Origin of the sequence: Clostridium pacaense, assembly GCF_020709765.2 — a bacterium.
GTDB classification, from domain to species: Bacteria; Bacillota; Clostridia; order Lachnospirales; family Lachnospiraceae; genus Enterocloster; species Enterocloster hominis.
Genome location: NZ_JAJFEB020000010.1, coordinates 1 through 115,343 on the forward strand (window position 1 = coordinate 1; position 115,343 = coordinate 115,343).

97 protein-coding genes, 3 tRNA genes, 4 pseudogenes and 1 riboswitch (1 of these 105 running past the window's edge) are annotated in these 115,343 nt (G+C 51.3%); of the genes and pseudogenes, 33 read left to right on the forward strand and 71 right to left on the reverse strand.

From position 1 onward, the window contains the following. Window positions 1-484 precede the first annotated feature (484 nt). From LK536_RS46195 to LK536_RS46215, 5 genes are all read right to left on the reverse strand, one after another. Window positions 485-1,507 carry a PDDEXK nuclease domain-containing protein gene (locus LK536_RS46195; protein WP_120054918.1) on the reverse strand — a complete coding sequence of 341 codons (1,023 nt, stop codon included), beginning with the start codon at window positions 1,505-1,507 and terminating at the stop codon, window positions 485-487. Window positions 1,508-1,839: 332 nt separating this feature from the next. Next, window positions 1,840-2,169, reverse strand: coding sequence for a DUF262 domain-containing protein (locus LK536_RS46200; protein ID WP_227795737.1), 330 nt, complete (start codon window positions 2,167-2,169; stop codon window positions 1,840-1,842). An 83-nt stretch (window positions 2,170-2,252) separates the two neighbouring features. Continuing rightward, window positions 2,253-3,698, reverse strand: coding sequence for a 23S rRNA (uracil(1939)-C(5))-methyltransferase RlmD (gene rlmD / locus LK536_RS46205; RefSeq protein ID WP_227795723.1), 1,446 nt, complete (start codon window positions 3,696-3,698; stop codon window positions 2,253-2,255). Between the two features lie 338 nt (window positions 3,699-4,036). Then, window positions 4,037-4,996 (reverse strand): 3'-5' exoribonuclease YhaM family protein, encoded by a 960-nt coding sequence (locus tag LK536_RS46210; protein ID WP_008720249.1) that lies wholly within the window; start codon window positions 4,994-4,996, stop codon window positions 4,037-4,039. 91 nt (window positions 4,997-5,087) lie between these two features. After that, window positions 5,088-6,431, reverse strand: a complete 1,344-nt coding sequence (locus tag LK536_RS46215; protein ID WP_008720250.1) for a S1C family serine protease — start codon at window positions 6,429-6,431, stop codon at window positions 5,088-5,090. A 190-nt stretch (window positions 6,432-6,621) separates the two neighbouring features. Between LK536_RS46215 and LK536_RS46220 the strand changes: the two genes are divergently transcribed. The 4 genes from LK536_RS46220 to LK536_RS46235 all read left to right on the forward strand — a co-directional run bounded on the left by LK536_RS46220 (window position 6,622) and on the right by LK536_RS46235 (window position 12,458). Then, a complete protein-coding gene (locus LK536_RS46220; RefSeq protein WP_227795722.1) occupies window positions 6,622-9,153 on the forward strand; it encodes an endonuclease MutS2 in 2,532 nt (843 codons plus the stop codon). Window positions 9,154-9,198: 45 nt separating this feature from the next. Next, window positions 9,199-9,906 (forward strand): response regulator, encoded by a 708-nt coding sequence (locus tag LK536_RS46225; protein WP_008720252.1) that lies wholly within the window; start codon window positions 9,199-9,201, stop codon window positions 9,904-9,906. Window positions 9,907-9,910: 4 nt separating this feature from the next. Next, the gene (locus tag LK536_RS46230; protein ID WP_008720253.1) at window positions 9,911-11,317 is read left to right on the forward strand and encodes a sensor histidine kinase; all 1,407 of its coding nucleotides are present in this window, start codon (window positions 9,911-9,913) and stop codon (window positions 11,315-11,317) included. Window positions 11,318-11,417: 100 nt separating this feature from the next. Then, complete coding sequence (locus LK536_RS46235; RefSeq protein WP_227795721.1) at window positions 11,418-12,458, forward strand: hypothetical protein; 1,041 nt, start codon at window positions 11,418-11,420, stop codon at window positions 12,456-12,458. Window positions 12,459-12,604: 146 nt separating this feature from the next. Here the strand turns inward: LK536_RS46235 and LK536_RS46240 are convergent, their stop codons facing one another. From LK536_RS46240 to LK536_RS46260, 5 genes are all read right to left on the reverse strand, one after another. Further along, window positions 12,605-13,549: an ROK family glucokinase gene (locus LK536_RS46240; RefSeq protein WP_008720255.1), complete on the reverse strand. Its 945-nt coding sequence runs from the start codon at window positions 13,547-13,549 to the stop codon at window positions 12,605-12,607. Window positions 13,550-13,583: 34 nt separating this feature from the next. Continuing rightward, a complete protein-coding gene (locus LK536_RS46245) occupies window positions 13,584-14,873 on the reverse strand; it encodes a DUF5711 family protein (protein WP_025485259.1) in 1,290 nt (429 codons plus the stop codon). 97 nt (window positions 14,874-14,970) lie between these two features. Beyond that, window positions 14,971-16,485: a LysM peptidoglycan-binding domain-containing protein gene (locus tag LK536_RS46250; RefSeq protein WP_227795720.1), complete on the reverse strand. Its 1,515-nt coding sequence runs from the start codon at window positions 16,483-16,485 to the stop codon at window positions 14,971-14,973. Between the two features lie 59 nt (window positions 16,486-16,544). Continuing rightward, the gene (yyaC, locus tag LK536_RS46255; RefSeq protein ID WP_008720258.1) at window positions 16,545-17,144 is read right to left on the reverse strand and encodes a spore protease YyaC; all 600 of its coding nucleotides are present in this window, start codon (window positions 17,142-17,144) and stop codon (window positions 16,545-16,547) included. Window positions 17,145-17,478: 334 nt separating this feature from the next. Beyond that, window positions 17,479-17,883 carry a MerR family transcriptional regulator gene (locus tag LK536_RS46260; protein ID WP_008720261.1) on the reverse strand — a complete coding sequence of 135 codons (405 nt, stop codon included), beginning with the start codon at window positions 17,881-17,883 and terminating at the stop codon, window positions 17,479-17,481. Between the two features lie 248 nt (window positions 17,884-18,131). Between LK536_RS46260 and LK536_RS46265 the strand changes: the two genes are divergently transcribed. After that, window positions 18,132-18,983, forward strand: coding sequence for an aldo/keto reductase (locus LK536_RS46265; RefSeq protein WP_227795719.1), 852 nt, complete (start codon window positions 18,132-18,134; stop codon window positions 18,981-18,983). A gap of 202 nt (window positions 18,984-19,185) precedes the next feature. On the opposite strand, the gene LK536_RS46270 is transcribed toward LK536_RS46265, so the two are convergent. From LK536_RS46270 to LK536_RS46285, 4 genes and pseudogenes are all read right to left on the reverse strand, one after another. Continuing rightward, a complete protein-coding gene (locus LK536_RS46270; protein WP_008720264.1) occupies window positions 19,186-20,109 on the reverse strand; it encodes a sugar phosphate nucleotidyltransferase in 924 nt (307 codons plus the stop codon). Window positions 20,110-20,175: 66 nt separating this feature from the next. Further along, complete coding sequence (locus tag LK536_RS46275) at window positions 20,176-21,699, reverse strand: FAD-binding protein (RefSeq protein ID WP_025485253.1); 1,524 nt, start codon at window positions 21,697-21,699, stop codon at window positions 20,176-20,178. Between the two features lie 131 nt (window positions 21,700-21,830). Beyond that, window positions 21,831-22,277 (reverse strand): NanQ anomerase/TabA/YiaL family protein, encoded by a 447-nt coding sequence (locus LK536_RS46280; protein ID WP_008720268.1) that lies wholly within the window; start codon window positions 22,275-22,277, stop codon window positions 21,831-21,833. Next, window positions 22,267-22,383, reverse strand: a pseudogene (locus LK536_RS46285) (DUF6783 domain-containing protein); the annotation flags it as partial. The gene LK536_RS46280 and the pseudogene LK536_RS46285, both read right to left, overlap by 11 nt. Between LK536_RS46285 and LK536_RS46290 the strand changes: the two are divergent. After that, window positions 22,360-22,482: pseudogene (locus LK536_RS46290) on the forward strand (DUF6783 domain-containing protein); the annotation flags it as partial. The pseudogenes LK536_RS46285 and LK536_RS46290 sit on opposite strands and share 24 nt — an antisense overlap. Here LK536_RS46290 and LK536_RS46295 read toward each other — a convergent pair. The 7 genes from LK536_RS46295 to LK536_RS46325 all read right to left on the reverse strand — a co-directional run bounded on the left by LK536_RS46295 (window position 22,451) and on the right by LK536_RS46325 (window position 30,901). Beyond that, window positions 22,451-23,194, reverse strand: a complete 744-nt coding sequence (locus tag LK536_RS46295; protein WP_008720270.1) for an SDR family NAD(P)-dependent oxidoreductase — start codon at window positions 23,192-23,194, stop codon at window positions 22,451-22,453. The pseudogene LK536_RS46290 and the gene LK536_RS46295 sit on opposite strands and share 32 nt — an antisense overlap. Before the next feature lie 14 nt (window positions 23,195-23,208). Further along, window positions 23,209-25,122, reverse strand: a complete 1,914-nt coding sequence (locus LK536_RS46300; protein WP_008720272.1) for a TRAP transporter permease — start codon at window positions 25,120-25,122, stop codon at window positions 23,209-23,211. Between the two features lie 31 nt (window positions 25,123-25,153). Then, on the reverse strand, window positions 25,154-26,266 hold the full coding sequence (locus LK536_RS46305; protein WP_227795718.1) for a TAXI family TRAP transporter solute-binding subunit: 1,113 nt from the start codon (window positions 26,264-26,266) through the stop codon (window positions 25,154-25,156). Next, window positions 26,263-27,339, reverse strand: coding sequence for a 4-hydroxythreonine-4-phosphate dehydrogenase PdxA (pdxA, locus tag LK536_RS46310; RefSeq protein WP_474912571.1), 1,077 nt, complete (start codon window positions 27,337-27,339; stop codon window positions 26,263-26,265). Before pdxA ends, LK536_RS46305 begins: the two co-directional genes overlap by 4 nt. A 5-nt stretch (window positions 27,340-27,344) precedes the next feature. Next, on the reverse strand, window positions 27,345-28,247 hold the full coding sequence (dapA, locus tag LK536_RS46315) for a 4-hydroxy-tetrahydrodipicolinate synthase (protein WP_008720275.1): 903 nt from the start codon (window positions 28,245-28,247) through the stop codon (window positions 27,345-27,347). 192 nt (window positions 28,248-28,439) lie between these two features. Next, on the reverse strand, window positions 28,440-29,600 hold the full coding sequence (locus LK536_RS46320; protein WP_227795717.1) for an iron-containing alcohol dehydrogenase: 1,161 nt from the start codon (window positions 29,598-29,600) through the stop codon (window positions 28,440-28,442). Then, window positions 29,594-30,901 (reverse strand): four-carbon acid sugar kinase family protein, encoded by a 1,308-nt coding sequence (locus LK536_RS46325; RefSeq protein ID WP_227795716.1) that lies wholly within the window; start codon window positions 30,899-30,901, stop codon window positions 29,594-29,596. Before LK536_RS46325 ends, LK536_RS46320 begins: the two co-directional genes overlap by 7 nt. 221 nt (window positions 30,902-31,122) lie before the next feature. Between LK536_RS46325 and LK536_RS46330 the strand changes: the two genes are divergently transcribed. Further along, on the forward strand, window positions 31,123-32,919 hold the full coding sequence (locus LK536_RS46330; RefSeq protein WP_025485244.1) for a sigma-54-dependent transcriptional regulator: 1,797 nt from the start codon (window positions 31,123-31,125) through the stop codon (window positions 32,917-32,919). A 54-nt stretch (window positions 32,920-32,973) separates the two neighbouring features. Here the strand turns inward: LK536_RS46330 and LK536_RS46335 are convergent. The 4 genes and pseudogenes from LK536_RS46335 to LK536_RS46350 form a co-directional block, all read right to left on the reverse strand. Beyond that, a pseudogene (locus LK536_RS46335) lies at window positions 32,974-33,201 on the reverse strand (DUF6783 domain-containing protein); the annotation flags it as partial. Next, window positions 33,089-34,360 (reverse strand): M20 family metallopeptidase, encoded by a 1,272-nt coding sequence (locus LK536_RS46340; protein WP_331472137.1) that lies wholly within the window; start codon window positions 34,358-34,360, stop codon window positions 33,089-33,091. The gene LK536_RS46340 and the pseudogene LK536_RS46335, both read right to left, overlap by 113 nt. Window positions 34,361-34,452: 92 nt before the next feature. Beyond that, the gene (locus tag LK536_RS46345) at window positions 34,453-35,496 is read right to left on the reverse strand and encodes a ribonucleotide-diphosphate reductase subunit beta (RefSeq protein WP_120054890.1); all 1,044 of its coding nucleotides are present in this window, start codon (window positions 35,494-35,496) and stop codon (window positions 34,453-34,455) included. A 60-nt stretch (window positions 35,497-35,556) separates the two neighbouring features. Next, window positions 35,557-37,812, reverse strand: a complete 2,256-nt coding sequence (locus tag LK536_RS46350) for a ribonucleoside-diphosphate reductase subunit alpha (protein ID WP_227795715.1) — start codon at window positions 37,810-37,812, stop codon at window positions 35,557-35,559. A gap of 387 nt (window positions 37,813-38,199) precedes the next feature. Here LK536_RS46350 and LK536_RS46355 point away from each other — a divergent pair, with 387 nt between their 5' ends. Continuing rightward, window positions 38,200-39,063, forward strand: coding sequence for a YitT family protein (locus LK536_RS46355; RefSeq protein WP_025485238.1), 864 nt, complete (start codon window positions 38,200-38,202; stop codon window positions 39,061-39,063). Between the two features lie 314 nt (window positions 39,064-39,377). Here the strand turns inward: LK536_RS46355 and LK536_RS46360 are convergent, their stop codons facing one another. From LK536_RS46360 to LK536_RS46395, 8 genes are all read right to left on the reverse strand, one after another. Next, entirely contained in the window at window positions 39,378-40,037 is a 660-nt protein-coding gene (locus LK536_RS46360; RefSeq protein WP_227795714.1) for a GntR family transcriptional regulator, read from the reverse strand. A 105-nt stretch (window positions 40,038-40,142) separates the two neighbouring features. Further along, window positions 40,143-41,165, reverse strand: a complete 1,023-nt coding sequence (locus tag LK536_RS46365) for a zinc-binding alcohol dehydrogenase family protein (protein ID WP_227795713.1) — start codon at window positions 41,163-41,165, stop codon at window positions 40,143-40,145. A gap of 21 nt (window positions 41,166-41,186) precedes the next feature. After that, window positions 41,187-42,086 (reverse strand): acetamidase/formamidase family protein, encoded by a 900-nt coding sequence (locus LK536_RS46370; protein WP_227795712.1) that lies wholly within the window; start codon window positions 42,084-42,086, stop codon window positions 41,187-41,189. Window positions 42,087-42,093: 7 nt separating this feature from the next. Beyond that, window positions 42,094-43,269 (reverse strand): multiple monosaccharide ABC transporter permease, encoded by a 1,176-nt coding sequence (gene mmsB / locus LK536_RS46375; protein WP_227795711.1) that lies wholly within the window; start codon window positions 43,267-43,269, stop codon window positions 42,094-42,096. A gap of 15 nt (window positions 43,270-43,284) precedes the next feature. Next, window positions 43,285-44,814 (reverse strand): ATP-binding cassette domain-containing protein, encoded by a 1,530-nt coding sequence (locus tag LK536_RS46380; protein ID WP_227795710.1) that lies wholly within the window; start codon window positions 44,812-44,814, stop codon window positions 43,285-43,287. A 96-nt stretch (window positions 44,815-44,910) separates the two neighbouring features. Then, entirely contained in the window at window positions 44,911-46,119 is a 1,209-nt protein-coding gene (locus tag LK536_RS46385) for a substrate-binding domain-containing protein (protein WP_227795709.1), read from the reverse strand. Between the two features lie 400 nt (window positions 46,120-46,519). Beyond that, window positions 46,520-47,662: an aldo/keto reductase gene (locus LK536_RS46390; protein WP_227795708.1), complete on the reverse strand. Its 1,143-nt coding sequence runs from the start codon at window positions 47,660-47,662 to the stop codon at window positions 46,520-46,522. Window positions 47,663-47,687: 25 nt separating this feature from the next. Next, a complete protein-coding gene (locus LK536_RS46395) occupies window positions 47,688-48,830 on the reverse strand; it encodes an alginate O-acetyltransferase AlgX-related protein (RefSeq protein ID WP_227795707.1) in 1,143 nt (380 codons plus the stop codon). Between the two features lie 108 nt (window positions 48,831-48,938). On the opposite strand from LK536_RS46395, the pseudogene LK536_RS46400 reads away from it, so the two are divergent. Beyond that, window positions 48,939-49,040 (forward strand): annotated as a pseudogene (locus LK536_RS46400) (DUF6783 domain-containing protein); the annotation flags it as partial. Here the strand turns inward: LK536_RS46400 and LK536_RS46405 are convergent. Continuing rightward, window positions 49,030-50,448, reverse strand: coding sequence for an MBOAT family O-acyltransferase (locus LK536_RS46405; RefSeq protein ID WP_008720290.1), 1,419 nt, complete (start codon window positions 50,446-50,448; stop codon window positions 49,030-49,032). The pseudogene LK536_RS46400 and the gene LK536_RS46405 sit on opposite strands and share 11 nt — an antisense overlap. Before the next feature lie 283 nt (window positions 50,449-50,731). Here LK536_RS46405 and rpoN point away from each other — a divergent pair, with 283 nt between their 5' ends. From rpoN to LK536_RS46425, 4 genes are all read left to right on the forward strand, one after another. After that, a complete protein-coding gene (gene rpoN / locus LK536_RS46410; RefSeq protein WP_008720292.1) occupies window positions 50,732-52,117 on the forward strand; it encodes an RNA polymerase factor sigma-54 in 1,386 nt (461 codons plus the stop codon). Window positions 52,118-52,340: 223 nt separating this feature from the next. Beyond that, a tRNA-Phe gene (locus LK536_RS46415) sits at window positions 52,341-52,413 on the forward strand. Window positions 52,414-52,437: 24 nt separating this feature from the next. Continuing rightward, window positions 52,438-52,508 (forward strand) — tRNA-Gly (locus tag LK536_RS46420). Between the two features lie 22 nt (window positions 52,509-52,530). Further along, a tRNA-Gly gene (locus LK536_RS46425) sits at window positions 52,531-52,602 on the forward strand. 157 nt (window positions 52,603-52,759) lie between these two features. Here LK536_RS46425 and glgX read toward each other — a convergent pair. From glgX to LK536_RS46460, 7 genes are all read right to left on the reverse strand, one after another. After that, window positions 52,760-54,904, reverse strand: coding sequence for a glycogen debranching protein GlgX (gene glgX / locus LK536_RS46430; RefSeq protein WP_331472135.1), 2,145 nt, complete (start codon window positions 54,902-54,904; stop codon window positions 52,760-52,762). 192 nt (window positions 54,905-55,096) lie between these two features. Next, the gene (locus tag LK536_RS46435) at window positions 55,097-55,822 is read right to left on the reverse strand and encodes an N-acetylmuramoyl-L-alanine amidase (protein WP_008720297.1); all 726 of its coding nucleotides are present in this window, start codon (window positions 55,820-55,822) and stop codon (window positions 55,097-55,099) included. Window positions 55,823-55,888: 66 nt separating this feature from the next. Beyond that, window positions 55,889-57,346, reverse strand: a complete 1,458-nt coding sequence (locus LK536_RS46440; RefSeq protein ID WP_227795706.1) for a metallophosphoesterase — start codon at window positions 57,344-57,346, stop codon at window positions 55,889-55,891. 24 nt (window positions 57,347-57,370) lie between these two features. Then, complete coding sequence (locus LK536_RS46445; RefSeq protein ID WP_227795705.1) at window positions 57,371-59,053, reverse strand: glycosyl hydrolase family 18 protein; 1,683 nt, start codon at window positions 59,051-59,053, stop codon at window positions 57,371-57,373. A 211-nt stretch (window positions 59,054-59,264) separates the two neighbouring features. After that, entirely contained in the window at window positions 59,265-59,531 is a 267-nt protein-coding gene (locus tag LK536_RS46450; protein WP_025485227.1) for a hypothetical protein, read from the reverse strand. Between the two features lie 94 nt (window positions 59,532-59,625). Further along, complete coding sequence (locus tag LK536_RS46455) at window positions 59,626-60,252, reverse strand: hypothetical protein (protein ID WP_227795704.1); 627 nt, start codon at window positions 60,250-60,252, stop codon at window positions 59,626-59,628. Then, a complete protein-coding gene (locus LK536_RS46460; RefSeq protein ID WP_227795703.1) occupies window positions 60,153-61,724 on the reverse strand; it encodes a serine/threonine protein kinase in 1,572 nt (523 codons plus the stop codon). Before LK536_RS46460 ends, LK536_RS46455 begins: the two co-directional genes overlap by 100 nt. A gap of 225 nt (window positions 61,725-61,949) precedes the next feature. Here LK536_RS46460 and LK536_RS46465 point away from each other — a divergent pair, with 225 nt between their 5' ends. Continuing rightward, complete coding sequence (locus LK536_RS46465; RefSeq protein ID WP_025485205.1) at window positions 61,950-62,699, forward strand: adaptor protein MecA; 750 nt, start codon at window positions 61,950-61,952, stop codon at window positions 62,697-62,699. A 230-nt stretch (window positions 62,700-62,929) separates the two neighbouring features. On the opposite strand, the gene LK536_RS46470 is transcribed toward LK536_RS46465, so the two are convergent. The 3 genes from LK536_RS46470 to LK536_RS46480 form a co-directional block, all read right to left on the reverse strand. Then, window positions 62,930-63,607, reverse strand: coding sequence for a GntR family transcriptional regulator (locus LK536_RS46470; RefSeq protein WP_008720324.1), 678 nt, complete (start codon window positions 63,605-63,607; stop codon window positions 62,930-62,932). A 34-nt stretch (window positions 63,608-63,641) separates the two neighbouring features. Further along, complete coding sequence (uxuA, locus tag LK536_RS46475; RefSeq protein ID WP_008720326.1) at window positions 63,642-64,709, reverse strand: mannonate dehydratase; 1,068 nt, start codon at window positions 64,707-64,709, stop codon at window positions 63,642-63,644. Between the two features lie 346 nt (window positions 64,710-65,055). Next, window positions 65,056-65,256: a DUF1858 domain-containing protein gene (locus LK536_RS46480; protein WP_008720329.1), complete on the reverse strand. Its 201-nt coding sequence runs from the start codon at window positions 65,254-65,256 to the stop codon at window positions 65,056-65,058. Window positions 65,257-65,621: 365 nt separating this feature from the next. Between LK536_RS46480 and pflB the strand changes: the two genes are divergently transcribed. The 5 genes from pflB (at window position 65,622) to LK536_RS46505 (ending at window position 69,986) form a co-directional block, all read left to right on the forward strand. Next, complete coding sequence (gene pflB, locus LK536_RS46485; protein WP_227795702.1) at window positions 65,622-67,730, forward strand: formate C-acetyltransferase; 2,109 nt, start codon at window positions 65,622-65,624, stop codon at window positions 67,728-67,730. A 52-nt stretch (window positions 67,731-67,782) separates the two neighbouring features. Next, on the forward strand, window positions 67,783-68,028 hold the full coding sequence (grcA3, locus tag LK536_RS46490; RefSeq protein ID WP_008720332.1) for an autonomous glycyl radical cofactor GrcA3: 246 nt from the start codon (window positions 67,783-67,785) through the stop codon (window positions 68,026-68,028). Window positions 68,029-68,090: 62 nt separating this feature from the next. Further along, on the forward strand, window positions 68,091-68,852 hold the full coding sequence (gene pflA, locus LK536_RS46495; RefSeq protein WP_025485201.1) for a pyruvate formate-lyase-activating protein: 762 nt from the start codon (window positions 68,091-68,093) through the stop codon (window positions 68,850-68,852). A 122-nt stretch (window positions 68,853-68,974) separates the two neighbouring features. Then, complete coding sequence (gene fdxA, locus LK536_RS46500; protein ID WP_008720336.1) at window positions 68,975-69,142, forward strand: 4Fe-4S ferredoxin; 168 nt, start codon at window positions 68,975-68,977, stop codon at window positions 69,140-69,142. Between the two features lie 127 nt (window positions 69,143-69,269). After that, window positions 69,270-69,986: a gamma-glutamyl-gamma-aminobutyrate hydrolase family protein gene (locus tag LK536_RS46505; RefSeq protein WP_506092175.1), complete on the forward strand. Its 717-nt coding sequence runs from the start codon at window positions 69,270-69,272 to the stop codon at window positions 69,984-69,986. A 108-nt stretch (window positions 69,987-70,094) separates the two neighbouring features. Here the strand turns inward: LK536_RS46505 and LK536_RS46510 are convergent, their stop codons facing one another. The 12 genes from LK536_RS46510 to thiW form a co-directional block, all read right to left on the reverse strand. Then, window positions 70,095-70,739, reverse strand: a complete 645-nt coding sequence (locus LK536_RS46510; protein ID WP_227795701.1) for a hypothetical protein — start codon at window positions 70,737-70,739, stop codon at window positions 70,095-70,097. Window positions 70,740-70,888: 149 nt separating this feature from the next. Continuing rightward, window positions 70,889-71,512 carry an RNA polymerase sigma factor gene (locus LK536_RS46515; protein WP_331472132.1) on the reverse strand — a complete coding sequence of 208 codons (624 nt, stop codon included), beginning with the start codon at window positions 71,510-71,512 and terminating at the stop codon, window positions 70,889-70,891. Between the two features lie 302 nt (window positions 71,513-71,814). Beyond that, entirely contained in the window at window positions 71,815-72,585 is a 771-nt protein-coding gene (gene trpA, locus LK536_RS46520) for a tryptophan synthase subunit alpha (protein WP_227795700.1), read from the reverse strand. Beyond that, on the reverse strand, window positions 72,578-73,762 hold the full coding sequence (gene trpB / locus LK536_RS46525) for a tryptophan synthase subunit beta (protein ID WP_227795699.1): 1,185 nt from the start codon (window positions 73,760-73,762) through the stop codon (window positions 72,578-72,580). The genes trpA and trpB overlap by 8 nt, the downstream gene beginning before the upstream one ends. Window positions 73,763-73,766: 4 nt before the next feature. Next, window positions 73,767-74,423: a phosphoribosylanthranilate isomerase gene (locus LK536_RS46530; protein WP_227795698.1), complete on the reverse strand. Its 657-nt coding sequence runs from the start codon at window positions 74,421-74,423 to the stop codon at window positions 73,767-73,769. A 68-nt stretch (window positions 74,424-74,491) separates the two neighbouring features. Then, window positions 74,492-75,313 (reverse strand): indole-3-glycerol phosphate synthase TrpC, encoded by an 822-nt coding sequence (gene trpC / locus LK536_RS46535; RefSeq protein ID WP_227795697.1) that lies wholly within the window; start codon window positions 75,311-75,313, stop codon window positions 74,492-74,494. Further along, window positions 75,310-76,368, reverse strand: a complete 1,059-nt coding sequence (trpD, locus tag LK536_RS46540) for an anthranilate phosphoribosyltransferase (RefSeq protein ID WP_227795696.1) — start codon at window positions 76,366-76,368, stop codon at window positions 75,310-75,312. Before trpD ends, trpC begins: the two co-directional genes overlap by 4 nt. A 105-nt stretch (window positions 76,369-76,473) precedes the next feature. Continuing rightward, a complete protein-coding gene (locus tag LK536_RS46545) occupies window positions 76,474-77,055 on the reverse strand; it encodes an anthranilate synthase component II (protein ID WP_227795695.1) in 582 nt (193 codons plus the stop codon). Continuing rightward, window positions 77,052-78,617 carry an anthranilate synthase component I family protein gene (locus LK536_RS46550; RefSeq protein WP_025485190.1) on the reverse strand — a complete coding sequence of 522 codons (1,566 nt, stop codon included), beginning with the start codon at window positions 78,615-78,617 and terminating at the stop codon, window positions 77,052-77,054. Before LK536_RS46550 ends, LK536_RS46545 begins: the two co-directional genes overlap by 4 nt. Window positions 78,618-79,135: 518 nt before the next feature. Then, complete coding sequence (gene thiE / locus LK536_RS46555) at window positions 79,136-79,819, reverse strand: thiamine phosphate synthase (protein ID WP_227795694.1); 684 nt, start codon at window positions 79,817-79,819, stop codon at window positions 79,136-79,138. Beyond that, complete coding sequence (gene thiM, locus LK536_RS46560) at window positions 79,806-80,648, reverse strand: hydroxyethylthiazole kinase (protein WP_227795693.1); 843 nt, start codon at window positions 80,646-80,648, stop codon at window positions 79,806-79,808. The genes thiE and thiM overlap by 14 nt, the downstream gene beginning before the upstream one ends. Window positions 80,649-80,680: 32 nt before the next feature. Beyond that, window positions 80,681-81,226, reverse strand: coding sequence for an energy coupling factor transporter S component ThiW (gene thiW / locus LK536_RS46565; RefSeq protein WP_120058391.1), 546 nt, complete (start codon window positions 81,224-81,226; stop codon window positions 80,681-80,683). A 67-nt stretch (window positions 81,227-81,293) separates the two neighbouring features. Next, a riboswitch (TPP riboswitch) is annotated at window positions 81,294-81,403 on the reverse strand. Window positions 81,404-81,668: 265 nt separating this feature from the next. On the opposite strand from thiW, the gene LK536_RS46570 reads away from it, so the two are divergent. After that, a complete protein-coding gene (locus tag LK536_RS46570; protein WP_008720372.1) occupies window positions 81,669-82,820 on the forward strand; it encodes a M29 family metallopeptidase in 1,152 nt (383 codons plus the stop codon). Window positions 82,821-82,873: 53 nt separating this feature from the next. Then, window positions 82,874-84,145, forward strand: a complete 1,272-nt coding sequence (locus LK536_RS46575; protein WP_025485186.1) for an SLC13 family permease — start codon at window positions 82,874-82,876, stop codon at window positions 84,143-84,145. A gap of 74 nt (window positions 84,146-84,219) precedes the next feature. Here the strand turns inward: LK536_RS46575 and LK536_RS46580 are convergent, their stop codons facing one another. Beyond that, a complete protein-coding gene (locus LK536_RS46580) occupies window positions 84,220-85,122 on the reverse strand; it encodes a LysR family transcriptional regulator (RefSeq protein ID WP_227795692.1) in 903 nt (300 codons plus the stop codon). A gap of 216 nt (window positions 85,123-85,338) precedes the next feature. Here LK536_RS46580 and LK536_RS46585 point away from each other — a divergent pair, with 216 nt between their 5' ends. From LK536_RS46585 to LK536_RS46640, 12 genes are read left to right on the forward strand one after another with little or no spacing between them, the layout of a single operon-like run. Then, window positions 85,339-86,232 carry a DUF6282 family protein gene (locus tag LK536_RS46585; protein ID WP_008720381.1) on the forward strand — a complete coding sequence of 298 codons (894 nt, stop codon included), beginning with the start codon at window positions 85,339-85,341 and terminating at the stop codon, window positions 86,230-86,232. 39 nt (window positions 86,233-86,271) lie between these two features. After that, window positions 86,272-87,021, forward strand: a complete 750-nt coding sequence (locus LK536_RS46590; RefSeq protein WP_008720382.1) for a PIG-L deacetylase family protein — start codon at window positions 86,272-86,274, stop codon at window positions 87,019-87,021. 21 nt (window positions 87,022-87,042) lie between these two features. Then, window positions 87,043-87,711 (forward strand): RraA family protein, encoded by a 669-nt coding sequence (locus LK536_RS46595; protein WP_040380417.1) that lies wholly within the window; start codon window positions 87,043-87,045, stop codon window positions 87,709-87,711. A gap of 22 nt (window positions 87,712-87,733) precedes the next feature. Then, window positions 87,734-88,417 carry an RraA family protein gene (locus LK536_RS46600; RefSeq protein ID WP_050927280.1) on the forward strand — a complete coding sequence of 228 codons (684 nt, stop codon included), beginning with the start codon at window positions 87,734-87,736 and terminating at the stop codon, window positions 88,415-88,417. Between the two features lie 11 nt (window positions 88,418-88,428). Then, window positions 88,429-89,103 (forward strand): RraA family protein, encoded by a 675-nt coding sequence (locus LK536_RS46605; protein ID WP_008720387.1) that lies wholly within the window; start codon window positions 88,429-88,431, stop codon window positions 89,101-89,103. 33 nt (window positions 89,104-89,136) lie between these two features. Continuing rightward, window positions 89,137-90,009: a substrate-binding domain-containing protein gene (locus LK536_RS46610; protein WP_227795691.1), complete on the forward strand. Its 873-nt coding sequence runs from the start codon at window positions 89,137-89,139 to the stop codon at window positions 90,007-90,009. Window positions 90,010-90,053: 44 nt separating this feature from the next. Further along, entirely contained in the window at window positions 90,054-91,832 is a 1,779-nt protein-coding gene (locus LK536_RS46615; RefSeq protein WP_008720390.1) for a thiamine pyrophosphate-dependent enzyme, read from the forward strand. 16 nt (window positions 91,833-91,848) lie between these two features. Beyond that, a complete protein-coding gene (locus LK536_RS46620) occupies window positions 91,849-92,427 on the forward strand; it encodes an indolepyruvate oxidoreductase subunit beta (protein WP_008720392.1) in 579 nt (192 codons plus the stop codon). A 31-nt stretch (window positions 92,428-92,458) separates the two neighbouring features. After that, window positions 92,459-93,517 carry a butyrate kinase gene (gene buk / locus LK536_RS46625; RefSeq protein WP_227795690.1) on the forward strand — a complete coding sequence of 353 codons (1,059 nt, stop codon included), beginning with the start codon at window positions 92,459-92,461 and terminating at the stop codon, window positions 93,515-93,517. A 30-nt stretch (window positions 93,518-93,547) separates the two neighbouring features. Further along, complete coding sequence (locus LK536_RS46630; RefSeq protein ID WP_120058397.1) at window positions 93,548-94,465, forward strand: phosphate acyltransferase; 918 nt, start codon at window positions 93,548-93,550, stop codon at window positions 94,463-94,465. A gap of 3 nt (window positions 94,466-94,468) precedes the next feature. After that, a complete protein-coding gene (locus LK536_RS46635) occupies window positions 94,469-95,671 on the forward strand; it encodes an MFS transporter (RefSeq protein ID WP_227795689.1) in 1,203 nt (400 codons plus the stop codon). Between the two features lie 15 nt (window positions 95,672-95,686). Continuing rightward, complete coding sequence (locus LK536_RS46640; RefSeq protein WP_227795688.1) at window positions 95,687-97,057, forward strand: MATE family efflux transporter; 1,371 nt, start codon at window positions 95,687-95,689, stop codon at window positions 97,055-97,057. Here the strand turns inward: LK536_RS46640 and LK536_RS46645 are convergent. The 14 genes from LK536_RS46645 to LK536_RS46710 all read right to left on the reverse strand — a co-directional run. Continuing rightward, window positions 97,054-97,902, reverse strand: coding sequence for a Cof-type HAD-IIB family hydrolase (locus LK536_RS46645; RefSeq protein WP_227795687.1), 849 nt, complete (start codon window positions 97,900-97,902; stop codon window positions 97,054-97,056). The genes LK536_RS46640 and LK536_RS46645 overlap by 4 nt on opposite strands. Before the next feature lie 27 nt (window positions 97,903-97,929). Next, a complete protein-coding gene (locus LK536_RS46650; protein ID WP_227795686.1) occupies window positions 97,930-98,673 on the reverse strand; it encodes a glycerophosphodiester phosphodiesterase in 744 nt (247 codons plus the stop codon). Between the two features lie 23 nt (window positions 98,674-98,696). Next, window positions 98,697-100,100, reverse strand: coding sequence for an ABC transporter substrate-binding protein (locus LK536_RS46655; RefSeq protein ID WP_474912569.1), 1,404 nt, complete (start codon window positions 100,098-100,100; stop codon window positions 98,697-98,699). A 119-nt stretch (window positions 100,101-100,219) separates the two neighbouring features. Next, window positions 100,220-101,131, reverse strand: a complete 912-nt coding sequence (locus LK536_RS46660; RefSeq protein WP_227795684.1) for a carbohydrate ABC transporter permease — start codon at window positions 101,129-101,131, stop codon at window positions 100,220-100,222. Continuing rightward, window positions 101,131-101,997 carry a carbohydrate ABC transporter permease gene (locus LK536_RS46665; RefSeq protein WP_025485172.1) on the reverse strand — a complete coding sequence of 289 codons (867 nt, stop codon included), beginning with the start codon at window positions 101,995-101,997 and terminating at the stop codon, window positions 101,131-101,133. The genes LK536_RS46660 and LK536_RS46665 overlap by 1 nt, the downstream gene beginning before the upstream one ends. A 10-nt stretch (window positions 101,998-102,007) precedes the next feature. Beyond that, a complete protein-coding gene (locus tag LK536_RS46670) occupies window positions 102,008-103,270 on the reverse strand; it encodes an ABC transporter ATP-binding protein (RefSeq protein WP_227795683.1) in 1,263 nt (420 codons plus the stop codon). A 172-nt stretch (window positions 103,271-103,442) separates the two neighbouring features. Continuing rightward, window positions 103,443-106,169: a putative bifunctional diguanylate cyclase/phosphodiesterase gene (locus LK536_RS46675; protein WP_227795682.1), complete on the reverse strand. Its 2,727-nt coding sequence runs from the start codon at window positions 106,167-106,169 to the stop codon at window positions 103,443-103,445. A gap of 7 nt (window positions 106,170-106,176) precedes the next feature. Further along, the gene (locus tag LK536_RS46680; protein ID WP_227795681.1) at window positions 106,177-107,730 is read right to left on the reverse strand and encodes a diguanylate cyclase domain-containing protein; all 1,554 of its coding nucleotides are present in this window, start codon (window positions 107,728-107,730) and stop codon (window positions 106,177-106,179) included. Between the two features lie 50 nt (window positions 107,731-107,780). Beyond that, window positions 107,781-109,256 (reverse strand): GntR family transcriptional regulator, encoded by a 1,476-nt coding sequence (locus LK536_RS46685; RefSeq protein ID WP_227795680.1) that lies wholly within the window; start codon window positions 109,254-109,256, stop codon window positions 107,781-107,783. A gap of 259 nt (window positions 109,257-109,515) precedes the next feature. Beyond that, window positions 109,516-110,556: an ABC transporter permease gene (locus tag LK536_RS46690; RefSeq protein WP_227795679.1), complete on the reverse strand. Its 1,041-nt coding sequence runs from the start codon at window positions 110,554-110,556 to the stop codon at window positions 109,516-109,518. A gap of 22 nt (window positions 110,557-110,578) precedes the next feature. Beyond that, window positions 110,579-112,120, reverse strand: a complete 1,542-nt coding sequence (locus LK536_RS46695) for a sugar ABC transporter ATP-binding protein (RefSeq protein WP_008720421.1) — start codon at window positions 112,118-112,120, stop codon at window positions 110,579-110,581. Window positions 112,121-112,131: 11 nt separating this feature from the next. Then, window positions 112,132-112,779 (reverse strand): DUF2291 domain-containing protein, encoded by a 648-nt coding sequence (locus LK536_RS46700; protein ID WP_130790035.1) that lies wholly within the window; start codon window positions 112,777-112,779, stop codon window positions 112,132-112,134. A 154-nt stretch (window positions 112,780-112,933) separates the two neighbouring features. Then, window positions 112,934-114,016: a D-ribose ABC transporter substrate-binding protein gene (locus LK536_RS46705; RefSeq protein ID WP_025485166.1), complete on the reverse strand. Its 1,083-nt coding sequence runs from the start codon at window positions 114,014-114,016 to the stop codon at window positions 112,934-112,936. Between the two features lie 68 nt (window positions 114,017-114,084). Continuing rightward, window positions 114,085-115,343, reverse strand: the 3' portion of a protein-coding gene (locus LK536_RS46710) for an FGGY-family carbohydrate kinase (RefSeq protein WP_331472131.1). Its footprint extends 286 nt past the window's final position; only the last 1,259 of its 1,545 coding nucleotides appear in the window; its start codon lies beyond the right edge, outside the window; its stop codon occupies window positions 114,085-114,087.

Genomic DNA, 115,343 nt, shown 5'->3' on the forward strand with positions numbered 1-115,343 from the left:
CGCTTTTCTGTTTTCTGGTACAGAAAAGGAGCTGCTGCTCCAGTAGATTATTCATCTACTTTTGCAACACCCCCTTTGCCCTTTGGTAACCAATGACATATCTATTGATTAATATCGTACATGAACATTGTTTATCCAGATGAAGTTTTATCTTAAATACTCTTAATTACTACTTTTATGCGCTATTCCATCTACTTGTAATAATGGCTAATCCGCTTTATTACACATTCCTGAACACGGCCGGTTTCATTGCTTTTTTTCAGATAAACCAAATCAACCCACTGTGTCGGGTGGTCATAGTTATCTATAAAAAATCTTTATTCTGTGGTATTCTTTAAAACCGCAGTTATTATAAAATGAAAGAGCCAAGGCACAATTCCTCCTGAGCGTGATTTATACTATCTTCCCTATCAACATCCTATGTGCCTCAAATAAGCTCAAATCCACTCGAAAGCGAATCAACAAGCGTGTTTCACGCTTTAAGTTATTCGGATTGTTCTCTTAAGATACTATTTACCAATCTTTCCAACTCTTTTCTGTTAGGCAGGTATAATTCATATTTAGACACAAACAAATTGCTGTCCATCCCATATGTGGCATATTCTACAAGCAGCTCATCTTTATTTTTACTAAGGATAATTCCAATTGGCGGGTTGTCATCCGGCATATTTTCCTCTATTGCAAAATAGCCCATATACATATTCATTTGTCCAATGTCTTCATGTTGTACGGAATTTTTCTTTAAGTCAATCAATACAAAACACTTCAAGATTCTATGATAAAATACTAAGTCACAATGATATGTTATATTATTAATTGTGAGCGGATACTGCCGTCCAACAAAAGTAAATCCCTTCCCCAACTCCAACAAAAATTTCTGAAGATTATTAATAATACGTGTTTCCAAATCACCTTCCGAATATTGAGCCAACTCTGGCAAATTTAAAAATTCAAGAGTATAAGTACTTTTAATAACATCTTCCGGTCTTTGAATCTCAACGCCATTCTGAGCCAATGCTAAAATACCTTCTTTATCCCGACTAACTGCCAAACGCAGAAAAAGTGCAGATTCCATTTGTCGTCGTAAAGTTCTTACATCCCATTTTTCTTTCACTGTCTCTTTTTCATAAAAACTACGTTCTAACTCGTCATCAATCTTAATTAATTCACATATATGTGACCAGCTCAATTTGTCAGACACTGTCTGACAAATCGGGTAGCACAAATAAAACTTTCTCATATTATTCAGATTCGGCCGACTATAGCCTTTGCCCAGACGCAATGTCAATTCGTGTGACAACATGGTCAGCATCTTGCTGCCATATGCTGCTCTGATTTTACCATCCTGTTCCGACTCTACAATGTATTTTCCAATTGTCCAGTAAGTTTCTGTAATTGTGTGATTGACAGAATAGGAAAGATTCTCCTTTGCATTTATTACAGTCTTTTCAATATCCAAAATCAGTTTTTCAAGCATTGAACTTGTTGTCAGTTTTATATCATTCATAAACTTCCCTCCAATTTGTCTGACAACGTCTGACAAATATATTATTATTGGAATACCATTTTACTTTAAAATAACTTTTGGTATTAGAATATTATTTGTTTTATGCATATATGACAACCGGAATTACACTTACAGCAGGGCCCGAAATCTTTGTTTTTAATTCTGGCCAATCAAACTGTTTAGTATCATTAGCATTAAAGCCCGAATAATGATGGCCCGCACGCATAATATCCCCTTAGTGGAAGTATAACAGCGGCTTCTTTTTACCCATAAATCATTTCACATCCTACTTGCTAAAGTGTACTGTAGATTTAAAGTATTTGAATGCAGCATCACTCTAAAAATAATTTACTGATATAGAACAATTGGATTCTAATTGTGCCACAAACCGTGGCACAATTACTCCAGTCCTTTTTCGATTTCTTCAATGGTCGAAAGACTGCTAACCGTTGTTGTCCATCAACCACATAATACGGTCGATAACTTTTCGAGTCAATCAGCCGAATATCATCAATCCATTTTTTGTACTCAGCCCCGGCAACTGGTTCCAAAGTCAAAACACCTACATAATGATTTTTATTATTAGTCAATCCATTTAAATCATTCCAAAATTCTTTTACTTCTTTAATTTCCCATGCATAGCCACGCTGGTAATCTGGAATCCGGAATAGCCTATCTGTAAATTAACTTAGATACGCTTTTTAACACTAAGTGGATGACTATTATAAAAAGTTATACACCAAATTTAATTTTTATCTTGTAAACCACAATTCCGCATCATTATTACGGTTTCCACATGCACCGTCCCAGGAAACATATCGCACGCCCTAACTTTCCCAACCACATATCCCCCATCCGCCAGATACCTTAAGTCCCGGGCCAGCGTAGCGGAATCACAGCTTACATACACAACCTTCTCCGGCCGCATCTTAAGGATTGTATCCAGACAGACCGTGTCACAGCCTTTCCTGGGCGGGTCTACCACAATCACATCCGCGTGTATCTGGTTCTTTTCATACTGTTCAGGCAGCACTTCCTCTGCCTTCCCAACAAAGAATTCCACATTATCCATTCCATTAAGCGCCGCATTCCTGCGGGCGTCCTCAATGGCCTGGGGTATAATTTCCACTCCATACACTTTTTTAGCCTTCTGCGCTAAGAACAGGGAAATCGTCCCTATCCCGCAATATAAATCCCAAACCGTCTCATTGCCGCTTAAGTCCGCATATTCAAGGGCCGTCCCATATAACTTCTCAGTCTGCACCGGATTAACCTGATAGAAAGACAGTGGGGAAATCTGATACTGCACATCCCCGATATAATCCGTTATATATCCCGGACCATACAGATTAACAACCTCTTTTCCCATAATCACATTTGTCTTTTCCATATTTACACTATAAGAAATGCTGGTCATCCCCTTAACCTGGCACAGTTTTTCCACTAAACATCCCGCCAGTCTGTCTGCCGAGTTATCCGCTAAGCTGTCTGCCCGGCTGTCCCTTAAACCGTCCTCCAGCCTTCCCCCCAGCGTCCTCCCATTTACCACAAGGCACACCATCAGTTCCCCGGTCTTAAACCCTTTCCGGATCAGCACATGCCTCACAATCCCTTTATGTGCATTCTCGTCATAAGGCTCCAGTCCATTTTCCTTCATAAATCCTTTTATGATTCCCAGTATCTCCTGGTTTTCTTCCACACCCAGAAGGCAGTCGTCATTCCCGATAATATCATGGGTCCTTCCGGCATAAAATCCTGCAATAATCTCCCCATCCTTATTCCTTCCAAATGGGAACTGGGCCTTATTGCGGTACCTCCAGGGATTCTCCATTCCCATAATCGGAAGCATTTTAATCTCATCCCGTTTGAACTTCCCTATCCGCATCAGGTTATTCAGCACCTTATTCTCCTTAAACCGCAGCTGCTCTTCGTAGCTCATGGCCTGAAGCTGGCAGCCCCCGCACTGGCGGGACACCGGACAGGGTGGCTCCACACGGCCGGCGGAAGGCTCCAGCACTTCCATAAGCCGTGCAAACCCATAGGATTTCTTCATTTTCATGGCTTTTGCCCGCACCACATCGCCAATGACCGTATCCTTAATAAACCAGATGTAACCATCAAGCTTGCCCACGCCGGCTCCATCCTCATTCATGTCTTCTATTGTCACAGTAAATTCCTGATTTTTTTCCATTTTCAAATTCTCCATTCCCAACTATTATTCGAAATTCCTATACCACTCATAACCTCTACATCATCTACACTCCCTATACTCCTCGCAGTCCCTACACTACCCACCACCCACACCAACCACACCACCCACAATTCCCCATCGCCCCCGCACCCCAACATCAAAAAAAGCTGAAAACCCTCCGCGCACCGATATATCCTTCCGTCCATACCATCTGCCCCATAAGTTTTCAGCCTTTATAAATCATTCCACATTTCATTCCGCGATCCATCCCGCAATCATCACCCAGCCAGCCCCACCAAACCGCGCTTTTTAACCCTCTCCTAATCCCTCAGAATCCATCACACGGATTCCGAAGTCTTCCTGATATTGGTCTCCAGCAGCCGGTTATACCCCAGCCACCCCTTATTATCAGAACCCGGATTACCGGCGTTCAGCGCTTCAATCATGGTTTCCATCTTTGCATCCGTATTGTCGGCAAAGTTCAGTGCCAGGGCTTCCAACAGCGCCGGTTTCTTGGGCGAACCGTACTCCAGCTCCCCGTGATGGGCCAGGATACAGTGTTTCAGTTCCACGGCCAGCACCTCCGGGAATCCCGGAATGGCGCGTATGCCTTTGCTCACCATCTCCGTGCCGATTATGATATGCCCTAGAAGCTGGCCGTCATCCGTATAGTCATTCTCCGGGAAACGTGACAGTTCCTTGGTCTTGCCTATATCATGGAAAATGGCCGCTGTCAGCAGCAGATCCCTGTTAAGCTGCGGATAACAGGATGAATAGTAATCACACATCTTCGTGACACTCAGCGTATGCTCCAGAAGCCCGCCCACAAAACCGTGATGGACGCTCTTGGCAGCGGAGTGGAACTGGAATGCCTTTGCAAATGCCGGACTGTCCACAAAGTAAATGCTTAACAGCTTCTGAAGATATGGATTCTTCACGGTCTCTATGCAGTGAAGCAGCTCCCCGTACATTTCCTTAATATCCTTCTTGGATACCGGCAGATAGTCCGCCTCCACGTATTCACCTTCCTGCGCCCTGCGTATGCGGCGGATATTCATCTGGTTGGAATTCTGGAACAACGTGATGTCCGCTTCCACATGCACATAATCCATGGTCTCAAAATCACCTACGCCAGGTGAACCCAAATCCCATATCTTGGCGTCAATGGTTCCTGTCTTGTCCTGAAGCACCAGATTGCCATATTCCTTTCCATTCTTGGTCATCGCAATCTGCTTGTTTTTGCACAGGTACACATCCGCAATGTGCATGCCTTCCCTGAAGGTGTCGATGTATTTCATCCTTTACTTCCTCATCTTTCTAATATGTTGGCCCATAAACCCTTATTCTGTTTATGGTGCTCATTACAATAACGCAGCCAGGCGTTAAAAACTACCTGGCTCCGATTGTTACCGAAAACTCAATTTCTTTGTACTCATCTTTCCCGCTGCGCAGGACCGCCACCTTGATTTTATCCCCGGAATGGAGTTTTTCTACCAGGTTCTGGAAATCCTTCATGTTCCCCACCTGTTCCCCGTTCATCCAGGTAATGATGTCCCCTGCCTGTATGCCCGCGTTGTAAGCTGGCCCGTCCGTGACGGTAGCAGTAACATATATGCCGTGAGGCATGCCGCTTTCTTCCATGGCCTGGCTCACTTCCTGCCCCTTAATCCCAAAATACGGGGCCGGGATTCCGTTGCTCAGCCGCTCAAGGATTCCCTTGTAGTCTGATATGGCCACCACCGTGGTCATCTTGCAGACCCCGTCCTCGTCATATTTGTCCGTGACCCAGCCAACCAGTTCTCCTGAGATATTCAGTAAAAATGTTCCCGCGCCAGCGTCCCCGTTGGCATCCGTATAGAAAATCCTGGAATTGCCGTCCACGGTCTGCACATTGCGCACGACATAGGAAATGTTGCCGTAATCGCTGGAGTGTACGATTCCCGCCGGAGCGCCCACCGCAATCACGATGTCCCCCTGCTTCACCCCATAGGAATTCCCCAGTTCAATTGCTTCCACCTTCTTGAACTGTTCGCTGTCCATCTTGGCCGCATCCACGCTTACCACGGCCAGCCCTGTAATGGTATCGCTCTGTTTCACGGTTCCGGACATCATGGTGCTGTCCGGGAACGCTACCTCAATGGAGTCCGCGGCTTCAACCGCTTTCTCCGGCGTCAGTATCAGGATTTCAGAGCGTGTCCTGGCAATGATGATGCCGGAAAACTGTCCGGATGTCTCAATGGGGTTGTCAAACCAGTCCTTTTCATGCTGTATGGAATGGACTACCACAAGGCTGTCATCTGCATCCACCGCAATGGTACGCAGGTTACTATATAATTTATTCAGATCGTCTACGGAATAGTTGTACTTCTCGATTGCACTGCGGACCAGTACATCCACCGGTTCCGTCTGGGCGGGAACCTCTGTGGACGGTACCTGTGACACGGTAGCCTGGGTAGTCTCAGGGTTGTCCTTGGGAATGGTAATCTGGCTGCTCTCCTCAGGCGTCTCCTGTCCCAGGAAACGCTCCGCCACCGGGCGGCTGACCACAAAGCAGACGGCTGACAGCACCCCAAACAGCATGGCACAAAAAACAGTCAGAAGGATCTTCCTGGCAATCTGGCGCCGGGACATGGGCTGACGGACGATTTTCTCGTTGATGAACCGGTGGGACTTGTCCGGCTCACGGTCCTGCTGGTTCTTATTCGGATGCTGATCTGCACGTTTATCCGCCATGGTACTCCTCCCTTGCGAAGAATCTTATTCTCTATTATACGTTTCTTCCAGTTATTATGCAAGATTTTATATATGAAAAGATAGTAAAAAAGATAGTAAATATCATTTTTTATGGTATAATTTAAATGTCGCCTTTTGGAAAAAGGCCCTTATTAATCCAGCATTTATACGTAAATCATAGGTGAAATCAATGAATCAGAAAGCATTAAAAACGTTAGAATACGATAAGATAATCAACCAGTTAACTGAATATGCGGCGTCCCCGCTGGGCAAGGAGCTGTGCCGCAGCCTTACCCCTTCCTCTGACCTTGAGGAAATCCGCACATGGCAGGCCCAGACCACGGATGCGGTGACAAGAATCCGTTTCAAGGGTTCCACGTCATTTTCCGGCGTAAGGGATATCGGGGATTCTTTAAAACGTCTGGAGATTGGAAGCTCCCTTGGCATCCATGAACTGCTTGCCATCAGTTCCAACCTTACAGCCGCTGCCAGGGCTAAGGCATATGGCAGACATGAAGCCGAACAGGATACAAGGAGTGGTGCCGCCAACAGAAACACAACAGGCGGCAAGGATGGCGCCGGCAGCAGGAACACAGCCGGCAGGAACACCGGCGCCGGTGCCCCGGACAGCAATGCCCCGGAGGATGATTACGACTCCCTGGAGCCACTATTTGCCGGTCTTGAGCCTTTAACCCCGTTAAACAACGAGATTAAGCGCTGTATCCTCTCCGAAGATGAGATTGCCGATGACGCCAGCCCGGGATTATCCCATGTGCGGCGTTCCATGAAGGTGGCTGCGGACCGTATCCATACGCAGCTGAATTCCATTCTCAATTCTAACCGTTCCTATCTCCAGGACGCGGTCATCACCATGAGGGACGGGCGTTACTGCCTTCCTGTCAAGTCAGAATACAAAAACCAGGTGTCCGGCATGGTCCATGACCAGTCCTCTACCGGCTCCACCCTGTTCATAGAACCCATGGCTATTGTAAAGCTGAACAACGAGATACGCGAACTGGAAATCCAGGAGCAAAAGGAAATCGAGGCTGTCCTTGCGTCCCTGAGCAACCAGGCGGCCCCTTACTGCGGGGAACTCCGGATGAACCAGGAACTGCTGGCGCAGCTGGATTTTATCTTTGCAAAAGCCGGGCTGGCACGCCATTACAAGTGCAGCGCGCCTGTGTTCAATGACAGGGGATATATCCACATCAAGGACGGACGCCATCCCCTCCTAAACCCGCAGACAGCGGTGCCCATCAACATATGGCTGGGCAGGGACTTCGACCTGCTGATTGTGACAGGCCCCAATACGGGCGGCAAGACCGTATCCCTGAAAACAGTGGGACTCTTCACCCTCATGGGCCAGGCAGGTCTTCATATCCCGGCCTGGGAAGGCTCGGAGCTGGCGGTATTTGACGAGGTATTTGCAGATATCGGCGATGAGCAGAGCATTGAGCAGAGCCTCAGCACCTTCTCCGCCCATATGACCAACACGGTCCATATTTTAAATGAAGCGGATCCCCGTTCCCTCTGTCTGTTTGATGAGCTGGGAGCCGGGACAGACCCCACGGAAGGCGCGGCCCTGGCCATCGCCATCCTTACCTTCCTGCACAACATGAAGTGCCGCACCATGGCCACCACCCACTACAGCGAGCTGAAGGTATTTGCACTGACCACGCCCGGTGTGGAGAATGCATGCTGTGAATTCAGCGTGGAGACGCTGCAGCCCACCTACCGGCTGTTAATCGGTGTTCCCGGCAAGAGCAACGCCTTTGCCATTTCCAGCAAGCTGGGGCTTCCCGACTATATCATCGATGAAGCCAGGAACCATCTGGAAGCCAAGGACGTGTCCTTTGAGGACCTGCTGACCAGCCTGGAATCAAGCCGCCTTACCATTGAAAAGGAACAGGCTGAAATCAATGCCTATAAAGATGAGATTGCCAAGCTTAAATCCAGGCTTACCCAGAAAGAAGAACGGCTGGATGAGCGCAAGGACAAGGTCATCCGCAACGCCACCGAGGAAGCCCAGAGGATTCTCAGGGAAGCCAAGGAGACAGCGGACCAGACCATCAAGCAGATTAATAAACTGACGGCAGGCGCAGGCATCAACAAGGAACTGGAAGAACAGCGCTCCAGGCTGCGGGACCAGCTCAAGAAGACGGACGATAAACTGGCGGTAAAGGCCAAGGGGCCAAGCCAGCCCATCTCCCCGAAGAAGTTAAAGATTGGCGACGGCGTGAAGGTATTGTCCATGAACTTAAAGGGCACGGTCAGCACCCTGCCCAATGCAAAAGGCGACCTCTACGTCCAGATGGGTATCCTCCGGTCCCTGGTAAACATACGGGACCTGGAACTTCTGAATGAGAAAGACATAAACGCCACCTTAGGCGACGGCTCCTCCATCAGCTACGGAGGCAAGTCCCCTGCCAAAGGCAAGGGCAGCGGCAGCAGCCAGATCAAGGTCTCCAAATCCGCCACCATCTCAACCGAGGTGAACCTGATTGGGATGACCGTGGACGAGGCCCTTCCCGTGATGGAAAAGTACCTGGATGACGCCTATCTGGCCCATCTGCCAAGTGTGCGGGTGGTTCACGGACGGGGTACCGGCGCCCTTAAGAACGCGGTGCACAAACGTCTGCGCCAGTTAAAATACGTAAAGGAATTCCGCCTGGGCCAGTTTGGCGAAGGCGATTCAGGTGTGACCGTTGTCACGTTCAAATAATTACCGGCCCACACAGACTAACAACAGCTATAGGAGGAATGGAACATGGCAGAGAAGCAGAGAATCCTGATAGTGGATGATGATGCAAATATTGCAGAATTAATCTCCCTCTACCTGATGAAAGAGTGTTATGAAACAATGATTGTAGGCGACGGCGAGGAAGCGCTCAGGGTATTCCCTGAGTTCAAGCCCAACCTGGTACTCTTAGACCTGATGCTGCCCGGCATGGATGGATATCAGGTCTGCCGGGAACTGCGCTCCGGCTCCCAGGTACCCGTCATCATGCTTTCAGCCAAGGGCGAGATATTCGATAAGGTCCTTGGCCTGGAACTGGGCGCTGACGACTATATGATCAAGCCCTTTGACTCCAAGGAGCTGGTTGCCCGCGTAAAGGCAGTGCTGCGCCGCTACCAGGCAGCGCCCGCACCCGCGCCATCCAGCACACAGCAGGGTGAGTACGTGGAATATCCTGATTTAATCGTAAACCTGACCAATTATTCGGTCATCTACAACGGACACTCCGTGGAAATGCCGCCAAAGGAACTGGAACTCCTTTATTTCCTGGCATCTTCCCCCAACCAGGTATTCACCAGGGAACAGCTTTTAGACCATATCTGGGGCTATGAGTACATCGGCGATACCCGCACCGTGGACGTACATATCAAACGTCTCCGTGAAAAGATTAAAGACCACACCAACTGGGCCATCACCACAGTATGGGGGATTGGCTACAAATTCGAAGTAAAGAGGTAAGATGATGACCCGTTCCTTATATTCCAAATTCATACTGGGATACCTGATATTTGGACTTCTGGGTTTCATCACCATTGCCACATTTTCCTCGAAAATGACCCGTGACTATCTGGTCAGATACCAGGCGGATGCCATGTACGATGAAGCCAATATCATAGCATCCTCCTGCAGCACCATGTACCAGGGCAAACGCATGGATTCCGAGGAGGTCACCTCCCAGATACGTGCCCTTTCCAAGTACCTGAGGGCTGAGATATGGGTGGTCAACCGCCAGGGCACCATTGTCATGGACAGCCAGGGCGGATCAAGGGTCCAGACAGACATCAGCAATTTCGATCCTGCGGCCATGGGGAACCGTTCCTATACCACAGGCAGGTTTTACGGGATGTTTAATGAAAATGTCCTCAGCGTTTCCGCACCCATTACCGGGAATTACAATACCTACGGCTATGTTCTGATCCATCTTCCATTAAGCCAGATCACCCAGTCCCAGAATGATATCCTGAACATACTTTATATCACGTCCGCCATTGTATTTGCCCTCTCGTTAATCATCCTCCTGGTATTTACCCAGACCGTTTACCTGCCCCTGCGCAAGATTACCGTTGGAGCCAACGAATACGCAGCCGGCAACCTGGAGTACAGGATTAATGTTAAAACCCACGACGAGGTGGGTTACCTGGCCGATACGCTGAACTATATGTCGGACGAGCTGAACAAGATGGAGGAGTATCAAAAAAACTTCATCGCCAATGTATCCCACGATTTCCGGTCGCCCCTGACCTCCATCAAGGGATATCTGGAAGCCATCCTGGACGGCACCATACCTGAGGATATGTACGAAAAATACCTGTCCAGGGTCATCTCCGAGACAAAGCGGCTCCACAAACTGACGGAAAGCATGCTCACCCTCAACTCCCTGGACGCCAAGGGATACCTGTCCAGGACGAATTTTGATATCAACCGGGTCATCAAGGACACGGCTGCTTCCTTTGAAGGCACATGTGATGCCAAGAACATCAGCTTTGACCTGACATTCTCAGACAGCATCCAGATGGTTTACGCGGACCTTGGCAAAATCCAGCAGGTCCTGTACAACCTGATTGATAATGCCATCAAGTTCAGCCACCACAACTCCACCATCTACATCCAGGCATCGGGACGGTATGAGAAGATATTTGTCTCAGTCAAGGATACGGGAATCGGGATTCCCAAAGACAGCCAGAAAAAAATCTGGGAACGTTTTTATAAGACAGACCTTTCCAGGGGCAAGGATAAAAAGGGGACCGGGCTTGGCCTTTCCATTGTAAAAGAAATCGTCCAGTCCCATGGGGAGAATATCGATGTGGTCAGTACGGAAGGCGTTGGGACGGAATTCATTTTCTCCCTTCCCCGTTCCACAAACCTTTAAAATATCGTAAGACATTTCCTTCCATATTGTGCTATAGTTATAATTAGGAATATGTATTAGGAATAAGAAGTATTTAATAAAAAGAAAGGACAGGAAAGATATGATTACATGGAAAAAAGCAGCCAGCGCGCTCCTGATTGCATCCCTGCTTTCCTCATCAATGGCACCAATGGCCATGGCGGCAAGCAAAACAAAGGTCGGCAAGATCAGCCTTACCATTGACTCCGATATACGGACCGGACGGGAAGGAGGGGACGTTGAGGTAACCCCCACCGGAGATAATACGGACCGCTACTATGTAGACTCCTGGGAAGTGACCAATGATGACGGGGATTCCTGGTCCAGGTCCAATCCGCCTGAGGTTGATATCATCCTTGGTGTGGAGGATGAAGAGGAATATTATTTTGCAAGCACTTCGTCCAGCAGCTTCAAGCTGACCCTTGGTTCCTCCAGCAAATACCGTTTTGACAAGATTAAGTTCGTGGACGCAAAGCGCAAGGACAGCAATTCAACCCTTATCCTGACCATCCAGCTTGTATTTGACAAGGATGCGGACACCAGTTCGGCAACAGCGCCGTCCGGTCTTAACTGGGATGACGCCCGCAACGGAATCGGGTCCTGGAATCCGGTTTCGTCTTCCAAGTACTATCAGGTCCAGCTGGTAAAGGATGACTCTGCCACAGGTGACATTAAGGATATCTACGATACTTCCTATAACTTTGCGGACCAGATTACAACTCCCGGAACCTACCGCTTCAAGGTGCGCTCGGTCAAATCCAGCAACAGCGCCAAGAGCAGTTGGACCACATCCGGTTCCTGGGCGGTCAATGAAGCTGACATCATCGCCATGGGCAATACCCCTCAGGCTTCGGTTCCTGACGGCGGCAGCTGGCAGCTGGCGGCTGACGGCATCAGATGGTGGTGGCGCAATGCTGACGGCTCCTGCCCCACCTCAGCCTGGAAGGATATCAACGGCCAGTGGTACTACTTTGACGCCGAGGGATATATGGCAACCGGATGGATTGAGCTTGACGGCAAGTCCTATTATCTTGATCCTGCCACCGGCGCCATGTACGCCAATACGCGGACACCTGATAACTGCTGGGTGGATGCATCCGGAGCATGGGTGCCCGGAGCATAAGCACAGGCTGCATTAGTCATCGGGACTGTCTGGCATCAACGGTATTTATGTATAATTATTAAAAAGCTCTGTCATCAACTGGTATTTACTGATTACCAGCCAATGACAGAGCTTTTATGATTATCCTTTAACAGAGGCAGCCTTCCCTACAGCAACAGCCTGGCCGCCCCATAGATTCCGGCATCATTGCCCAGTGTCGCCAGGCCCAGCTTGGCTTTATATTTGGAAATGGGGGTAAAATGGTCATAGTGCTTCTGTACAACGTCAATCAGGAACTGTCCTGCCTTGGAAACTCCGCCGCCAATCACAAATATCTCCGGATCCACGGTCATGACCACCATGGACAGGGCCAGACCCAGGTAGCGTCCCACCACGTCCATTACCTCCAGGGCCAGTTCATCCCCGTCCTTGGCAGCGTCCAGCACGTTCTTCGCTGTCACCGACTCACCGTATTGCCTCAGGGCAGACGGCTTATCACTGGCAGCCATCTTCCTCCTTGCCTCCCTGGCAATACCGGTAGCGGAACAGATTTGCTCCACACATCCCACTCCGCCGCAGTTGCAGTGCTCCCACTCCTCGTCGCGCACGTGGATATGGCCAATCTCCCCGCCCAGTCCGTGTCTTCCTGCAACGATTTTCTCATCCATGATCACACCGCCGCCAACGCCGGTTCCCAGGGTCACCATTACCAGGTCTTTATAGCCCTTGCCTCCGCCCTGCCACATCTCTCCAAGGGCAGCCACATTGGCGTCATTGCCGCTCTTCACAGGAATCCCGTCCAGCAGACGGCTAAGTTCCACCTGGGGATTCAGGCCATGCCATCCCAGGTTGACACATACCTCCACGTATCCGTCGGGAAGCACCGGTCCCGGCACACCTAAACCGACACCTGCCAGGTCCTTTTTAAGGTCAAGGCCCTTTGCCGCCATCTTCTCCCTGATGGAGTCCGCCACATCCGGCAGGATATGGCTGCCGCCTTCTTCCTTACGGGTTTTTACTTCCCACTTGTCAAGCAGTTCTCCGGTCACTTCAAACAGCCCAATCTTTACAGATGTGCCTCCAACGTCAACTCCGATACATTTCATCCCCATGGTATATACTTCCTTTCCATTCATATTTATACTGCTATTGCAGCTTGATTTCCATCATCATCTGCGGTCCCATCACAAGAAGTGTTCCAGGGAACCTGCCTGCCGAAACCTTATTGACCGTGAAATCGAATGTCCCATTATATTTCTCCGTCCCTGTCATATTAAATACCTTACAGGAACTATCATTATACAATAACACCAGGCCTCCGTCTATATCAAATCCAGTGTACTGGTAATTAAACGTCCTCTCAAACACAAGGGCGCCTTCTTTGTCATATATCTTCAGGCTGTATGGGTCCTGCCCTTCCACATTATCCGTCACAAGACCTATATGGTCTTCTGTATACGCAATGCTGCGGATTTCCTCGGTTATGGGAATCTGGTTCACGGACTCCGGCGAAGTTTCCACCCTGGTGGAGAAAAGCTGGATGCCCTTATCCGTAAATATAGCGGCATGGCTTTCATCCAGGAACCTGACCCTTCCCGCCATGGCATCATTCAGGTCCTGGGGGAAGAAAATCCCCACCACCCTCCTGGGGTCATTTTTACCCAGTCCGAAATTGTAGAAAACAATCTTGCACTTGATGATTCCCTGGTCCAGATACATGTAGGAGGTAATTAACTGGGTACCATTGGGGGACAGGCTTAAGTCCACCGGATACCCGTCCCCGGAAAGCAGGGACTTTACATTGATATCAAGGGCGCTTCCATCCTTTTTATAAAAGTAAATGTAACTGGCCTTGGAGTCCTCCTGCAAAGCGGCTACCATACCCTTGGCCGACACCGTCACACGCAGGATCGGCAGGAGCGTGGTGGCCTTTCCCACGGGTCCGCCCTTATTACATATGTAAATGCTGTTGCCCTGCTGGTCCCCGATTGCAGCGTACTCGCCGTTAATGGAAACCATGGGCGTCTTCATCTCATAGCTCTGTACCCAGACCACCTTTCCCTGGGCATCCAGATAAGAGGCCCCGTCCTTGGTGTACTTAAGCACACCGTCCCCAAAATCCATATACCCGCAGAAGCTTCCCTCCCCCTGGACAGCTGCCTCCTGGGCTTCACTGATCAGATTTTTCTCCCATATGACCTGATAATCCGTAAACTGGTGATAACGGTCATACCTGAGCAGCACTAAGGCCACCACAGCCGCAAGAATAACCAGTACCAGAAATATGGTCAGCCGCTTCCTCACCACCCGCTTATGGGCTTTATGGACAATATCCCGGCTGTCTTCTTCCTCCTGATACTGGTTATTCGAAGGGACAATCTGACGCTTCAGCTGCTTCTTTTTATTTTCACGGCTCATTGAATTGGTACTGCCCATCTTACGTTCTCCCAACAATCCTCTTTTGCATCTATGCAATAGTATACAACAATTCTGGGTAAAACGCATTAATTTTTTCCGGAAGCCGGACTTTCTTCTACGGTACAAGGAGCTTCTGTCCTGCGAAGATGCTGTTCTCGTCTGTCAGTGCATTGACCCGGCAGATTTCATCAATATGCTTCAGGTTATGATACAGCTTAAAACAGATGCCATACAATGTCTCGCCGTCTTCCACCGTATAAACGCTGTAGTTAACCGCCGAAACAGTCTCCGCTGACGCATCTGCGCGGGCGCCGGTGGCTGGGGGCGCTGTCTCTTCCTTGGACGATGAGGCTGTTTCCCTAGATGCCTTGGCGGTCCCTTCACCAGTGGGTGACGAGGCAGTCTGGGCTTTGGACGGGGCCGTTGTCTGGGCTTCGGATGAGGCCGTTGTCTGGGCTTCGGACGGGGCGGTTGTCTGGCCCGTGGGCTGGCTGGCCTGTGTTGTGGATTGGCCTGCTGACTGCCCTGCCTGGCCTGCTGACTGCCCTGCCTGGCCCGCTGACTGCCCCGTCTGGCCCGCTGACTGCCCCGTCTGGCCTGCCGCAGCTGCCTCCCCTTCGCCCTCATGACGCGCGCTGCTCTCAGCAGGCGGCATGGTTTCCGGCGTTACCGGGGAGGATTGTTCTTTATTATTTTCAGCTGCCGGTGCCGTAGTAGGATAAACCTTGCCCGCTGCTTCTTCAATCACATAGTCCGGCTCGTCCACGGATGACCAGCCTTTGCCGGAGGAATTTTCCGTTTTACCGGAACCTTTTCCGGCGGATGCAAGGAGGCCCTGCTTTACGCTTCCTTCCGGCATCACGGAGGCGATGACGCTTTCCATCTGATGCATTTTCTGATAGTTGTTGAACATGGCGACCCCGCCGGCCAGGACCGTGACAGCAAGTACGCTGCAAATCCCGGACAGGACGCCCACCGTGCTTCTGTGGCGTCCGGCTTCATTTTTACGCTCGTCCATGCGCTGCTTAAAATCACGTATGACTTTATCGTCAACCTCCGCCTCTGCCCTGGGCACGTCCTTGCGCAGGATCATATAATCCTGCATCATCTGGTTGCGCTCATAGTAGACACTGTATCCCCTCAGCTTATAAAATCCATCTGAGGATGTTATGTAAACTGCCTCTTCCCCTTCCAGGCCGCAGTTGAGATACATCAGCTGGTTCTTGCCTGTAAAGTACTGGCTATGCTGTTTCCAATATGTCAGCGGGCTTAAGGTACAGCCCGGACCGCCGCACAGGAACCATCCCTGCACCGTGCGTTTGGGGAACATCTGCTCCACATCCTGATATGCCTTTTTCCAGGCATCCTCGGAAAATACCACCTTTTCGCCTTCCGCGGTAACAGAATCCATTTCCAGGGCGCCATCCACGAATACATAGGGCGTGTCCTCATGGGTCTCCCTGCTTCCAAGGAGCAGACCCACACGCAGATCAGCCCCCTTGGCCGGCTGGAGGCGTCTTAAGTACGTATTTACATAATCTTCTAAATATAATTTTAAAACCTGGTCCCGTTCCCCAATCTGCCGAATATTTTTCGGCAGCTTTGGAAAGGGTTCATATAATTCTCCCATAGAATCACCCCGCTGTCTTTAATCTGTACAAGCATAGCAGATTCCATGTGCAGATTCTGTCATATTATGGCGGCATTATCCCATAATCGTTCGACAAGACAGATTCCTTCGCAGATGCAGTCCGCCATCTTCATGACAATGGACAGGCGGACGCTCTGAAGCATGACCGGGTCGCGGCTGCCTGCCCCGCCTACAATCCCTGTGATGGAAATGTCCCCCACCGCCTCCAGGTTCTTGGATACCCCAAGCCCGGGCTGCAGCGCCCCGCGCCCCAAGGTGGCATATCCTACATGGTCCGGACTGCCCACCGAGGCATCGATGGCCACCACCACGTAATCCGGGTAGTGAAGCTTTATATACCTGGCGTAAAGGTCCAGGTTCATGGCATGTACCGGCTTATCCAGGGTACCGATGACCGCCGCCCCGGCCAGCCGTCTGCCCCGCAGCTTATGCCCTATGAGCGGACCCAGGCTGTCCCCGGTCGATCGGTCCGTGCCAATACACAGGAACATGACCCCGTCCTTACCGGTAGCCGTCATTTCCTCACAGATTAGACGGTTCAGGTGCAGTGCGAACTGTTCTGTCTCAAATTCTGACTGTGTATTATAATAGGCAATGCCTTCCCGTTTTTGTATGTTAAATGTCTTCCATAATCTCATATCCAAGTTGTCCACCCGAAATTTATTAAAATGTCAGGCCTTACCGTGCAAATTGGTATTCATTGGCTGATAAGGGCTGTTTTTATAGTATAGGCTTGGGCTTTTGAAATTATGCATGAAAAAGGGACACACGGATTGACAGTATCCGCGTGCCCGCCTGGAAAATGCTGCTATGACAGCAGATAAACAGCCTGCTGTGGTATGCCCCGTTTTTGTGTTCATAAACAGAAAAAGAATCCTGAAAGATTCGGCGGGGTACGCTGTCCGTCAGCCGTGCGTCCCACTTCCCCAATGGGATATCCCTGTCCTCCGGCCAGGCAGCGTACAAAAATAATCAAACACTCCCTGATGTCCCGGAATCTTTATCTTCCGACAAAAATTCCTCATATTCTCTCGTAAACCGCTGGATTTTATGCGTCACCACCTGGAGGTGCTGCTGCATCTGCGCAATACGTCCTTCGACCTCACGTTTATGCTCAATCAGCATTTCACATCTCTCCTTCAGTGTCTCAGGTCCTTGGTAGCACAGATTGACAAAGTCGCGGATCTGCTTTATGGACATATCTGTGTTTTTCAGGCAGGTGATTAATCCCAGCCACTCCAGGTCCCCATCCGTATAATACCGGATTCCGCTTTCTGTCCGCTTGACGTTGGGCAGCAGCCCTTCCTTTTCATAATACCGAAGGGTATTTGGGCTAAGGTGTGTTTTTTCAGCTACATATTTAATCGTATATCCCATAGAAAGAACCTCCAATATATTTTAGGTAACGTTAAGTAACGAAGTAACACAAAACAGGATAATCATACCATGATAAGTGTAACACTAAAATCGTCAATCACGAATTTAATTGGTGAAACACGAATTTAATATTACATTTTACGGAGGTAACGCAAAAAAAAGCTTGACTTAGCGTTAACGCTAAGGTTTATGATTATCATACAGCACAATTCAATCATATGTCAAGAAACAGAACAGGAGGAAAGAGAATGAAATCATTAACTGATTGCTACAGGCTGTCCAATGGGGTGGAAATTCCCTGTATTGGCTTCGGTACATGGCAGACTCCCGACGGGGATGTCTGCGTATCATCGGTGAAAGCCGCCATCGAGGCAGGCTACCGCCACATCGATACCGCCGAAATGTACGAGAACGAGGACAGCGTGGGCAAAGCCATAAAGGAGAGCGGCATCGACCGGAAGGAGCTTTTCATCACCTCGAAGTTGAGCAACCAGGCCCACGGCTACGAAAAGACCATGGAGGCATTTGAGGGCACCATGGAAAAACTGGGTCTTGATTACCTTGACATGTTCCTGATTCACTGGCCGAACCCCATTGCCTTCCGTGACCATTGGCAGGAGGCTAATGCAGGCAGCTGGAAAGCATTCGAGGAACTGTACAAAGCCGGCCGGATCCGCGCCATCGGAATCAGCAATTTCCGGCAGCATCACATTGAAGCCCTGATGGAAACCGCCACCATCCCCCCAATGGTGAACCAGATGAAACTTTGCCCAGGAGAAACGCAGGAGGAGGTTGTGGACTACTGCCGCTCCAAGGGCATGTTGCTGGAAGCCTACAGCCCCCTTGGCATCGGACAGATTTTCCAGGTGCCCGAGATGCAGGAGCTAGCAGACAAATACGGGCGTTCCATCGCACAGATCTGCATCCGCTGGAGCCTGCAAAGAGGGTACCTGCCGCTTCCTAAGTCAGTCACCCCTTCCCGGATCCAGGAGAACGCCAGGGTCTTCGACTTTGAGCTGGAGGAAGCAGATGTCCGGCTGATTGCCGGTTTGAAGGGATGCGTCGGCTTTGCCGCTGACCCGGATACAAGGACATTTTAACGGATTGGGAAGATACACGGTTGTGCATTGTGCATGGATATAATGCGGGACAGATACACACATCATTTCAGCGGGGACACATAAAAGACCATCGGTCCCTCTCAAAAGAAATGCCGTAACAGAAGAAAAGCAGGGCATTTACAACATACGTAAAAATCAGGGAGGACCTCATAAACAGGAGATCCATCCCTGATTTTATTCATCAGCTGTAAAGCTTCTCTTTGTACACTCCGGCGTCAATCAGCGCCCTGACAGCATCCACCACGGCCTGTTTGTCCTCTTTATAGGTGACCCCGAACCACTTGTCCGGGGTGCCAAGGACCGTGACCCTTGCACGCTTTGACTGTACCAGGTTGTCGATGATCCTGGGAAGAAGATATTCTGATTTAACATCCCCCTCCTTCAGGTTATCCAGGAACGCAGGGAAGCCTGCTTCTAACTCATCCAGGAATCCGGCCGGGATGCCCCACATGTTCATGGAAACCGGCTGGTCCGGGCTGACCGTGACAGGATTACCCTGCTCGTCGGTTGCCAAAAGTCCCTCATCGGTCATCCTGATATTATAAGTTTCATTGACCGTCTTAAGGATACCGTCATCATCCACCTGGCATACGCCCCTGGTAACAGCGCCATTGTCGCTCAGGGTATTGGAAAGCACGAATCCGCCCATGCACAGGTCATATACGTCTGAATCCCCGTCCATGACATTGACCATGTAATCGTGTATCTTCTTAAAGCCTTCCCTGCCATAATAGTCATCTGCATTGATGACCAGGAAGGGACCATTCACCATTCCTTTTACCATAAGGACGGCCTGTCCTGTTCCCCATGGTTTTGTACGGCCGGGCGTTACCTCATAGCCAGCCGGAAGGGCGTCCAGTTCCTGATAGGCGTATTCCACAGGCAGAAGCTTTTCTATCCTGTTGCCGATAACTTCCTTAAAATCCTTCTCAAGGTCTTTCCTGATAATAAAGATAACTTTGTTAAAACCTGCTTCCATGGCGTCATGGATGGAATAATCCATGATAATCTCCCCACCTGGTCCCACTGGTTCCAGCTGCTTGATTCCTCCTCCAAAGCGGCTTCCGATTCCGGCCGCCATGATTACCAGCGCAGTCTCTCTCATAGTACTTTTTCTCCTTTGATATGAACTGGTTACATAATAGCACAATCGGGAGAAAAAGGCAAAATTTTATATTGGAAATTCTTTCTCATATTCTTTATCCGCTTCCGGGTAATCAAGCCTCATATGTGTCCCGCGGCTTTCTTTCCTGTTCCACGCCGCCTCCACCATCAGACGGATGGACTTTACAATCTGAAACGCCTGTGTATCCTTCTTTATCTCCTGCTGGGACAGCATTTCATCCAAACGCGCCCTGGCCTGCAAAAGCTCCTCTCCCCTGCGGTAGATTCCCAGGGCTTTGACTGCAATTGCCTTTGCCTCAGGGACATATCTTCCGTATACGCCTGCATCCTCCTTATATTCCGCCGGAAGGTCATGGACCGGTTCAGGCTGGCAGGCCTTTAAACCTGCAATGGCCTGGGCACAGAGAAGTCCTGACAAGGTGGCCTGGCTGGCTGCATTGCCCGCGCACCTGCATGCCCCATGTACGCCGCCGCAGGCCTCCCCCACCGCATAGAATCCGGCTACGGTGGACTCATAATTTTCATCCACCATGATTCCTCCTGAGAAACTATGGGCCATAGGACCAACCTCCACCAGTTCCTGATTGGGGTCCACCCCATTATCCATCAGGCGGTTGAAGAACCAGGGATAGGCTTTTAACACATTCCTGTCAATATGCCGTAAATCCACCCACGCGCCGCCATGGGGCGTTCCCCGGCCTGCGTCAACCTCTTTCCATATCTGCTTATTAATCAGTGTCTTAGGAGAACCGCCTTCTCCCTGAGGCCTCACTTTTAACATGAAGCGCTCCCCCTCTGAATTGAGAAGGTATGCTCCTTCACCCAGCATGGCGGTGGGGCAGGGTTCTCCCACTGCGCCGGGTGGGCTCATTACAACCATCGGTTCATATTCCAGGAATTCAATATCAACCAGTTCTGCTCCGGCTTCCTTTGCAATGGCAAGGGTATTGCCCTTGATGTCCCCAGGGTATGTGGAAACCCCAAACAGGTTTCCTACCCCGCCCCAGCCAGCCACCACAACAGGCGCATGGATATTTTCGATTCCGCCTTCCGGATTTTTTACCGTGATTCCGCAGACATGTCCATCCTCCGTCAGGACATGAAGGCATTCATATCCCATGTGGATGGGAATCCCATTTTCTTCCAGTCCATCCACCAGCTTCTTTACGATCTCAACGCCAATCAGTTCAGTGGTACAGCACAGGGACCTTGGATATGTATGGCCCGAGAGATGCCTCAGTTTTGTAGTCCCATCCTCATTTTTTGCAAATTCCACACCCCAGCGGCAGAGGAGATTGTATCCCTCCATGGTGCTGGCCGTCATGTCCCTGACCAGCGTCCTGTTATTAATCCCATATCCTGCATGAATCATATCATCATTATACTGCCCGATGGTATCCCCGTAAGGATTGTCCGGCAGGACGAAATTAATTGCTGCAATATATGGTGTTCCGCCATATGCAGTGGTGTAAATACCGATATCCTTTACACCCAGTTCACTGAGCCTTGCTGCTGTTGCCAGGGAAGCAAGCCCCATGCCTACAATGATAACATCATGTTTTTTTGCCATATATTCCTCCGATTAGTGTACCGGCACGGTGGAATGCCATCGTGCCAGTGCCTAGGGCGTGTCTGGTCCTAAGGGGGTACCTCTGGTGGATTCCTTAGGGCAGCTGCCGGAAAGTAATTTTCAAACACGCCCTAACTCATTACAGGTATCTTCATAATGATTTTGGTAAAAGAATGGGGTTCATCCGTATGGGATACAGGCTTATGCCCGTCATGGGGAAATGCAATGTAGAACATCCCCTTGTCCACCCGGATATGGTTCCCGGTATCCCCTAGAAGCCTCTCCGCATCCTTATCCTTATCATATGGGACCACGGTCTTTAAATCCGCCACATCCGCCCATGCCAGTTCCTCGCAGCCCTCGGCCATGATCTGGACATCAATATATCTGCGGTGCGCCTCAAAGGTCCCCTCATCCATGGGTCTCGTATCGCCCATCTGCACGTTAAAGAAACCGCCGTCAAACTTATATTTGCCCGGCTCCAGCTTCTGCATCGCCTTGACCGCCTCCATTCCTGCCCTGAGGGCGGGAATCATGGGCGTATAAAATAATATGTTCTCTGTTTTGTCAATAACCATGTGCCTGTCCTCTAGAGCGTGTTTGAAAATTGCTTTCCGTCAGCTGTGCGTCACACTTTGTGGGAGATTTGGTCCCGATGAAGGAGGCGTAGTGGGCTACGCTGACTGAATTGGGACCAAATATACCGCGAAGTGGGGCGTGCAGATGACGGGAATGAATTTTCAAACATGCTCTAATTCATGTAGCTTCCGCCGTTTACGTTGATTGTTTCCCCGTTTATGAATCCCGCCATGTCCGAGGCCAGGAAAACAGCCACATCGGCTACATTTCCCGTGGTTCCAAGAACCCCCAGGGGGATTTTCTTTACCACATTCCTGCGGTACTCCTCCGTCCACTGCAGTGACATATCCGTTTCAATGGGGCCTGGGCAAATGCCGTTTACACGGATATGGTACGGCCCCATCTCATAGGCCAGCTTCTGGGTCATGGAATTGACCGCCGCCTTGCTGGCCCCATAGCATATGGAGGCATTGGCATGGGCGGTCTTACTGGCCGTGGATGAGATATTGATGACGGTTCCCGACTGTTTCTCCACCATGTGGGGGAGCACGGCCTTACAGCAGTAGAATACGCCGTCCAGGTTGATCCCCATCATCCTGTGCCACTCCTCCTCTGTCAGTTCCAGAAAAGGAATGCGGCTGTTCACGCCTGCATTATTCACCAATATATCGATTTTCCCAAATGCTTCCATACAGACGCCAGCCAGTCTGGCAGCCGTGCCGCTGTCAGAGATATCCCCCCTGACAACACGGCATTTTACTCCCAGGGCTTCTGCCTCTGCCTTCACGCACCTTAACTTTTCTTCATCATTGCCGTTAATCACCACGTCAGCGCCGTTTGCCGCCAGTGCAAGGGCAATTGCCCTGCCGATTCCCTTACTGGAACCGGTGACAATAGCAGATTTTCCTTTTAACATATCCTTCATCCCCATCATGCCACGACTTTACTTTCTTCTCTGTCCTTACTGTAGAATTTCCGTTTCTTTGCTGAACAGATGACAAAGAATGCAACTGCCACCGCGATTCCTATGATATCAGTGATTGTCTCAGGAAGGATGATCAGGATTGCGGATGCCAGCAGGATTCCCCTCTCTATCCTATTTAAGGGTACCAGGAAGAATCCGGCCATTCCGGATGCCAGCAGGTATGTTCCAAGGAACAGGATCAGGGTTCCCTTGACAATCTCAAGAGGCGTTCCTACCAGGAGGATGGACGGGTCGTATATGAAAATGAACGGTACGAGGAACGCCACCAATGCGTACGCAAAACCCGTCAGCCCCGTCTTCATGGAATCCGCCCCCGCTATACCTGCCGCAGTGAAGGACGCCACGCACACAGGCGGTGTGATCTGAGCCATGATACCAAAATAGAATACAAACATATTTGCCTGCAAAGGCTGGATGTTAAGGCCAATCAGGGTTGGCACGAACAGGACATTTGCCACCAGATAAGCCGCCACCGTAGGAAGCGCCATTCCTAAAAGCATGCATCCCAGCATTGTAATCAAAAGTGCAATAATCAAATAGCTGGATCCCACATTGGCTATAAGCTTGGATACCTTGGTTGCCAGGCCGGACTGGATGACAACGCCGATGATGATTCCGCATGCAGCTGTGGGCACGGCAATTTCAGAAGCCTGCTTCACTCCCTGAAGAGCGGTTTCCCCCAGTTTCTTAAGGCTGACACAGTACTTTCCGCCTAAAACAAATTTGCTCACGACATTGATGATAAGGCAGGTGAAGATACCCATCATGCCGCTCCGCATCAGGGATGCGCCGGATATCATGTAGTAAACCAGCACAATGGCGGGAATGATCTGATACAGTCTTGGCAGTATCTTCTCGGTCTGGATTGCCTCTGCCTTCTGTGCCCCGTCAATCATGCTCTTTTTATCAGCCATGAATGTAACCAGAAGGAACACGGACATAAAATAGGCAATGGCAGGAATCAAGGCTGCAAATGCAATGGTCTTATATGGAACCCCCAGCATTTCCGCCATGATGAACGCGCCCACGCCCATAATCGGGGGCATGATCTGTCCGCCGGTGGATGCAACCGCTTCAATGGCCCCTGCCTGGTGTGGTTCATAGCCAATCTTCTTCATCATGGGAATTGTCATGACACCGGTGGTTGCCACGTTGGCAACGGCGCTTCCTGAAATCATTCCCATAAGGCCGGAGGAGATGACGGCTGCCTTTGCAGGACCGCCGGCGCCGTTCTTGGACACCTTCATGCCCAGGTCAATGAGAAGCTGTCCGCCTCCGCATTCGGAAAAGAATACGCCGAAAAGCATGAAGTAAAACAGGCTGCTGGCCGATGTATACAGCGGGGTCCCATAGATACCGCTGGAACCCATGGTCATCAGTTCCGTGAACTGCTGCATATTGGTCCCTTTAAACCGGAAGATGGATGGAAAATATTTCCCGAACCAGAAGTATACAATGAAGAACAGGATGAATCCGAACAGAATGGTTCCCAGTGTCCTTCTGACTGCCTCCAGAAGTATGATGATACATACCACCATGGCAATCTTATCAATCATTGTAACAGGTGATACATACTGCACGCGGGAAGTAAGACGTGCAGTATTGGCAATCACATAGTACAGGACAAAGGCTATGCCTGCATAAACCGGTATATCCAAAGCCTTCATCCACGGCTTCCCTGACTTCTTGTCAGCCGGGTTGTTGAGGAATACAATGAGCAGCGCAAACATCAGGTGCACCGGGCTTTGCAGCATGGGATGCAGCGGGGACACCAGCGCCAGATATAACTGAAACAGGATCCAGACCGTACCGACTGCAATATAGGCCATTTTCTTGGGTGGTATTTTTACTCTTTCCATTATTTGCCCCTTTCTGTCAGACAAATGTCATTTATTCCATATAACCCATTTCCTTATAATAAGCCTCAGCGCCTGGATGGATCGGAGCGCCCAGCTTAATGGGCTCCCATGCAGTCTCAGGATCAAATGCCTCCAGGGCGGCGCTTGCGTTCACAAGTGTCTGTGTGTTCTCACACAGGGCCTTTGTCATTGTATATACAGTGGCATCATCCAGCTCAGCGGATACAAGGATTACCTGCGGGGAACCGACTGTTTTGATTTCCGCGTCCTGGCCTGACCAGGTTCCTGCCGGAATGACGGTATAGTCAAAGCCTTCTTTTGTCAGCTTTTCCAGGGTATCGTCACTTAACTGAGGGAAATACATATCTGCTGTCATACACAGTTCGGATGTGGCGGACTGTCCCGGCGCGATATGGTCAATCGTCATATCTGCCTTGCCATCCTTTAACAGGCTGACAATTGCATCTGAACCTGTCTGGGTAACGCTTCCTCCCCAGGACTCAACATCCTCGTAGCTCACCCCAAGCACTTCCAGCACCTTATTGCAGGCCAGCTCCCCGAATGCGCCGGAGGATTTAACTGCTATGCGGACTGGATACTTCTGGGCAACCAGCTCCTCAACCGTTGTGATACCTGTCTTATCAACAAACGACTGGGTAAAAATCACGTTGAGGATTGCCTTGTCCAGGCCGCCTGCAAGGCCTCTTACGCTTTCTGTGGGCGGATTTCCAAGAATCCCTGTATCACAAGCCCATTTTGCAGGAGCGCCGTTGCTGATTGTCACATTACACTGGTTATTTTCAAGAATCACAGGGGAACCCACGCCGCCTGGGGATGTGGTGGTCACATCAATGACAGAGCCGTTTGGAAATGCATCCGTAAACAGATTTGCCATCGTGGACGCATATACATATGCCGTGGTCCCTACGTCCTGGGTTGCAAATGTAATCTCAACCGGTGCCGTTACCGCATAGGCACCGTCTGTCTGGCTGGCCGCGCTTTCCCCGGCCTGCGTGTCAGCCTGTGCTTCTGTCACCGAAGCAGCCACAGTGGTTTCCTGGGTTGAACCGGAACAGCCTGCCAGCCCTGCTGCCATCATACCTGCCATACCGAATGCAAATAATTTCTTCATTGTCTTTTTCATTTACTTAACCCTCCGTCTATTGTTCTTTTTACAGTTTTTGCTTTATTGCTTTTTGAAAGACGAATGCCGTAATCAATGGCATTTATCAGACTTAACTCATTTGCGATTCCCTGGCCCGCCTGGTCAAATGCGGTTCCGTGGTCCACGCTGGCCCTTACGATGGGAAGCCCCAGCGTTATGTTAACACCCGCGACCGCATCCCATTTCTGCTGTTCCTGATTATATACGAAGCCAATTACCTTCAGCGGGATATGTCCCTGGTCATGATACATGGCCACCACCATATCATACCACCCGCCTCTGGCTTTTGAAAAGATTGTATCCGGCGGAACCGGGCCCTCTGCCTGGATTCCTTCTGCCTTGGCAGCTTCAATCGCCGGGATGATCTCGTCAATCTCCTCCCTGCCGAAGAGGCCGTTCTCCCCGCTGTGGGGGTTAAGGCCTGCCACGCCGATTCTTGGCTGTTCCAGCCCCAGGTCCCTGCAGGCCTGGTATGCAATGCGTATGACCTCCAGCACCCGTTCCTTCTTCACCCGGTCACAGGCTTCCCGCAGGGATACATGGGTAGATACGTGCACTACCCGGATATTCTCATGGGCCAGCATCATGGTATATTTTTTGGTTCCTGTCATATCCGCATACACTTCGGTATGGCCTGAGTAATGATGTCCGGCCATGTTGATGGCTTCTTTATTAAAGGCATTGGTGACCGTGCCGTCAACCTCCCCGGCCATGGCCATCTGTATCACCTTTTCCACGTAACGGAACGCGGCCTCCCCGGCCATCACGGATACCTTTCCACGTTCCAGCTTATCCACGTCCACCAGATCCATATCATACACATCTATGGTACCTGCCTGGAACAGGGCCTCTTCTACGGAATGGACCGGATGTATCCTGACATCCTCTTTTCCCACAATTTTAACTGCTGCCTCCATCACGCCCGCATCCCCGATGACCAGCGGACGGCATTTGTCATAAATCTCATTGTTGGCCAGGGCCTTTACCGTAATCTCCGGTCCTATACTGGCCGGGTCCCCCATTGTAATCCCAATTATCAGACGCTCATCCATATCTGTCAGCACATCCCTTTCTCATGGTTTTCAGCCAGCACCTTCTTTAACGCCTCAATGCCCTCTTCCGGCACCTGGTTAAACGGCGCCCTGCATTTTCCTACCGGATATCCCAAAAGCGCTACCGCTGTCTTTACAATGGTATTGGGATTGCCGAACCGGAAGCATGCGCGGAAGGAACGGATGCTGTCCTGGGCCTTCCTGGCATTTTCCATATCGCCTGCCACAAAGTAATCGTAAATGGACGCCATCACCTCCGGAAATACGTTTGCACATCCTGCGATGCCGCCCGTCCCCCCTGCCAGGAGGTTCCAGAGTATCAGGGAATCATTGCCGGACAGCACGGCGAAGCCGTCGCTTTCCCTGGTCTGTTCAATGTACTGGAGCATATTGTCAAAATTGCCGGAGCTGTCCTTGGCCCCTACAATATTTTCTATCCTGCTTAGACGGGCAACCGTTGCCGGCGCCAGGGCATTGCCGGTCCTGGCCGGTATATTGTAGAGGACAATGGGCATATCCACTGCCTCTGCCACTGCACGGTAGTGCTCATACAGCTCATTCTGGGACGCCGCGGCAAAGGACGGGGTAATGATGGAGAGCACATCCGCTCCCAGGGACTGCGCCATCCTGGACTGGCGGATGGTATCCTTTGTGCTGATGCACCCGGTTCCCGCATAGACCGGAACCCGTCCCTTTGTCTCATCTATCACAATGCCCAGGACCTGCTCTTTTTCCGCCTCGCTTAATATGTATCCCTCCCCGTTCGTCCCAAATGGGAACAGGCCGTGGACGCCTCCCTTTATCTGGCGGTTGACCTGGTTCCTCAGTTCTGCCTCATTGATGGTCTCGTCCTCATTCATGGGCGTAATGATCGGCGGGATGATTCCCTTGATTTCCACCTTTTTCATCCTGTTGTTCCTCCTCCTTCTATGCCAAATCCTGCTATTCTTTTTATTCCAACATTATACATGTATTTCTTTATTCCAACATTTTACATGCATCTTTGTATTTCTGCATTTTACATGTACCTTTGTATTCCTGCATTTTACATGCATCTTTGTATTCCTTCATTTTACATGTATTCTTTGTATTCCTGCATTTTACATGATTTCCATATACAGTTTCCTGGCATCCTCAGGGGTGACTTCCCGCATATTATTCACCAGAAGCCGCTTGACGTCCATGCCTGCCTCCACCAGTGCATCCAGGTCCTGATCCCCAACCCCGTACTCCCTGAGGCTGGACGGTATCTCAAGATGGGTTACTATCTCGTCCAGACGGCGTATGATCCAGGCCGACTTTTCCTCCGGTGTCCTCTGGGGCATGCCTTTGCCTCCGGCTATCCGGTCATAGGCTGCCGCGAATCTGTCCCTGCAGGCCGGTTCGTTAAACTTCATCACCGGTACCAGGAGCATGGCATTGGAAACGCCATGGGGTATATGGTACTTTCCTCCCAGGGGATAGGACAGTGCATGAACTGCCGTTGTTCCTGATGCGGTTATGGCTGCGCCCGCATAGAAGGCGGCTATGAGCATGGCGTTTTTGGCATCCAGGGCATCGGGGTCATCACACGCCCTTTCTATATTGGTAAGGATTAAATCCAGGGCTTCCAGTGCAAATGTATCGCTGAAGGGATTGGCCTTATTGGAAGTATAACACTCAATCGCATGGGCAAGGGCGTCCACACCCGTGGCTGCCGCGATTTTCCTTGGAAGGTTTTTAATCATTTCCCCGTCCAGGATTACATAGTCAGCTATCATCGCATCGTTGACAATCCCTACCTTCAGCTCCTTCTCAGGAACCGCCACAATGCTGTTGGGGGTTGCTTCGGAACCAGTCCCTGCCGTGGTGGGTATCATGAGGGTTGGGACGCATTTCTTTGCAAGACAGGGATCATCAAGCAAATCCCTGACCGTGTATGCGTCCGTTGCCAGGACCGAGGCCAGCTTCGCGATATCCATCACGCTTCCACCGCCAACTGCTATAATAAGTCCGGCCTTCTCAGCCTTAAAAGCGTCAATGACCTTCTGGGCCTCATCACAGTCAGGCTCTGCAGGCAGTCCGTCTAAGACCGAATATCCTACCCCCGCCTCCTTTAGCAGGGATAATGGTTTCTCAAGGAGTCCGGCAGCCATGATTCCCTTGTCACTGAACACAACTGCTTTCCCGGCACATGTTCCGGCAATCTCCTTGATATGGTCCAAGGCTCCCTCACCGCTGTAAACCACATGAGGCATCTTTAATATATACTGTGTCAGCATAATACCCTCTCTTTCTTATACAATATCGTATCCGCCAGCTGTACCAGCAGGTCCTCTGTCCCAAAGCCGCCTGACTTGGATATGACCTGATACATATTATCATTAATCTTAAAGCGTGACAGCACGGTTCCCGGCGCCATCTCGCAGACCGGTTCCATCTCACAGACCTTTATCTGATTCATGAATCCCAGAAGCGTGTCGCCTCCTGTTATCAAAAGCGTACTGTTGAGACCGCGTTCCACCATATGCTTAAGGATATAACCCATGGAATCCGCTATCCTGGTCCTCACCTCATCCAGGCTGATGCCCTTTTCCCTGGCATATTCCATGGTCTCATCCGTCCCGTCGTAATCATTGCTGTCAAGGATGGACCTGCGTTCCAGCCGGAATTGCAGCATCCACTTTTTCAGCACTGCCTGCCCCTCATCCGTCTTCCAGAATCCCCTGTCCAGCTTTTGCCTGGGTGTCAGCCGTATTCTGGTGAATCCATGTTCCTCCGCATAATCCAGCTGTTTTTTTGTGATGGGATTCACGCTTCCGCAGGCTGCCAGGAACCTGGGTATGAATTCCGGCGCATAGGATTCCCGGCCCTCCAGGCCCAAAAGTCCGGGCAGTACCGATGCAAATCCCGCGCATCCGGCCATGACCGACAACCGGCCTTTACGGTACAGGTCCAAAGCGGCGGCTGTCAGGCCCTCCTGTGACCGTGCATCATATACAGCTATGCGTGACAGCGGGCCATCGTCCGGCGCCTGCCCATCTTCCATCAGGGCCGTATTGCCGTCCCCATCCTCTTCCTTAATCACTTCAACCCGGATGTTGCTCTGCTGATGGATGATATCAGGTACGAATGAACAGGTGACCGGCTCAAAGGGGTCTTTCCCAAATACGCTGTCCTTTACAGGAACATCATTTATGTAATGGATTCCTTCCCTTGTGGTTCTGCCCATCTGTGGAAATGCAGGAATGAAAGGAAGGATGTCCTGACCGGATGCGTCTAAGAGCGCGGTCAGCTCACTGCCGATATTCCCCCGTAATGCCGAGTCTGTCTTCTTATAAATAAATGGTATGCCGCAGGCCATGGCCCTCTTTGTGATATTCCACACCACTTCATAAGCATCCCTGCTGTCAAGATGCCTTGTCTCGGCATCCATTACCAGGACCCTGACTCCCTCGTCCGCCTTCCTGTAATCATACCGGATATCCGTAACCACCCTCACAACGGTGCCAGCCGCCGCGAATTGGACTCCCGTATCCAGAGCACCTGTAAAATCATCCGCTATTATCAGTAAGGTTATCACTCAATCACCGCCAGTCCCCGTATGTTGCATTTATGAACATACAGGTTTAGTTTTTTATTGTTTCTCTCTTAGTTCTGTTTCAGTTTACTAAATATTGCCTGGGTTTTCAACTGCTTTTCTCGTCTTTTATGTTCATATATGAAACATTTTAATTCTACCCCTGGATTTATATGTTCAATTATGTTACACTTGTTTCAGATAGAAACAGCGGAGGTGCTTATATGGAATCGCCTAAGATTAAAGTCCTTGGAATCGCCCCTTATGAAGCAATGAAAAATGTGATGGAAAAGCTGGCCCGGAAAAGGCCTCAGATGGAAATGGATGTGTATGTGGGGGATTTAAAAAAGGGGGTTGATATCGCCCAGAAGAATATCCAGGGAAACTATGACGTCATCATATCGCGGGGCGGCACAGCGGAAATGATTGGCAAGGTGACCCATATACCTGTCATCGAAATCAGCCTGTCCGTCTACGATATACTGAGGGCCATGAAGCTGGCTGAGAACTATTCCGACAAGTACGCCGTGGTCGGGTTCCCCAGCATCACCAGCAGCGCCCACCTGCTCTGCGATCTGCTGCAATATAAGATAGACATCGTGACCATACACAATGAAAATGAAGTGGAATCCACCCTGCGGGATTTAAAGAAGAACGGATGCCGCATGATCCTGTGTGACATGATTGCCAATACAACCGCCAAAAAGCTGGGGCTGAATTCCATCCTTATTACCTCGGGCAACGAAAGCATCGAGAATGCGTTTGACCAGGCATACAAGCTCTGCATCAGCTATGCCAATATCAAAGAGGAAAATTCCCTTCTGGGCGAAATCATCCGCGGGGAAAATTCCTATACGTTTGTGTTTGATGAAAAGCAGAACCTGTACTTCACCACCTGGGACAACGATGATTCTGAAATCACCGATATCCTGCGCAGGGAGATACCCGAGACACTGAACGGGGATAATTACAAGGCATTCCGCAACATTGACGGCAACCTGTTCTCCATCAACAGCCGTGTGATTGAAAAGTCCCTGCACCGTTACGCCGTGTTTTACGTGTCATCCACCAAGGTACCCATGGCCACCAGCAAATACGGCATCCTGTTTTCCAACAAGCGGGAGGCGGAACAGCATTTTTACAACAGTTTCTACAGTATCACAGGCTCCATGCAGGGTTTAAGGAATACGGTGGAGCAGATCAGCCAGAGCAGCTTTCCGGTTATGATTTCAGGCGAGGAGGGCACGGGAAAGGAACAGATTGCCCGGGCCATCTATGCACAAAGCTCCCTGCAGCACAATCCGCTTATCGCCATTAACTGCAGTCTTGTCAATGACAAGAGCTGGGGCTTTTTAACCAATCATTACAACTCACCGTTAAATGATAACAACAATACGATATATTTTAAAAATATCGAGGAGCTTCCCTCGGAACGGCGCAAACAGCTTCTTTCCATCATACTGGACATGAATCTGGACAAGCGGAACCGGCTTATATTCTCCTGTGTCAGCGCCAGCCAAACCGCCCTGCCGTCTGCTGCCAGGGAATTTGTCAACCTGCTCTCCTGCATGACCATCCATCTGCCGCCCCTGCGTGAACGGATGGAGGAACTCCCCACCATTTCAAGCCTGTACCTTGGGAACCTGAACGTGGAGCTGGCCCGCCAGATCATCGGGTTCGAACCGGAGGCCATGGCACTGCTGGAGGCATATGACTGGCCGTATAACTACACCCAGTTCAAGCGGGTCATCAATGAACTGGCAGTCATTACCTCCACACCGTATATAAGCGCCCGTGACGTCAGGTCACTTTTAGAAAAGGAAAGGGCCTCCTCCTTTACCGGCTCCGGCCAGACAGAGGAGACCCGCCATACAGGTCTGGATATAAACCGTACCTTAGACGAGATTACCTGCGATATAATCGGACAGGTACTGTCCCAGAACAACGGCAACCAAAGCGCGGCAGCGAAACAGCTTGGAATCAGCCGGACCACACTGTGGAGGTATATGAACCGCAGATAAACAGGCCCTAGAGCGTGTTTGAAAATTGCTTTCCGTCAGCTGTGCGTCCCACTTCGTGGGAGATTTGGTCCCGATGAGGGAGGCGTAGCGGGCTACGTTGACCGAATTGGGACCAAATATGCCGCGATGTGGGGGGTGCAGATGGCGGGAATGAATTTTCAAGCACGCTCTAAAAAACCGTCCGTTCCACCAGCCGCCACAGCACCCGCCTGCACCTGCACACATCCTCATAAGGCACATACTCATTGGGCTTATGGGCCAGCTCCAGGCTTCCCGGCCCATAGGACATACAGTCATGGTTCCCCAGGGTCCCGGCAATGACAGCCGTGTCCGTATAACCGTTAAACGCCCCGATGACAGTATCCATGCCGGTCACCTCATCGCAGGTCTGCTTCAGATGCCCAAGGAGCAGGGAACCATCGTCCTTCTCCACATAGGGACGGTCGCCGGTTATGACATAACGGCCTTTCACGCCGGGGACTTCCTGCTGCGCCAGTTCTATGGCCTGCTTCACGATCCGCTCCGCGGCCCTGGTGTCCGTGGGCGGCACCAGCCTCATGTCAATCCACACCTTACAGGTATCCGGCACCACATACGGGCGGTAGCCTCCGGTTATCTGTCCAAAGGTCACGGTGGAAACCCCAAGGTCATGGTGGGACGGACAGGCCGCGACGGACTTCCTGATGAAGCTGACCGCCTCTGCCATGGCTGCAATCGCGTCCGCACCCTTCCATGGATTGCTGGCATGGGCCGTGATTCCGTCCATGGTAAGCTCAAACCAGGTCCGCCCCTTGTGGGCCACCTGGATCTGCCCGTCCGTAGGCTCTGTATCCAGTATCCAGTCTTGTGCAGAAACCCAGCCATCCTGTATGGCCCGCTCCACGCCCCGCATGAAATCCTCCTCATCAACGGTTCCGATGAAGGTAAAGGCCCTGTCCGGAAGCTGCCCCTTCTTCCCCACCAGCTCCACTGCCCGTGCAAATACTGTCAGGGCGCAGGCAAGCCCGGATTTCATATCGCAGGCCCCTCTTCCGTAAAGCCGCTTCGCGCCGTCCTCCTGTGTAACCACAGCTCCCAGGGCAGGCGTATCCTCATTCCATCCATCCCCCAGCATCACCGTGTCCATATGGCATATGTAAGTAAGTCCCGGTTTTTCAGATTTGCCCGGTATGCGCGCCATCAGGTTGAAGCGTCCGGGAAGCACTTCCTGCTCCTTAAGTTCCATCCGTCCTGCCAGGCTTCCTCCCGCCATCTGTATCTTGCGTACCAGCCATTCCTTTATCCATCCCTCAATCCGCCCTTCATAGGCGCCGGGGTCTGAACTGTCAATCCTTACCAGCTGTCCGGCCAGGTCCCAGGCCTCATCATCCAATCCATGCTCCGCGTCCGATTCCCAAATTCCAGCCTTTGCTTCCTCCGGATTCAGCCCATCATTTCCCATTTCCCAATTCCTCCCATTACTTCTAATGCTTCATCCTATCATTCTACTACAATGCACAGATACTTCAACCCCTATGCGCCCTTAAACCTTCCCTACAGATCATCAATAATCGCCGCACTCTTTGCATAGGCCGTGCTCTTGGCCTCAAAGAAATCCGTCTTTACCATATTGGCATTGGAATACTGGTTCACCCATGCCATGGATTCCGGTTCCTTCTCATATCCTCCATACAGCGGCTCAAAGCCCAGGCCGGTCCACCTCAGGTTCCCCAGGTATTTGATATAGGACGATACCATGTCCTTTGTCAGTCCCGGCACCTCATCCCCAATCACATAACAGCCCCATTCTATTTCCTGGCTCACGCCTTCCCTCAGCATGTCCTCCAGCATTTTCACATTGTCCGGTGTGAACAGGCCCGGTTCTTCTTTCTTAAGTTCTCCTATCATGCTGCGGAACAGCCACAGATGGGTATTCTCATCCCGGTTGATGTAGCGGATTTCCTGGACGCTTCCCGGCATTTTCCCGTTGCGGCCCAGGTTGTAGAAGAACATGAAGCCACTGTAAAAATATATGCCCTCCAGGATGTAATTCGCCATCATGACCCGCAGGAGGGTGATGTCATCCTTTCTTTCCTGGAACTCGTTATAAAGGTTCCCGATAAATGTGTTCCGTTTCAGAAGGTGTCCATCCTCCTTCCACTGGTAAAGGATCCGGTCCCTTTCCACGGGGCTGCATATGGAATCCAGCATATAACTGTAGCTCTGGCTGTGCACCGCCTCCTGGAATCCCTGTATGGTCAGGCACAGGTTCACCTCGTTGGCCGTTATGTACTGGCCGATACAGGGGAGGTTGGCTGTCTGTATGGAATCCAGGAATACCAGGAAACTGAGTATCTTGTCAAATGCCTCCCGCTCCGCCGCGGACAGGTTCCGGTAATCCTTCACATCCGTGCTCAGGTTAATCTCCTCCGGTATCCAGAAATTATTCATGGCCTGTCTGTACCAGGCGCTGGCCCAGGTGTACTTCATATTGTTAAAGTCGTTGAGATTGGTGGTATTGCCCCCAATCATCCTCCGGCTGTTCTTATCCGTGTCACCCTGTGGGTTAAACAGGGATTTTGCCTTTAAAACTGTCATGTCGTGCTCCTTATTAATAATGGTATATGAATCTTGGGACTGCGCACCAGCCTGCCGCACTCAGCTGGAACAGCTCTCGCACTCCTCCACCTCCAGCGACTGGCTGCGCACATAATAGATGGTCTTGACGCCCTGTTCCCAGGCCAGGATATAGAGGTTTAACAGCTGGCGCATGGTATATTCGTTGGTAATATACAGGTTCACGCTCTGTGCCTGGTCGATGTGGCGCTGGCGCACCCCGGCTGCCCGCACCGTATAGGTCTGGTCAATGGTGTATGCGCTTTTATACAGCCAGAAGGTACTTATATCCAGCTCAGGCGCCACCCTTGGCATGATGGAATTTTTCTTTTCCTCCAGGAAGAAACGCTTCATCACAGGATCCAGGCCGGCGGTTGTCCCGGACAGGATGCTGGTGCTGCTGGTAGGAGCCACCGCCATCAGCCATGCATTGCGCATCCCCTGTGCGGCCACCTGCGCGGCCAGCCCATCCCATCGTCCGCCTTCATATCCCCTCTTTTTAAAATACTCCCCTGACTGCCATTGGCTGCCCTGGAAATATTCATAGCTTCCCTTTTCCGCGCCCAGCGCGCTGCTGGCCCGGATGGCCGCATAATTAATCCGCTCAAACACCTGGTCTGCAAATGCAAGGTGCTCTTCGCTTTCCCACCTGATCCTGTGCTTTGCCAGCATATGATGATACCCGCTGACCCCCAGGCCGATGCTCCGGTAGCGTGCGTTGGTCACTTTTGCGTAGGGAAGGGGATAAAAGTTCAGGTCAATCACATTATCCAGCGCACGCACGGCAGTGGACACAATCTCCTCCACCTCGCTGTCGCTGGTCACATCGATATTGCCAAGGCAGAGGCTTGCCAGGTTGCACACCACAAAATCACCCGGCCTGGTGGTGTTCACGATTACGGTGTCGCCCTCCCGGTTCAGGATTTCCGTTGACACGGATTCCACAGGCGACATGTTCTGGGCAATCTCGGTGCAGAGGTTGGAACAGTATATCATTCCCTTATGGCTGTTGGGATTGGCCCTGTTCACTATATCGCGGTTAAAGGCAAAGGGCGTTCCTGTTTCCACTGCCGATTTAAGGATCAGTCTCACCACATCCTTTAACAGAACCGTGCGTTTGGAAATGCGCTGGTCCCTCACGCAGTCCCAGTACCGTTCCTCCCACTCCTCTCCATAGGAATCCTCCAGGCAGTAACCTTTGACCGCCTCTATCTCATGAGGACACATGAGATACCAGTCCTGGTCCAGGCTTTCCTCTGCAAGCTTCCAGAACAGGTCCGGGTAACAGACCCCCGGGAAGATATCATGGGCCTTCATCCTGTCGTCCCCGTTATTCGTCCTCAGCTGAAGGAACTCAGGCAGGTCCTTATGCCAGGCGTCCAGATAAACCGCGGCAGCGCCCTGGCGCATCCCCAGCTGGTCCACGGCCACGGCTGTGTCATTGACCAGTTTTATCCAGCGGATTACCCCGCCCGCAGCTCCCTTAAAACCGCGTATGCTGCTGCCGGTTGCCCTTACCTTTCCAAAATACAGGCCCATTCCTCCACCGAATTTGCTGACCTGGGCAAAGTTATCCACACTTCGGTAGATTCCCTCCAGGCTGTCCGGCACCGTATCGATGAAGCAGCTGGAAAGCTGGTGGTATGGCTTCCTGGCATTGGAAAGGGTGGGGGTAGCCATGGTGGCCTTTATCTGGCTGAGCATGTCATAGAACCGGCGCACCCACTCCATCCTGACATTTTTCTTTTCCTTCATGGCCAGGTGCAGCGCAATCCCAAGATACATTTCCTGGGGCGTCTCCAGGCCATGGCGCTCACGGTCCTGAATCACATAGCGCTTCAGCAGCAGGTCCAGCCCCGCATAGGTGAACAGGCAGTTGCGCTCCTCACGGATGAATCCCTGGGCCTGTGCAATTTCCTCCCTGCTGTAGTTCTCCAGGATATACGCCCCGTAAAGCCCCTGGTCTGTCAGGTATTTAAGCTTATCATAGAGGGAGACAATGCCCAGTGTACCAAGACGCTCCTTTACTTCCTGTTCAAACTGGCAATACCTCAATCTGGCCGCTGCAAACTCCCACCTTGGCGCCTCCCTGGAGGTCAGCTCCGCCGCGGACCTGATAAGCGCCTCCATGTGTTCCTCCGCAGTCATATGCGCTTTTTCAAATGCCCTGCTGCGCTCAAATAAAAGCTCCAGCCCATAGCCTTCACCTGTAAAATCCCGTTCTATTCCCCTAAGGCATTCCATAAGCCCCGGATTCCCGGTCCCATGGACCACCGCGTTTATATACGTATCATTCATAATCTCATTATTATCTCCTTATGTTCCTTCCATACATAACCCTTACCGCACAGATACCAGCCGCGTTTCAGAGCCACGGTTCCCATTATAAACCATATATCTTGTGGTTACAAGCTGAATTTATACAAAAATACCCAAAATGCTGTGTTTTACCCAAATTTACCAAATTCCATATTTCCCTTATATCCCCCTCCCGGATATCCCGGGAATCCCCCTCCTCCCGCCTTTTGCTACAGCCCCATGGTTGTAGCTATTTCAGCAAAAAATGTGATTGCACTTGTGGCCCTTTCCGCTTATTATATGGTTGGACTGATAATATCAATGCGGCAAAACCGCAAAGGGGGTAAACTTTCCGGCCTGCGTAACTGCGTCCGGGAAGCAGGGATTATGAAAGAACTGAAAAATCCATTCTGGCGCATGGCCGCCGAGTATGGTGTCATTACTTTAAGTATCTGGATTATGGTAGTGGGGATTTACTTTTTCAAATTTCCAAATCATTTTGCATTTGGAGGTGTGACAGGCTTTTCCACCGTGGTCAGCGAGGCAACCCGCTGGTCTGCAGGCGATTTCACATTCATTGTGAACACGGCCCTGCTCCTGCTGGGCTTTATTTTCCTTGGAAAAGGGTTCGGACTTAAGACGGTTTATGCCAGTATGCTTATGTCGGTCAGCCTTTCCATGCTGGAGCGCATCTGCCCCCTGGCCCGGCCCCTGACAGAAGAACCTCTGCTGGAGCTTTTGTTTGCAATCTTCCTTCCGGCCGTGGGCACCGCCATCCTGTTTAATATCGGGGCGTCCAGCGGAGGGACCGATATCATTGCCATGATATTAAAAAAGCACACCAGCCTTAATATCGGAACCGTCCTCATGCTGGTGGACGTGGCTGCCGTGGCTTCCTCCTTCTTTATATTCGGGCCGGAGACAGGGCTGTTCTCCACCATTGGCCTTGCGGCCAAGTCCCTTGTGATTGACGATGTCATCCAGAACATCAACCTATGCAAATGTTTCAATATCATATGTGATAACCCGGACCCCATCTGTGACTACATCATTAACACGCTGCACAGAAGCGCTACGGTCTACCACGCGCAGGGAGCATTTTCCCATAACGAAAAGACCGTCATCATGACCACCATGAAGCGCAGCCAGGCCCTGAAGCTGCGCAACTATATACGCGGGATTGAGCCTACGGCGTTTATGCTGATATCGAATTCCAGCGAGATTATCGGGAAAGGGTTTTTGACGAATTGAGCCGGGATGTGATGGAGCAGGGAGGCGGGGAGATAAGCACATATTTCAAAATTAAAGAAAAGAGAAAAACAGGAAGCGTAAAAACAAGAACAGTGTGCCAGGCTACGATGCTATGCCCCTGCACACTGTTTTTTAATTTCTAAATTGATTTTTGAATCCACCTAACAGGAAATCTTTCGCGGGTACTGGCATTATCTGAGCCAACCAGTCTTTTCTCCCTGATGTGGATATATGAAACGTAAAAGCCGTGGTATATAGCGGGTAAATGCATGCACTTGGAGCATTCACTCCCAATTCCATCCAAACTCCCCATTTCAAGACCCCATCCCCATCTTGGAATTCGTATTCAGCATCACATTAACAGATGCTGTCTTAGAATTCATCAAATGAACCTGCATAAGCTTTGCAGCTTGATTAATATCATCTGCAAGAAGGCAGTCACAGATAGCCAGATGTTCCTCCTGGGTAACCTTCAACCGGCTTTCTATCTTCTGGCCTGTCATGACGCGGAGCCGATGGTTCTGTGTGTAAATCTGATTCATAAGAGTAATCATATATTCATTACAACTGGAGTTGACAATCAGCTGATGCAAATCCCTGTCCCTGGCAAAGAGTACAGCATTCTCCGCAGCCCCACCAGAAGCCAGAAGCTCCCTCTGCTGCCTTAGAAGGTCTTTTGAAATATTCTTGCCATAACACTGGATGATATATGGTTCCACCAACAATCTGACTTCGAAGATTTCATTAACCAGGCCCAAGGTAATATCATTGACATAGATTCCTCTCTTAGGCATGATTTTCAAAAGCCGTTCCTGTTCCAGCTTATTAAGCGCCTCGCGGACCGGTGTCCTGCTGCTTCCTACCTCTTTCATCAACTCAGATTCAATCAGAAACTGGCCAGGCTGATATTCACAATTTGATATTTTTTCTTTAATCACTTCATATGCTTTATCTCTTAAATTCTGGTTATTCATATTATCATCACTGTCCGTTTCTTTTTCTTTCGCTATATTTATGGAAACTTTTTCATCTGCCCTCTTTCCACTATATTAAAACTTCCCCCCATTGTCAAGAAACCTTTAGACAAATTCAATAATTACCTTTAGCATGGTTCCCGCATTTTTATCAAAATCAGAGAATGCTTTTCCGCACTCTTCCATTGTATAGATATTGGTAACTATCTTTAATAAATCCATGCCACTCTTCTTTACAAACCGGATAGTTTCCTGAAAATCCTTCTTTACTGCATTTCTGGAACCAATAATAACCAGTTCTTTCTTCTGTATCATTGTAAAATTGAAATCCAGCGTATCCTTGCTTACCCCAATCAGGACCACCCTGGCTCCAAAGGAGGCAGCGTCAATACAATTTTGAAATGTAGCAGGAAGTCCTACGGCCTCAACCGTAATATCAAAACCGTTTTCCCCAGTAATCAGCCTGGTCTGCCTTTCAAGTTCCTCCCGGCTGCTGTTGACAAAGCAGTGGTCCGCCCCAAACCGCAGGGCGTCCTCCGCCTTTTTTTCCGAAATATCACATACTGTAACCACCGCACCAAATTCCTTTGCAGCTATGGCTGCCATCAGACCTATGGTGCCTGCGCCCACAATCAGTATATGTTCCCCCTGTTTTGGCGCTGCCCGTCTGACCCCGTGATAGCCTATACAGAACGGCTCAATCAGCGCTAATGTCCTGGCATCCAGTCCCTGGCTATCATATAAACGCTCCACAGGCATTGTGATATATTGCGCAAATGCGCCTTCCCTCTGCACTCCCATGGTCTGATTTGTCGTACAGCAGTTCACCAGTCCTCTTTGGCAGGAATAGCAGTGCCCGCAGTTAAAATACGGATTGGCTGTCACAACAGTACCGGCTGTAAGTCCTTCCGGGTTCTCATCAATCTCCATAATTTCAGCAGAAAATTCATGGCCAGGTGTCCTGGGATAAGTGACATACGGTGACATACCTCTATAGCTGTTTAAATCCGAACCACAGATACCGCCATATAAAACTTTCAGCAACGCCTCTCCTGGCTGCCGCTTGGGCATTTCAGACTCTCTCAGCACTACTTTGCCTGGTTCTTCGATAACAATCCGTCGATTCATTCAAGACTCCCCTCCATTCAGTCAGAAACTAAATCCACAGCTTTTCAGCACATCCAAAGGCATCAGGTATCTGGCTGTCTTCAGTGGGCTTACAGTCTGACATATCTGCAGATGGCCGACGGCCGACATCAGCATGGAAATATCATCAAATGCCATATCCATCCTGTCCTTCAAAATCAGGGCCATCTCATCTACACATGTATCCGCCGCGCAATCCAGGCTCTCCTCGCTGGAAATCGTACAAAAATGCTCATTAGTCACCAATATAGGATTTTGTATTTTCAAGTCTTTTCTTACTTTAAAAGTCAATGTAACAAAAGCAGGCGCCTCAATTGCAGAACAGTTTATCTCCCCATCCCCCATCCTTGCATGCACATCGCCCACAGCTGCCAGTGCTCCCTCAACAAATACAGGGAGGAATAAAGTGGCGCCCTCACGCATCATGGTATTGTCCATATTGCCACCAAATCTCCCCAGCATACCCGTAGGAACCGGGTCTCCCTCCGGCGTTACCCCCAGTACGCCCACCATGGGGTCCAGCTTTAACTTCAACCGGTTGGCAAAGGTAAGCTCATCGCCTTCAATAGGTGTTATTCTGTAGGTGGTCTCAGTAAAATATTTTCCGATTACCCCGTATTCGGCCTGGCATGTTATGACCGCCCTATCCTTGAACCGGATTTTTTCTATTTTTATCTCCAGCGTATCGCCTGGCAGGGCTCCCTCTATGTACACAGGGCCTGTTGCCGGATTTACCTTATCCTTGTCAAAGGACGTCTCCTCCAGACGCCTTCCTTCCTCTTCCAGCACATTTGACAGACAGTCCTTTGTCTCAAACTCTACTGTATCTCCTGACCGTATAGTCAATACCGGTTTATTATCTTTTGAAAACTCATAAAAAATATGATCATCGCTGATAAACATACTTCTTTTACCCCCTCACCCTGTTTTTCTGAATGATATCAATGACAACCGCCAACAGCAATACCAGTCCCTTAACCACCATCTGGATATCAATCTCCACACCGAGGATTGACATCCCATTATTCAGAAGTCCCATTACAAGTGCTCCAATCAAAGCTCCAATAATAGTACCCACACCGCCTGTTGCCGATGCGCCTCCAATATAACAGGCTGCAATGGCATCCAGTTCAAAGCTCTCACCGGCTTTTGGAGATGCCGCATTCAGGCGTGCCGTGAATACCAATCCGGCAATTGCCGCCAGGAACGCCATATTCACATAGGTCAGGAACAGGACCTTCTTATCATGTATGCCCGACAAATGGGCCGCCTTTTGGTTGCCTCCCAAAGCATACACATACCGTCCGCCTACTGTATTATTCATGATAAAACTATACACTATCACGATAACCACTACTGGGACCAGGACAATGGGCATCCCCTTATACATAGCCATTATGACTGAAAATGCAAGTATGACCCCAGAAAGAAGAATCAGCTTTGCCACAAAAAATTTCAGGGACAGCATACCCAGACCGTACTTTTTCTGCTGCCTCCGTTTCAGCATTTCTGAGATAATATATATAGCCACCGCACCTACACCGATTACTATTGTGGTTATATGGATAGACGAACCCTCTCCGCCAATATAATCCTTAATGAATCCTGTAGTCAGGGCCAGGAACTGATCCGGATAGGAGAAATAGGTCTGACCTTTTAAAATATAGTATGTAAGTCCTCGAAATACCAGCATTCCCGACAGCGTGGCAATAAAAGCGGGAATCCCAAACTGGGCAATCCAGAATCCGTGCCACGCGCCTGCCAATACCGCAACGCCAAAGCACAGAATTATGACCAGCCACATGTTCATTCCCTTTCCAATCATCAGGGAACCGCACATGGCTCCAATAAATGCTACCAGGGAACCTACTGATAAATCAATATTGCCGCCTGTCAGGATACATATCATCATGCCCACTGCAAGAATAACCACATATGCGTTCTGCTGTACCAGATTTGCCACATTCTGTGGCAATAGAAGAATACCTCCCGTGGCAAACTGAAAAAAGGCCGTAATACATATCAGTACGATTATCATGGTGTATTGTTTCATATTACTTTTAATAAGTTCCATTAATTCCTTCATCGGTGCACCTCTCTTCTACCCCTGATCAGAAACAATATTCTGCATTATTTTAGCCTGTGTCGCCTCTGCCGCATCCAACTCTCCTGTAATTCTTCCCTCATTCATAATGTATACCCGATCACACATACCTAATATCTCTGTCAAATCTGACGATATAAACAATGCACCGGCTCCTCCCTCTACCAGCCTATTGATAATTGAATAAATCTCATACTTAGCACCCACATCCACACCACGGGTAGGCTCATCCAGAAGAAGAATCTCAGGTTCCGTAAATATCCATTTGGCCAATACTACCTTCTGCTGGTTTCCTCCGGACAGGTTTCCTGCCTTCTGCCGGATTCCGGAGCACTTTATATCCAGTTTCCTGCAGTACTCCTCCGCCACCAACACATCCCTGTCATTATCTACCAAAGTATGCCTTGCAATTTTACTCAGACCGGCACTTGAGACATTCATCTTAATATCACCAATCAGATTCAACCCCAATTCCTTTCTATCCTCAGGGATATATGCGATTTTATTCTTAATGGCGTCAACAACATTATGTACGTTGATTGCAATGCCATTCTTTTTTATCTGTCCAGTAATTTTACAACCATAGGACCTGCCAAATATACTCATGGCCAACTCTGTCCTGCCCGCCCCCATCAATCCGTAAAGGCCTACCACTTCTCCTTTTTTCACATATAGATTCACATCCCGTACTACCCTGCGTTCTGTATAGACAGGGTGATACGCATTCCATCCGTTAACCTCAAAAATCCTGTCACCTATATGGGCATCCCGCTTTGGGAACCTCTCCGTCAGTTCCCTGCCCACCATTCCCTTAATAATACGCTCCTCAGAAAACGCAGCATCATTCCTGTCTAATGTTTCAATGGTAGTGCCGTCCCGTATGACAGTGATACGGTCAGCTACATAGCAGACCTCATTCAGCTTATGGGATATGATAATGGAAGTCATACCTGACTTTTTCAGTTCCAAAAGCAAGTTGAGCAGATTCATGGAATCCCGTTCGTTCAATGCTGCTGTCGGTTCATCCAGTATCAGAAGCCTCACATCTTTTGCTAAAGCTCTCGCAATCTCCACCAGCTGTTGTTTCCCTACCCCTATGTCCTTAACCAGCGTAGCAGGATTGTCATTTAAAGAAACCTGTTTCAAATACTTCCCCGCCTCAAACATAGTTGCTGACCAATTGACAATTCCACACCGCTTTCTTTCATTTCCCAGAAAGATATTTTCTGCTATGGACATATACGGGATTAGGGCAAGTTCCTGATGGATGATTACAATCCCCTTTTTCTCGCTGTCCTTTATGAAATGGAACCCGCACGGTCTGCCATCAAAAATAATGGACCCGGTATAGCTTCCATAAGGATACGTCCCACTCAATATGTTCATGAGTGTGGATTTACCGGCTCCATTTTCTCCCACAAGGGCCAGAATCTCACCTTTTTTTACATTCAAATCTACATTTTTCAGTGCCTTTACACCGGAAAACTCTTTTGAAATGCCTTCCATCTCCAATAAAAACTCTGACAAGCTGCACCCTCCTCTCCAAATCTGATTCTGCCCGCCCTGTTTTCCAATATACCTTTACAAGGAGGTATACCAGCAGGGCGGGCAGGGGAAAGTCTGTTACTGTTTAATGTTAAGCTGTTCTTCCGTATAATAGCCGCTATCAATGGTAAGTTCTTTCCAGTTATCCTTATCAATTACCTCCATGCCATATAAAAATGCAGGAATAGTAATTACACCGTTATCAAATGTGGTAGTATCATCTGGAACAAGTTCCTCACCTTTTGAAATAGCCTCGATTACATCTGCGGTCCTCTGAGCAAGGTTTCTTGTATCCTTAAAAATGGACATTGACATCTGTCCTGCCAAAATGGATTGTATGGCGGAAGGATTACCGTTATTTCCTGTAATAATGGGCATTGGCTTATCTGCGGTGCCATAACCGATATTCTTAAGCGTATTGCCCAGAGGAACACCAATGGAATCTGCCGGAACCAGAACTGCATCCAAAGACTCTCCATTTGAATAATAGGTCGTTACTAGATTCTCCATTCTGGCAGATGTCTTTTCCGGAGCCCAACCCTGAATGGTAACCTTCTCAATCTCAGTCTGACCACTTCTCACTACCAGCTGTCCATTATCAATATAGGGCTGAAGTAATTTCATGGCTTCTTCATAGTACCAATATGCGTTGACCTCATCCAAGCTTCCGGCAAAAATCTCAATATTGAACGGTCCTTTTCCCTCTTTCAGCCCCAGCCGGTCAATGATATATTCAGCTTGGATTTTTCCTACCTGCTTGTTGTCAAAGCCAATGTAGTAATCAACGTCAGGTGTATTAAGCACCATCAAATCATAGTTAATGACCAGTACACCTGCTTCCTTTGCTTTCTTCAAGACAGCTCCAAGTGAGCCGCTGTCTACCGGCACCACGATGATGGCCTTACATCCGGTTGTAATCATATTTTCAATCTGCGCAATCTGTGTCTGTGGTTCCAATTTCGCATACTGAAGGTCCAGCTCAAATCCTTTCTCTGCCAGACATTCTTTCATCTTCTCCCCATCCATTACCCAGCGCTGTTCCGATTTGTCCGTCATGGACATTCCAACCTTATCCCCCGGTTTAATGTCATATTGAACCTCACCCTTGGCTGCCTCTGTCTGCGCTTCTTGTTTCTCCTTTGTTTCTTCAGTGTCATTTGCTGCCGCCGTTGCTTTTGCTGTGGTTGACTCTGCTGATGCTTCCACTGGTTTCGCATTGCCGGAACATCCTGCCAATACGTTTGAACACATTACCACTGCCATCAATAATGCTGCCAATTTCTTCATACGCTTCCTCCTTTGGATATTAAATGTACCTATCATGTATACAACATGTTTATATAAGGAGTATAGCTCTATATAGTCGCTTTGTCAACTATATTTTTAGTTAGTTTGTATATTTATTTTTATATGTTTTAAAATTAATTATATTTAATGCACAATTTAAACTTTAATAATCTCCTTCTTTTTAAAACACAAAGAGCGGCCATCTGGCATACGGCATCTGGTTCTTTCTTATGTTTTAAATAAATAAGGATTTTGGAGCTAAGAAATGCACCTACAGTCTTCAAAACCCTTATTTATCCAAACATAAGGAAGAAACCAGCATCGTATTCCAGATAACCGCTCTTCCTATATTTACCTGCCCTCACACAAGGACATGCTTAAAAAAGCAACAAACTACCAGCTAATCCGCCGCATTCCCATCTCCCAGCTCAGCCGCCAAAGCCGCCAGATCCTTCCTTATCCCAATCCCCTGAGGACAGACCTTCTCGCATTTCCCGCACTGGATACACAGGTCTGCCCCGGCGCCGGCTTCCTGTTTTTCCTTAAACGCCTTCCTGGCCCTTTCCTCAACATCATACATGGCTTTTTCATTCCATATCGCGAAATTCCCCGGTATATCCACTCCGGCAGGGCAGGGCATGCAGTAGCGGCAGGCCGTGCAGCCGTTCTTAATGCGCGTCCGTATGGTCTGAGCTGCCTGTTCAATGATATTTTCCTCTTCCCTGCTCAAGGGTACGAAGGGGCTGAAGGTATTTATATTATCCTCCAGCTGTTCCTCGGAGGACATGCCGCTTAATACCAGCTTCACGCTAGGATGGCTGCCCACCCAGCGCAGGGCCCAGGACGCAGGGGAACGCCCGGGATCTGCTGCCTCAAGGATTGCCTGCGCATCCCCGGGAAGCCCGGACAGCATGCCGCCTTTTACAGGTTCCATGACAATAACGGGAATCCCCATCTTGCTTGCCAGTTTATATCCCCGGTCCCCTGCCTGGATGTTCCTGTCCATGTAATTATACTGGATCTGGCAGAAATCCCACTGCCTGTAGGTGATGATTTCCCTGAAAACCTCATAATCATCATGGAACGAGAATCCAAGATGGCGGATCTTCCCTTCCTGTTTTAACTGCTGCGCCCACTCAATGATACCGGAACCTTTAAGCTTCTCCCAGCGTTCACGGTTCAGGGCATGGAACAGGTAATAATCCACATAGCTGACCTGAAGGCGGTCCAGCTGCTCATCGAACACAGCCTGCGCCTCATCCGCCGTATTAACCAGCCATACAGGCAGCTTGGTTGCCAGATAATAAGAATCCCTTGCATACTTTGCCAGTATCCGCCCCAGGAACGGCTCGCTCTCCCCATCGTGGTAGGGATACGCCGTGTCTATGTAATTCACGCCGGCCTTCAGGGCCGTGTCCAGCATCTTCCCAGCCCTTTCCTGGTCAATGTCCCCGCTTTCCGTCTTGGGAAAGCGCATGCATCCAAACCCAAGCAGGGATACCTTGTCCTCAGCCTTCTGAAACCTCATTGTCCTGTATTGCATGATAAAATCCTCCTTTATTAGTAAATCATTCCCACTCCATGGTCCCCAGGCTTTCCAGCAGCCCAAACATATAGTCCGTATACCGCTCCGCCACCTCAATCACCACAACATCCGGCTTAAGCTCCCTGACAGCGGCGGCGCAGTCTTCCGTACGGTAATCCATCAGTGTCACCTGGGGATATTCCTTTGCAAAGTACTCCGCCATATGGACGCCGAAGGAATCCCTGAATATAAGAACGTTCCGTTCCTCATCCTGTACATCGGAAATGTAACGGGTGACTGTCTCCCTCTGGTTCTGGAAGTCCAGGGAATAGGTGATATCCTCACGGTAGTCCGCCACCTTCAGGAACGGGTCGTCATCATAATATTTCTGAAGGTTCAGCATGACGGCCAAATCCCCGCTGAAAGTTCCCCTGTCCTCTATGGTATATCCCATGTAGGACTCCGGGCCGAATTTTTCATGGTTGATATCCGTAATCAGCATCCGCGCTGCCAGGAAGGCGCCCATATCATTCCAATGGGTATCGTATTTGCGGTAAATCTGGCACCAGTTCTGGCTGGCCTGCCTGAATGACTCCAGCGGATAATACACATCGGCATCCGTATGTTCCTTAAGATAGGCGTATAAAAGGTCCGCCCTGGATTCCTCATTCACCACCTTAATGGAAGACGGCATGTATTCACTATACACCTGCTCCTTGTTGGGGACAATATATAAAATGAATTTTATTCCCCGGCTGTCAAGATTCCTGTCCGCCGACCGCAAAAAACCGGCAAACTGCTCCAGCTGTCCTTCTGAATAATGGTTGGTTCCCTGGTAATCCGCCAGACTGTCCTCCATTTCCCCCTTTAACTTATAAAACATCCACCCGTCCTTCCCCATGAGCACCGCATCCGAGGACACCTCGCCAAACACCCGTATATCCGCCAGCTTCACAAATGCCACCAGTGGGTTCTTAAAAGCCAGATGGTCGTTAAAGTAAGCATCATAAAGGCCGGGATACCGGGAAAGTCCCTGTATGTCCAGCACAGGTTTCTCCTGATAAACCCGGTTCTCATAATTTTCCGTATCCACATATCCCTTCAAGGGAATGAACAGAATACGTGGCAGCACCATCATTGCCAGGAACATGCCTGAAACTATGTATGCTTTCATCCGCTTATTCATCCAATGCCAACCTCCCTGCCGGACTGGGCCAAAAGCCCTGGGGCCTGTTTGAAAATTCATTCCCGCCATCTGCACGCCCCACTTCGCGGCATATTTGGTCCCAATTCGGTCAACGTAGCCCGCTACGCCTCCCTCATCGGGACCAAATCTCCCACAAAGTGGGACGCACAGCTAACGGAAAGCAATTTTCAAACACGCCCTAAAACCTGAAATAAATGAATGGATTATATGTACTGCCCACAGCCACCGCGATGCTGTATGCAAACAGCAGGATCAGCCCCGCTCCCTCCATAAGGGAAATGCCTTCCTCATCCGTCATATGGCGCCTAAGTCCTGGCGCCAGGGCCTGGGCCGGGCCGCAAAGCACGATTCCAATCATCATGAATACCGTTGTTTTATGTGTCATGAACATGGAAATGTCATAAACCCCCGGTCTCATGGCAAACATCTGCCCAAGAAGCATGACCCCTCTTGTAAGGGAATCCGCCCGGAACATGGTCCATCCGATGACCGTGACAAAGAACATATACAGGAAACTTATGATTCCTGGTAAATGTTCCAGGCGTTTTTTCAGGAAAAGCCGTTCCGCCACCTGCAGGACGCCATAGTACAGGCCCCAGGCAATGAAGGACAGCCCGGCCCCATGCCAGAAACCGGTGCAAAGGAATACAATCATCAGGTTCAGGCAGGTGCGCATGGTTCCCTTCCTGCTTCCGCCTAACGGAATATACAGGTAGTCCTTAAACCAGCTGGACAGGGAAATGTGCCACCTGCGCCAGAACTCCCCCACATTCCGCGCCAGATACGGGTAATTGAAATTCTCCGGCAGATTAAAGCCAAGCATTTTCCCCAGCCCCACCGCCATATCGGAATACCCTGAAAAATCAAAATAAATCTGAAGGGTATAGAGAATCCCGATGTACCAGCCCAGCCCTCCGCTGATCTGCTCTATGGGATGGGAAAGTACCTTATCCACCACACTTCCGAACTGGTTTGCAAGAATCAGTTTCTTGGAAAGTCCATAGATAAAGCGCCTGGCCCCGTAGGCAAATGTCTCAGGCGTCACACGGCGGTCATGGATACATGCGTCAAAGCCCCCATAGCGGACAATAGGCCCCTGGATCATTTTCGGAAAAAATAAAATATACAGCGCCAGGTGGGACAGGCGGCTTTCAGCCGGTATATCCCCCCTGTATACATCGATGACATAAGAAATCATCTGAAAGGTATAAAAAGATATGCCAATGGGCAGAAGCAGGTTCCTGGGGGCCATGATCTGCCTGCCGGACAATTTCCCCAGTAGGTCCGTAAAAAAATCAAAATATTTAAAATATCCCAGAAAGCCCAGGTTAAATACCAGAAGCAGGATTAGGACGGCGGGACGGCACCCAAAGCCTTGAGACCGTGAATCCGCAGCCTTCCCCATGAGCCGCGCGCCACAGTAATTGACCAGAAGGGATAGCAGCAACACCCAGATGTACTCCTGTTCACCCCAGGCATAGAATATAAATCCGGCTGCAATCATGAACCAGTTTCCGGTCCTGGGGGGAAGTATTAAGTTGAGAATCAGGACACATGGCAGAAACAGCCATAAAAATATCATTGAACTGAACAGCATGGCGGGAGAATCCTCCTTTTTTTAGGCGTGCCCAGGCGGGAATGAATGTCCAAAACTGCCTGGGTATGCGTACATGGAATCCCCATCCAGAAGGGCGGGGCTGAATCCGTACTATTATCCTACCATATCATTCTGTTCCAATCAACGGATATCTAAAAACCATGGCAAGGCATGAACCTGGATAGCTGAAGCATCTCAAGTCTTTGATTGTGCTGGACAGGCTTCTGTGATATAATTGTATGGTCAAAAAAACATTGGACTTAAGATGAAAGAAGGAAGTGTTATGGATTTAAAACTGCAGGTTAAGCAGACACAGACCCTGTCCCAGCGGATGATACAGTCGGCTGAGATTCTGCAGATGACCTCTCAGGAGCTGAATACCTATATTAATGAATTGGCATTGGAAAATCCTGTGATTGATATCGTGGAGCCTCCTGCCGGGAATCAGCAGAAGGAATCGATTGAGGAACAGCAGTGGCTGAATTCCTTTAATGAAGAGAACTATTACCTCTATCAGAGACAGAATAATGACGATGATTATGATTTTAAGAACAGCTGGAACATCAACACGGACGACGGCGAGACCTTACAGGATTACCTGTGGTCCCAGCTGGTTACCGAGGAGTTTTCAAGCCTGGAAACCGACATGATTAAATTCATGCTGGAATCCCTGGACAACAAAGGCTACCTGGGGGAGGGCGTGGAGGATATCGCTTCTTACTTTCAGACCGACCTGTCTGTGGTGGAAAGACTTTTATATACCCTCCAGCAGCTGGACCCGGCAGGCGTCTGCGCCAGGAACCTGGAGGAATGCCTGTCGCTTCAGCTGGAACGGCGCCAGATGCTGACCCCTGTCCTCAGTTCCATCATTAATGGCTGCCTGGAAATGGTGGCCAGGAACCAGATTCCCGCCATTGCAAGGAAGCTGCACCTGTCCCAGGCCGAGGCCGCCGGATACTGCCAGATCATCAAGTCGCTGAACCCCAAACCCGGAGTCTCCTTCAGCAGCAGGGAAAAGCTCAGATACATCATACCGGACGTGACCATTGTTAAATTCAAGGAACATTTTGACATACTTCTCAATGAGTCCATGTACCCGAATATAGAGATTAACAGTTACTACAGCCAGATGAACCGCAACCCCGATTCTGCCGAACTGAAGGAATACCTGAGCAACAAGATCCGCCAGGCGGAATGGGTGAGGCAGTGCGTGACCCAGAGGGGAAAGACCCTGATGCAGGTTTCCAAATCCATCCTGGAACATCAGGAAGGCTTCTTTACCTACGGTCCCTCCCATCTGGCGCCCCTGAAGCTGGCTGACATTGCGCAGGAACTGGACATCCATGAGTCCACGGTCAGCAGGGCTGTAAGCAAGAAGTACCTCCAGTGTTCCTGGGGCGTATACCCTATGAACTTTTTCTTCTCCCGCAAAGTCTCTGTCCAGGAAAATACCGCTGACCCGGATAACGCCTCCGCCGTCACTGCCGCGGACATCAAACGGGCGCTACGGGAAATCATAGACGCCGAAGATAAGAAAAAGCCCTACAGCGACCGCCTGCTGGGCGAAAAGCTGGCTGAACGCGGTATCTCCATCTCCAGAAGGACGGTTGCCAAATACCGCGAAGAAGAAGGGATTGCAGATGCCAGCGGACGGAAGGAATATGTGTGACAGGCGTGCATGGCCGCGGGGAAAACCATTGCTTCCCCGCGGTTTTTAACTGTCTCCCGTCAAAGCGGATAGTCAGTGTTTCAATCCATCATCTGAAAAAGGTAAAAATAAAAAATAATTTTTTGTATTTTCACTTGACAATTGGGCAAAAACTGGGTAAAATATTAGCGTTGTCGGCATGATAAAGAAGAACAGGATTGTTCATCAGAATCTGCGGATAGATGCCCAGATAGCTCAGTTGGTAGAGCAGAGGACTGAAAATCCTCGTGTCGCTGGTTCGATTCCGGCTCTGGGCACTGCTGAGATCATATCAGCAGAATGCAGGTGTAGTTCAATGGTAGAACACTAGCCTTCCAAGCTAGATACGTGGGTTCGATTCCCATCACCTGCTTTTAACTGAATCAGTTATATATGCGCGAGTGGCTCAGTGGTGGAGTATCGCCTTGCCAAGGCGAGGGTCGCGGGTTCGAATCCCGTCTCGCGCTTTTTTTATTGGCTGGAATCCCTTGATTTACAAAGGATTCCAGCCTTTGCGTTCTCCAGAATGATGTAGACAGTTGTAGACACTTCCTATTCTGTCCAGATGGGAATCGGGCCATCTATCCTTTCCCCTCTATCTGTTTCCCACCTATCCTTTTCCCTCTATCCCTTCACCCGGCCGCAAAAGACCATCACCGTCCTTGGCGGAATCACAAATCCTGGCTCCACAGGCCCGGACTCCCTGACTTGTGCATCCCACGTATTGACCGCCCGGAACCATTCCATGCCATCCGGCAATTGAGGAAGCACTGCCTCCAGCTGTTCCCAGTACGCATTGCTGGCAATATAGACTGTCTCCGGCTGCTTCCCATCCTCCTGGCCTGCCATCATGACACCGATGTACCTGTCATAACCGGAAAATCCTTCAACCCATGGACTTGTGCCATGGAAGCTGATATCCGGAAGCCCTCCAAATCCGTCGCTTATATTAGAACGCAGCACCGGATGCTCCTTACGGAAATGTATCATGAACTTGAAGAACCGGAATATGTCCTGGTTCTTTTCCAGAAGGCCCCAATCCAGCCAGGACACCTCATCGTCATGGCAATAGGGGTTATTGTTTCCAAACTGCGTATTGCCAAACTCATCCCCTGCCAGGAACATGGGGATTCCCCTGCTGCACATTAGTACCGCACAGGCGTTGCGTATCATCCGCCTCCTCAGGGTATTGACCGCCTCGTCCCTTGTCTCCCCCTCCGCCCCGCAGTTCCAGCTGTGATTGTCATTGCTGCCATCGGTATTATCCCATCCATTGCTCTCATTGTGCTTTTCATTGTAAGAGTATAAATCATACAAGGTAAAACCGTCATGGCAGGTAATGAAGTTCACGGATGCATTCTCACGGACAGAGGGATCATATATGTCGCTGGAACCTGCAATACGCAGGGCCGCGGCGGCTGCCGCGCCTTCATCCCCTTTCAGGTACCTGCGGATATCATCCCGGTAACGGCCGTTCCACTCTGCCCAGCGGTTCCAGGAAGGAAACTTCCCCACCTGGTATAATCCCCCTGCATCCCATGCCTCTGCAATCAGCTTCACGTCCCCCAGGATGGGGTCAAATGCCAGCTGCTGCAGAAGCGGCGGCTTTTCCATGGGTGAGCCGTCCTCATTGCGCCCCAGGATGGAAGCCAGGTCAAACCGGAAGCCATCCACCCGGTAAGCCGTCACCCAGTAACGCAGGCAGCTTACTATCAGCTGCTGGACAATGGGGTGGTTACAGTTCAGCGTATTGCCGCAGCCGCTGAAGTTGTAGTAAAAACCTTCCGGGGTCAGCATGTAATAGATATTGTTGTCAAAACCCTTAAAGGAGAAAAATGGACCGTTTTCATTGCCCTCGGCCGTATGGTTGAACACCACGTCCAGATAGACCTCAATCCCATGGGCATTGAGCAAATGAATCAGACGCTTTAATTCATTCCCCTCCCGGTTGTACTCCTTGCTGGCCGTGTAGCTTGTATTGGGCGAGAAAAAGCTGACCGTGTTATAGCCCCAGTAATTATACAGCTTTTTCCCATCCACTTCCCGGTAATCCAGCATCTCGTCAAACTCGAATATGGGCATGAGTTCCACTGCATTGACTCCCAGCTCCACCAGATAAGGGATTTTCTCCTTTATCCCCTCAAATGTGCCCGGAAATTCCACCCCCGATGAACCATGCTTTGTATATCCCCTCACATGCATCTCATAGATAATCAGGTCCTCCATGGGAAGCAGGGGCTGCTGATTATCACCCCAGTCAAAATCATCCTTCACCACCCTGGCCTTATAGCGCTGCCCCAAAGTGGAAGGCTGTCCCCACAGGCTCTGTCCGGTCACGGCCTTGGCATAGGGATCCAGAAGGTATTTTTCCCTGTTGAAAATCAGGCCCTTTTCCGGCTCATAAGGTCCTTCCACCCGGTAAGCATATTCAAATTCCCCGATATCCAGCCTGAACACAATCATGGAATACACATTCCCAATCCGGTAATGGGCCGGAAACGGCAGGACTGCATAGGGCTTATCCTCGGTCCGCCTGAACAAAAGCAGTTCCACTCCCGTGGCATGGTGGGAATGGATGGTGAAATTCACGCCGCCCGGTATTGCCGTGGCCCCGTATATATCGTAAAACCCGGGACGCACGGCATATCCGCCTATGTGGTCCATGGCAACCAGATGGATGGCCCCTTCCGCCCCCACAAGGGTTTCCTTGACCTGGGGACATTTCCCCGTTTCCTGTGCCGAAGTAATCCTTCCTGTTTCCTGTGCCATATTTCCTCCGTTTCCGCACACTTACCATGATATCTGGCATTTCATGGTCCATCATCTGTCATGACATGCGCTGCCTCTGCTGAAAGATTCCTGTTTTTATTATATGTGGCAGACAGGACAATAGCAAGGAGGATACACCTTTATTTCCAAAAAGGGTATGGCACGACACCGCACCATACCCAGTCTATCCGCCTATTTCCCCTGCGCTTTCTGTCCTCCCACCGTATTCAGGTACTCCATGATACCCACATGGATGGTCCATGCCATCCGGTCCTGATAATCCTCCTGCTCCAGTTTAGCCGCCTCCTTTTTATTGCTCAGGAAGCCGCATTCCACTATGACAATGGGCTGTTTTACATGGAGAAGAAGGTAATAATTGTCATTGGCCTTGGCCATGCGCTTATTGGCATCCCCCAGCACATAATCAAACCGTTTCTGAAGGATTTCCGCCAGATATTTCCCCTTCTCTGAGGTTTTATAATAGAATACCTGCCCGCCGTTCACATACTCCTCATGGTAGCTGTTCTGGTGTATGCTTACAACCAGGTCAGGGACTGCCTCATTAATCACGTCGCAGCGTTTCCTCATATCCGCCATCTTCTTATGGCTGTCGCCGGAGGTGTAAAGGCCCTGATCTGAGTCCCTGGTCAGCACCACCTTCACATCGGATGCCTCCAGATAAGCTTTCAACCGCTCTACAATCTTTAGATTAATGTCTTTTTCCAACTGCCCGTCAATTCCCACCTTGCCGGGGTCGTTGCCGCCATGCCCCGCGTCTATCACCACCACGGGCCTTGCCTTGTCAGCGTCCGCCTTATCATTCTGGACAGCCACCAGTGTCCCGGCCTGCCACGATACAAGCGCCACGATTCCCAGCAGGAGAATCCCCATCACGGTCTGCCATGCTGATTGCTTCATCAATGGGTGCTCCTTCATAACCTTTAATCCAGTATATTCACCCATCTACCTGAAAAAGACCTGTTTTTACTCCACGCTCAGACTGTTATAGTCCTTAACCGCATCCTCCACTATATATTCCAGATATTCGTACAGGATGGCCGGATAACAATATTCCTGCCACATCCCATATCCCGGCTGCTTCACAGCCTCTTCCACCACCTCATAGGCCCTGCCCGCATAGCAGGCCGCATTGATATCCGCATATACCTTGGACATCTGCTGTTTCTGTGTCTCTGACAGCTTCACGAACAGGCTTCCCGTCTCCTCCTCAGCCGAATCCTTCATGGCGTCATATGCCTGATTGTAGAAAATCCGGTTCAGGGTAGGGGGACTGTATGTATTGAAATTCAACAGGTTCTCATCCGTACTCCTGTGCCTCCTGGCCCACTTTTCCATGTCAACCTGCCTGGTATGGTAGGAAAATGATTCATCCTCCATATATTCCAGGACGCCATACTGGCAGGGCGGCGTGCTCAGGGAACTGGTTACGATTTCATGGATTCCAAAGCTGTTGTTGCGCATGAAATGCTGCACATGAAGATGACCGCTGAGGAACAGCGGGATGTTCTCCCCTTCCAGCTTCTGTATCAGCTCCTCGCTGTGCTCAATGGTACAGTCATCCACATATACCTTGCTCTCCTCCAACAGGTTGTGGTGGGCCACGGGCAGAAGGATGACACCGTCCTCATTGGCAGTCTCCAGCTGTCTGTCAATCCATTCATATGTTTCGGTCTTAATCATGCCTCCCACACGGTTACGCGGCTCATACTGGCAGGTATCCAGCATCAAAAGCCTCATGGACGGACTCAGGTCATAGGTGTAACTCAGGGAACTGGTATCCCGGCTGTTGGCCTCAGAGTAACCGAATTCCTTATAAATCCTTACGAAGTCCGCTGGCGTGGTGGGTTCTGCCGGGTAACGGTCCGCACCTGAATACACGGCCGCGCTGGGGTTATTGATGTCGTGGTTGCCGGGAATCACCACAACGGTTATCCCTGCCCGCTCCAGCGAATCCAGCTTGCCGGCCAGTTCCTCATGGCTTTTCTTTTCGCCCTGAAGGCTCAGATCCCCGCTGATGATCAGCACATCCGGGTTCAGAAGCTGGATTTCCTCAAAGGCTGCATCCGTTATCTCCCACACATAGTTGGTCAGCTTACCGTCCCCATGCTCCACCATGGACTGGAACATGTCGCCTCCATCTGTAAGTGATTCAGCCAGATAATGGATATCCGTCATCACCACAATCCGTTTACCGCCTTTCAGCGGTTCGGCCTTTGTCTCCTTTTCCGCTCCTGGAAAAGGCTCTATCTCCGACGGGCTCGGCGCCGTGGGCTTCACAACCTCCGCCTCGGTGGAGGGCGCTTCTGTCCTGCCGGCAGATGTCTGTACGCTTTCCTCCACAGCGGTCTGGCTGCTGCACCCGGCCGCCATCACCATCAATGCTGCTGTCACAATCCCTGCAATCCACTTCCTGTTTCCCATATCCATCCCCCGGGTTCATATTATCTATTTCACCGTTGACACAATGTCCCATATGTCAGATGATTCAAATCCAAGCTTCCAGCACGCCACGCCTGCCAGGTCAAAATCCTTCACCAGACCAATCTTGAGGGCCATGGACTTCTCATCTTCCATCCATATATATTGCTCCCCATTGCCGTTAACCGTACTTCCGTAAGACAGTCCAAGCCCTTCATCCCAGGCCAGCTCCACATGATTATCCGCAACCCATTGCCTGGCGTCCACAATGCCGTAAGCCTTGGATGTGGTCTTTCCTTCATTGACCGTCCACACCCTTGTGTAGAAAGGCACGGCATTGATGACCTTTTCCTTTGGAACCTCCTTCAAAGTATTCCCTATCCCGTCCTTTACATAGGAAATGGATGCAACAGGGCCTGCTTCTCCTCCTGCATAATGTTCGTCATATCCCATGATGATTACATAATCCGCTACAATCCCCTGTTCCCGCCTGTTATAAAATGCAGAGTAAGAGGAGGGGACATAATTGTCAACTGACAGCACCAGCCCCTTCTGTCTGCATGACACGGACAGTTCCCGGATGAACTGTACATAGTGGGGACCTGCTTCTGCCTTCAGGCTTTCAAAATCCAGGTTGAATCCGTCAAAGCCATAGGTATCGGCTTCCTTCATGAGATTCTCAATCAGCTTCCTGCGGGTACTGGTAGAGGACATAAGCGTCTTGGTGTTAAGGTTCTTCACACTTTCCTGCGTACTCACGTTTTCTACCATGGCCCATACCTGAAGCCCCATCCCATGTGCTTTGTCCACGTACTCCTTGCTGGCCAGGGAGTTATAGGTGCCGTCGTCCGATATCACATTGAACCAGGTGGGGACAATCACATTCATGTCCTTTGTAACAGCCACATAGCTTTCCAGGGTACTGTTGGCCTCCTGGCGCGTCACCTGATGGAAGCCGAGGCGGACCTTTTCATCCATGGAAATACTTGTGTATACCGGCGCTTCAAAGGAACTCTGAGGCGTTACCTGTTCCCGGGCTTCCAGCCTGCGGTTCTCAATATAGCCGATATAGCCGTCCTCCGTACGCACCCTGGACCACTTTTCCATGGTTTCCAGCACATCCACAGTCTCTCCCTGCTCAAGCTCTGTCAGGATTGGGCTTTTCACCCCGCCCTTTTCCCTTACCTGCCCTGCTTTCTTGATTACCGCGGTATCGTAAGGCTCCCACAGGGTGTCAATGAACACGCGCTTAATCTGGCTTGTGGCAAAGGACTGGGTCCGTATGTCCGTGTAATTGACCACAAGGCCCAAAGACAGATACATGCCGTCATCCGTCACCTTAAAAAGAGGGCCTTTTTCCCCCTGTGCATCCTCATCCGCGTAAACAATGGACTCCGGAAGGGCATAGACCAGAAGCTTCTCGCCCTCGTCCCAGTAAAAACGCTGGTTCAGATATTCATTCACCCATTCCACCGGCAGATATACCTGTCCATCCTCGTAAATACCCTTTTCTTCCTGCAGTTCATTATCTAATAGCAAGGCAACCTGGCTGCCCTTAATCCCAAACACCTTTGTCTTATCTGACAGTTCGCTGGTCGGCATATATTTACGGATATAAATATAACCTCCGGCGCCGCCTGCCGCCATCAAAAGGAGCAGCAGGACCAATACCGTAACCGCGCACCCATGACCTTTTCTTCTTCTGCCCATCCTGTCCTCCAGTTCTCATATAATTGTTTTTATTTTATCACAAAACAATAGGAATGGGACATTTAAATATTTACAATTTACGGTCATGGAGGATTACAATCTTCTTATTCCACCCCTTATGAAAGAGTCCTACAGGCACGCTGCCGGCTTTGGCTGCACAGGCTTGGGATGATACCCTTGGCAGCGTACCGGTAAAACTCCCTAATTCATACTAATCACCTTTTTTCTTTTGGGGAGGGTCACAAAGATATACTTTATCAAAACGTATCTCTTTCAGGCATCCCTGTTCGGCCCCTATATAGTCTCCCATATAGAAACCACCGTCTTCCCCCATCTCAAATATGCGTTCCCATTCTGTCTCAGGACACTCTTTTCCATCAATCAGTATACGAACTCCCTTGTTTTTATACCGCCTTAATCCATCCAGATAGACTTTCTGATGTTCCCTGCGGTCCGCATATTCTATATTTCCAACCATAAAGTACCCTCCACCAGATGCATTTAAAAGACAGGCCGTTGTTTCAGGAGGCAGTTCGTGACATATCCATTCATGACGGCCTGCTTCTTTATCTTTACAGGATTCCCTCAAACCACTTCATCGTCCTGTAGTCCACGGAAAAGGCATCCACTGAAAGAGGGACTCTTCTTAGGGGAATACTGAACTGCCTTTCGATTTCCCTTCTGGTGTCCTCGCTGCCAAAGGCAGCCGTATATATCCACCCTGCACCGCACTCTTCTTCCCCTGTTAAAAGTTCCATAAATGCCTCTATTTTCCACTCGCTAAGGGACGCTGTCATAATCTTAACCGTACTCCTGAGCCACTCATCCCGTATGGAAGGCCTCATCTCCCCAAAATCAATGATGATGTCTTCAAAATCCCCTTCCATACACCGGGCCAGGGCGCCTGGGGATCCCTGGGTATAATATGTCACCCCGAGAATCCTGAATCCGTACACCGCAGCATCTGCGTTTTTTTCATTATTCCTCCCTGATGCGCAAGCCATGGACATGAGGTCCCCATGACCGCTCCAATCCAGGACAGCTGTCCTGCGCTGCAGGGAACTGGCAAGGTAATTAGCCATCAGTATGCAAAGATGGGTTACTCCTGTCCCGCGCCCTGCCCCGGCGATGCCGGTGACCCTGCATCTTCCTGCCGGGTCATGCCTGCGTTTAAAAAGGCTTCTTTTAATCTTCTCCATCCCATTGGCCAGCCTTTCCTTACGTTCCCTGGCCTGCCGCCGGACACAGCCTTCCATAATGACCTGAAAAATGCTTCCGTTTCCTTCTGCTGCATAAAGGGATCATCATATTCCGGCGAGGCAAACACCATGGACTGCTTCAGCAGCCTGTTCCAATCCAATGGCTGCCTGGAATGATCCAGATACCTGTCCTTAAGGGTCCATTTCCAATATCCGCCCTGTCTGTGGCGGAACACCACAACCGTCCTCCGGTTCCCATCCCGGTTCCAGACAGTTTGTATAAAGGAGGACATGGAATCCACAAAACACCTTTCCCACGGACTGGACACGGCCACGGCAACCAGTACTCCCATGCCGTCCACCGCATCCTTTGCAAGCTGGCTCCAGTCTGTCCCGTAATCCCTGAGGATGACACGGTATCCCAAAGGCCTGTCCAACCGGACCGCGGGTCCATACCATGGCTTCATATTACAGCCTTTGATTGTATAAATCCCCTTTTCGTCCGGACGCGCACAGACATGGGCGGAAAGCTCCCGTACTGCCCGGGAATGGTTATGCTCTTCATACAACGGGCTCCATCCCTGGTCCGTAAGGAAATGCAGCAGCCCAAATGCCAGATGGGTCACTCCTGCCCCTGGTCTCATGCCTGCCAGATATATAATGAGAGATGAGTCTGGTATTCCTTCCTGATTCCCAGCCGTTTCCCTGGCACAGAGCATACGCAGTGCGGCCTCTGCTTCCTTGGCAGAACCGTACCGTTTGTCCATGTCAGGACTCATACACTTTCCGATTATCCGCTGCAGCGGTCCTGATATGGACTTGGACGTGCCTGCCTCCTGCTTCAGGGTTCCACATAGCATGAAACGGAGGACCGCACCAATGGCATAAATATCAGTCCTTTGATCCAATATATGGTCAGAAGTATATTGCTCAGGGGCAGCGCATCCCGCTGTGCCGTACCTTAGCCGTTCCTGGTTGGCGTCGGTATAGCGCGCAGCATGGTCAAAATCAATCAGCTTTACTGTGCCGTCGCAGATAATCAGATTGTTCGGTTGTAAATCTAAATATAATATGGGTAATTTATATGCAGAGTGCATATATTCCACAAGTCCGCAGATCTGCATCCCATAACGGACTGCATCTGCCTCTTGAAGAGCGCCCTGATGTTTAACCAGGGTGTAAAGAGAGTTCCCTTGCAGGAATTCCTCGATTAAATAAAAATATTCAGAATCTTCTTCCAGGTCATAAATCAATGGGATTCCCGGATGCTGCAGTTCCTTCAGTATCAATGCCTCCCGGCGGAACGTTTCATAATCCGCACACTTCCTGGATACGCACTTGATTGCCCTGTATTCTTCCAGGCCCAGATGAACTGCCAGCCAGACGGTTCCCGACCGCCCAGATCCCAGTCTGTGCAGCAGGCGGTATTTGCCAAATAGTATCCTGTCCCTTTTCCTTCCCTCCTTTGTCACAGATTCATCTCACTCCATGATTTTAACCTATTTTTTGTCATTCGTCTATGGTCGATATATCCTCTATCTTATTCCTAAGTATTTTTTCCAAAAATTTTTATTAAAATTCAAAAGAGTAATTGATATTTTCCTATGTAATGTAGTATATTTAAAGTGTAGAAGTCTATCTTGCGCTACAGACGCAGGAAAACAAACCACAGTTGATATAGAACAGGAAGTGATCCTATGAAGATAGAACGTATTAGTGATAATCAGATCCGCTGCACATTGACCAGTTTTGATTTAAGTGTACGCAACATTAACCTGGTAGAACTTGCCTATGGCACTGAGAAGGCCAGGAAGCTGTTCCGGGAGATGATCCAGAAAGCATCCAACGAGGTTGGGTTTGAAGCGGAAGACATCCCTCTTATGGTGGAGGCCATCCCGCTGTCCAGCGAAAGCATCATGCTGGTGATTACCAAGATTGAAGATCCGGAGGAGCTGGATACACGCTTTGCCAAGTTCTCGCCATTTACGGAGGAGAACCAGAACCCGTTGCTGTCCCAGCTGGCCAGCGAGTTCCTGGAAGGCGCTGAGAATCCCCTCAACTATCTGGAACCGGATACGGTGGAGGAGGCGCAGAATAACGCGGACTCCGCGGTCCAGGGCGCGGATAGTGCCAAGAAGAAGAAAAATGCGGTCAGCAGTGCCCGGATATTCCGTTTCGACAGTCTGGACCGGATCAGTGAAGCCGCCCGCGCGGTCGACGGCATTTATAACGGCGTCAATACCCTTTATAAAAAACCGGATACCCGCCAGTACTATCTGATTGTCAAGCGCCTGGACTGCGAGGACCTTGACTTTTCAAGGGTGTGCAACATCCTGGCGGAATATGCGGCAAAGCTTCCTAATGAATCTGCCAGCGAGGCTTATTTTAAAGAACATTATGAGGTGATGATTGAAGGCAGTGCACTGCAGAATCTGGCTAAGATATGATGATTGGGACAATTGGCCCATTCGGGCTGATAACTTTAACCGCTAAGTTTCGTACAAAATCAAACCAGCCCCTATGATTCACCCAAAAAGCAATCCAATCATAAAACACCCCAACCATAACTCTATATCAAAAAATCCCCCCGCAGCCCACATCCGGCCACAGGGGGATTTCCTTATTATCCATAACTACTGGGGATTCTCAGTTATCTATAATATCATCATAAACACCATCATTTAAAATACTGCGGATACTGCTCCCTGAACAGCTTTTCATTCAGCATCCAGTTATTCAGATGCCTGTCCATGGTTTCCACTGCCCTCTTCTTATCCTTTAACCGGATTGCATCCAGAAGTTCCCGGTGCTCCCCGATAATCTTATGGTCCTTGACCGTGGTCACGGAAAGGCTCCGTATCCGGTCATAGTGGATGGACAGGCGCTGGCACATGCTGTAGGTAAGTTCCTTCCTGCATATGGAAAAAAGCTTTCTGTGCATCTCATTGTCCAGTTCCAGCAGTTTTTCAGGAGAACCGCCTTGACGATAGAACTCCTGAAGCCGGATATTCTCGTCCAGCCACTTGAGGTCGTCCTCACACGCCATGTCGCATACCAGCTCCACGGCTGCCTTTTCCACAATCAGGCGCAGGAACCTTGCCTCCTCCACCAGCTCCACATCAATCAGGGCAATACGCATGCCCCTTTGGGGAAATATCTCGATGATGCGGGATTCCTCGCTGAGCTGGATGACCGCCTCGCGCACAGGTGTACGGCTGATGCCAATCTGCTGTGATACCTCAATATCATTAAAGGGGGCCCCGGGTTCCAAATCCAGGGAGATGATATTGTCGCGGATGGTGCGGTAGGCAAATTCCCTTGCGGTCTCGCCTGATTTCTTTTCTTCTATCTTCATGGGTACAGTCTCCTGTTTCTAAACTGATGCGGAATTACCGGTCCTGCTTTTCAATGGCCTCCCAAAGCCCGTTTAAGTAGCATGCCCCAAGTGCCCTGTCATAAAGGCCGTATCCCGGCATGGACACCTCGCCCCAGATAGCCCTGCCGTGGTCAGGACGCATGATTCCGTCAAATCCGATATCATGGAGCGCCTTCATGATTTCATACATGTCCATGCTTCCGTCCTCTGACAGATGGGCTGCTTCCTGGAAATCCCCTGGCGCATTATACTGCAGGTTGCGCACATGGGCAAATGGAATCCTTCCTTTAAGGGAACGGATGATGTCGGGGATATCATTCTCCGGGTTGCTTCCCAGGGAACCGGTGCACAGGGTAACGCCGTTAAACGGTGCGTCCACTGCCTTCATAAGCTTTAACAGCTGCTCCTTGCCGGTCATGATTCTTGCCAGTCCGAATACAGGCCATGCCGGATCGTCCGGATGGATTGCCATGCGGATGTCGTATTTCTCACATACCGGCTGGATGGCCTTTAAGAAATATACCAGGTTGTCAAACAGTCTGTCAGCATCCACATCCTTGTACATTTCAAATAATTCCTTAATCCTGGCCATACGCTCAGGCTCCCATCCCGGAAGTTCAAAACCATTGGACTTCTCACCCATGGATTCAAACATGTTCTCAGGATTAATCTTGTCAATCTCCTTCTGGTCATAAGCCAGGACCGTGGAACCGTCCGGGCGTACCTTGGCAAGGTCGGAACGGGTCCAGTCGAACACAGGCATGAAGTTATAGCAGACAATATGGATATCTGCCTGTCCCAGGCGCTCCAGCGTTGTAATGTAGTTGGCAATGTACTGTTCCCTCTCAGGCGCGCCCACCTTGATGGCGTCGTGGATGTTCACGCTCTCGATTCCCATTACCTTCAGGCCTTTGGACTCCACGTACTCCTTCATCTGAAGAATACGCTCCATGGGCCATGCCTCGCCTGCCGGGATGTCATACAGTGTGGTGATGATGCCCTTCACACCTGGAATCTGGCGGATCTGCTCCAGGGAGACTGAGTCAACACCTTCACCAAACCAACGCAATGTCATATCCATAATCCTTGTCCTCCTTAATTGTTTCATGGGTTTAAAATAATCCTGTAATCCTATGATTCTATACAGCTTTAATATCTTAGTATACTAATATATTACTCTCGGGAGCACGTTTTGTCAATACATAATTGACAATATCTCCTATGGAAAATGCCCTGGGCGTATTTAAGCACCCATTTCCGCTCTCTGCACATCCCATAGTTATCTTATATTTAAGCATTAAAATACCTCATGCCAATAAAACAGAAAGCCATCTGCCATCCCCCATCAATATAGAAAGGCGCCTGCCATATCCCATGGATACGGCGGACGCCCTTTCATTCCCTAACCCGCTACTGCCTCTAAAGCCTTACCTGCTGGCCAGGACTTCGTTCATCCCTGCAACCAGCTTATCACAGTCAATACCGTGAACCATGCAGGCCTCTTCCAGGGACTCACCCTGGGAAGCAGGACAGCCTAAGCAGTGCATTCCTGCACGCATCAGCATAGGTGCAACCAGCTCGTCCATCTGTATCAGTTCGCCAATCAGCATGCTCTTATCAATTGTCATGACTATAGTACCTCCTTATATTTCTGCTTTTAGTATTCCCTTAAAAACGGATACCTGCGCTTTTATCATCATAATACGATTTCGTGTTTTTGACAAGCCCTGGATCCACTTACATTTTTTTCATATTAACCAGAATTATCAAGGATTGTTAAAAAATATTATCATTAAAACCTATTGACGTGTATACAATGTACATCTTATAATAAATGTTGCAAAAGCAACAGCATAAACCATTTATTTTTAGTACACTATGGGTGCCAGAAGAACCGGTAAATATTTCTGAGCAGTATGGCTGTCATTCATATGGCTAATAATAATTCTATTATGATACTATCAGCACACGCATTCCACAGGAGGAAAAGTCTATGAGAACAGAATGGAACACTTTTAACGGCGGTGTATGGCAGCGGGAAATCAATGTCCGCGATTTCATACAGAAAAACTATACCCCCTATGACGGCGATGACGGATTCCTGGAAGGGCCTACTCAGAATACCACGGAGCTTTGGGACCAGGTCATGGAGCTTACAAAGAAGGAACTGGAAGCCGGCGGCGTCCTGGATATGGATACGAAAATCATTTCCACCATCACTTCCCATGGGCCGGGATATTTAAATAAGGAAAAGGAAACCATTGTGGGCTTCCAGACCGATAAGCCATTTAAGCGTTCCCTTCAGCCTTACGGCGGCATCCGCATGGCGGTGAAGGCATGCCAGGACAACGGCTATGAGGTTGACCCTGAGATTGTAGAATTTTTCACAAAACATAGGAAGACACACAATGCAGGTGTGTTTGACGCATATACGGATGAAATGCGCGCATGCCGTTCCAGCCATATCATTACAGGCCTTCCCGACGCCTATGGCCGCGGCCGCATCATCGGCGACTACCGCCGTATTGCCCTTTATGGCGTGGATGCGCTGATTCAGGAGAAGAAGGAAGAAAAGGATTCCACACGCACCATCATGTACTCCGATGTCATCAGGGAGCGGGAAGAGCTGTCCGAGCAGATCCGCGCGCTGGAGGATCTGAAGACACTTGGAAAGATTTACGGATTTGATATTTCAAGGCCAGCGGCAGACGTTAAGGAAGCAATCCAGTGGACCTATTTCGGATACCTGGCGGCTGTTAAGGAGCAGAACGGCGCAGCCATGTCCCTCGGCCGTACCTCCACCTTTATTGACATTTACGCGGAGCGTGACTTGCGCGAGGGCAGATACACCGAATCCCAGATTCAGGAATTCGTGGACCACTTCATCATGAAGCTGCGCCTTGTGAAGTTTGCAAGGACACCTGAATATAATGACCTGTTCTCCGGCGACCCCACATGGGTTACGGAGTCCATCGGCGGAATCGGCATTGACGGGCGCCATATGGTTACCAAGATGTCCTACCGTTACCTCCACACCCTTAAGAACCTGGGAACTGCGCCTGAGCCGAACCTGACCGTGCTCTGGTCCCCAAGGCTGCCGGAGAACTTCAAGCGGTTCTGTGCAAAGACCTCCATTGAGTCCTCCTCCATCCAGTATGAGAACGATGACCTGATGCGGGTAACCCACGGGGACGACTACGCCATTGCCTGCTGCGTATCCAGCATGAGGCTGGGCAAGGAAATGCAGTTCTTCGGCGCAAGGGCCAACCTGGCAAAGTGCCTGTTATACGCCATCAATGGAGGCGTGGACGAGATTTCCGGCAAGCAGGTAGGACCAAAATACCGTCCCATCACTTCTGAGTACCTGGATTACGACGAGGTCATGGACAAATATAAGGACATGATGAAATGGCTTGCCAAGGTATATGTCAACGCCCTTAACATCATCCACTACAACCACGACAAATACAGCTATGAAAGACTTCAGATGGCCCTTCATGACAAAAAGGTGACCCGATGGTTTGCAACCGGTATTGCAGGGCTTTCCGTGGTGGCGGACTCCCTGTCCGCCATCAAATACGCAAAGGTTAAGACCGTGCGCAACGATAAGGGCATTGTGACAGATTATATCGTCGAGGGGGATTTCCCTAAATATGGAAATAATGACGACCGCGTGGACCAGCTGGCAGCCGACCTGGTGCACACCTTCATGAGCTTCATAAAGGGCAACCACACCTACCGCGGCGGAATCCCCACCACCTCCATCCTTACCATTACCTCCAACGTGGTGTATGGCCAGAATACCGGTTCCACACCGGATGGACGCAAGGGCGGGCAGCCATTTGCCCCCGGCGCAAACCCAATGCATCACAGGGACAGCCACGGTGCAATCGCATCCCTTGCCTCGGTTGCCAAGCTTCCGTTCAGGGATGCCCAGGACGGTATCTCCAACACCTTCTCCATCATACCGGGCGCCCTTGGTAAGGATGACCAGGTATTCATGGGTGACCTGGAAGTGGAACTGTCCGGCTGCGGCGGCTGCGAAGTGGGAGGCAACCTGTTCGAGGGCCTGGACACCGAAGCAGATATTGAGGAATCATGAACCAATAACCGTTTAACCATTCAAATGACATCAAGAAAGCGAGGACAACATTATGGTAAAAGCAAGCGAATCCCAGATTGATAACCTGGTGGCACTGTTGGACGGCTATGCCCAGGAAGGCGGCCATCATCTTAATGTAAATGTATTCAGCAAGGAAACACTCCTGGACGCCCAGGCACATCCTGAAAAATATCCTCAGTTAACAGTCCGGGTATCGGGCTATGCCGTAAACTTCAATAAGCTGACAAAACAGCAGCAGGATGAGGTCATTTCCAGGACCTTCCACGGAGCCATCTAAAATCATAACTGTCATAACCAGGGGGATTGTGGTAAAGTAAAGAGGAAAAAGGAGGGCTGCACATGATTGGACGTGTACATTCGGTTGAAAGCTTCGGCACGGTTGACGGACCTGGCATCCGCATGGTCATTTTCTTAAGCGGCTGTCCCATGAGATGCCTTTACTGCCACAATCCCGATACATGGGACCCCAAAGGGGGGACCCCTATGACCGTGGAAGAAATCCTGGCGCAGTTTGAACAGGCCCGCCCGTTTTATAAAAAGGGCGGTATCACGGTCAGCGGCGGCGAGCCATTGATGCAGATCCGCTTTGTCACCGAACTTTTCGAGGCGGCCAGGGCCAGGAATATCCATACCTGTCTGGATACCTCGGGCATCACATTCAACCCTTCATCGGAAGGAGTCATGGCCATGTTTGACCGGATCATGGCTGTCACCGACCTGGTGATGCTTGATATCAAACATATTGACCCGGAGGAACATATAAAGCTGTGCGCACAGCCCCAGGACAATATACTGGCATTTGCCAGATACCTGGAGCAGAAGAAAATACCTGTATGGATCCGCCATGTGGCGGTGCCGGGCATTACGGACAATGAAACATATCTGTACCGTCTTGGCAGGTATCTGGGAACCCTTAAGAATATAAAGGCCCTGGATGTACTTCCCTACCACGACATGGGCAAGGCCAAATATCACGAGCTTGGACTTCCCTACGCCCTTGAGGATGTGGCACCCATGGAGGCCGGCAGGGCAGTGGAATGCCGGAAGGTCATCCTGAGGGGAATGCGGGAAGCCAGGTTGTCCCAGACAGGAGGCGTTTAGGCTGATTGCTCTTGAATTTATACAATATTAACACACAGAGGCAGCATTTTCCTCTTGAATAATTGTACTTTATAGTATAAAATAAAATAACAATGTAGACAAATCTAAGGAGGTACTTAATCATGGCATATGTAATTAACGACTCTTGTGTAAGCTGCGGCAGCTGTGCTGGGGAATGTCCAGTAGGCGCTATTTCTGAGGGAGATGGAAAGTACGTTATCGACGCTGATACCTGCATCGACTGCGGAACCTGTGCAGCTACCTGCCCAACCGGAGCTATTGAAGGCTAATTGAGTTACATAAGAGCTTCTTCCTGAGGGAAGGGGCTCTTTTTCAGTTTACGGAAACACCCAAAGGCGGCACACCGCATAAAATCTATTAATGTGGAATACATAAGTTATCCGGAGGAATTCAATGATGATGAAAAAACCAGTAATTGGAATTACCCCATCCCATAATACTGAAAATGATGATATCAGCCTGCGCCCCACCTATCTGAGGGCTGTTCTGGCTGCCGGGGGTATTCCTGTGGTCCTCCCGTTAGAGGCAGGGAATGAAGATCTGGAAATGCTTGTACAGATGTTTGACGGATTTCTCTTCTCCGGCGGACCGGATCCCCATCCCTTCCTCTTTGGTGAGGAAACCCAGGCAAACTGCGGCAACGCGTCCATTCCCAGGGATACCATGGAACTGGCGCTTTTAAAAGCTGTCATGGCTGAGAAGAAACCCATCCTTGGCATCTGCCGGGGCGCCCAGATCATCAATGTGGGGCTTGGGGGAAATATCTATCAGGATATCCCCAGCCAGACCGAACGCAGTTTTCCCATTGCCCATAAGCAGCCCTTTGCATATCCGGTCCCATCCCATCATGTGCATGTTGTAAAGGATACCCTGCTTGCAAGGATATGCGGCGGCAGGACGGAAATCGCAGTCAACAGCTTCCATCATCAGGCGGTGCAGGAACCGGCTCCAGGCCTTATTGTCAGCGGCCTGGCGCCGGATACAGTCATAGAGGCCGTGGAAATGCCGGATTATCCTTATCTGCTGGGTGTGCAGTGGCATCCGGAACACATGTGGCCCAAGGACCAGGCTGCTGCCAATATATTTAAGAGTTTTGTGGAGGCATGCAGGTAATAGATACAGATAAGCCGGGAGGATCCATGATACATAAGAATCTCCCCGGCTTTCTGTTATTACTTTATACCATTACTTTCCGTTACTTTTATATATTAATGCATCCCGCTATTTATTGTCGATTACCTCTCCCGCCATCTGCACCATCTCTTCCGCAGTCAGGGAGCCGTCAAATGTAAGCATATTATAATGTGTCCCGCCATCCGTCCAGTCCACACTCTTCACCACCTGATCCTCTACCTGATCCGAGCCATAGGAGATATAAAGCTCCCCTGCATCCATCCTGGCCTGTTCCTCCTCAGATACCTGGTAGTTCGGAGGTACAAAGCGGTATTGGTCGGCGCTGTACCGGATTGTTATACCATTGTGGTCAAAGGACTGTCCCTGTCCCGAATCCTCTCCATATGAATCCATATTGCCTGCACTGATGAATAGGTCGGGCATACCGGACTTTTTATATGTCAGGTTAAGCTCCTGGCCCTGCTGCACCACATTCCCCTCATCATCCATCTGGCTCACATCTGCCGGGACGCCTGTACTGAACTGAAAACCATTGGCAAATGTCTCCGGCGCCTTTGTGACAAAGCCCAGCTTTGTCTCCATCTCACCCAGCTTATCATATGTGAAATCATCTGCATGGGAGCTATGGGAACTACTCTGCGTAACCTTACCTGCCGCCACTGCTGTCATACTTCCAATTACACATACCGCTGCTGCCACTACCATTATTTTTCTTGGACTCCATTTCCTCATTCTTGATTCCTCCTCTATTTTCCGGTGAACAGAGCACCGCATCCTCTCTTCATCTGCGGAAGTTACCTGTAAAGATCCAGCCTGCTTATATAAGGCATGGCTTATCTGTTCATCGAATCCCGCCATGTTCCCTTTTCCCTGCTGTCTGTTCATAAGGCTACCTCCTTTTCTGTATCCTGCCGCCTGGTCAGCTCTCTCTTTAAATTAATCCTGGCTGTGTACAGCCTTGACTTGACAGTTCCTTCCATACAGCCCATGATACCTGCAATTTCCTTTGTTGACATCTGGTTAAAATAATAGAATACCACCACCGTCCTCTGCTTGACCGGAAGGCTGCCTATGGCCCGGTACAGTTCATCATCCCTGGAATGGGCCAGCACTTCATCCAGGACCGAGGATACCTGGGGCTCCTCCTCCCCATATACCTCCTCCACCGGTTGTTCCCTCCGGCTCTTCCTGCATATACGCCATGCTTCCCTGGTGAGTGTCTTATAGAGCCAGCTGGAAAAATGTTCCGGTTCCTTTATCTTCTTTCGGTTCATCCAGCACAGCACAAAGGTTTCCTGCACAATATCCTCGCTGTCTGCATGATTTCCGGATATGAGATATGCCATGCGAAGCACTTTGGGATAGTAATGTCCCATTAGCTGGTCAAATGCCTGGCTGTCGCCTTCCGACATCCTGCCCACAAGATATGTCACTGACTGTTCCGTGTGCGTCTGCTCCGTGTGCGTCTGCCCTGTGTGCATCTGCCCTGTGTGCGTCTGCCCCATATGCATCTCCTCCTTCCATCATATATTAGTTAGTATGGTCTGTTTCTATATTTTATCGGTGCACCTGTTATATAGAGGATGCTGCGGGGAATTTGGTTCATTTTTATGAGACATATAAATTAAAATTTTTGATTATCCATATATATATATATAAAGAAAGCATCCACAAAAAAGCGGATGCCTTCCTAAACTTTATTTTATCATGGGAACCTATGTCTTTCAATCATGGAATGAACGGATTCTCCAGTGAATTATCTGCCTCTTCATCCACCGTTTCACCTTCCGTATCACCTACCGGGCCATCACCCCACCGCTGCCTTCATCTGCCGTACATAGTTACACACAGGCTCCACACATCCGCGGCCATATTGGGCAACCATCTTCACAATGGCGCTTCCCACAATCACCCCGTCTGACTGGGCCGCCATCTCTTTGGCCTGCTCCGGCGTTGAGATTCCAAAGCCTACTGCGCAGGGCACCTGCCTTACCTGTTTTACCGTATCCACCATTTCCTTTATATTAGTAGTAATCTGGCTGCGGACACCGGTAACGCCCAGGGAGGATACGCAGTACACGAACCCGTCTGATTCCCTGGCAATGGCCTGGGCCCGTTCCTTAGAGGTGGGGGCTACCAGGTATATCAATACCATGCCGTATTTTTTGCAGGCAGGAAGCAGCTCCTCCCGCTCCTCAAAGGGCATATCCGGCACAATCAGGGCATCGATTCCACAATCCGCGGCATTTTTCATGAACTTATCCACACCGTAGGCAAATACAGGGTTGATATATGTCATGAATGCCAGCGGTACGTCCGTCTTCTGCCGTATCCTTCGTACGCTGTCAAATATCTTATCCGTGGTGGTGCCGGAAGCCAGGGCGCGCATGTCTGCCTCCTGGATTACAATTCCCTCTGCCACCGGGTCAGAAAACGGGATGCCAAGCTCAATCAGGTCCGCCCCTGCCTCAGCCATGGCCGGAACCAGTTCCTCAGTCACTCCCAGGTCCGGGTCACCTGCTGTTATAAATGGTATGAATGCCTTCTTATTCTCAAATACTTCCTGTATCCTATTCATAGAGTTCCACCCCCCTGTATCTTGCAATTGCCGCAACATCCTTATCCCCCCTGCCGGAAAGATTTATCACAATAACCTGGTCCTTATCCATGTCTCCCGCCACCTTCCTGGCGTATGCCACCGCGTGTGCGCTTTCCACAGCCGGGATGATGCCCTCCATCCGCGAAAGATACTCAAACGAATCCACTGCCTCATCATCAGTCACGGGGACGTACTCAGCCCTCCCTTTATCATGGAGCGCCGCATGCTCAGGCCCGATTCCCGGATAGTCCAACCCGGCGGATATGGAGTAAACCGGCGCAATCTGCCCATACTCATCCTGGCAGAAATAGGACTTCATACCATGGAAAATGCCCAGCTTCCCGGTTGCAATGGTGGCCGCGGTCTTCTCCGTTTGCACACCCAGCCCGGCTGCCTCGCAGCCCACCAGCTTTACTCCCTCATCACCGATAAATTCATAAAAAGCCCCCATTGCATTGCTGCCGCCGCCCACACATGCAATCACCATGTCCGGAAGCTTACCTTCCTTTTCCATGAGCTGCGCCTTGATTTCCCTGCCAATCACACTCTGGAAATCCCGCACCATCATGGGAAATGGATGAGGCCCCATGACCGAACCGATGACATAGTGGGTATCGGATATCCGGTTGGTCCACTCCCGCAGGGTTTCATTGACAGCGTCCTTTAATGTCTGGGTGCCGCTGGTCACCGGATGTACCTTTGCACCCAGAAGTTCCATGCGGTATACGTTTAACGCCTGGCGGTCCGTGTCCTCCTTGCCCATGAACACCTCACATTCCAGTCCCAGAAGGGCTGCCGCCGTGGCAGTGGCCACACCGTGCTGTCCTGCACCGGTTTCTGCGATGACCCTGGTCTTACCCATCTTTTTGGCCAGCAGCACCTGGCCCAGGGCGTTGTTTATCTTATGGGAACCTGTGTGGTTTAAATCCTCCCGTTTCAGGTAGATTTTGGCCCCGCCCAGGTCCTTTGTCATCTTCTCTGCATAGTACAGGCGCGACGGCCTGCCCGTGTATTCCTCCAGCAGATATTTAAGCTCAGCCACGAACTGAGGGTCCTTTTTATAATGTTCATACGCTGCTTCCAGCTCAGCCACGGCACTCATCAGTGTTTCCGGTATAAACTGGCCGCCGTGGATTCCGAATCTTCCATTTGACATTGTATTAAGCTCCTTTGCATTCATTATATTCATTGATGGTCCTTACCATGGCCACCAGCTCCGCAATCCTCATCCGGTCCTTACGCCCCTCTGTCTCGGCCCCGCTGCTCACATCGATGCAGTAAGGTTCAAAGGATGCGGCCTGGACCAGATTATCCCTGTTGATGCCTCCCGCCAGGAAAAACGGCTTTGTAAGTTCAGGAATCATGTTCCAGTCAAACCGGATGCCCGCTCCTCCGTATGCGTTGGCGGTGCATGTATCCAGAAGCAGATATTCACAGGGAAGTTCCTGTGCCCTCAAGATCTGCTCCCTATCCCTGACCCTTATGGCCTTTATAATCGGCAGGTCTGTATGGTTCCTTAATTTCCTGATATAATCCTCGTCCTCATCACCGTGAAGCTGGATCATGTCAATCACAGGCTCCCGGTCCTTTCCCCTCCCTGTCAGGGAAAGGATTTCCTCCGGCGGCGCATTGACAAATACCCCTACAGCCTGAATCCGTCTGTCCAGCTCGCTCTTAAGCTGTCTTGCCTTATCCGCCGATACCTGGCGGCTGCTCTTTGCAAATACAAAGCCAATATAATCCGGCCCCGCCTCATTAACCGCCATGATATCGCTGAAACGGCTGAGGCCGCAGATTTTGATTTTACATGGTTTCATCTGATGACTCCTTTATTTACTTACTTTTCCCGGTTTAACCGTCTCCGCGTTTTATGTATTTCCGTGTTTTAACTACATCCGCTTTTCAACTCCGCCAAAGCCATTTTCCTATCCTGCGCCCTCATCAGCGTCTCGCCAATCAAAACCGCATCCACCTTTGCCTCTGCCAGCGCCTCTATATCCTGCGCCGTCCTGATGCCGCTCTCAGCCACGAATATGGTGTCAGGCCCCACCAGTCTCCTGAGCCTTAACGCATTGGAAAAGTCCACCTCAAATGTCTTTAGGTTCCTGTTGTTAATCCCAATCATACCGGCCCCGGCATCCGCCGCCATGGAAACCTCCTCCTCTGAGTGGGCTTCCACAAGGGCGGAAAGCCCCAGTTCCCTGCTGATACGCAGATACTGCGTCAGTTGTTCTTTGCCCAGAAGGGAACAGATAAGAAGCACTGCCGATGCCCCCAGCAGCCTGGCCTCGTATATCTGGTAGGGGTCAACCGTAAAATCCTTTCTCAGGAGAGGAAGCCGTACCGCCTGGTGTATTTCCTCCAGATACCTGTCATTTCCCAGGAAAAATTCCGGTTCGGTGAGCACGGAAATGGCGTCTGCGCCAGCATCCTCATAGTCTTTCGCAATATCCACATAAGGAAAATCCGGTGCAATCAGCCCCTTTGACGGGGAAGCCTTTTTTACCTCGCAGATAAATGATATCCCCGGGCCGGACAGCGCCTGTTCAAAGGCCGTACGGCTTTTGGTTTCCCCATTTCCGACCCCTTTGTTCTTAAGGCCTTCAGCACAGGCCAATGCCTGCTCCATTACCAGCGCCAGCGGTTTTATCTGCTTCCTCTTCTCCACCCGCCTGCGGGCGGCCGCTGCAATCGTGTCCAGTATCATGACGCCTTCTCCTTCTTTCCTGCTCCGTCCATCCCGTTTCCCGCCGCCTGGCTGGCAGCCTTGATGAACTCCTCCATCTTCCCAATGGCTGCTCCTGAATCAATGATGTCCTGGGCCTTCTTTACACAGTCCTTAACCGTGCAGCCGTCAATGCCAAGATACAGGCTGATGGCTGCGTTGAGCACCACCACGTCCCGCTTTGGCCCGGTCAGCCTGCCGGAGAGGATATCCTTTGTGATAGCTGCATTTTCCTGGGGCGTGCCTCCGATAAGTTCCTCCAGCTTACAGGATGTAAGGCCCAGTTCCTCCGGCGTGATGTCATAGGAGGACAGCTGTCCGAACCGTATCTCACACACATGGGTGGGTCCTGTTAAGGTTGCCTCGTCCAGGCCATCGCCGCCGCATACCACCATGCCCCGTATCACTCCCAGGTTAGCCAGCACCTGGGCCAGAGGCTCCACCAGTTCCCTGCTGTAGACGCCCAGAAGCTGCATGGACGCCCCCGCCGGATTGGATAAGGGACCTAATATATTGAAAATGCTTCTGATTCCTATTTCCTTCCTCACCGGCGCAGCGTATTTCATGGAGGAGTGGTAGGCCGGGGCAAACAGGAAACACATCCCTGTCTGTTCCAGCACCGCCTCCGCCTGGTCCGCTGTCAGGGCAAGCTGGGCGCCCAGGCACTCCAGCACATCCGCGGCCCCGCTCTTACTGGATACGCTGCGGTTTCCGTGCTTTGCCACATGGATGCCTCCGGCCGCCGCCACGAATGCGCTTGTGGTGGAAATGTTGAAGGTTCCCACTTCATCCCCTCCCGTGCCCACAATATCCATGACCGGGAACGGCGGGGCCAGCTTCACCGCCTTATCCCTCATGACCGTTGCGCAGGCCGTAATCTCATCAATGGTCTCCCCCTTCATCCTGAGCGCTGTCAGGAAGGAAGATATCTGCGCCTGGGTTGCCTCCCCGCTCATAATCTCATCCATTACTGCCTTTGTCATATCAAAATCCAGGTCTGCCCTTTCTACTAACTGATGGATTGCCTTCTGAATCATAATCATTCTCCTTTTCAAATAAAACTGCGGTTGATAGGTCACATATGCCCACTGTATAGCTGCATATTCACGCTGGAAAAACAAGCTGTAATATCATGCTGGAAATCACGCCGTACAAGCAAGTGAAAGGAAATTCCCCAGTATCTGTTTCCCATCCGGCGTCAGGATGGATTCCGGATGGAACTGAAGTCCGTAAACCGGATATTCCCTGTGCTGCACGGCCATCACTTCCCCTTCCTCCGAATCCTTTGCAATGATTTCAAGCTCCCCGGGCAGGTTTCCTTCCTCAGCCGCCAGGGAGTGGTATCTGGCGGCCTGTATCCTGGGCGCCAGCCCCTTAAACAGTGGTGACTGGTTGTTCACCTCAATGCTGCTCTGCTTTCCGTGCATCAGCTTCCTTGCGTGTGAGATGGTCCCTCCGAATGCTTCACAGATTCCCTGATGTCCAAGGCATACGCCCAGGATAGGCATCCTGCCCTTCAGTTCCCTCACCGCCTGTTCCAGGATGCCTGCATCCTTGGGATACCCCGGTCCCGGGGACAGGACCAGATGGCTGGGGGACATTCCCTTAATGTCATCTATGGTAATCCTGTCGTTCCTGACCACCCGGATGTCCGGGTCGATGCTTCCAATCATCTGCACCAGGTTGTAGGAAAAGCTGTCGTAATTATCAATCAGAAGTATCATTTATCATCTACCTCCCCTGCGTTCTTGATGGCGTTTATCACGGCCATTGCCTTATTTGCGGATTCCTCATATTCCAATTCAGGTACGCTGTCCGCCACGATTCCTCCTCCGGACTGGACCGTGACTGTCCCGTTCTGTTTGACCGCCATGCGGATGGCGATGCATGTATCCATATTTCCAGTAAAATCCAGATAGCCAAGCGCTCCTCCGTATATTCCCCTGGGGACCTGCTCCAGTTCCTCGATGATCTCGCAGGCCCTGATCTTGGGCGCTCCTGACAGGGTTCCGGCTGGCAGCAGCGCCTCAATGGCGGAACAGCCGTCGTATCCAGGTCTTATATCTCCCTCCACCTGGGAGCAGATGTGCATGATTTTCGAGTAGCGGTGTATCATCTTGTACTCGGTCACTTCCACGGAGTCAAAGGATGCAATCCGTCCGATATCGTTCCGCCCCAGGTCCACCAGCATGTTATGTTCCGACAGTTCCTTTTCATCTGCCAGCAGCTCCTTTTCCAGTCTCCTGTCCTCCTCATCCGTGGCTCCCCTGGGCCTTGAGCCGGCCACCGGGAACGTGGTCAGACGGCCGTCCTTCAGGCGGATCAGCGTTTCCGGGGACGTGCTTATGATTTCATCGTCATCTATGTTCATGTACACCATGTAGGGCGACGGGTTGGTGGTGCGCAGGACCCGGTAGGCGTTTAACAGGCTGCCGCTGTAGGGACTGGAGAACTGTCTGGAGATGACTGCCTGGAAAATGTCGCCGTCCAGGATGTATTCCTTTGTTTTCTCCACTGTATCACAATAGGCTTCCCTGGATACATTGCAGGTAAAAACGGGTTTGGATACGGATGTAAGCTTTTTCAGCGGGGCCGTCTCATTGATCAGGGATGCGATGGCCTCAATCTCCCCGCACGCCCTTCCATACTCCTTCATCAGGTATTCCAGGTACTGGGTTTCCTTTGGGCGGGAATCCGGGGAAGGAGGATTAAAGGCCACAAGCCCCTTGGCGCCCGGATTTTCCTCAATGTTCCTTCCGGTCCTCATGTTAACCACAATCCCGATTTTCTGCTTCAGGTGGTCGTAGGCAATCACCTTGTCAAACAGCATCAGGTCGTAATCATTGGCTTCCCCCCTGGAGATATGGAGGGTGGGTTCTGCATATCCAATCATGGCATATGCAAAATACCCCACGAACCCGCCTGTGAAAGGAGGTTCCCCGTCAAGCCTCGGGGACTGGTAACGGTTCAGGATTTCCCTTATGACCTGAAGGGGCTGGCTGGTGGGGATAGTCTGGGACGGTATCTCTTCCATGCTGCTTTCAATGGTTACCAGGCTGTTTTTGCAGGTCACCCGCATGACAGGGTCATACCCCAGGAAGGAGTAGCGCGCCCATTTTTCCCCGCCCTCAATGCTCTCCAGAAGATAGAAGCGGCTGCTTCTGCCAGCAATGCGGCGAAGCAACGTGATGGGGGTGACGATATCCGCGTACACCTCGCGGCAGATGGGGATGATATCGTATTTGGGGGAAAGATTCAGTATTTCTTCACAGGTTGGGATAATCATATGGGAATGTCTCCTTTCTGGTTGTGGGTGCGGCTGCAGGGCCAGTGTCATCCGGCTTACATACTCCGGGCGGTCCGGATGTTGATCATCTGCAAAAAAAGAAGCCTCCATCCCTAAGCTGACCAAATGTCAGCAGGGACAAAAGCTTCTGAAAACTTCTGCGGTACCACCCTGGTTGGCGTATTCCTGTTCCATGGAGTCCACCCCATGGATATAAAAAAGCATCAAGTCAAAAATAACCTGATGCTGTGTCATCGAACAAGAATTATAATACGCCCGCTCTGTAACGCACCATCATGCGTCCTCCCTGGTAACGGTGGGATACCCGTCAGCCCATACTCCCATCAGCTTAACACTGCTGGTTTCCAGCTGCCCTCGCAGGTCCATTCAGACTCTAATCCAACGCTCCCTTACACCGGCCGGAAGCTCTCTGTGCCTGGCATTACAATCTTACTTACTCCTGCTCAACAGTTTCTTATGTTTTGTTGAATGTTGAGCTTATTATAATCACATGATATTTAAATGTCAACTGTTTTTTGGAAATAACTTGAATTTTTATCACGGATTTTTATCATGGCTTCTTTTAGCCGGGCAGTAGCCAGGCATATGTCCTGTGCCGCGAAAATGCCGGAAACAATGGCTGCCCCGGCCACGTGGCTGCCTTCCAGAAGCCCGATATTCCCCAGGTTGATGCCTCCGATTGCAACCACGGGCACGTCCGAACAATCACATATGGACCGCAGGGTCTCCATGGTCATGGGCCTGGCATCGGCTTTGGTGGTGGTGCCGAAAACAGCACCGCTGCCCAGATAATCCGCGCCCTGGACACAGGCCCTTTTTGCCTGCTCCACGGTCTTGGCCGTCACCCCCAGTATCCGGTCAGGCCCCAGCAGCTTCCTGGCCAGGCCCGCATCCATATCATCCTGCCCCACATGAAGCCCGTCCGCGCCGCAGGCCAGGGCCAGCTCTATGTCATCATCGATAATCAGCGGGACCTGGTAACGCTCTGTCAATTTCCTGAGTTCCAATGCCTCGGCCAGCATCCGGTCATAATTTCCCTGTCCCAGGTTCTTTTCCCTGAACTGGACCATGGTGGCGCCTCCTTTCAGGGTTTCCTCCACCTGCGCAGACAGACTCCTGCCCTTTGTCCACGCCCTGTCCGTCACCGCATAGATTAAAAGCTGATTCCTATGAAATCTCAATTTTTTTCCCTCTTTCCAGCATCCCGTCATCCAGAATGCTCATATAGTCCGTCAGGTACATCCTAAAGCTGCCTGTTCCGCCTCCTGTCCTGACGGCCTTTCCGGCAGCCAGCTCCCCGCACAGGCCATGGGCGCATACTGCCATGGCGGCGGCTTCCGTCATGGCATCGGCTTCCGTCACAGGCGCGCCCACTGCGCAGAAAGCTCCGATAATCCCATCCAGCATACACCCGCTGCCCGTAATGCGCCCCATAAAGGGATGCCCGTTCCTTATCTTCATGACCCTGCCATGTCCGGCCACAACATCCGTTGTCCCTGTCATCACCACAACAGCGCCCGTACGGTTTCCAAGGGATACGGCGGCTTTTTCGGGCTGGTCCGTCCAATCGCCTGGCACGGAATCCACCCCGCACAGGTTCCCTGTCTCCATCCCCATAAGCGCCTGTTCCAGCATATGGATTTCAGAAACATTTCCCCGTATCACCGATGGCCTGACGGCCTTAAGGATCCTAAGGGCCGACACCCTCCGAAAGGCTGACGCAGTCACTCCCACCGGGTCAAGGATAACCGGATGTCCAAGGCCAGCCGCCTTTTTCCCGGCCAGGATCATGGCCTCAACCCGTTCCTCCTCAAGGGTTCCCATGTTCAGCACAAGGCTTTGGCAGATGGACGTGACGTCCTCCACCTCCTTAATCCCCTGGGCCATGATGGGGGAACCGCCAATGGCCAGCACCATATTGGCCACGTCCCCAGCCGTCACATAATTGGTGATGCAGTGGACACGGGGTGAGGTATCCCTTATTTTTTTTATCCATTCTATCTGTCTCATCTGTCAGTTCCTTCCGGGCTGTACCTGCAGCCCTACCTCCCCTGTTCCTTCACTGCCACGGACGGCTGCACATCGGCATCCAGCATATGCTTCATATACTTAAACGCCCCTGACTTACACAGCACGCCGATGAAGAACGCGGCAATCACGGTTCCGCACAGCGTACTCATAAGGAACGGCATCACGTAGGCAAAGATGGCAGCCTCCTTGCCCATCACCAGGGTGGCAACCGGATAGCACAGGATACCGCCCAGGATTCCCGTGCCGAAAACCTCGCCCCCATACGCCAGGGCCAGCTTACCCGTATGACGGTACAGCATCCCGCACACCAGCGCCCCTATCATGCTTCCAGGGAATGCCAGAAGGCTTCCGGTTCCCATCAGGTTGCGGATAAGGGAGGTGCAAAAAGCCATTGCCACCCCGTACCATGGCCCCAGGAACACGCCGGCCACCACATTGGCCAGGTGCTGCATGGGAAAGCACCTGGACGCCCCGATGGGGATGGAAAAGCCGGACAGCGACACCGCCACCGCCACCAGCATTGCGCTTACAGCCAGTTTCTTAATGTTCATCTTCATATCCATTTCCCTCCATATGAATTAAAAAAAGTCCATACCCCCGCGGGATATGAACCTTGATATACACAATGAAGCGCTTCATATTTCCCTACGTTGGCATTACCCAAATCAGGTACGATAGGTCGAAGTTCGATTACTTCCTCTCAGCCTGCATCACAAGCTCCCTGCTGTTACTTAGCATAGCACCGGCCATCTGTTTTGTCAATCCGGCCGTGGGAAATCCAGTTGGGAAATCTAGCCGAGAAATCCGGCATCTTTAATTTTATTAAAGTTAAGATAAATAATCTTTTATTCCATAGTTGACATCTCATATGGTATTCTTATACAAGAAGAGAAGAAAAAGTTTAACAATTTTAGGTATTCTGCTTAAGCATGGAATAAACCAAACAATTTTTATGCATATCCGGAAATGCATGAAAAGGCAAATGAAAGGAGAAATTGAATGTCAATACAGGTAGGTATCCCACAGGCAGCGATGAATTCGCTGATTGATCTTGTAGACAACGTTGCTGAGGTCAAACCTGGAATGGAGGTTGTAATTGTAGCCCATAAAGACGGGCTGTACGGCGGTGATAATCTGGTGGATGAGGAAGCCGTTTCATGGATGTCATCCGTGGTACAGTCGCGGGGCGCCCATTGTTCCATCCTTTGGCTGGACGATCCACAGGAACCGCATCACTGGCGCTATCCCCCGATTTTAAGAGGAGTTGTTGAGGAAGCAGACCTTGTGCTCTGTACTTCATTTGACATCACTACCACAGAGCTTGGGAATTTCCGCAGACATTTTGAGGATGCCCAGACATGGATGGTGCGCATATTCCCAACCACAGCACCCCTGCTGATGAGCAGATGGGCACAGACGCCTTATGAACTGGTCACGGCCATCCGCCATATCAGCTCAAAGCCGTTCATGAACCATATGTCCAGGTTTGTGCTGACCGATCCAAACGGCACCCATCTGGAAGGCTATACACTTGATCCGGTGAAGCGTCCCGGTATCCCGGGGCTGCCTTATGACTCCTACCGCAAACAGGTCCGGCATGTGTCGTTCTGGCCGGAATGGGTACATCCGCCTGTGAACTGCCAGGATATCAACGGCGTTTATTACTTCGACCGCATGCTCAGCTGGTGGTCCCGCTACATCGGGATCAGGCCGCAGTGGGAGGACTTAATCCGCCTGGATATCAAGGACGGCCGCATCGTAAAGATTTCCGGCGGTTCCGAGGCAGACGCGCTCCAGAGATTCTTAAAGGACATGGAAGGAAAGGTGGGCGATGGCATCTGGAAGTTCGATACATTCCATTTCGGCGTCCATCCCAATGCGGCGGTTACTGAGAATGAATGCCCCAATCCGCTTCACAGAAGGCTGATTGAGCACTCACATACATCGAACCTCCATGTACATATCGGCTCTGCCGGGGCAAATGAAAATTATGGCTATTACACACATATTACCGGAGACATCCGCCATGCAACACTGACGGTAGGTGATACCCTTGTATATGACAATGGATGGCTCTGCTGTCTGGAAGATCCGGAAGTACAGAAGGTTGCCGAAAAGTATCCGGGCCTGCCAGGCATTCCGAAACGATAAACCGGTGATGAATTTATATTGACACAAGTTGATGATGATTAGGGGGTTACAATATGGACTTTTCAGCAATTTCATTAATTGTATTAGTTCTGGTAATAATCGTTGCCTATATAACCAGGCTGAATGTAGGTCTTTTAGCGCTTGCAGTGGCCATTGTCCTGGCACGGTTCGGCGGAATCAAGGATTCCGTCATGTATGGCGGTATCAATCTGAACGTTTTCTGGACCCTGATTGGTATTTATTTCTTCGGGCAGTGTATGACACAGTCCGGGACACTGGCCCTGTTTGCCAAAAAGCTGATTACGAAACTGCCTGTTAAGGCAGAGGTCTGGCCGCTGATATGTTTTGTGTTTACCATGCTGTTTGCACTTTTAGGACCAACCACCATCCTGGCCCTGACCGTGGTGCCGCTGATTACCATTGAAATCGCGGGATACATCGGTGCCAATGTGGAATGTTCCATGATCCTGACCATGTTCGGCGGTCTTGCAGGCAGGATGACCCCGCTTGGCGGCAACCTGGCGGGACAGATTGCAATTGCGGAGGGCGAAGGCTTTATCGAGACAGGGGTTCTTTCCAAAATCTTTTTCTGGGACCATATCCTGGTCTGTACCATACTGGGAATTATTTACTATTTTGTGTTCCGCGGGTTCAAAAAGGATAAGAAGTATGTGTCGGAAGTGGAAGCGCTTAAGGATATCCCTGCCTTTAACAAGAAGCAGTGGATCTGCATGATCTGTATGTTTGCATTCATCCTCTTTTACGCCTTCACCCAGTGGCATATAGGATTCGTGGCAATCATCTTCTCCGTAATCATGATTGCAGCGGGCTGTGTGGAGCAGAAAGATGTGCTTGATAAAACCAAATGGGGAACTGTCATCATGGTTGCCGGCACCGGCATCCTGGCGTCCGTTGTCCAGGCTCTTGGCGGTATAACAATCCTCTCCAACTTTATCGGATATGTTGCAAACCTCCCCATCGTATCCGGGGTTTACAGCGCCGTATCCGGCGTGCTGTCCATGTTTACACACGCCATGTCGGTTCCGATTCCCATTCTTTTTGCAACCGTGGAAGAAACCATACAGAGCCTTGGGGGCACAAGGCAGGATATGTTCCGCTGCCTGGCAGCCATCGGCAGCGGCGCCTATATCGGAATGTCCTGTCCTATGTCACTGGCTGGCGCCAATGTATTCGCATGCTGGACATCTGTTGTGAATCCAGGTCCCAAGGAGCAGCAGAAACAGTTTGGTAAAATGATGCTGCTTGCATTCGTGTCAACCGTCTTAAGCGGCCTTATCTGGGTATTCATAGTAAGACTGTTTTAACCGATAATACACACAGAAAAAACCGGCCGGAAGCGCTGTCATTGCGCTTCCGGCCGGTTCTTATATGGCAGCTGCTAAACGCCTGCCTGCCGTTCTCCTGGACCGTGGCCGGACTTCAGGAGGATGTGTTCTATCAATGTGTGGGTTTTCTTATTCTGGAACTTATCCTTGCGCCATACCAGTGAAAAGGTGATGGGTATCTTCTCCGTCAAGGGGACCGTCACCACCTCCGGCCATGTATCAGCCAGTTCCTTGATGAGGAAGGTTCCGGCCTGCCCGGAGGAAACCAGGTTCCGGATCAGAGACAGTTCCACGCCGTACATCAATATGTTGGGAACCGAATTTGCATTATAAAACGCCGTCTTCAGTATCTTGGCCATGTAGGAGTTCTCCTGGCTCAATATGATGGGGGCGTTTTTCAGGTCCACGATATTAATCGCCTTTTCCCTTGCCAGGGGATTGTCAGGGTTGACACAGAACACGAATTCCGAACTGAAAACAGGCCTTTTTTCCAGATTCCCCGGAAGCTTCCCCTCATCGACGATGATTGCCACATCGCAGGAGCCGTCATCAAGTGATTTGAAGGCCTTGGGGGAATTATACTGTCTGATTATATAGTAAATGTCCGGATGTTCCTTGCGGAAATCATTCATGAAAAGGTTGAGCATGAACATCCCGGTAAGGATCGGGACTGAAATGCACAGCTGGTTCCGGTGTTTTCCCAGGTCCTTCATCTGGACCTCGAGGGCGTTGATCTGGGTCAGGATGTCCTTTGTGACCTCATACATATATTTCCCTTCCTGTGAAAGCTGGAAGCGCTTATTCTCACGGTCAAACAGTGTAACACCCAGCTGCTCTTCCAGATCCTTGATTGCCAGGGAAATGGACGGCTGAGAGATGTGGAGCATTTCAGCGGATTTCGAGATGGTCCCGTATTCACATACGGCGACAAAATACTGCATTTGTGTAATGGTCATGATATCCCCCTCCGTGGTGGCTGCAATAAAAAATGTCAACTGCCTTTATTATAGCATGGACAATCAAATTACAGAACCCGGTTTACGTCAAAATGAACAACCGGAACCATAGTTTTTTTTAAAGATATATGAGATTATCTATATTTTACTTTTGCACACACGGCATTTTATAATTGAATCAGGATAAAACAAAGCAGAAAAGGAGAAGTGTGAACCATGAGCGATACTATCATTACTGGTGCATATGACATGCACATCCACACAGGCCCTGACATCATGGACCGGAAACTGGACTTCCTGGAAGAGGCGGAACGTGTGAAAGAGGCCGGTATGGCCGGATACGTCATTAAGAGCCATTATTTCCCCAGCTCCTCCTGGGCAAAGGTTGCTAATAAAAGGGTACCTGAGTGCCAGACCTTTGGCAGCATTGTCCTTAACAACTCAGTGGGAGGGCTGAACCCTTACGCGGTGGACGCGGCTGCCAGGGACGGCGCCAAAGTGGTCTGGTTCCCAACCGTTGACACGGTTGCAGCCATCAAGAAGACAGAACATATCGAGGAAGGCGGACGCCGCCCCTTCTGGCTGGACGTCCTTCTCTCCATCCAGGCCGACGGGATGACCTTACAGCCGGTGCGGCTGCTGGATGATGACGGCAGGCTGGTGCCGGAGGCCATTGAGGTCCTGGACGTGATTGCAAGATACGACATGGTCCTGGCAACCGGACACATATCCGTACGCGAGGCAAAGGAACTGATTAAGGTTGCAAAGGAACGCAAGGTCGAACGGATTGTATGCACACATGTGGATTCCCAGCTTTGCTTCTGGGAAATCGAAGAGCAGATTGAATTCGTAAGGAAATACGGCGTCTACATGGAGCACTGCACCAACAGCTGCACCACCGGGAAGGTGGAGTGGGATGTGTGCCTGAACCAGATTAAATCCGTGGGCTGCGACCACATCATCATCAGTACGGATCTGGGCCAGAAGAAACACAAATACCCGGATGAAGGACTCCTTGATTTTGCAAACTGGATGCTGGAAAACGGTATCTCCGAAACAGATGTCAGGAAGACCATCCATGACAACCCCAAACAGCTTCTGCTGGGTTAAGTGAACAAAAAATATTGAAAGATAAAGGAGAAGAACAATATGTTTAGTGATCAGCGTTTATTAGTTGTATCTGCACATTCCGCGGACTGGGTATGGCGCAGCAGCGGCACCATTGCCAAATATCTGGCAGGAGGCGCCCAGGTATATGTGGTCTGCCTTACCTACGGGGCGCGCGGGGAGTCCGGTCCCCTTTGGAAACAGGAGGGACAGGACGCGGAGAATGTGAAGAAAATCCGCCTTACCGAGTCCATGAACGCGGCAAAGGTCCTGGGCGTCACCAATTTTGAGATGTGGGACTACGATGACTGCATGCTGGAAGTCAGCCCTGAAATCATCCGGAAGCTGAACGAGAAGATCCGCGAAGTACAGCCCACCCTGATCATCACCCATGACAAGGTAGATCTGACAAACCCGGACCATGGGTTTGCAAGGGACATTGTTTACCGTGCATCCATCATGTCCAGACAGGCCGGAATCGAAAGCAGCGGCCTGAAACCCGCCAAGGCAGCCCCCATCTATGGATTCGAGGCATCCGAGCCTGAGCGCAGCGGCTACGTACCCGCCGTATACATTGATATCACCGATTTCTTTGAGAAGAAGCTGGAAGCCATGAAATGCATCGCAACCCAGACCGAAGGCCCCCATATCCACACAAGGCTCAGCACACACAGGGGCTGGCAGGCATCCAGGACCATCGGCGATAAGAACATCAAATACGCGGAGTCCTTTACCATGAGCGATTCCCTTGTGGTGGCGGAACTGCCTGTTTCAAAGCTCCAAACTTTTTAACGGATGAAGGAGGTTACATATATGGCTGAATTAACAAAGGAACTGAGAGAACGACTTTATAAACTGGGCACCACCAATATTTCCGATGCCATGGACGCGCTGGGATTTTCCAATGTCTGTGCCGGAATCACCCCTCTCTATGAGAGCTGTAAGAAAATCGTAGGCCCTGCCATCACGCAGCGGTTCATCCCAACGGACCACCTGCCCAAGCAGAAGCACGGGGGCATGGAAACCATCCAGAACGCCGCGCCTGGCAGCGTGATCGTGGTGGAAGGCAGCGTCCGCCCGGACATGAACACCTGCGGAGGAATCGCAGCAACCGCAGCCTGCATGAACGGGCTGGAGGGCTGGGTATCCGATGGACTGGTCCGGGATGTGGATGAGATCGTGGACCTTCAGTTCCCCATGTACTGCAAGGGAAGGACCGTACTGACGGCCAGGGGACGTTTCATGGAAGCCGCAATCAACGAGCCGGTCTGCTGCGGAGGCGCGCTGTGCCGCTTCGGGGATATTGTGGTAGGCGATAAAAGCGGGGTAGTCATCATCCCACAGGAACGGATTGAAGAGGTAACCGCCAAGGCTGAAGAAATTGCCGCCAAAGAAGAGGAAATGATCCGCAGCATCAAGGAAGGCGCAAGGCTTGGGGAAGTGGATTCCAAAGCAAACTACGAAAACATGTTAAACCGATAAAAGAGTGAAAAGGAGAAAAATCATGGAACTGAAAGACAGAATTCTGGCACCGGAAATCATAGAGGCATATAAGGAACTGGACACCACCGAGGTAGCGGACGCAGTAAACCGTTTTGGTTATAACACAGGCATGTTCGGACTGAACTGCATTGTTCCCGGGACAAAGCTCTGCGGCCAGGCATTCACCGTACTGTTCGGCGTCTGCCAGGGCGGATTTGAGGGCAAGATGGACTATCTTGACGAAGTGCCTGCCGGCAATGTCATTGTAATTGACAATGACGGCCGCCTGGATTACTCCTGCTGGGGCGACTTAATGAGCCGCGTTGCCATGCGCAACGGTGTCAACGGCACGATTGCAGACGGCATCATAAGGGATATCCCGGATATCCGTGAGATGAAGTACCCCACATTTGCCCGCGCAACCCATATGTGGACCGGGAAAATGCATTCCTATCTTGAGGCAACCCAGGTTCCTGTGCGCATCGCAGGCGTTTCAGTCAATCCCGGGGACCTGATTTTCGGCGACGACACAGGCGTTCTCAGCATTCCCTTTGAAATCGCTGAAAAGGTCCTGGCAGCTGCCCAGGAAATCCACGAAAGGGAGAAAGTAATCGAAGGCTTCATCAAGCAGGGGATGCGCCTTGACAAGGCACGTGAGGAAACAGGATATTACTTCCTGCAGGAAGCTAAAAAGGCCGGAAAGTAAAGGAGATCATTATGTCAAATGTCGGATTTCGCCAATACAACAATATAAAACGTGCGGACCCCAGCCTTGTAGAGCTGTTCCGCGGTATCCCCACCCCCAATATTGATGACAATATGAACCGCATGTTTTCCCTCCGGGGCCTTAAACCCTACAACAGGACGCCCCTTCTGGGCACGGCCTTTACGGTCCGGGTGGCTGCCGGAAACAACCTGATGTTCAACAGGGCCATCGACCTGGCCCAGCCCGGGGACGTAATCGTGGTGGATGGCGGCGGTTACATGGAACGCGCCCTCTGCGGTGAAATCATGATCAGCCACGCCAAAAAGCGGGGGCTTGCCGGATTTGTGGTCAACGGCTGCATCCGGGATGTGGAGGCTGTTGCAGCCATTGATTTCCCGGTCTACGCACTGGGCTTCAACCCCAACGGCCCCATGAAAAACGGGCCTGGTGAAATCAACACCCCGGTTGTCTGCGGAGGCATGGCCATCCTGCCCGGCGATATCCTGGCAGGGGATGCCGACGGCATCGTGGTCATCCGTCCGGACGATGCTGCCGGGGTGGCCCAAAAGGCCGCCAGACAGAACGAAGGCGAGAAAAAGCTCCTTGAAACCATTGCCCAGGGCAAATGGGACCGAAGCGGCTTCGCTGCAACACTGGCTGAACTTGGCTGTGAAATCATGGACTGATCCAGCCGGAAAAACATACTAGGAGGAATATTTATGTCTCAGGCAAAAGAAGTTTCAATTGTTCTTGATACTTATCCCCATACCAGCGCCATAAAGGACGGCAGCTTATCAGATCCGGATATCAAATTAAATTTTACGGAATACAGACCCATCAGCAAGTCATTTGACGATATGCTCCGTGACCAGCCTTTTGATATCTGCGAAATGGCGCTGGGTACCTTTTTACAGGGGCTGGACAGCAAAACCCCTATCAGGCTCCTGCCCATCGTCATGGGCGGGGAGTTCCATCACGGAAGCCTCTGGTACAACCCGGCACTGGGAGCCATGGCCCCTGCTGACTTAAAAGGAAAAAAGGTGGGCGTGCGGGCCTACACCCAGACAACCGGCGTATGGGTCCGGGGCATGCTGTCCGAACAGTTCGGTGTATCATCCGGGGACGTGACCTGGGTTACCACCGAAGCCCCCCATGCGGCTGATTATAAGTGCCCGCCAAACGTAGAGCTTGCGCAGGGGGCAGACCTGGCGGGTATGGTCCGCTCCGGTGAACTGGCAGCCGTGATCATGGGCACCAAGCAGGGCGCGCCAAAGGGACTGGAGCGGCTGGTTCCCGATGTGGACGGGGCCATTACGGAATGGTTTGAAAAACATCAGGCAGTTCCCATCAACCACATGGTCGTGTTCCGTGAGGGCGCTGACATAGACGCGGTCCACAAGGTATATGACCTGCTGGCTGCAGGGCTTTCAAAAGCCTATCCGGCAGAAGGACGAAGCGGACGGTTTGCGCTGCAGTGCGGCGTGAAGAACGTGTGGAATGCAGTGGAGATGGCTATGAAATATTCTTATGAACAGGGTCTTATCTCCCGCGTCTTTACCATGAACGAGATTTTCCATGAATCATTCCTTTGATTATAGTTACTCAGACAAATAAACAGTTGAGAAGGAGCAGAATAATGAAAGTTCTTATGACGGGCAATGAAGCAGTTGCGCGTGGTGTATGGGAGGCTGGTGCACAATTTGCATCAGCCTATCCGGGGACGCCAAGTACAGAAATTATGGAATGTCTGGCTAAATTTGATAAAAAAGACATCTATGCGGAATGGGCGCCCAATGAAAAAGTCTCCATGGAAAGCGCCCTTGGCGCATCCCTGGCCGGGGTCCGTTCATTTGTTTCCATGAAGTGCGTGGGTGTGAACGCGTCCGCGGATCCATGGATGTGTTTTTCCTATACCGGATGCGAAGCCGGTATGGTGGTGGCTGTCGCGGATGAACCGGGCCAGCAGTCAAGCGGGCAGTCCGCCCAGGATGACAGGGTATTCTTCAAGCATGCCCGTTATCCGTTCTTTGAACCGGCCGACAGCCAGGAAGCCCTTGACATGGTCAAGGAAGCCTACCGTATCAGCGAGATGGCGGACACCCTGGTGGCGCTGCACATGACCACCAGGATCTGCCATTCCAAATGTGTGGTCGAAACAGGGGAACGCATGGAGGTGCCGGTCCGTCCTTATGAAAAGAACGCGGCTAAATACATCCCCCTTCCCGCCCATTCGCCTGCAATGGTCAGGCACAGTTACACAAAACTGGAGGATTTAAAGGACTACTCCGAGCATACCCCGTTCAACCGCGAGGAAATGCATGATACTTCCATCGGAATCGTATGTTCCGGATGCAGCTACTACTTTGCAAAAGAAGTATTCGGGGACAAAGCCTCCTACTACAAAATCGGATTCGTCAATCCGCTTCCCATGGAAAGCATCCGCGCCTTTGCCAAAAAGGTAGATAAGCTTTATGTCATTGAGGAGACAGACCCCTTAATTGAAAATGAAATGCGTCTGGCCGGGATTGAATGTACCGGAAAGGACGTGCTGCCGGTTACCGGGGAGCTTCTGCCCGACGTGCTCCGTGAAAAGCTGTTAAACATCACCAGTCCGAAGCCGGAAGTGGACCGGGATAAGATATTGCCCAGGCCGCCTGCATTCTGCGCGGGATGTCCTCACCGCGGCGTATTCTACACACTGTCAAAGATGAAGGATATCATGGTTGCCTCAGACATCGGATGTTACAGCCTCAGCCCCGTGGAACCCTATTATGTGGGGGATACCGGAATCTGTATGGGTTCCAGCATCAGCATCGGCCACGGATTCCAGCAGGTCATGAACAAGGTGGGCGGCAGCCGGCGCGCGGTTGCCGTGCTGGGTGATTCCACCTTCCTGCATACTGGATTTAATTCCCTTCTGGATGTTGCATACAATCAGAGCAATACCGTAACCATCATTCTCGATAACCGCATCACCGGCATGACCGGGCATCAGGAAAATCCCGGTTCAGGTTTTACCGCGCAGGGAGAAGCTGCTCCTGAGGCTGACATTCCCGCCATCTGCCGCGCCATCAACATAAAGCATGTGGTAACCGTGGACCCCAACCATCTGGACGAATTCAAGAACGCCTTAGATGAGGCCCTTGCCCTGGATGAGCCGTCCGTCATCATCACCCGCTGGCCATGCGCCCTCAAGAAAATGTCCCAAGAAAACAAAGAAGAATTCCCGGATGCCTTCAGCCAAAGGTATCAGGTGGATGACAGCGCCTGTGTCGGCTGCAAGGCCTGCCTTAAGGCCGGATGCCCTGCAATCCATTTTGAGAGGGAGAAAAAGAAGGCATTCATCGGCAGCGATTGTCTGGGCTGCAGCGTATGTTCCCAGATATGTCCGGTACACGCAATTATAAAAAAGTGAAAAGGAGCCAGAGAAAATGACAAAAAGTGTATTACTGGTCGGCGTGGGAGGCCAGGGAACAATTACTGCGGCTAAGCTTCTTACCACAGGGCTTCTGGAAGCTGGATGTGATGTGAAAATGAGCGAGATACACGGCATGAGCCAGCGCGGAGGAACGGTTTCCTCCCATGTGCGCTATAACGCCGACGGCCAGGTATGTTCCCCTGTCATCGGGGAAAAGGATGCGGATATCCTGGTATCCTTTGAGCAGATGGAAGCCCTGCGCTGGATTGATTATGTAAAACCCGACGGCGCAATCGTGACCAGCACCGAGAAAATCGACTGCCAGTCCGTACTGACCGGACGGAGCGCCTATCCCGGGAATATAATTGAGGAACTGAAAAAGGTGGGCGGCCAGGTATTCGTGATTAACGCATCGGAAGAAGCGGCAAAGCTTGGCAGCAGCAAGGTTGCCAACGTCATCCTGTTAGGGATGATTGTGAAGTATATGGGACTTGAACACATCGACTGGGAAAAAATCATCCGGGAGAATGTAAAAAAGAACTTCATCGAGATGAACCTGAAGGCCCTGGAGTTAGGAAAGTCCCTGATTTAGGCCCCGGGCCATGTAAAAGGAGGTAACAGCTATGAAAACCCTTGTCATCAATCCTGGTTCCACTTCCACAAAGGCCGCTGTGTTTGAGGACGATAAGGAACTGGCCCGGGAAAACCTGGCCCATTCAAAGGACGACCTTTCAGGCTTCAAGGTATGGACAGAGCAGCTGGACTACCGGTATGGGCTGGTGATGCAGTTCCTGAAACGCGCGGGATACAGACCCCAGGACCTGTCCTGTGTCATGTCCCGCGGCGGTTCCCCGCCCGGAATCCATGCAGGCGCAACCGCTGTGGACGAACGTCTTGTGGACGCGCTGCTAAACCGTCCCCTGGAACCCCATCCCGCCAGCCTTGGACCTGTGATAGCCACAAAAATCGCAAAAGAGGCAGGAATCCCCGCCTTTGTATACGATCCCATCACTTCGGATGAACTGAATCCCCTTGCAAAGGTCTATGGGGTAAAGGGAATCCAGCACAATAGCATGTGCCATTTCCTGAACACACACGCCATGGGAATCCGGCTTGCCAAAAACCTGGGCAGGGATTTTCATGACATGAACATCCTGGTGGCCCATATCGGCGGCGGCAACAGCATATGCCTCTGGAAGAAGGGGCATCCGGTGGATGTGGTCCCCGGGGATGCCTGTGCATTTTCTGCGGAACGGGCAGGCTTCATGCGCTCAGAGCGGATGGTTCAGCTGGTGCAGGAATACGGGGCCACAAACTGCATCGGATGGCTCCATGGAAAAGGCGGATTTGTCTCATTACTTGGGACAAATGACCTGCGCGAAGTGGAGCAGATGATAAAAGAGGGGAACGGGGACGCGCTCCTGTGCCAGAAGGCAATGGCATACCAGCTCAGCAAATGCATCTGTTCCCTGCTTCCCGCCGCTGACGGCAGGCTGGACGCCGTCATCATCACAGGCGGAGGCGCCTACTGGGAACGCCTTACCGATGATATCAGGGACAGGATCGGTTTCCTGGATACGCCTGTATATATCATGCCCGGTGAAAATGAAATGCAGGCCCTGGCCGAAGGCGCGCTGCGCGTCATGAACGGCGAGGAAAAGGTCCAGCAATACAATGGCTGAGACGGATGAACCAAACCAAAGGAGGATCAGATGGAACTTCATAATTTTAGTGAAATGATGGCGATGAATTCATCGCTGGGAAAAAAATGCACCATGGCAGTGGCCGGCGCAGGGATTCCCTCCGCCATTGACGCTGTGCTGGACGCCTATGATAACCAGGTGGCGGACGCAATCCTGGTGGGTGAACCGGAGGTCATCCGCTCCCTGCTCAGGGAACGCGGGCGCAATGTTTCCAGCTTCAATATCGTAAAGACGGCTGCCGGACAGACCCCGGCGGACACTGCCGTGGAAATCATCAAACAGGGGGATGCCGATTTCCTACTCAAAGGCATGGTGGAAACCTCAGACCTGTTCCGTCCCGTGGTCAAAAAGGAAAACGGACTGAGGACAGGGCGCACCATCTCCCACGTGGCGTTTTACCAGCTTCCCTTTTACCATAAGCTTCTGATTACAACGGACGGAGGGGTATGCGCCTATCCTGACCTGAATAAGAAGAAGGACATCCTCGTCAACGCGGTGAACACCCTGCACTGTCTGGGTTATGAAAACCCAAAGGCCGCCGTCCTGTGCTGCAAGGAACACGCGGATGAACATATGCCTGAGACAATGGACGCCGCCGCCCTTAAGGAGATGTGCGCCAGCGGCGGACTTGCCAGCTGCATCGTGGAAGGCCCCATTTCTTATGACCTGGCAATGAGCCAGGAACGGGCCGCCATCAAGAAGTATGACTGCCCGTACTGCGGTGATTTTGACATTCTCGTATCCCCCAATGTACACGCGGGCAACATCCTGGGGAAATGCCTGGAGCTGCTCCCCGGAGTCACCATGGCAAGCTACGTCGCGGGAGCCAGGATTCCCATTGTCCTTACGTCACGGGCCGCCCCTGCCGAGGAACGGCTTCGCTGCATCGCGCTGGCAGGCATTGTGGCGTCCCGCCAAGAGGGATAGGCCATGGGGACAAAAATAAACCGATGGCTGATCCTGGCCCTTGGCACCGCTGCCATGTTTTTTTCCGGCATCATTTATGCGTGGTCTATCTTAAAGGCACCGCTGCAGGATGAATTTTCCTGGTCGGCATCCCAGCTGGCCATGAACTTTACCCTGACCATGTGCATGTTCTGTATCGGCGGCATCATCTCCGGCATACTTCTCTCAAAAATCAGTTTAGGACTGCTTCTCGGGGCGGCCGGGTTCCTCTCCTTCGCAGGCTTCATCCTTGCGTCCGGTATCGGGGCTGGCGGGCTTGGCAGGCTGTATCTGTCCTACGGAATCCTTTCCGGCCTGGGCATCGGCATCGGATATAACGCCGTGATCTCTGTCATAAACGAGTGGTTCCCGGATAAAAAGGGAACCAGCTCCGGGGTCCTGATGATGAGCTTTGGGGCCAGTGCCCTGATTCTTGGGAATATTGCGGACTCCATGATAGCATCCTCCATGGGCTGGCGGACCACCTACCGGATACTCGGCTTCTTCACTGGCCTTACCCTGCTTCTGGCAGCTGTATTCATGAGGCATCCGGCCGGGGAAGATCATGTGCCCGGCAGCCCGGGGACAGCTCACGGCAAGGGACCGCAGAAAAATTACACACCAGGGGAAATGGTCAGAAGGCCTGCCTTCATACGCTTTTTCCTCTTCCTGATACTGGCCTGCGCCGTGGGCAACAGCACCATCAGCATGGCCCGGGACGTGGCGCTGTCCGTGGGCGCCAGGGCAGGGCTTGCGGCCCTGCTGGCAGGCGTGCTTTCACTGTGCAACGGATGCGGCAGGCTGCTGGCAGGAATGCTTTTTGACCGTTACGGACAGAGGATGACCATGACCATTGACGGCATCATCACCATGGCGGCTCCCGCTGTCATGCTGCTGGCAATCAGCAGCCATTCCGTTGTCATCTGCGCAATCGGGCTTTGTGTCACCGGGCTGTCCTACTCCTTCCAGCCGCCCGTCACATCCTCGGTTGTATCCTCCTTTTACGGCACGGAGCATTTCTCCCTTAATTACAGCATTGCCAACCTGATGATGATTCCCGCTTCCTTCACGGCAACAATCGGCGGCGCGCTCCTTACTTTTACGGGTTCATATTTTGCGCCGTTCCTGCTGCTGCTGGTATTTTCCGTGATATCCTTTGGACTGAACCTGAGCATACGCCATGGGTGAATATGAGGTTGAGATATGAAACAGCAAACGGCTTCCCAATATGAGAAAATGATAAATACAGACGTGGCCCCGCTGATTGCCCGGCTCTGCGTCCCGTCAATCCTGACCATGCTGGTCACGAACATCTATAATCTGGCCGACACCGCCTTTGTGGGGCAGCTGGGCACAAGCGCAAGCGGGGCAGTGGGCGTGGTGTTTGGCTTCATGACCATGATCCAGGCCATCGGCTTCGTGTTCGGCCAGGGCGCGGGCAGCATCATTGCCCGCCTGCTGGGGCAGCAGGAAAATGAAAAGGCCACCGTAACCGCTTCCACAGGATTTTTCTTTTCCTTTGGATTCGGTGTCCTGCTCTCCATTGTATCCTGGCTGCTGTTAGATCCCCTGGTCATGCTTTTGGGCAGCACGCCTACCATTGCCTCCTATGCCAAGATCTACATTTCCTATATCCTGGCGGCTACTCCGTTCATGTCAGCCAGCTTTACCATGAATCAGATCCTGAGGTATGAGGGAAAGGCCGCATTGGGCATGATTGGCATGATGACCGGGGGCATCCTCAATATAATCGGGGATCCCATCCTGATGTTCGTCTTTAAAATGGGCATTGCCGGGGCCGGATTATCAACGGCCCTCAGCCAGATGGCCGGATTTTGTATTCTGCTGGGTATTTACATACGTGGGAAATCCGTGTGCCGGATTACCTGGAGGAAAGTCTCATTTGACAGAAAACAGATTTTAGATATCCTGGCAACAGGACTTCCAAGCCTGCTGCGCCAGGGGCTGAACAGCGTGACTACCATGGTGTTAAACGGGCAGGCCGCTGTCTACGGTGACGCCGCCATCGCGGCAATGAGCATTGTGAACCGCATCATCCATTTCATATTTTCCATTGCCCTTGGCATCGGGCACGGCTTCCAGCCGGTCAGCGGTTTCAACTACGGCGCAGGCAGGTACAGCCGCGTGCGTAAGGCATTCCGCGTGACCGTCATCATGGCGGAAACATTCGTCAGTGTCTCAGTGGTGTTTCTGATCATCTGGTCCGGCAGCCTGATTGGGCTGTTCAGGGACGACCCGGACGTGATTGCCATCGGTACACGGGCGCTCAGGGTCCAGGGCCTTTCCCTTCTGCTCCTCCCCATGTCCATGGCAACGGAGATGTTATACCAGAGCACCGGACAGAAGCTGGGCGCCTCCGTGCTTTCCCTGCTGCGGGGAGGACTGATCTTCATTCCTTCAATCCTGATACTGGCAAGACTGAGGGGACTTCATGGGATAGAGGAGGCCCAGGCCGTTGCATTTGCAGGGGCATTCCTGCCGTCCATCCTGTTCATGTGGCGCTTATTCCGGAAGATGCCTGAAAAGGATACTGCCGCGGATCCGCCTAACTAGTACAGCATTGCGTAAGGCAGCACTAAATTTTCAATGGCGTATGCCACCCCGTCCTGGCTGTTGGGGCGTGTCTGGCATTTGGCGGTCTTTTTAATGCGTTCCACGGCATTCCCCATGGCCACCGTGTACTTAAGGTTCATGGACAGCATGGAATGGTCGTTCTCGCTGTCCCCCACCGCCATGATCTCGTCCCGCCGTATATTCCTCATTGCGGCGTATTCCGCCAGGGCCTTGCCCTTCTGGGCCTCCTGGTGGGTCAGTTCCAGGTTGGTAGCGGCCGAAGACGCAATGGCCAGGCCGGGAACCGCCCGAAGCCGTTCCCTGAGTCCATCCAGCACAAGGGGGGATTCATGGATGACGGAAATCTTATAGAACTCCAGCCCCCGTTCAAACAGCTCCCCGGGAGGCAGGAAGGTAAAACGCCGGCGCACGCCTTCATAGGAAAATTCAGCCATTGGCAGCAATACATTGCGGTAAAAATAATCCTTAAAGGCTTCCTCTTCTGCAATGGTACAGCTTCCCTTATCCGTCATGAAGTCAAAGATGACGTCCGCATCCTTACAGCATTCCACAATCCGTTCCACCTGTGTCCCGGCAAGCTCCACCTTGCCGATCCGCTTGCCCCGGACGTCATAGGTGGAGGCCCCGTTCATACATACAACCGATGCCTTAAGCCCTGCCTCTTCAAGTGGAAGCAGGGCGTCTTCATAGCTTCTTCCCGTACATATGAGAAGTTCCACCCCCATGTTCTGCATACACCGTATCACATGGGCATTCCGGTCCGACACACGCCCGTCAGGTCCCAGCAGTGTGCCGTCCATGTCAACCGCTACAAGTCTTATCATTCCATCAATCCTTTCCTGAATCCGGCATCAGCCAAAGGGATCCACCCGGTCGGCCACGCTTCTGCACAGATCCGGTTTATTGGTGATGATGGCCTCCACTCCCTGCCTTACCAGCATTTCCATATACTCCTCATCGTTGACCGTCCACACGTGCAGGGCCAGCCCAAGGGACCTGGCCGATGGGATCAGTTCTGAATCCTGCATGTGGTACAGCGCGGGATGGAGCGCATCCACCCGGGCCGTATACCGCCCATAGGAAGCCACGTCAATCCACCCGTCAGAATAGAGCAGCCCGGTTTTCACCGAGGGGTCCAGCATTTTCAGCTTCACAAGGCTTGGGTGATGGAAGGAGGAGTAGATGACCCGGTCACCCATCCCCATTTCAGATGCCAGGTCAAGCACCCTTTCCTCAATTCCCTCATAGGGCACGATTCCTGTCTTCAGTTCAACGTTAACCACAAGCCCTGTGGGTCTTAACAGCTCATAGACCTCTCCCAGCGTGGGGATGGACGCATCCCTGTACTCAGGGAACAGGCGGTTAAACCGCAGTTTCTTAAGCTCACTTAAGGTATGGTCCTTAATGTAGCCGGAACCGTTGCTGACCCTGTCTATGGTTTCATCATGCGCCACTACCAGTTCATTGTCCCGGCTCAGCTGTACATCCAGCTCCACGCCGTCAGCGCCCTGTCCCGCCGCCAGCTTGAATGCCTCCAGCGTATTCTCCGGCGCATAAGCGGACGCGCCTCTGTGTGCCCATACCTGTGTCTTCATGTCCCATCCCTCACTCATCATTATCACTCATTTAAAAGATTATATTCCTCAATTGCCTTATTAATCTGCTTTGCCATATTGGCAGCCGTATCCTCAGGACTTATATTGTTGTTCAGCATGTTCTCGATTTCCGTCTCCACCACCTGTCTGGCCTCAGGGAACACACTTAAAAGCGCGCCCGCGGACTCCGGAGCGGAATCATGGAGCTGGTCAATGGCTGTCCCGAACTGGGGATACTGAGCCATATTTTCCTTAAAGACCGGCTCGTCATGGGCGTCTGCCGTCACAGGGAAATATCCGGTCTGGGCATTCCAGTATGCCTGGCTTTCAGGCGATACAAGGAATTTCACGAACTCCCATGTGGCTGCCTTTTTCGCATCATCCTCGTTATTCAATGCCCACAGGGATGCTCCGCCAATGGAAACGCCGCCCTTATCGTCTGCATTTACCTTTGGGAAATAAGCGGTCCCCACCTCAAATTTGCCGTTCACATCCCCTAATATCTGCTTCAGGGAAGCCGTGGAACCCAGGGTCATGGCGGATTTCCCGGAACTGAAATCAGCCAGTCCGGAGTCGCCTCCCCGCCCCACGATTGGGGCATATCCCTTGTCATACAGCTCTTTCCAGGCCGTCAGCGTGCTCACGGCCGCACCGTTCCGGTCAAAATCCACAGCGGTTGCTGCCGCCTGTCTTCCATTTCCATTGTTGACATATGAAAGCCCCTGTTTACATGTGAACTGCTCGAAAAACCAGCCGTAGATGCCAAGGGAAATCGGCTCTCCGGCCCCGCCCTTTTGTACCAGGGCGTCCGCGGCATCCGCAATCTCCATAAGGCTTTCCGGCACCTTTGTCACGCCTGCCTTGTCAAACATATCCTTGTTGTAGTAAAGGATCGGGGTAGAGGAATTAAATGGCATGGAGTACAGCTTATCATCTACAGTATAATACGCAGCGATATTTGGTTCAATCACTGATTTATCCCAGCCGTCCGCATCCATCAGTTCCTGCATGGGTACCACCCAGCCGGAATCAATCATGAAACGGGTGCCGATGTCATATATCTGGACCAGGTCAGCCCCCATGTTGCCGATCTGGGCGCTTTTTAACTTGTTGATTGCATCATCATATTCCCCCTGGTACTGGGCATCCACCTTGATTCCAAGGGTATTTTCCGTGTTAAAACGGTTAACCAGGTAATCCAGCGCCTCCCCGTTCACCCCGCCCATGGAATGCCAGAAGGTGATGGCCGTACCCTCCGCCGGTATGGTCCCGGTCTGTTCCGTGCTGCCGGAAGCCTCCCCTGGCTGGCCCTGTCCTGCCGTGTCCTGCCCCGCGCCATCCTGTCCGCTGCCGTCCTGCCCGGTTCCTTCCCGGCTTCCCTGTGCAGACGTATCCGAAGATGCCGCCTTGGCCCCGCATCCTGTCATGGAAGCGGCCAGCACTGCGGCTGCCGCGAAGGCTGTCATTGTTGTCATCCATCTTTTCTTCATAACCGTTCATTCCTCCGAAATCTTATTTATGATTTATTTTATATGTAAAGGGCTGGTCATCCCTTAACAGCGCCTGAGAACATCCCCCGGATCAGCTGTTTCTGTCCGGCGATAAAGATAGCTATGGAAGGTATGATTACCAGGATTACCCCCGCAATCATCAGGGTAATGGACTGGGCATCCTCATTATTGAGCATACTGATACCAATCTGCACGGTCCTCATCTCATTGGAACCCGTCACAAGCAGCGGCCACATATACATATTCCATGCATTGATGAAGGTATACACCGCCATGGCCCCGATGGCCGATTTGGTCAGGGGCAGGAGTATCCTGAATATGAACCGGAGGTTCCCGCATCCGTCTATTTTGGCGGATTCATACAATGAGATGGGAAAGGATTTATAAAACTGCCTGAACAGGAAAATGCCCATGGCCGATGTAAGATACGGCACAATCAGCACCTGGTAGGAATCCAGCCATCCGAAACGGCTTACGGTCAGGTAATTGGATATGATGGTCGCCTCCCCCGGTATCATCATGGTTGCCATCACAAGCATGAACAGTACTTCCTTCCCCTTAAAGTCCAGGAAGGAAAAGGAAAACGCTGCCAGGGAACAGGATATGATCTGCCCCAGGGTAATCAGCCCGGCCACCATGAAGGAATTGGCCACAAACCTGGCCAAGGGCACCTTGATGAGGGCCTGCCGGAAGTTCTCCAGGGTCGGCGATGAGGGCAGCAGGTTCATCTGTGTGGTAAACAGTTCGCTGGAGGGCATGAAGGCCACGCTGACCGCATACAGAAGCGGAAGCAGCACAAACAGGGAGACAAGCATATTAAGCCCAATAAGGACGGCGGTCCTCCCTCTTCTCACCAGCAGCGCCCTGCGGTTGGCCGCCTCCTGGACGCGTCTGATTTCTTCCCGGTCCATTTCCCCGGTCCTTCTGATAACAAGTGTCTGCTCCATTAATAGCTGACCCCTTTCTTCTCTACTTTAAACATGATTAACGTCAGTGCCATGATGATGGCAAACAGGATGACGGACTGGGCAGCCGCGCTGCCGAACCGGTAATTAAAGAATGCATCCCTGTAAATGGAATATACAATCAGGTTGGTGGACTCCCCCGGCCCGCCCTTGGTCAGGATTTTCACCTGTCCGAAGGCCTGGAAGGCCTGGATGATATTCACCACTACCGTGTAGAACATGATGGGGCTGAGCCCCGGCAGGGTCAGCCGGAAGAATTTCTGCAGCGCGCCCGCTCCGTCCACCGATGCACGCTCATAGATGGACTCATCGATATTGCCAAGACCTGCGGAAAAGTACAGGAAGTTGATGCCGCTGTTCAGCCACGCGGTAAGGAGGGCCACACAGACCAGCGCATATTTGGGGTCATTGACCCAGTTGATGTCAAGTCCCAGCAGCTTGTTCACAATCCCGATGGACGGGTGGAGCATGATCTTAAATATCAGGGCAGCGGAGCTGGACGCAATGGCCATGGGAAGCGCATATGCCGTGCTGAACACCCGGATACCCGGAAATGCCCGGTTGCACAGCATGGCTGCCATGAGTCCAAGGGCCATGCTGACCGATACCACTATCACCACGAATATCAGCGTCACCGTCAGGCTGTTAAAGAATGACCCGGACCGGAACAGGTCCGTATAATTCCCAAGTCCCACAAACAGCTTGGCCTGACCCATTTTATTTGTCTTAAACAGGCTTAGATAGATTGTCTTAAAAAATGGATAAAACAGGAATACGGCAAAGACCAGAAGCGCAGGCGCCGTGTAGGCGTATGGTCCCGCCTTTTTTATGAATGATTTTTCTTTCATGGTTCTGCTCCTATACATACAGAATATTTTCTTCTGTTATTGTGTCAAACAGTTTGATACGGGCCATATCCACATAAAGGCGTACCCGGCTGCCTGCCTTCGCAGGACAGGAGGGCGGCAGCTTGGCAGATATAATTGGGGAATTTTCCCAAATGATTCCTTCCGGGACCGGCCCACCTTGGGCTGCATCGCCCCGGGCCGGCCCGCTCTTGGCTGCATCGTCCCTGTCAGCCCCGCACTGGACCATATCACCCCGGACAGTTCCGTCCTGGTCCATACCGTCCCGGACACTCCCGCCATCCCCACACACCCGCCCATGGAGCAGGACTTCCGCGCCCAGCATTTCCCTCACATCCACCAGAACCTCCAGCCAGGCATCCCCCGACGCCTGTCCATGCAGGTCTTCCGCCCGGATTCCCAGGGTGACCGCCTTTTCCATATAGCCTTTATTCATAAGCTTTTTCCCCTGGGCCGCGGTCAGGGGAAGCTGCCAGCCTTTTCCTTCCAGGCACGGTTTCTGGTCCTTAAGGATTACCTTCCCTTCCAGGAAGTTCATGGCCGGGGAGCCGATGAAGCCGGCCACGAACCGGTTCACCGGGTTCTGATACAGTTCGGCAGGCGGCGCCACCTGCTGTATGGCCCCGTCTTTCATGACGACAATCCTGGTGCCCAGGGTCATTGCCTCCACCTGGTCATGGGTCACATAGATCATAGTGGCTCCCAGCTGCCTGTGAAGCTTGGCTATCTCCACCCGCATCTGGCTCCTCAGCTTTGCGTCCAGGTTGGACAAAGGCTCATCCATGAGATACGCCCTAGGCTTGCGCACGATTACGCTTCCGATTGCCACCCTCTGCTTCTGCCCTCCGGAAAGGGCGCTGGGCTTTCTGTCCAGAAGGTGGCCTATCTCCAGTATCCCGGCCGCCTCCCTGACCCGTTTGTCAATCTCTGCCTTGGGCGTCTTATGGGCCCGCAGGCCAAAGGCCATATTTTCATATACCGTCATATGGGGGTACAGGGCGTAGTTCTGGAATACCATGGACAGGTCCCTGTCCTTTGGCTCCACCATGTTCATGAGGCAGTCATCCATCCACAGTTCCCCTGAGGATATATCCTCCAGGCCCGCAATCATCCTGAGGGTGGTGGACTTTCCGCAGCCCGATGGACCCACGAAGATAACCAGCTCGCCTTCCCGGATATCCAGATTAAAATCCTTTACCGCGCAGTAGCCGTTTTTATAAGTCTTGCTTACATTTACCAATGATATGTCAGACATGGCCGTTCCTTTCACATTTCCAATCTACTCTTAGATTTTAGCCGGACAGTGTAAAATCAAAAAGTGAGGTCCTGTAAAATAGATGTAAAACAAAAACTCCATGGCACAAAAAAATCGCCCTGGAGAGTATGTAACTACTCCCCAGGGCAGAACTGTAAAAACAAAAACCCTTCTATCCAACTGCATCCTGCTGACTCAGGAAATGACACACCTTCTCCTCCGGCATGGGACGGGCATAATAATATCCCTGAATGAACTGCACGCCGGAAATAGCAATGGCATTTAATTCTTCCTGTGTCTCAACCCCTTCCGCCACTACCTCCAAATCGTTGATGGCAGCCATTTCCGCAATGGATTTAAGCAGGGCGCACTGTTTAGGGCTGGTCAGGATCTGCTTGGTCAGGGAACGGTCAATCTTAATGACATCCACCGGAAGGTTGGATAGATAGTTAAGGCTGCTGTAGCCCACACCGAAATCATCCAGTGCGATGTGGACGCCGGACAGACGTAACTGCTCCAGTACCTCTGCCGCCCGGTCAATGGATTGGATCAGGATACTCTCCGTAATCTCCAGGGTAATCCGCCGCGGATCCACCCCGGTGGAGTGTATCAGTTCCAGCAGATGCCGGGCGCTGTTCCCCACCAGAAGCTGCTGCACGGACAGGTTGATGCCAATACGTTTAAGTCCCAGACCCACGCCCTGGTTCTGCATGAATACGCATGCCCTGGACAGCACATAATCGCCAAGTTCCTCCACGATGCCATTGCGCTCGGCAAGTGAAATCACCTGCCCCGCGGAAAAATGTCCCCCGTTTCCATCCGGCAGGCGCACAAGCGCTTCGGCCGCAGTGTATTGTCCGCCATCCAGCTGCATGATGGGCTGATACCAGACCTCCAGCGTGTCCTCCCGGATGGCATCCTTCATGCGGCGCAGGATGTCGGCCTCTGTCCGGATGATTTCATCCAGCTGGCGGCTATAAACCACCACCGCATCTCCTGATTCCTTAGAGAAACGGAGGGCGGACTGTATATGGTCCAGAAGATCCCCCGGTGTTTTGCCATGTTCCGGATAAAGGCATGCCACGATGCGGATCTGCAGGAGAAAGGAAAGGTTCCCTACCGTAATCGGTGTGGCAAACATTTTCTGCAGCCGGGTAACAAAGAACTCCACGCTTTCATCGGAGAGGGATACCCCTAAAAATACATCGCCGTTAATACGGTAGACATAGGAACCAAAGGGCCGTGACAGACGGCGCAGTACCTCATGCAGGATTTCATCCCCTATGCTGGCGCTGAACAGCTCATTGTACTGGCTGAAGGAACAGATATCCACGCAGTACAGTTTGAACCGCCTTTTTTTGTCATAGGAAATCAGCATATTCGTATCCCGGAGGAACTTCGGCCGGTTCCCCACATTGAACACGGGGTCAAAATAGGCCAGCTGCTCCACCTGCTTGCGGTAACGGTTAAAGGTCTTGGACAGCTCCATCATTTCAATATCCGTATATTCGTCAAAGGTCACATCGCTCTTCCCCGCAATCAGCTGACAACATTTTTCTGTCAGCATACGGATGGGGGATTCCTGGGACACGCGGCGGTAATACTCATGAATCAGTTTGGAGATTTCCTCCTCCCCCCTGCAGACGCCCGGCTGGCAGCAGGCATATTGGTAGCGCGCCATCAGGAAATTCTTTTCCCCGTCCATACGCACCTGTAATAAAAGTTCCAGGGACAGTCCCTTTGCAAAATCCTCCCGCTGCTGCTCTTCCATCTTCTCCCGCACGGCTATGATATAGCTTCCGGCGTCCAGCCTTCCGGCAAGATAGGGATTATGGATATAATCATCCAGCCGGGCCGGAATGCTCTTAAGGAATTCCAACTCCTCTGCCTCCCCTATCATCCGCGCGGCCTGGATATACCCCTCAATGGAGAAGTAAAACAGGGTAACAGGACGGTCCCCGTTACTGAGCCAGCCGTCCAGCGCAGCCGTAAAACCCTTCCGGTTATAAAGCCCGGTATCTTTATCCATGGAACCTGTTTTCTCAAGCGCACGCTTTTGCTGTATGGTTGTGCACAACAGGAATGAAAGCGCCAGCAGAGCGGCTGCCTCCAGCATGCATATCAGGATCAGGGACACCCATTGCGCGGCGCTGAGCCAGCCGGCTGTCGGCTGGATGCTGAGTGTCCATTGGGTCGGCAGATAAAAAACAGTCTTCTGCGCCAACGAGAAATCCACATCCGCCCGTGAGCTGGCAATGACCTCCTTGTTCCCATTCTGGGGTTCCACGCGCCACAATTCATAATCATACCCCTGGGTATACAGGTCATTAAGCCCAAGCTGGCCGAGTACATAGTCCCGGTCCAGGGCCACTGCCACCTGTCCCAGATAGGCATCCTTCTCCACAATCGGCTGCAGGAACAGGAACACCTCCTGCTGTTGTGGATCATCCGCCAATACAACCGGGCCCTCCACCACAAGGTCCTTGACAACCTTGGCCAAGGTATAGATATAAGAGAAATCCTGCAGTTCCCGTCCCACCAGGTTCCCGAACCTATCCTTTGGCAAGGCTGCGGCCAGGATATCCCCTTCAAACAGATATGTTATGCAGACCTCGTCCCGCTCCAGCAACGGCCCTGCCGCATGCTCAAACCAATCGGACGGATCCGCCTGGCCTTTCTCCATCGCATACGCTGTCTTGGCCAGGGCGCCTGCCTCATTCATGGTCCCCTGCATCTGCAGCAGGATTTTCTCACTGTAGTAAAACAGTATATTTTCTGCTTCTCTCTGGCGTAATCCTACAATTGAACGGCACAGTCCCAGCCCTGTGGCAGCGGTCAGAACCAGCACCAGCAGCACTGCGGCCAGACAAACCGGCAGCCGCCTAATGAATCTGTCCATACGTCCCTCAATTCTGGTGGATATGATAATATCCTTTTCCATTCTGTTTCACATAATAAAGGGCCTCGTCCGCATCGGCAATCATCTGCTTCAGCTCCGCCCCCGGCTGGTAGATGGAAACCCCGATACTGCACTGGACCGGGATACTCTGCCCGCCTGACTGGATATGGGTCTGAAGACGGAGTACAAGCTCGTCCAGCACATTCAGCAGCTCCTTCTCATCGTCCAGACTGGTCAGAAGCAAAACAAATTCATCCCCGCCGTACCGGCCTACCACACCGTCATATTTTTTCTCGTATTCCCGAAGGGTATATCCTATACTTTTCAGCCCGATATCCCCACCCGCATGGCCGCAGCTGTCGTTGATATATTTCAGGTTATCCATATCCACAAAGCACAGGGCCTTAAGTTTCTGCGGGTCGGCCTTTTTCAGGCGGGAGGATGCCTGGTTCAGGAAAACCGAACGGGTGACCACGCCGGTCAGGCTGTCTGACAGGCCATTGCTTGTCAGACGCAGTACCTCCTTAAAGTCCACTTCCTCCGGACGTTCATCCTGGTAAACCCTCTTTTCCAGTTCCTCCACGGAATGGACAAGGGTGTCCACCACCTGCATCTGGCCGGCGATATAACGCCGCACAAACCACATGAGTCCCATACAGACCAGCGCGGTCAGCCCGAATACCATGCACAGCGCAGGAAGCGTCTCCCCAAAAGCGGTCCAGAAATTAACCGAGCACAAAATATCCCACCCGGTATTCTCCACCCGCTGATAAGTGGTATAATAAAGACCTCCATCCCTCAGGCTCCAGAACGACCCCGGAAGGGAAGCCAGAAGCTGTTCCTCCAGCTGATCCGCCGTGGTGCCGAACAGCATGCTGTCCTGAAGTACATTCATGATGGATTCCCCATAGGGAAGACCGTCCGAGGAAGACATGATCTGACCGCGGGTGCCGACCAGCGTCACCTCCAGGCCATTGACCCCCGCCGACTGACCCAGGATTTCCACCACCTCATCAAAGTAAATGGCGCAGAACAGGCAGCCTGTGATTTTTCCCTGGCTGTCTTTCAGGGGAACCGCTACCGTATAATTCAGCGTTGCCCCATCCGCCCCTGCTGCAAAGCTGTCCGTCACCTGCCGCTGCCCCGTGGAAAACAGCCGCTGCATGTAATCCCGGCTGGCAAGGCTGGCCGGTTCGGAACCATCCGAATAAACGGTGATGCCGGAATCCACATAACAGATCATCATGTACCCGAAATACGGGTTCATCTGATCCAGTTTTTTAACCTTTTCGATGGGCGGCAGATCCGGGTCATAAAACTCGGGAAGGCTTGCAAGGGATTCCAGCAGATGGATGGCTCCGGCCACCCGCTGGGATATCTGTGCATGGCTTGTAATCAGGGATGCATCGGCATCCGTCTTCATCCGTCTGATAGAAAGGATGCCTCCTCCCAGAAGGATGATGATAAGGACCAGCGCGCAGAATGTCATGCTGTACCGCGTAATGGGGGCAAAGGATATTTCCCATTTGCCTCCTTTATTCTTTTTCTTTCTTTTGTTCATGATGATGATCCGTCTTCCTTTCACTACATTAGATGCTGCCCGGAAGTGCATTACTTCCACAGGGACCTGCCGTCATATACCTGCATGGCCGCATCCCAATACCCCAGCCGCCTGCATTCCGTGATGATCAGGCCCCGGACCTGTCCGTACATATCTGCCGCCATCTTTGCAAACCGGACAGTATCGCCCCCGGCCAATATGGCGGCTGCTTCCATATACTGCCGGTAAATGCTGATATTCCGGGGATTCTTATCCGGGCTGACCAGCTTTGGGATACTCCTTCCAATACTGAAGTTCCTGGACAGTATCTGATAAATGGAGCGCAGGGCGTCATACTGGATATGCCCTGTAATGAAGTCCAGCATGGTGCGCGGTATCAGCTGATGCTCATAGGGCTGTTCATACTGCCAGGCAATGGCCTTACAGAGCCGTTCCCTGTCTTCCTGTGTCATATGCGCCGCCCCATGGGCAGCGGCCCTCTCCACGGTCATGCAGAGCAGCTCCAGGCTGTCCAGATACCGGCGCACATGGCAGGCGATTACTTCCGGCGTGATATGGATTTTTTTAAGTCCCTCCAGATTCATCTCAACTGAAATCCCCCTGCGGGGCGCTGTAGCCACCACTCCCCAGTCCTGCAGCATACGGACTGCTTTCACCGTGGTATCCCGGCTGACGCCATAGATTTCCTGTAACTGGTCATGGGTCGGCAGACGGTCACCGGGCTGGTATCGTCCTATGGCAATCAGGCCGAGCAGGTCCAGGCAGACCGAGGAATACCGCTCCTGTCCCAGGCTGATCTGCTGTCCAACCCCCTCTGCCTTAGCCAGTCTTGGGCAGAGAGGAACCATCATGAAAAACTGGCGTTCCCCTGCCGGTTCTGCGATTATCCTGTATTGGGAAAATATCTGTTCAAGGTCAGCCTGTTTGGGCTTATCCCCATTTTTAACGGTCTGAAACATGTTTCTGATATTGGTACGGTACCGCTCCCGGTCTTCCAGTGAGCCGTGCTGCGGCTCCTTCCCCTTAAAACCCAGACCGTCCACGGCCCGCATAAGCAGTTCGTTCTCATTCCTGGCAATGAAAAAACGCCATATCCGGCTGGAGAGCTGCCAGAATTCTTCCGGCTTTTCCGGATCCATATTGGATAGCAGCATATCCGGCGTATGCCAGTCTTCGCCGGTACAAAGATGCATCCCCCGCAGGAAAAATGGATAACACAACAGGGTACCCGTCTTCAGCAAATCGTCTACCTGGGCCCTGTCCGCCTGCTTTACGTTTCGCATCCCCTGTTCCCTGGGGGAGGCAAAGGCCGATACCACGGTTGGCCGTTTCCTCGGGGCTGTCTCCAGGAATCCATCCTGCTCCAACAATTCCAATGCGCGCCGGACCGTCTTCTCAGACGTGCCCAATTCCTTGCACAGCACAGACCTCCCCGGCAGTTTTTTGCCAACCGGAAGGATACCGCACTCAATCCTGCTTTTCAGCAGGTTATAGGTCCGTTCATATTGGATTACATCACTTTTCATCTGATCCTCCATTCCCAGTAATCTGGGAACCTATGCAGACTATTATGCATAAAAAAAGTATAGTTCCTGTCGATTACCCAACTGGGTACTTATACAGTCTATTTATTTATTGATTATAGCACCTATCTCCCAATAAAGCAATAAGCCCAAATGTCTCCCAACCATAAAATAAAACATGATAAAATAAAATCCCCCGCGCGGCATATATCAACATATCGTTAGCCGCGCAGGGTCCTTTAACTGTTTTAACTTCTAACACCTATTTATTCTCATTGCGTGCCTGCAGCGCCATCTTAGCCTGCATGTTCCGCTGGAACTGGTCGATGATGACAGCCAGTACGATTACCAGGCCCTTGATGACCATCTGCCAGAACTCGGACACGCCGCACATGACCATGCCGTCATTGATGACGCCGATTACAAACGCGCCCACAATGGTCCCCACGCCGCCTGCCATGGAGGTCCCGCCCAGTACGGCTGCCGCGATGGCGTTCATCTCCCAGCCCTCACCGGTTGCAGGATGGGCGGCCACCAGCTGTGAGGAAGCGATGATCCCCACCACTGCCGCGCACAGGCCTGAGAAGGCGTAAACCATGATCTTAACCTTATTCACCTTGACGCCGGACAGCCTGGCGGCCTTCTCATTGCCGCCGATGGACAGCACATGCCAGCCAAATGCAGTCTTTCTCAGGATGACGGCCGCAATCACGGCAATGATTGCCAGGATCACAACGCCCACAGGGATCACGGTCCCGGGGATATTGCGCCCGAACACCTCCCAGCCCGTGTTGCCCAGGGCCTCGTTACCCGTAATCTTTGAATAGGTGGCTCCGCCTGAACGGATCATGGCAAACCCACGGGCCACATACATCATGCCCAGGGTGGCGATGAAGGGTGCCACATTGAACCTGGTGATCACAAGTCCGTTCAAGGTTCCGATTACCACGCCTAACAGCATGGTGATGATGAACACGGCCGGGACATTAAAATACAGGGTCACGCCGAACATCTGAAGGGTAAGCCCCTTTTCCAGAAGCCCGCCCGCAATCATTCCGGCCAGTCCCACGATTGCGCCCACGGAAAGGTCGATGCCTCCCGTGATGATGACATAGGTCATGCCGATGCCCAGGATGCCGTACAGGGCCACATGCTTTGCAATCAGCATGGCTGTGTTCAGGCTCAGGAAATTAGCGGCCTTGATGCTGAAAAAAACCATAAGGACAATCAGCACAATAAAGGTCCTGCCCTTTAACAGCGTCATGGCCAAGGCATTATTCGAAGATTTCTTATTCGTACTCATAATGTATACTCTCCTTTTCCAATCATTGGCCGTGGTGGCCTTTATATGATGACAATACCAGGCTTTCTTCCTGAATCTCGTCCCCAATGAGTTCCCCTGTCTTGATGCCATTGGACAGCACCATGACCCTGTCCGCAATGGCGATGATTTCCTTTAACTCAGAAGATATCACAATGATGGAAAGCCCTTTTTCCGCATACTGGTTGATGATATCAAACACCTCGGTCTTGGCGCCGATGTCAATGCCCCTGCTGGGTTCGTCCAGAAGCAGGATCTTGGGATTGGTCAGCAGGCCCTTCCCAATGACCACCTTCTGCTGGTTGCCTCCTGAAAGGGAGAGGATGGGCAGGTTCTTGTCAGCCACCTTGATGTGGATATCCTTAATCTGTTCATCCGCCCTCTGGCTCTCCAGCTTATCATCCAGCAGGAATCCCTTCACATACTTTTTAATGCTGGACAGGGAAATGTTCTTAAGGATGCTCATGGTCTGCACCAGGCCCTCCCTCTGCCTGTCCTCCGGCACCAGGGCAAAGCCCCTTTCAATCTGCTCTGAGATGGAGTGGATTTCCATCTTCTCCCCCTCCAGCAGGATATCGCCTGTATGCTCCGGCCTCAGGCCCATGATACATTCAAAGACCTCGGTGCGGCCCGCGCCCATAAGCCCGTATATTCCCAGGATTTCCCCCTTTTTCAGGTTAAAATCCACATGGTTCAGCAGGTAGCCGCCCCCGCTCTTTGGAAGGGTCAGGTCCCTGACCTCCAGCACGGTCTCCTGCTTATCCCAGTCAATGTCCCTGTCCTTTTTCGGATAGGACTTGCCCTCGCCCGTCATCTGCTTTACGATCCAGGGCACGTCGATGTCCTTTACATCCGCGTCCGCCACATACTTCCCGTCCCTCAAAATCGTCACATGGTCGCCGATTTCCATGATTTCCTCCAGGCGGTGGGATATGTATACAATGGAAATGCCCTGGGCCAGAAGTTCCCTCATGATCTTGAAAAGGATCTTAACCTCCTGCTGGCTTAAGGATGAGGTGGGTTCATCCATGATCAGTATCTTAAGGTCGTCCGCAATCAGGTTCCTGGCAATCTCTATCATCTGCTGCTGTCCCACCCTCAGGTCCCCAATCAGGGTATCCGGGCTGATGGGATGCTCCAGACGCTCTAAGATCTGGGCTGCCAGCTGGGCATGTTTCCTGTTATCCAGCACAAACCCGTTCTTTTTCTCCTTGGCCATGAAAATGTTCTGGTACACATTCAGGTTGGGAAACAGGCTCAGTTCCTGATGGATGATGCCGATGCCGTGCTTCCTGGCTTCCGTGGTATCCTTAAAGGCCACTTCCTTATCCCCCATATAAAGGGTGCCTGCGCTGGGCTGTTCAATTCCCGCGATGATTTTCATCAGGGTGGATTTACCCGCCCCATTTTCCCCAATCAGCACATTGACCTTGCCGGCAAGCACATCAAAGGAAACATGGTCCAGGGCCTTGGTGCCCGGATAAATCTTGTCAATCTGCTCTGCGTGAAGGCAGACGCCCTCCCGGCATTTAACTGTTGACTCCATAAAGCCACCTCCTATTTTACAGTCAGCTTCACAGGCGTGATGAGGATCTCATCATCCTTATTAGCGGTAAATGTTCCTGTAAATTCAATGGTTTTGCCCTGCAGTGTCTCAGGCGCCGCCGCCTTTACCACGGTGGCGTCAATAATGTCATGGAAGCTCTGCGAAACAGCCGCCCACTCCTGCTGGTTCTTGTAATCCCCGAATTTGATGAAATCCAGCGAATCCCTGACCGATGAACCCTTATATACACTGCCGATCTGAAGCTTTATGACCACATCCCCGCCATAACCCTCAGGCTTCACCACCATGTATCCGGCCTTCTTTTCCTGGTTGACTTCCTCCACCAGGGCCGTTCCCTTTACCACATAGTTAATCTCTCCCGATGTACCCATGGAGTATTTTCCATATTTATCAACCAGGGACTTCAAATCCCCGCCGGATTCTTCCAAAAACTGGGTTATATCCACGGCCTTTCCCTCCAGTTCGGGAAGCGCCTTGGAATCCCAGATGTTAGCCACATTATCCCCGGCGTTAAATTCCACATCTCCTGTTAATTTTCCTTCTTCGCCAATCTTAACCACCTTCACACATCCGGTCATGCTGAACGCAGATGCCGCCAATATAAGAGCTGTTACCAGACTTATCACACGTTTTTTCATAGTACACTCCTATCTCCATACTTATATGTTCCTGACTTCACTTCAAAACTGCCTTCATACGTCAAAACTATCTTCATTTTTGAGGAAATATCCCAATCACCGTTACCCTTATGGAATTGCAGGAGGTTTTAAGGCCTCCTGCAACCGGGTCATCTTATTCGCTGTATACGAACGCGCTTAACCTGTCAACATTCTCAGAAGTAATGGCTACACAGTCAACCAGCTGTTTCTCTTCCAGTCCCGTGGTGCCTTCCTTTAAGTACTTGTCAGCCTGCTCAACCGCCATCTCTGCAATCAGTGCGCACTGCTGAAGCGCGGTGCCTGTCATGTAGCCGGACTTAATCTCAGCTGCCGCCTCGTCAGATCCGTCCACGCCGATGATGCAGATATCCTTTAAGCCTGCTGCCTTGATGGCCGCTGCTGCGCCCACTGCCATGGTGTCGTTGCCGCATACAATACCCTTGATGTCAGGATTGGACTGTAGGATGGTCTCAACCTTTTCATAAGCCTCGGTCTGCTCCCAGTTAGCGGTCTGCTGTGCAACCATCTCCAGGTCCTCGTACTGGTCAATCACCTCATGGAACGCGCTGGAGCGCACGCCTGCATTGGTATCACTTTCCTTGCCTAAAAGCTCTGCGTACTTGCCTTCCTCACCCATGGCCTCAACGAATACTTCCGCAATGGCCTTGGCGCCCTGATAGTTATTGGCAACAATCTGGGAAATGGCAACGCCCTCCGCGTTGATCTCACGGTCAATTAAGAATGTGGGGATTCCTGCATCCCTTGCCTTCTGTACGGCTGCAACGGTTGCGTCGGCGCCTGCGTTGTCACAGATAATGGCTGCTGCCTTGTCTGCGATGGCATTGTCAAAAAGCTCTGACTGCTTGGTAGCGTCGTCGTCATGGGAAACCTTCTTAACCTCATAGCCCAGTTCAACCGCCTTCTTCTCAGCCTGGTCAGCCTCAGTCTTAAAGAATGGGTTGGAGTGGGATGGCGTAATGATATACATGATATTGGAACCGCCGCCCGGAAGCGCCTCTGCTGCTGCCGCAACTGCTTCGGTTGCCGCCGCTGCCGCTGCCTCTGTGGCTGCCTCGGTTGCCGCTGCCTCGGTTGCCGCCGTAGTGGCTGCCTCGGTTGCTGCCGCTGTTGTCTCTGCCGGCTTGGAGCCGCATCCCATCAGCAGACCGGCTGCCATGGCCGTACATAATAACATACTCATCATTCTTTTTTTCATTTTTGTTTCCTCCTTAAATGAATTATATAGTTTTGTATAGATAACCGGGTTCCCCGGTAAATCCCTGTTTATTCCAGCACCTTTGATACCGCATGCTTCCAGCCCCTGTACTTCATGTCCCTGGTCCCTGGGTCCATGTCCGGCCTGAAGGTCCTTCTTCCCATCCTGGCAAACAGCCGGTCCCTGTCATATATCCCCATGGCAATCCCGGCAGCATAAGCCGCCCCGATGCCGGACAGTTCTTCTGCCGGAGGCACGCTGACAGGAATCCCTGTCATATCGCTCTGGAACTGCATCAGGTACCGGTTCCTTGTAGGTCCGCCGTCCACCCTCAGTTCCCCGATGGGTATGCCGGATTCCTCTTCCATGGCAAGGACCACATCGGTAATCTGGTATGCAATGCTCTCCAGACCCGCCTTCACAAGCTCTGCCTTCCCGGTCAGCCTTGTCATTCCATAGTACATCCCCACTGCCCTGCTGTCCCAGTAAGGGGCTCCCAGTCCTGTAAACGCAGGTATCAGATAGGTGGTGTCATCCGGGTTGGCTTCCCCTGCCAGCGCCTCCGTTTCACCCGGGGACTCAATCAGCTTAAGGCTGTCCTTCAGCCAGGTAATGACCGCCCCCGTGTAATTGATGTTGCCCTCCAGCACGTAGGTAGCCTTTCCATCCATATGCCATGCAAGGGAGGTCACCACCTTTTCACTGAGCACCGGCTTTTCGCCGATATTCATCATCACGGAGGATCCGGTGCCGTAGGTGGTCTTAATCATTCCCTTTTCCAGGCACCCCTGGCCGAACAGCGCGCCGTGGCTGTCCCCCAGCACCCCATGGATGGGGATGGGCGTTTGAAGGAATCCGTCAAAATCCGTATACCCATAACATCCATCCGAGCCAGTGACCTGTGGCAGGCTTTTTGCCGGGATACCGAACAGGGCGCATACCTCCCCGTCCCATACAAGTGTTCCAATGTTAAAAAGCTGTGTCCTGGAGGCATTGGAATAATCCGTCCTGAATTCCTTCCCCCGGGTCAGGTTCCATACCAGCCAGCTGTCCATGGTGCCGCAGCACAGCTTTCCCTCTGCCGCCAGCGGGGCGGCGTCCGCCACATGCTCCATCACCCAGCCCAGCTTGGCGGCTGAGAAGTAGGGCGAAAGCTTAAGCCCTGTTCGGAGCCGTATCATCTCGGCCATGCCTTCCTGTTCCAGCCGGTCGGTGATGTACGCGCCTCTGGCGCACTGCCATACCACCGCGTTATATACCGGCTTTCCTGTCTCCCGGTTCCAGGCAATGGCGGTTTCCCTCTGGTTGCTGATGCCCAGGCCCACAA

Bases quoted from the DNA above. Each gene is read 5' to 3' on its own strand.
- LK536_RS46355 (WP_025485238.1), top strand. From the start codon at position 38,200: ATGAAAGAACTGAAAAATCCATTCTGGCGCATGGCCGCCGAGTATGGT.
- LK536_RS46655 (WP_474912569.1), bottom strand. From the start codon at position 100,100: ATGACAGGATGCGGGGCCAAGGCGGCATCTTCGGATACGTCTGCACAG.
- LK536_RS46260 (WP_008720261.1), bottom strand. From the start codon at position 17,883: ATGGGATATACGATTAAATATGTAGCTGAAAAAACACACCTTAGCCCA.
- LK536_RS46195 (WP_120054918.1), bottom strand. From the start codon at position 1,507: ATGAATGATATAAAACTGACAACAAGTTCAATGCTTGAAAAACTGATT.
- pflB (WP_227795702.1), top strand. From the start codon at position 65,622: ATGAGAACAGAATGGAACACTTTTAACGGCGGTGTATGGCAGCGGGAA.
- LK536_RS46360 (WP_227795714.1), bottom strand. From the start codon at position 40,037: ATGAATAACCAGAATTTAAGAGATAAAGCATATGAAGTGATTAAAGAA.
- LK536_RS46295 (WP_008720270.1), bottom strand. From the start codon at position 23,194: ATGTTAAAAGGAAAATCTGCTATTGTCACCGGTTCCAGTAAGGGAATC.
- LK536_RS46590 (WP_008720382.1), top strand. From the start codon at position 86,272: ATGTTTAGTGATCAGCGTTTATTAGTTGTATCTGCACATTCCGCGGAC.
- LK536_RS46610 (WP_227795691.1), top strand. From the start codon at position 89,137: ATGTCTCAGGCAAAAGAAGTTTCAATTGTTCTTGATACTTATCCCCAT.
- LK536_RS46405 (WP_008720290.1), bottom strand. From the start codon at position 50,448: ATGCTGTTCAGTTCAATGATATTTTTATGGCTGTTTCTGCCATGTGTC.
- trpC (WP_227795697.1), bottom strand. From the start codon at position 75,313: ATGATACTGGACACGATTGCAGCGGCCGCCCGCAGGCGGGTGGAGAAG.
- LK536_RS46470 (WP_008720324.1), bottom strand. From the start codon at position 63,607: ATGAAGATAGAAGAAAAGAAATCAGGCGAGACCGCAAGGGAATTTGCC.
- trpD (WP_227795696.1), bottom strand. From the start codon at position 76,368: ATGATTCAGAAGGCAATCCATCAGTTAGTAGAAAGGGCAGACCTGGAT.
- LK536_RS46240 (WP_008720255.1), bottom strand. From the start codon at position 13,549: ATGGGGATGAAATGTATCGGAGTTGACGTTGGAGGCACATCTGTAAAG.
- LK536_RS46570 (WP_008720372.1), top strand. From the start codon at position 81,669: ATGTCAATACAGGTAGGTATCCCACAGGCAGCGATGAATTCGCTGATT.
- LK536_RS46445 (WP_227795705.1), bottom strand. From the start codon at position 59,053: ATGGGCAGAAGAAGAAAAGGTCATGGGTGCGCGGTTACGGTATTGGTC.
- LK536_RS46230 (WP_008720253.1), top strand. From the start codon at position 9,911: ATGACCCGTTCCTTATATTCCAAATTCATACTGGGATACCTGATATTT.
- LK536_RS46245 (WP_025485259.1), bottom strand. From the start codon at position 14,873: ATGGGCAGTACCAATTCAATGAGCCGTGAAAATAAAAAGAAGCAGCTG.
- LK536_RS46345 (WP_120054890.1), bottom strand. From the start codon at position 35,496: ATGACAGTTTTAAAGGCAAAATCCCTGTTTAACCCACAGGGTGACACG.
- thiM (WP_227795693.1), bottom strand. From the start codon at position 80,648: ATGAGACAGATAGAATGGATAAAAAAAATAAGGGATACCTCACCCCGT.
- LK536_RS46250 (WP_227795720.1), bottom strand. From the start codon at position 16,485: ATGGGAGAATTATATGAACCCTTTCCAAAGCTGCCGAAAAATATTCGG.
- LK536_RS46670 (WP_227795683.1), bottom strand. From the start codon at position 103,270: ATGTCTGACATATCATTGGTAAATGTAAGCAAGACTTATAAAAACGGC.
- LK536_RS46450 (WP_025485227.1), bottom strand. From the start codon at position 59,531: ATGGTTGGAAATATAGAATATGCGGACCGCAGGGAACATCAGAAAGTC.
- LK536_RS46365 (WP_227795713.1), bottom strand. From the start codon at position 41,165: ATGAATCGACGGATTGTTATCGAAGAACCAGGCAAAGTAGTGCTGAGA.
- LK536_RS46620 (WP_008720392.1), top strand. From the start codon at position 91,849: ATGACAAAAAGTGTATTACTGGTCGGCGTGGGAGGCCAGGGAACAATT.
- LK536_RS46580 (WP_227795692.1), bottom strand. From the start codon at position 85,122: ATGACCATTACACAAATGCAGTATTTTGTCGCCGTATGTGAATACGGG.
- dapA (WP_008720275.1), bottom strand. From the start codon at position 28,247: ATGAAAAAGGTGGAAATCAAGGGAATCATCCCGCCGATCATTACGCCC.
- LK536_RS46645 (WP_227795687.1), bottom strand. From the start codon at position 97,902: ATGATAAGACTTGTAGCGGTTGACATGGACGGCACACTGCTGGGACCT.
- LK536_RS46440 (WP_227795706.1), bottom strand. From the start codon at position 57,346: ATGGGAAACAGGAAGTGGATTGCAGGGATTGTGACAGCAGCATTGATG.
- LK536_RS46630 (WP_120058397.1), top strand. From the start codon at position 93,548: ATGGAACTTCATAATTTTAGTGAAATGATGGCGATGAATTCATCGCTG.
- LK536_RS46505 (WP_506092175.1), top strand. From the start codon at position 69,270: ATGATGAAAAAACCAGTAATTGGAATTACCCCATCCCATAATACTGAA.
- glgX (WP_331472135.1), bottom strand. From the start codon at position 54,904: ATGGCACAGGAAACAGGAAGGATTACTTCGGCACAGGAAACGGGGAAA.
- rpoN (WP_008720292.1), top strand. From the start codon at position 50,732: ATGGATTTAAAACTGCAGGTTAAGCAGACACAGACCCTGTCCCAGCGG.
- buk (WP_227795690.1), top strand. From the start codon at position 92,459: ATGAAAACCCTTGTCATCAATCCTGGTTCCACTTCCACAAAGGCCGCT.
- LK536_RS46305 (WP_227795718.1), bottom strand. From the start codon at position 26,266: ATGAAAAAGACAATGAAGAAATTATTTGCATTCGGTATGGCAGGTATG.
- LK536_RS46235 (WP_227795721.1), top strand. From the start codon at position 11,418: ATGATTACATGGAAAAAAGCAGCCAGCGCGCTCCTGATTGCATCCCTG.
- LK536_RS46300 (WP_008720272.1), bottom strand. From the start codon at position 25,122: ATGGAAAGAGTAAAAATACCACCCAAGAAAATGGCCTATATTGCAGTC.
- LK536_RS46210 (WP_008720249.1), bottom strand. From the start codon at position 4,996: ATGAAATACATCGACACCTTCAGGGAAGGCATGCACATTGCGGATGTG.
- LK536_RS46480 (WP_008720329.1), bottom strand. From the start codon at position 65,256: ATGACAATTGATAAGAGCATGCTGATTGGCGAACTGATACAGATGGAC.
- LK536_RS46550 (WP_025485190.1), bottom strand. From the start codon at position 78,617: ATGATTATCCCAACCTGTGAAGAAATACTGAATCTTTCCCCCAAATAC.
- LK536_RS46215 (WP_008720250.1), bottom strand. From the start codon at position 6,431: ATGGCGGATAAACGTGCAGATCAGCATCCGAATAAGAACCAGCAGGAC.
- LK536_RS46320 (WP_227795717.1), bottom strand. From the start codon at position 29,600: ATGCTGACACAGTATATATTAAAGATGCCTCATGTGGTTTACAGCGGT.
- LK536_RS46690 (WP_227795679.1), bottom strand. From the start codon at position 110,556: ATGAGTACGAATAAGAAATCTTCGAATAATGCCTTGGCCATGACGCTG.
- LK536_RS46585 (WP_008720381.1), top strand. From the start codon at position 85,339: ATGAGCGATACTATCATTACTGGTGCATATGACATGCACATCCACACA.
- grcA3 (WP_008720332.1), top strand. From the start codon at position 67,783: ATGGTAAAAGCAAGCGAATCCCAGATTGATAACCTGGTGGCACTGTTG.
- LK536_RS46370 (WP_227795712.1), bottom strand. From the start codon at position 42,086: ATGTTTATCAGCGATGATCATATTTTTTATGAGTTTTCAAAAGATAAT.
- LK536_RS46435 (WP_008720297.1), bottom strand. From the start codon at position 55,822: ATGAAGCAATCAGCATGGCAGACCGTGATGGGGATTCTCCTGCTGGGA.
- LK536_RS46545 (WP_227795695.1), bottom strand. From the start codon at position 77,055: ATGATACTTCTGATTGATAATTACGACAGCTTTTCCTACAACCTGGTG.
- LK536_RS46515 (WP_331472132.1), bottom strand. From the start codon at position 71,512: ATGGGGCAGACGCACACAGGGCAGATGCACACAGGGCAGACGCACACG.
- LK536_RS46575 (WP_025485186.1), top strand. From the start codon at position 82,874: ATGGACTTTTCAGCAATTTCATTAATTGTATTAGTTCTGGTAATAATC.
- LK536_RS46650 (WP_227795686.1), bottom strand. From the start codon at position 98,673: ATGAAGACACAGGTATGGGCACACAGAGGCGCGTCCGCTTATGCGCCG.
- LK536_RS46350 (WP_227795715.1), bottom strand. From the start codon at position 37,812: ATGAATGATACGTATATAAACGCGGTGGTCCATGGGACCGGGAATCCG.
- rlmD (WP_227795723.1), bottom strand. From the start codon at position 3,698: ATGGAAAAAAATCAGGAATTTACTGTGACAATAGAAGACATGAATGAG.
- LK536_RS46680 (WP_227795681.1), bottom strand. From the start codon at position 107,730: ATGAACAAAAGAAAGAAAAAGAATAAAGGAGGCAAATGGGAAATATCC.
- LK536_RS46340 (WP_331472137.1), bottom strand. From the start codon at position 34,360: ATGGGAAATGATGGGCTGAATCCGGAGGAAGCAAAGGCTGGAATTTGG.
- thiW (WP_120058391.1), bottom strand. From the start codon at position 81,226: ATGAAGATGAACATTAAGAAACTGGCTGTAAGCGCAATGCTGGTGGCG.
- LK536_RS46595 (WP_040380417.1), top strand. From the start codon at position 87,043: ATGGCTGAATTAACAAAGGAACTGAGAGAACGACTTTATAAACTGGGC.
- LK536_RS46265 (WP_227795719.1), top strand. From the start codon at position 18,132: ATGAAATCATTAACTGATTGCTACAGGCTGTCCAATGGGGTGGAAATT.
- LK536_RS46465 (WP_025485205.1), top strand. From the start codon at position 61,950: ATGAAGATAGAACGTATTAGTGATAATCAGATCCGCTGCACATTGACC.
- LK536_RS46275 (WP_025485253.1), bottom strand. From the start codon at position 21,699: ATGGCAAAAAAACATGATGTTATCATTGTAGGCATGGGGCTTGCTTCC.
- LK536_RS46220 (WP_227795722.1), top strand. From the start codon at position 6,622: ATGAATCAGAAAGCATTAAAAACGTTAGAATACGATAAGATAATCAAC.
- LK536_RS46695 (WP_008720421.1), bottom strand. From the start codon at position 112,120: ATGGAGTCAACAGTTAAATGCCGGGAGGGCGTCTGCCTTCACGCAGAG.
- LK536_RS46330 (WP_025485244.1), top strand. From the start codon at position 31,123: ATGGAATCGCCTAAGATTAAAGTCCTTGGAATCGCCCCTTATGAAGCA.
- LK536_RS46225 (WP_008720252.1), top strand. From the start codon at position 9,199: ATGGCAGAGAAGCAGAGAATCCTGATAGTGGATGATGATGCAAATATT.
- yyaC (WP_008720258.1), bottom strand. From the start codon at position 17,144: ATGAGATTATGGAAGACATTTAACATACAAAAACGGGAAGGCATTGCC.
- LK536_RS46665 (WP_025485172.1), bottom strand. From the start codon at position 101,997: ATGAAAGAAAAATCATTCATAAAAAAGGCGGGACCATACGCCTACACG.
- LK536_RS46455 (WP_227795704.1), bottom strand. From the start codon at position 60,252: ATGGAGAAGATTAAAAGAAGCCTTTTTAAACGCAGGCATGACCCGGCA.
- LK536_RS46700 (WP_130790035.1), bottom strand. From the start codon at position 112,779: ATGAAAAAACGTGTGATAAGTCTGGTAACAGCTCTTATATTGGCGGCA.
- LK536_RS46675 (WP_227795682.1), bottom strand. From the start codon at position 106,169: ATGGACAGATTCATTAGGCGGCTGCCGGTTTGTCTGGCCGCAGTGCTG.
- LK536_RS46270 (WP_008720264.1), bottom strand. From the start codon at position 20,109: ATGAGAGAGACTGCGCTGGTAATCATGGCGGCCGGAATCGGAAGCCGC.
- LK536_RS46640 (WP_227795688.1), top strand. From the start codon at position 95,687: ATGAAACAGCAAACGGCTTCCCAATATGAGAAAATGATAAATACAGAC.
- LK536_RS46390 (WP_227795708.1), bottom strand. From the start codon at position 47,662: ATGCAATACAGGACAATGAGGTTTCAGAAGGCTGAGGACAAGGTATCC.
- uxuA (WP_008720326.1), bottom strand. From the start codon at position 64,709: ATGGATATGACATTGCGTTGGTTTGGTGAAGGTGTTGACTCAGTCTCC.
- pflA (WP_025485201.1), top strand. From the start codon at position 68,091: ATGATTGGACGTGTACATTCGGTTGAAAGCTTCGGCACGGTTGACGGA.
- mmsB (WP_227795711.1), bottom strand. From the start codon at position 43,269: ATGAAGGAATTAATGGAACTTATTAAAAGTAATATGAAACAATACACC.
- LK536_RS46530 (WP_227795698.1), bottom strand. From the start codon at position 74,423: ATGAAACCATGTAAAATCAAAATCTGCGGCCTCAGCCGTTTCAGCGAT.
- LK536_RS46395 (WP_227795707.1), bottom strand. From the start codon at position 48,830: ATGAATAAGCGGATGAAAGCATACATAGTTTCAGGCATGTTCCTGGCA.
- LK536_RS46385 (WP_227795709.1), bottom strand. From the start codon at position 46,119: ATGAAGAAATTGGCAGCATTATTGATGGCAGTGGTAATGTGTTCAAAC.
- LK536_RS46615 (WP_008720390.1), top strand. From the start codon at position 90,054: ATGAAAGTTCTTATGACGGGCAATGAAGCAGTTGCGCGTGGTGTATGG.
- trpB (WP_227795699.1), bottom strand. From the start codon at position 73,762: ATGTCAAATGGAAGATTCGGAATCCACGGCGGCCAGTTTATACCGGAA.
- LK536_RS46600 (WP_050927280.1), top strand. From the start codon at position 87,734: ATGGAACTGAAAGACAGAATTCTGGCACCGGAAATCATAGAGGCATAT.
- fdxA (WP_008720336.1), top strand. From the start codon at position 68,975: ATGGCATATGTAATTAACGACTCTTGTGTAAGCTGCGGCAGCTGTGCT.
- LK536_RS46705 (WP_025485166.1), bottom strand. From the start codon at position 114,016: ATGAAAAAAAGAATGATGAGTATGTTATTATGTACGGCCATGGCAGCC.
- LK536_RS46660 (WP_227795684.1), bottom strand. From the start codon at position 101,131: ATGGAGCAGACACTTGTTATCAGAAGGACCGGGGAAATGGACCGGGAA.
- LK536_RS46605 (WP_008720387.1), top strand. From the start codon at position 88,429: ATGTCAAATGTCGGATTTCGCCAATACAACAATATAAAACGTGCGGAC.
- LK536_RS46280 (WP_008720268.1), bottom strand. From the start codon at position 22,277: ATGGTTATTGACAAAACAGAGAACATATTATTTTATACGCCCATGATT.
- trpA (WP_227795700.1), bottom strand. From the start codon at position 72,585: ATGAATAGGATACAGGAAGTATTTGAGAATAAGAAGGCATTCATACCA.
- LK536_RS46685 (WP_227795680.1), bottom strand. From the start codon at position 109,256: ATGAAAAGTGATGTAATCCAATATGAACGGACCTATAACCTGCTGAAA.
- LK536_RS46635 (WP_227795689.1), top strand. From the start codon at position 94,469: ATGGGGACAAAAATAAACCGATGGCTGATCCTGGCCCTTGGCACCGCT.
- pdxA (WP_474912571.1), bottom strand. From the start codon at position 27,339: ATGGATGAGCGTCTGATAATTGGGATTACAATGGGGGACCCGGCCAGT.
- LK536_RS46510 (WP_227795701.1), bottom strand. From the start codon at position 70,739: ATGAGGAAATGGAGTCCAAGAAAAATAATGGTAGTGGCAGCAGCGGTA.